Raw genomic sequence first — 115,343 nt, 5'->3', positions numbered from 1 at the left:
CCTGCAGCGTGTCCGCCGGTAGCACGATGGATCTGTTCTTGATCCGGGAATTATTTACGCATACGATTCAGGCAGCGGAGATCCTTGGCCTTGATGAAGCGTGGCGAGTGGAACTGGCGGAGACGCTGGCGAGCATGGCCGAGCCACAAATCGGCCCGGACGGTCGCCTGCAAGAGTGGAGCGAGCCGTTTGCGGAAGCTGAGCCGGGACACCGGCATGTGTCACATCTCATTGGCTTCTACCCGGGGGACGCGATCACCGTACGGCAGACGCCGGAACTGACGGAAGCCGTACGGCGAACGCTGGAAGAACGTATCCGGAACGGCGGAGGCCATACCGGTTGGAGCTGTGCCTGGCTAATCAACCTGTACGCCCGGTTGGGTGACGGGGAGACCGCACACCGCTTCGTGGAAACGCTGTTGTCGCGCTCCACGTATCCGAACCTGTTCGATGATCACCCGCCATTCCAGATTGACGGTAACTTTGGCGGAGCGGCCGGCATCGCTGAAATGCTGCTGCAAAGCCATATGGACGGCATCGATCTGCTGCCCGCTCTACCCGCGGCCTGGACGAGCGGCCGGGTGAGCGGCCTTCGGGCGCGAGGGGGATTCTCCGTCGACCTCGCGTGGGAGGAAGGTCGCTTAACGTCGGCCAGGGTTACGTCGACGGTCCGAGGCGAGTGCACGCTGCGCGGGCTGCACGGCCTGTCCGTTCGCTTACCGGATGGCCGCGCCGTCCAGGAGGGGGACCGTTTTCAGACGGAAGCGGGAGTGACGTATATCGTGGGCTAAGAGACTAGCGGCACAGAACTAATGCAAGCGGCGAAACTGCTGAGGCGTCATACCCGTATGCTTGCGAAAAGTGGCGACAAAGTGGCTGGCATCGCGGAAGCCCGTTTTTCCGGCGATGGCAGATACAGTTACGCCGGGCTCGCTGGCCAGATGCTCCTTTGCTTTATGGATGCGCATGTGGGTGAGGTAGCTGTATGGAGCGATGCCAAACGTTTGCTGGAACAGCTTGCTGAGATGTCTGCCCGACATCCCAACGACGTCCGCCAGGGTATCCAACCCGATGTCGGGGTTGCCGTATTCCTGCTCCATCCAGGCGAGCAGCGGACCTAGCTTCTCCATATTACGAGGGACGGCGCTGCTGCTTACCTGACCGAACTGGCTCAGGACGGCGAGAAAACGATACACCTCTGTCGAGGTTTCCAGGCCAAACAAGTCCTGGATGCTGTCCAGCTTGTTCAGTAATTGACCGAGAAGCGGGGTGAGGGGCGCCTCCGCTTCCCAGCGGAACATCGCGGCCTCTCGGATCCCAAACGCGGCTAGGATCGAATTGACGGCCGCTCCGCCAAAGGTGAGATAATATGTCTCCCATTTCGAGCTCCGTTTGGCTTCGTAAGCGTGCGGCATGTCCGGCGGCAACAGCATTCCGCTGCCCGGCGGAAGCGGAACTGTTCCGTTGGCAAAGGTCAATTCTCCTTCGCCCTCGGCGGTTTGCAGCCAATGGTAATAGGGGTATCCGTCCGGACGAGCGATTTTTTCCTGATTCGGATTATAGCCTACGCTTTCCAGAAGCAACGGAAGATCCGGGGTAGCAGCCGGAGAGAAAACGAAACGGGTAAAGGCCCGTGAGCTCATCGTGATGAATGCCTCCTAACTTGATCCATATTATTATATAACAATACGAAATTATTATATATAAAGCGGGAAAATTCTCTTTTACAATGGACTTAGAAGTTATATTTGCTAAAGGATGTGGGTAGGGTGATCAACGATAAACTGCCGAAAATCTGGTATGGCGGCGACTACAATCCGGAGCAGTGGGGACCGGACATTTGGAAAGAGGACGAACGGATGTTTAAGCTGGCGGGCATCGACGTTGCTACGGTTAACGTCTTTTCCTGGGCATTGAATCAACCGGACGAAGAAACCTATGACTTCACGCAATTGGACGAAACGATCGACCGCTTGTACAAGAGCGGAGTTCATGTATGCCTCGCAACGAGCACGGGAGCACACCCGGCTTGGATGGCCCATAAATACCCTGACGTGCTGCGCGTTGACGTGCAGGGTCGAAAACGTCGGTTTGGCGGACGTCATAACTCCTGCCCGAACTCGCCGACCTACCGCAAATATTCCACACGTCTGGCCGGCAAGCTCGCCGAACATTATAAGGACCATCCAGGCCTGCTCATCTGGCATGTCTCCAACGAATACGGCGGGTACTGTTATTGCGACAATTGCGCTGCGGCCTTCCGCGTTTGGTTGCGGAAGCGTTACAAAACGCTGGATGAGCTTAACCGGGTTTGGAACACGCGGTTCTGGGGCCATACGTTTTATGATTGGGAAGAAATCGTGGTCCCGAACGAATTGAGCGAGGAATGGGGCGGAAGCCGCACGAATTTCCAAGGGATTTCGCTCGATTACCGTCGCTTCCAGTCGGAATCGCTGCTGGAATGCTACAAGCTGGAGTATGATGAAATCAAGAAGCATACCCCAACCCTTCCCGTGACGACGAATCTGATGGGGCTCTATCCGGAGCTGGATTATTTTGAGTGGGCCAAACATATGGATATCGTCTCCTGGGACAACTATCCGTCCTTAGATACGCCTGTCAGCCATACGGCCATGACCCACGACCTGATGCGCGGGCTGAAGAGCGGTGCCCCGTTTATGTTGATGGAGCAGACGCCAAGCCAGCAAAACTGGCAGCCGTACAACTCCCTCAAGCGTCCCGGCGTGATGCGGTTATGGAGCTATCAGGCGGTCGCCCGCGGTGCCGACACGGTGATGTTCTTCCAGTTGCGCCGCTCGATCGGGGCTTGCGAGAAATACCACGGGGCGGTCATTGAGCACGTCGGTCACGAGAACACCCGGGTATTCCGCGAGGTGGCGGAGCTTGGCCGAGAGTTGGAGCAGCTTGGCGGCACCCTGCTGGACGCGCGGACCGAGGCGAAGGTGGGCATCGTATACGATTGGGAGAACCGCTGGGCGATCGAACTCTCAAGTGGGCCAACCGTAGCTTTGAATTACGCGAACGAGGTGCACAAATATTACGATGCGTTGTTCCAAATGCACGTGGAAAGCGACATGGTGTCGGTGGAGGAAGATTTCAACAAATATGAAATCGTGATTGCGCCGGTCATGTATATGGTGAAGCCGGGATTTGCGAAGAAAGTGGAGGAGTTTGTGGCCGCCGGCGGGACGTTCATCACCACCTTCTTCAGCGGCATCGTGAACGAAAATGATCTGGTGACAACCGGCGGTTATCCGGGCGAGCTGCGTTCCGTGCTGGGCATCTGGGCGGAGGAGATCGACGCTTTGCTGCCGGGCCGCACAAATCAAATCGTGATGAAAGAAGCCTGGGGCGCATTGTCAGGCCAATACGAATGTGGTCTCTTGTGCGATTTGATCCATACCGAAGGTGCTGAAGTGCTGGCGGAGTACGGATCGGATTTCTACAAGGGGATGCCGGTTATAACGGCAAACCAGTACGGTAAAGGCCGCGCTTATTATGTAGCGAGCAGCCCGGAAGCTGCCTTCCTGCAAGGGTTCCTGAAGAACCTGTGTGAGGAAAAGGGGATCAAGCCGCTGCTTGACGCTCCAACTGGCGTCGAAGTAGCCCGTCGCGTCAAGGACGGCAAAGCCTTCCTGTTCCTGCTCAACCATAACGAAGGAGCAGCCGAGGTAGAGATTGGCTCGTCCGGGATGAAGGATTTGCTGGCGAATGCCGAGGTGTCAGGCACCGTAACGGTGCCTGGCCGGGGCGTCGTGATCTTGGAAGACCGGAAATAAATAAAAACCGCAAGGCCGTGGTCGGGGCCTTGCGGTTTTTTGCGCTGTTCCTTCAGCAATGTTGTAGGAACTGCAACATTGCTAGCAGGATAGATGGCTTTCGAAGCAAAGTGTTGTTGTTTCCGAAACATTTTACCCACGGACGTGAGCGGACCACCGTCGCGGCGTTTAGCTGTTCTCCAAGATCGTGTTCAATGTCGTGCGGTCTAGCCCGCGCACGAGGCGGATCAGCAGCTCCTTAGCCGCATCGTAATCATCCGTATGGATGATCGATGACGACGTATGGATATAACGGGAGCAAATGCCGATAACGCTAGATGGCACGCCGGTGCCGCTGAGATGTACCTGCCCGGCGTCCGTGCCGCCCGGCGACACGAAATATTGGTATTTAATCTTGTGCGTGTCCGCCGTATCGCGGATATACTCGACCAAACCGCGGTGGGTGATCATCGTCGGATCGAGGATGCGAAGCAATGCGCCGTCGCCCAAGCGGCCAAACGCCTTTTTATCACCGGTCATGTCGTTAGCGGCGCTGGCGTCCAAAGCGAGGAAAATGTCCGGCTTGATCAGATTGGCCGCTGTCCGCGCCCCCCGCAAACCGACTTCCTCCTGCACATTGGCACCGGCGTAAACGATATTCGGCAGCTTCTCTCCATGGAGCGCCTCAACCAACTCGATCGCCAAACCTACGCCATAGCGATTATCCCAGGCTTTGGCCATGATTTTCTTCGGATTGACGAGTGGAGTGAACTCGCAAATCGGCACGATTTGCTGGCCGATCCGTATTCCGGCAGCCTCGGCCTCTTCGCGGCTGTCGGCGCCGATGTCCAGATACATCGCCTTGAGATCTACCGGCTTATTCCGCTGCGACTCGTCCAGCAGATGCGTCGGGATCGATCCGACCACGCCCGTGACCCGGCCGTCAGGCGTAATAATTTGCAGGCGCTGTGCTAATACGGTCTGGCTCCACCAGCCGCCCAACGGTTGAAACGATATCATCCCGTTGTCGCTGATGCCGGTGGTCATGAAGCCAACCTCATCAAAATGTCCGGCAACCATCACCCGAGGCCCTTGCTCGTCGCCGCGCAGTACCCCAAACAAGCTGCCTAAATTATCTTGTACGAACTCCTGCGTATAAGCCGACAGTTTGTTTTTGACGAGGGCGCGCAGTTCCCGTTCAAAGCCAGACGCCGCCGGGAATTCCGTCAGCTCTTTAAATAGCTCGCGCGTTTTTTGATCCATTGTATTCTCTCCTTTTCTGTATTCGCATGTAAACATTCCATCTTAGTATGAACTACCTTTTTTCGATTGTCCATGCGGCTTAATGCTCTTGAGGTTAACCCTCTGCCGCACCCAGCCTCCACAAGCGGCATATACTGCAGCATGCAGCAGTCTGATGGGCGAATGAGGGAGGCTACGCTTATAATGGAACGATATGCCAAAGATTGGCTCATAATTTGTCTTCTATTCATCCTGCTGGTCATCATCCTTCAGTATTTATGAATGGTCTGAAGATACTCCAAGATGGCAGCGCTTATTTAGCAATACCCCGTCCCGCCTAACGCGAACCCGCCGGAAGCTGATTCCTGCGGGTTTTTTCATGCCGTAAACCATGGATGATTTTCCAAACATAACAAGCGGTCGGATGACAAATAATGAGTATACCGTGCAAGTTAGGAAAAGAAGGAGGAATGCCGTTTGCCTGCAAAAGCGAAAAACAAGCCGGGAGCCCGTGTGAAGCTGAACCACCTGCTGTTGACGGAGCAAGACTACAAGCAGGTTGCCGACCAGCATAAACCCAAAACGAACATTTGGGGCAATTGCCTGAGGGCGTTTCTGGTCGGCGGGCTCATCTGCCTGATCGGCCAATGCATCCAGCAACTGTTCATGACCTTTGCCGACATGACGGCGCGGGAGGCGGCCAGTCCTACGGTTGCCGTGCTGATCTTCATCTCCGTCGTGCTCACTTCGATGGGGGTTTACGATAAAATCGCCCAGTGGGCGGGGGCCGGTACAGCCGTACCAGTAACCGGGTTTGCCAACTCGATGTCCTCCGCGGCGATCGAATCCCGAGCGGAGGGGCTTGTCCTCGGCGTTGGCGCCAATATGTTCAGGCTGGCAGGATCTGTGATTGTGTTCGGCGTCGTTGCCGCCTTCATTGTGGGCGTTATCCATGTCATCTTCGGCTTGGGAGGAGTGCATTAATCCATGCTGATCGGCGCACAAACCTGGGAATTTCGCTCCAAACCGGCGATCATCGGGGCGGCGACGGTCGTCGGACCTGAAGAAGGGGAGGGGCCGTTGTCCCACACCTTTGATTTCGTATACGACAATTTGGAAATTGACGAGAATACATGGGAAAAAGCCGAACGCAAGCTGCTGGAACACGCATCCGCGCTCGCATTAGTCCATGCCGGTATCAATCGGGAGGATTTGTCCTTCTTCATCGGTGGGGATTTGATGAATCAAATCATCACCGCGACGTTTGCTGCCCGTACGATTGCCGCTCCGTATCTCGGCGTGTTTGGCGCCTGCTCCACCTCGATGGAGAGTCTGGCTCTCGCCGCTTTCCTGGCCGATGCAGGAGGGGCGCGTTACGTCATGGCCGGTACGGCCAGCCATAACTGTACGGTGGAGAAACAGTTTCGCTATCCGACCGAATACGGTTCGCAAAAACCGGCCACGGCCCAATATACGATTACCGGAGCGGGATGCGCGGTCGTATCGAAGGAAGGTTCCGGTCCCCGAATCACCCATGCGACGATCGGGCGGATCCAGGATCTTGGCGTCAAGGATCCGTTTAACATGGGGGCGGCGATGGCTCCGGCTGCGGCGGATACGCTGGTCTCTCATTTTCGCGATACCGGCCGTGGGCCCGAGGATTACGATTTGATCGTTACCGGAGACCTCGCTTCGGTGGGACATGCTATCGTCAAGGATCTTCTCGACAAAGACGGCGTCTCCATGAACCAAACGGAATTCAACGATTGCGGGCTGATGATTTATGATCGTGACAAACAAACCTACGTCAATGCCGGAGGCAGCGGTTGCGGCTGCTCCGCGGTCGTCACGTACGGCCATATTTTACGAAAACTAAAAAACCGGGAACTAAACCGGGTGCTGATCGTTGCTACGGGTGCTCTCTTGTCGCCGCTGTCTTATCAGCAAGGCGAGAGCATACCCTGCATCGCTCACGCGGTCGCCCTGGAACAGGAGGATAACGGAAGATGATATTTGTATGGGCGTTTTTGGTTGGCGGGTTGATTTGCGTCATCGGCCAATTGATGATGGATGTGCTGAAATTGACCCCAGCGCACACGATGAGCTCGCTGGTTGTGGCCGGCGCGGTGATGGATGCGATCGGGTGGTACGATCCGTTGGTGAAGTTCGCCGGAGCAGGAGCCTCCGTGCCGATTACGAGCTTCGGCAACTCGCTGGTTCACGGGGCGTTGACCGAATTAGAGCGGGACGGTTGGATCGGGGTGATCACCGGGATCTTCGATGTGACTAGCGCGGGGATCTCGGCTGCGATCATTTTTTCCTTCCTCGCCGCGCTTGTGGTACGGCCTAAAGGATAATATTTCGGAAATTTGCACGCTTTTTACGGGTATCAGTGTACTCCCTATCTATCTTCATGTAAAATAGGTAGATATATACAGGTCTTATTTGGGAGGGAAAATGCGTGCCCGTACATGAGCAATCGATGCAAACTTTAACCGCCGTAAAGAACAACCTGGAGTCGTGTATTTTAGGAAAGTCGTTTGAAATCAAACTGCTGCTCTCGGCGCTGCTGGCCGGCGGCCATGTATTAATCGAGGACGTACCCGGTACTGGAAAGACGCAGCTCGTCAAGGCGCTGGCCAAATCGATGAGCGGCGATTACCGGCGCATTCAATGCAACCCGGACATCCTCCCCAGCGATATTACGGGGGTTTCGGTTTTCCATCCCCATGAGGAACGTTTCGTATTTCGGCCAGGTCCGGTGATGACTCATATTTTGCTGGCGGATGAAATTAACCGGGCTACCACCAAAACGCAGTCTGCCTTGTTGGAGGTCATGGAGGAGCAAAGTGTGACTGCCGACGGCGTAACCCACCCGCTTCCTCATCCTTTTATGCTTTGCGCTACGCAGAATCCAATCGATTTCGAGGGCACCTATCTGCTGCCAGAAGCGCAGCTGGACCGTTTTATGATGAAGATCGGCATCGGCTATCCCGACGCCGGGACAGAGAAAGCGATGCTTCGCTCCCATAGCCAGGGTCAACCAGCGGATCAATTGGAACCGGTTACAACCATGGAAGAGATCTCGGCCATCCAGCGCGAGGTACAACATGTACATATCAGCGAACCATTGGCTGATTATTTGCTGGAGATCGTTCGCCGAACGCGGGAACATGAAGATGTTCTGCTGGGAGCTTCTCCGCGGGCTTCGCTGGCGTTTATGGCCGCGGCAAAAGCGTATGCTTTCTTGGAGGAACGGGATTATGTGCTGCCGGACGATATCAAGACGCTGGCGCCGTTCGTTCTGGAGCATCGAATTCTATTGCGGCCCGAGTCCCGTCTGGGGCACCGGAACGTCGGTGAAGTGCTGCAGCAAATTCTACGGCAGGTCCATGTACCGGTCGCTGTGGGACGGTAACCGATGCGTGCGCTGGTCGAAGGCGTTAAATTAGGCCTCACTTCCCGCAAGTTCTGGAGAGTTGCGTCCGTCTGGCTCATCTGCCTGCTTTACGTCTTGTTTCAAGGCGGGAAAACCTCGCTGATGTTGTTTATGATGGTTTCGGTGCTGGGCTTGTATTGGGCGATCGGCGGACTCGGCGGCGTGAAGCGAATCCGAGGTTCAAGAACGCTGTCGCTTTCCGGGGAACGAGGCGGGTTGCTTCAAGCCGGGGATCAAGTGCTGGTCAAGCTGCAGTTGCAGCTACCTGCTTTCCTGCCTCTTCCTTATATCGTTGTCCGCGAAACGCTGCGACGCCACAACGGGGATACCTGGGTATTCGAGGATAGCGTGGTGCCTTACTTCAGCTCAAGGTCTGAGTTGGTGTATAAGACGCCGTCACTTGAGCGCGGCAAATACGCATTCACCGGTACGAATTGCAGTGCCGAGGATATCTTTGGCCTGGTGGAGCATACCAGTGTATTCCAAACCGGTGGGGAGTTTCGGATCCTACCCCGGACGGTGTTTATCCCCCACTGGGAGCTCTACAGCCGCAATTCGCGGCTGGCTGGTCCGGAGACCGCCGTTGCCCTGTCGCGCCGGGAATCGACCCAAATCAACGGGGTGCGCGACTATGTGTACGGGGATCGGATTTCCCGTATTCACTGGAGTGCCACCGCGAAGACGGGGACTTGGAAATCCAAAGAATTTGAACATGAATCGCTGCCCAAAATGCAATTGGTGTTGGACGCCCACGCCAGCGGATATCTTCGCCCTGCGCAATTTGAATTAGCGGTCTCCACTGCCGCTTCGCTGCTGGAATACGGGGCTAGAGAACGAATCAGCATGGGTCTTTGCACCTTGGGGAAGACCCTCCGTCATTTTCCGCCAGCGGAAAGTTATCTGGAGCGACAGCAAATGCTGCACCAGCTTGTTGATATCAACGCGGATGGGTTCGGCAACTATAAGGAACGCATGGAGGCGCAACAGGAACTTTTTCAGCCGGGAGCGTTTTTTATCCTTATCAGCCCGCTGGCGGACGATAAGGTGCTCGCTATGTTAAGGTTGGCCAAATCCCGGCAGATGATTCCGTATCATATCCAGATCGGGGAAGAGTCGGTGGCGGAGGGCATGTCAAACTCCTACCGCGCCGGCAAGCGCACCGCCTGGCAAGGGACCCTGCAGGAACGGGGACTGCGAGGCGTTTACGTCTCCTCGCTCCGCGAGCTTCCCGCGGCGATGGGGGGGGCGAAGCTGTGAAACAAGCTACATCCCCACAACATCCCAAGTCCTATCGGACTCTAACACTGCTATGGGTAGTTATAATCGCCATGCAATGGATCGATTTTACGGAACCGCTCTGGTTTTCGGTGACGACGACTTTAGTGACCGTAACGATAATCATGATGGCATTGGTGGAATGGCTCCTGCCGGTGCAGGCCGGTTGGAAATGGACGATTAAAATTATCGTGCTCCTGACCGTATGGCGCTTTATCTTGACCAGTTATGGCGTATATGTTCCGTATGGGCCGTTTTATCCGGATCAGATCCGCGGCATGGCGTTGACCTTTACGCCGTATATCTGGTTTTCGCTTGTGGCTTGGGGGCTACTGGAGGCCGTGCTGCGGCTAGTTGTGAACCGCCCGCGAATCCTGCTCTTATTGGCGGTCCACCTGATTACCTTTGCGATTTTGGATTCATTTACACCTTATCATTTATGGAAAAACGTAGCTTGGATTGTCTTTGCCGGCCTCGGTTGGCTGGTGAGTACGCACTTCTACGAATACCGCATGAAATATCCCCAGGGCTGGCAGCGTCTGCGGCAAAGTCCAGTAAAAATCGCCGTGAATATTGGCATCGTGTTCACTTGCGTGCTGCTGATCGGCATCAGTATGCCATCGGTCTCGCCGACGTTGACCGATCCGTATACCGCTTGGATTAAGCGAAGCGGGGGAGGAGGAGGCGGCCCCTCCGCGCTGTCCGGCGCCCTTGGGGATGGCCCGTCAGCGGTCAAGGAAGAGATCGTCTCCGGCTATAGCCGGGACGACAAAACCCTTGGAAATGGCTTCGAATTCAGCTACAGCCCGGTCATGTCGATCGATACGCCGGTGAGGTCTTATTGGCGGGGAGAAACCCGGCGCGTTTATTCCGGTACGGGATGGGCTGATCTTGAGCAGGAAGGCCGGGACACGGAACGTTACCGCGGCGCTCCAGACGCTGACCCGCTTGGGCATGAGCAGCCGGGCAAGGTGGAGACGATGCGGGTCGAGCAAACGGTGACGATGAATACCGACAAAGTGTATCCTGTGCTGTTTGGCGGATACGCCATCGAAAGTGTCGAGTTGCTTGACGAACGGCAGCAGTCCGATATGCGCTGGGCCGGGAAACAAGCGGAGATGTTCTGGAATGGTTACCGCGATCCCGGGGATTTGCCGGATTACCCGCGGAAATACAAGGTTGTTGCCAATATCCCTTTGATTCCGCTCGAGGAGTTGGAACAGGCCAGTTACGAAGCCTTATATCCGGAAGGAGCTCCGGAGGAATATTTGCAACTGCCGAGCAGTTTGCCGCAGCGGGTCAAAGACCTAGCTGAAGAGATCACCGCGGAAGGAGAGACCCCCTATGCGAAAATGGATCTCCTGCAGCAATACCTCCGGCAGAATTACGAATATACGAACAAACCGGATTTAGCCCGCAAGCGCAGCGATGACTTCGTGGACAGCTTCTTGTTCGAAATTCGGCAGGGATATTGCGATTACTATTCCACGGCGATGGTCGTTATGGCCCGTTCGCTGGGCATACCGGCCCGCTGGGTTAAAGGATACGCCCCCGGCAGTCAGCCAAGCGACGAGATGATGATGCGAAGTCCGGAGCTGGGCCGTGCGTATAATGTGAGCAATGCCGACGCTCACTCCTGGACGGAGCTGTATTTCGGCGATTACGGTTGGATTCCGTTCGAGGCGACGCCTGGTTTTGTTTCACCGATCATGGAAGCACCGGAGGACAGCGAAGAGGCTTTCGCGCTGGATACGGACACCGATACGGAGGTTTCGGCAGCCGAAGACGGCTTCTTTTCCAAGCTCGATCCGATCATCATGCAACGAATTTTCATCACGGCCGTAAGCGTGCTGTTGCTATGGACGCTGTACCAGCTGCGCTCGGAGCTTTATTTCCTCTGGCTCCGCCTGCGATTGGGCCGGCCGTTGACGCCGGCTGAAAAGGCGATCTACGAAACGTTACGGCTGGTAAGACGACTGCGTCACAGAGGTTATGTCCGTGGCGACCAAGAGACCTTGCGGGAAGCGTTCGGACGGTGGAAGCTGGAGCAATCGCAGCTTGCTGAAGCGCTGGATCCGCTGCTGCTCATTTATGAGCAGGCGAATTATGGCCGGAGTCCGGCCGCCGCGAATTGGCGCAAGGCACGGGAACTGTCGCGGCAAGCCGTCAAATTGGCTGGCGGAAACCGTTGGAAGCAGGCCTTACCGAACAGCGGCAAACGGTTCCTTGGACGATAATGGGTCGGATTGCCGCCTTCAGGTGGACCGGGTTGGCATTGCCGATAGGAACGACTACCCGGGACTATTCGTTTGATTACGCCACCGCGCTTGCGCGGGAGGCGTTTTCTTTTTTAAAATAGAAGCATGATGGGGGAAGAATATGGTATAGTTTGTCGTATGAAACCGAGGTGAACGTATTTGTTTGAGAAGTTTATGCCGAATGTGCGCGTAGACAGCGTATTCGATATCGATCTGGAAGGACTCTATGCCAAAGGCTACCGCGGCATCATCACCGATCTGGACAACACTTTGGTCGGTGCCAAAGCGCCGCTGGCCACTCCCGAACTGATCGGTTGGTTTGAGAAAGTGAAGAAATGCGGGTTTAAACTCGTGATTGTGTCAAACAATAATTTGGACAGGGTGTCGGTATTCGCGAACCCTTTGAATATTGAGTTTGTGCACGCAGCCAGAAAACCGTCCGGCGCAGCTTTTCATCGAGCCATGGAAATGATGGACCTTGGGCCGCAGGAGACGATCGTCGTGGGGGACCAGATGATGACCGACGTGTTTGGCGGTAACCGGCAGGGGCTCTTTACGGTGCTCGTGCTCCCGATTGCCGTACAGGATGAAGGGATCGGTACGAGGATCAACCGCCGGCTGGAGCGGATCGTGAAGCGGCGGCTGGGTAAGGTTGGATTATGGCTCGAGGAGGAAAAGAAGCGATGACGGAAGTACAGAATGCAGAGGGCGCTCTTCGCTGCAGCGGATGCGGCGTTTTGCTGCAAACTGGGGAACCCAGCAAGCCGGGATTTGTTCCGGAACAAACCTTAACGAAGGAACCGGTGATTTGCCAACGCTGTTTCCGAATTAAAAATTACAATGAATCTTCATCCGTTACGGTGGAGCAGGACGAGTTCTTGCGCCTATTGTCGCAGATCGGCGGTAAGGAAGCACTGGTGATCCATATCGTGGATCTGTTCGATTTTCAAGGCAGCGTTATATCCGGACTTCAACGGTTTGTTGGCAACAATCCGGTGCTGTTGGCGGTGAATAAAACCGATCTGCTACCCAAGGTGACGAACTGGAACAAGGTACGGAACTGGGTGCAGAAGGAAGCGAAGGACCTGGGGCTGAAGATTGAAGACGTCGTCCTTTGCAGCGCCAAGCAAAACAGCGGTTTCGACCGGTTGCTTGAAGCGGTAGCGGCACGGCGGGGAGATCGGGACGTGTATGTCGTCGGCGCAACCAATGTCGGCAAGTCGACGCTGATCAACCGATTGATACGCGATTACAGCGATCTGGAGCAGGAATTGACCGTTTCGCGCTATCCGGGCACAACGCTGGATATGGTGCATATTCCACTGGATGACGGGAAGGCGATCATCGATACGCCGGGGATCATGTATCCGTCTAGATATAGTGAGCTGGTAGCCCCCTCCGATTTGGGCGTTATTATGCCGGACAAAGCGCTCAAGCCGGCAGTGTACCAGCTGAATGAGGGACAGACGCTCTTTTTCGGCGGCTTTGGCCGGTTTGATTTTATTCAGGGGGATCGCCAATCCTTTACTTGTTTTGTCAGCGGCCGGGTGCCGATTCACCGAACGAAGCTGGAGCGGGCGGACGAGCTGTTTGCGGAGCATGCCGGGGAAATGCTGGCGCCGCCGAGCAAGGAGCATCTCGAAGCATTGCCGGAGTGGACGCGTCACGAGTTCCGAATTCCGAAGGGCAGCCGAAGCGACTTGTTTATTTCCGGTCTGGGCTGGATCAAGATCAACAATGACTTTGGTTCAGTAGTTGCGGCGCATGTGCCTAAGGGTGTGAAGGTGCTCGTCCGGCCTTCGTTGATTTAGGAGCCAATTCATCGGGTGGTCTATCATAAGGGTAAAAAAGGGCGCTATTTGATCGTGGATGCAAGTTTGGAGTGGGATAGCGGTAATTTTAGGCGTTATTTTCGGCTTATGGCCCAAAAGTAGGCGCTTTTCGGTAACACCAGGCGAATTAGGGCCGCAAAATACCGCTATTTGTGATATAAAGAGGACTTCGGGGGAAATAAGGCCCATTTATACCTTTATTATTCCCAGAGTCGGCTGAGCGGGAGGAGAACCGATGGGAGAGCAAGCGAATCACGAGAAACGGGAAGGTGAACAGGCGCGGGAAGGCAGCCGCGCCGGGCAGCCGCTGCTGCTCGGCGTCATCGGCGATCCGATCCAACATTCCAAATCGCCGGTCATGCATACGGCCGCGCTCAAGGCCTGCGGGCTCGCAGGCGCTTATCTGCCTTTTCACGTTAAGGGAAGTCGGCTGGAAGAGGCGATCCGGGGCGTTCGCGCGCTGGGGTTCCGGGGCATCAATGTCACGGTCCCGCATAAAGTGGAAGTGATGGACTACTTGGACCGGATCGACGAGGGAGCCCGGTTAATCGGAGCGGTGAACACGATCGTCAATGACGGCGGTGTGCTCACCGGGTACAATACCGATGGGATCGGGTATATCCGATCCCTAAAAGAGGAAGCGGCCCCAGAACTAAGAGGAAAACGCGTGCTGGTGCTGGGCTCCGGCGGCGCAGCGCGCGGGATCGTATATGCGCTGCTGCAGGAGGAGCCGGGCCTCGTGACGATCGCCAACCGTACCGCTGAGAAAGCGCGGGAAATGGCCAACGAATGGGCGCATCTCGGCCGCTTGAACGGCTGCGGGATGGAGGAACTGGATGAAGTTCTACCGGAAGCTGATCTCATCATCAACACCACCTCTGTCGGTATGCATCCGCACGTTGGGGATTGTCCGCTGGATTCGCGGCAGATCCCGGAGGGGATCGTCGTTAGCGATCTGATCTACAATCCGCTCAAGACAGAGCTCTTACAGCAAGCCGAGGCGAGAGGATGCACGATCCATAGCGGACTCGGAATGTTCGTCTACCAGGGAGCTTACGCGTTTGAGCATTGGACCGGCCGGACCGCTCCGGTTGAAGCGATGCGGGCCGCGGTTTTAGCGAGCATGCATCAATAAAGTGAGTTGTCGCATAATTGAATATTAAGGAGTCATGAAACGACATGTTAACGGGAAAACAAAAACGTCACCTGCGCAGTATGGCGCATAGTCTGCAGCCTATTTTTCAAGTAGGCAAGGGCGGAACGAATGAGCATATGGTCAAGCAGATTTCGGAGGCACTCGAACGCCGGGAGCTAATCAAAATTTCTGTGCTCAATAATAACCTGGACGATCCGCAGGAAATCGCGGAGGAGCTGGCGAAAGGCGCCGGCGCCGAGCTGGTTCAGTTGATCGGTCGGACGATTATCCTCTACAAAGAATCTCGCGAATACAAGCAAATCGAACTTCCATAGGTTCGGAGGAAACGCAAAATGAGAAAAATCGGCATTATGGGCGGGGCGTTTGATCCGATTCACCTCGGCCATCTCCTGGCGGCGGAGGCCGCCCGAGAACAATATCATTTGGAAGAGGTTTGGTTCATGCCCTCCCATATCCCTCCGCATAAGCATCAGGCCGGCGTCAGCGGCCAGCAGCGGCTGGAGATGGTGGAGGCGGCGATCGCCAGCCATCCGGCTTTCAAACCGCTCGACATCGAGCTGCGCCGCGGCGGGGTATCCTATACCGTGGAGACGATCCGGGAAATCCGTTCGTTGCATCCCGATCTGGAGTTCTATTTCATTATCGGGGCCGATATGGTCAATTATCTTCCGAAATGGGAAGGGATCGAGGATTTGGCCGGGATGCTCTCGTTTATTGGGCTGCAGCGCCCTGGGAGCTTTCTGGAGCTGGACGCGCTGCCCCCATTCATCCAGGAGGCGGTGCAGCTCGCAGAAATGCCGCTCGTCGATATCTCTTCGAGCTTGATCCGCAGCCGCTTATCCGCTGGACGTTCAATCCGGTATATGGTTCCGGACGCCGTGTATGAATATATGACAAGGAGCGGATTGTATGGATTACAGCCGTGAGGAACTGATCGCTGCTGTTTCCGCGGGGATGCCTTCCAAACGTTGGAAGCATGTTGAAGGCGTAATGGAGAGCGCGGTCATCCTGGCCAAGCGGTATGGAGCCGATCCGGTCAAAGCCGATTTGGCCGCCCTGCTGCATGACCTGGCTAAGTTTTGGCCGATTGAAGAGCAGGAGGCGATCATCCGCGATAACGGCTTGAACGCCGATTTGCTCCGGCATGACAAGCAGCTGCTGCATGCCGAAGTCGGGGCTTTTATCTCGAAGCGGGATTACGGCGTGGAGGATGAAGAGGTGCTGGACGCGATCCGCTACCATACCTCGGGCCGAGAGGGCATGACCCTGCTGGACAAAATCGTCTGCCTGGCAGATTATATCGAGCCGGGGCGCGAATTCCCCGGTGTGGAGAAGATTCGTGAACTGGCGGAGACGAGTCTGGAGGATGCGCTGGTTGCCGGATTCGACTCGACGATCTCTTTTTTACTGGAGAAGGGTAAACCAATCTTTCCGCTGACGTTATTGGCGCGTAATGATTTGATAGTAAACCGAACAAAATCAAGGGAGGCTGAGTGAATGGCGGTAAATTCAAACGAATTGTTGAACATGGCGGTGCAAGCCGCAGACGATAAAAAAGCGATGAACATCGTAGCATTGGATTTGAAGGGGATTTCTTTGATCGCGGACTATTTCGTGATCTGTCACGGCAACTCGGATACACAGGTGCAGGCGATCGCCACGGAGATCCGGAAAAGAGCGCATGACGCTGGCGCGAACGTTCGTGGCATTGAAGGTATGGATTCCGCACGCTGGGTACTGATGGATCTAGGCGATGTGGTCGTTCATGTGTTCCATCGGGATGAACGCGAATATTACAATATTGAACGGCTTTGGTCGGATGCCAAAGTCGTGGAGACGGTATGAGTCTGGTCGCAGGGACGATTGTATCTTTGCCGATAGATCGCGAAGTTTCGCCATACGGCTATTTCCTTAGCGCGGGTGGACAGGATGTCCTTCTCCATTACTCTGAGCTGACCCGTCAGGTTAAGCCGGGGGAACCGGTTGAGGTATTCCTGTTCTTCGATACGGAGGACCGTTTGGCAGCCACGATGAAAAAACCGCATCTGACGCTTGGCGAGCTGGCGTTGCTCGAGGTGGCGGACGTACATCCGCGGCTGGGCTGCTTCCTAGAGATGGGTTTGGGTCGTCAATTACTGTTGCCGATCCGTGAGCTACCTGAGTTGAAGGAGCTCCATCCACAGGTTGGTGATCAGGTGTACGTCATCATGGAGCACGACAAGCAGGGACGACTCAAAGCGAAGCTGGCGGGTGAGCAGGAGCTCGCTCCTCACGCCTTCCATGCCCCGGAATCCTGGAAAAATCAATGGCTGGACGCCATCGTCTACAAGCCGCTGCAAATGGGGACGTTTGTTGTCGTCCAGGGCGGCGTGTTGGGGTTTGGCGCGATCGGAATGATCCACACATCGGAACGCAATCGTCTGCTGCGGCTAGGTGAACGTGTGCAGGTTCGCGTATCCCATATTCGCGAGGACGGGCGCGTGAACCTGGCGATGGCACCGCGCAAGGAAATCGGCATGGGCCAGGACGCGGAGCGCATCCTCGCGTATCTGGAGAGCCGCCCGGGCGGCGGTATGCCGTATTCCGACGCGACACCGCCGGACCTGATCAAGCAGCGGTTTTCGATCAGCAAATCCGCGTTTAAGCGGGCGATCGGCAAGCTGATGAAGGAAGGCAAGGTGGTCCAGAAGGAAAACTGGACCTATTTGGTCGAGTCGCCGGCAGCCGGCGGAGACGACTCAAAACAACCGGAAGCCTAAGTAACAGCAGCATCCAGACAGAAAGCGGTGACTAGCAAGCCCATGGCATCCTATCGGAAATTTGCTTATGTGTATGACGAATTGATGGAAGACATGCCTTACCCGGACTGGATCCGATTTGCCCGCACGGCCTGGGAGCGGCATGGAATGCCGCGGACGGTCGTCGATCTCGGCTGCGGAACCGGCAGCATCACGATTCCGCTGGTGAATGCCGGGTTCGAGGTGACGGGGATCGACTTGTCCGCCGACATGCTGGCAGTGGCCCGCCGTAAAATGGAAACGACACCCCAAGGTGCCCGGCTGTTCCGCGAGGGCAGCGTGCGCTGGGTGCAGCAGGATATGACGGAGTGGTCCGTGCCTGAGCCGGTTGACGCCGTCATTTCTTTTTGCGATTGCTTGAACTATTTACTGGAAGAGGACGATATTGTTCGCACCTTCCGCCGTACATATGAAGGATTAAAGCCCGGAGGAACGTTTCTGTTTGACGTGCACCACCCCAACACTTTAGTTCGGTACGAGGAGGAGCAGCCGTTTATTTGGGATGAGCCCAGCGTGTCCTATATCTGGACATGCGAACGGGATGCCTATCGGAATGAGATCGAGCATCATTTGTCGATCTTCGCTCGCGAGGAGGAGCAAGGGCCGGGGTTATACCGCCGATTCGAAGAAACGCATATCCAGCGGGCCTACGACCCGGCATGGATGAGAAGCGAGTTGCTGCGTTGCGGATTCCGCGACGTAACCATTTACGCGGATTTCGAGTGGGTGGAAGCGGTGGATGACGCGGCCCGGCTGTTTTTTGTGGCGGTGAAGTGATCGTGTTCTTATCCATGTGAAGCTACGCATCATACAACTGAATAGATGCAAAAGTGCAGTTATTTTGGAGTCATTTTGATGCCGACGACGAAATAGTTGCGTAAATGCAGTTATTTTTGGCGATGAACGGGTTTTGCCCTTATACTCTCAAAAATAACTGCATTTTTGCAGCAAATCGCGAGTTTGAGAACAGACTTGAGGAATTAGCTGCATTTTTGCACTAATTTCTTCATGAAGGATCGCGGGTTTCCAAAGTTATAATGGGAAACAGAGTCGAATGGAAAGAGGAGAAACGCATGAAAAAGCAGCTGACCGTTTTGTTCCAAGGGGATTCCATCACGGATGGAAACCGGGGACGAGACAAGGATCTGAATCATATTCTGGGGCATAGCTACGCTTATATCATCGGTGCTAAGCTGGGCAATGATTTCGCGCATTTGAAGCCTACCTTTGTCAATCGGGGCGTGAGCGGCGACCGGGTTTCTGATCTGTACGCCAGATGGAATGAGGATGCAATCAGCCTGAAGCCAGATGTCATCAGCCTGCTGGTTGGCGTTAACGACGCTTGGCGGCAAATGAGCGGTGAACCTAGCGGGGCGACGGATCGCTTCGAGCGGGCGTACCGTCATTTGCTGGAGGAGACGAAGGAAGTATTGCCAAACACCAAGCTGGTGTTATGCGAACCGTTTATCTTGAACACCGGTGCTACGGCGGAAAAATGGACCGAGTGGGAGCGCCTGGTGGGGCGATATCAGGACACCGTGCGCCAATTGGCCGAGGAGTTTGGTGCGGTGTATGTGCCGCTGCAGGACGCTTTTGATGCGGCGACCGAGAAGGCAGAGGCGGCATACTGGCTCTGGGATGGCGTCCATCCGACGGCGGCGGGTCATGATTTGCTGGCCGGACGTTGGCTGGAGGTCGTAGGACGCAGCGGATTGTGGGACTAAGCGAACATTAACAAAGGGTTTAAAGCGGAGGATATCCGTTTTAAACCCTTTTATTTTTGACGAAACATTTCTTTCAGTACACGGTATGCGCGCGCTTGTTCCTCAGCGGGCTGCTCTTGTAGCAACTGCACGATTTGCCAAATCCACGTTTGGTCCTGGAGCTCGTCGTACCCCGGATTCCGAAATAACGCATACACGCTGATCTGCAGCGCGTCCGCGATTTTGTGTAGCGTTTCGAGCTGCACGTTTTGTTCCCCGCGTTCCAATCGCCCGATATAAGAGCCATACGTTTCCGTCGATTCGGCCAGTTGTTCCTGAGTAAGCCCCTTGAGTTTGCGATAGTACCTGACATTCTTGCCGACTTGCTTTGCTACTTCCATGAAGGCCACCTCTCGTAATAAGTTTAGTCCAAGCGGAGGGGTGAACTGCAGAGCATTAAAAGTTGCATATCGTCTATTAAAGAACTTATAAGTTTCATATTGCATATTATTGACATAAAAGGACAAACATATTAGATTAGAGACAGGAATATTTAACCATTGCTCAAAAAGTGTGGAGATTTATATCTGAACTTTTTAGGTGGATCTGAATTGAAACGAGGTGGTTTGATTGACTTCGACAACCACGATTCTCGCAAAAGTTTCCGAATACATGAAAGAGAAGAGTCTAACTTTGAGCCAATTTGCAAGGGATTCGGATATTAATCCCGGAACATTTAGTTCGATATTGAAAGGCGTGCGTTTACTTACCGTCGATCAATTAGACCGAATTACGGAGTTAATGGACCTCCCCAAAGGACATTATTATGAGGCTTATATCAAAGAGCATCTCCAAGAGATCAACCCTGACTGGCGCCGAGTGTATCCGCTGCTTAACAGCTGCGCCGAACTTCGAAAACTAGACAGTATTCGCAAAGTCGTTGCGTTACTCCTGGACAACTTACTGTACGCACCACTATTGTTCGAACTGGCCGAGGAGTTGTTTGCGAAAAGGATGCACGAAGCGGCGGAGGTTTTATATGAAAACGTTGCCCTGAGCGAACGAAGGCAACATTCCGAGCGGTTGGCTTTATGCCACTACAGGTTGTTTACGATTCGTCAAAGAACCAATCATGAACTAAATTATCAATCCGCTATTCAGTTCGAGCCCTTTGTGGAACGATTGGATGAGATGGACCAATTGGATGCATTAAAGGATTTGGCCCATAGCTATCGTGCCTTGCGTCACTGGGATAAGGTGGATAAAATAGCAAGCATGTTAGAGACTAAGGCTAGTATCCTATACTTTAAAAGAGAGATAAATCCTACTAAGAAGCCCAGCCGTCCTTTATTTACTTATTTAGCATCCTCCTATCTATTTCACGGAACGGTTTGTGAAGTAAGGGGAGAGTATGACCGAGCACTTTATTATATTGATCTATATGCTGATTTAAATTGGGTGAAGGAAACAGACAATGAAGTGCAGTATTGGAAAACGTTGTTTTCGGATTGGGCACGAGCGAATACTTTTGTGACTAGATTAGGTTCCGGGGATATCAGCATACTACCTGAGTATGTGTCGTATCTTGAATCTCAAAAGGCAGAAATTCATGTTGGAATGCTAAATATCGTTGAGGCAGCAAATAGATTCGGATTTAATATTGATGCGTTGCTCATGCGCCTTGATACCGACATTAAAAACATTTCAGACGATATTAAAGCTGCTGGAGTATATTCTAGTCAATTTGTTTCTGAGCGTTCCGCTCGATTATTTCATGAGCTAGCTGTTTATTACATTAATAAAAGTGAGTTCCCGATAGCTTTTCATTATTTAGAGGGCAGTTTAACGATTTCATTAAATATCAATCAGAAGTCATGTATAATTAAATGCGTAGGTCTTTATGAAATATATAGGGAACATCTAGATGAAAAGTCACTACTTAAGTTTCAAAAATTAATAAAAGAGGTGTATGAGCATGAGAAAAAAAGTTATCTGCATCCTGTTAGCGTTTAGTTTTTTTTCATTGCCCCTCTCGTCATTACTAAATCTTCCAGAGCCAAGCTTTCGTACCTTTAGCGAACATCATGGGGGTTAACTAGAGTATCGTGTTATAATTTTTAGTTTCACTAAAGATCGACTTTGTGTAGAGTCGATCTTTTTTTCTTTCACCCCAAAAAGTCTACCCTCTACCTAATCTCTTATTTCAATTTCAATATCATTCCGTAAAAATTAAATAGTTATTGTGCCGATAATTCAGTATAATTCTCTTATACCCTATTGAACGAACCCTTCAGAGAGGATTATCTACCTAATGAATGTAGCAGCAACTAAACCAGTAAAGACAAATCGACGTTCGAAGTCGTCTCCTCCGCCTGTACGGATTTTCTCGCTCGGCGGGATCGGGGAGATCGGCAAAAATATGTACGGCATCGAATATAGAGATGAGATCATTCTGATTGACGCGGGGCTTAAATTCCCGGATTCCCGCTTGACGGGCATTGATTGTATCATTCCGGATATTCGTTATTTAATTGACAACAAGCATAAAATGAAAGGCCTATTCCTCACCCATGGTCACGAGGATCATATCGGCGCGATTCCGTATGTGCTTCGCCAACTGCAACTGCCGATCTACGGCGGCCCGCTGACCATCGGGTTGGTTAAAGCCAAGCTAGAGGAGCATCGGCTTCTCGGACAAGCGGAGTTGCACGTATTCCAGGAGAACGATCGGTACGCGTTTAAGCATCTGGCCGTGCATTTCTTCCGGACGACCCACAGTATCCCTGATGCTTTCGGTATCGTAGTTGATACCCCGTACGGGTCGATCGTGCATACGGGAGATTTCAAATTTGATTTTACGCCGGAGGACCGTCCTGCCGATCTATTTAAAATGGCCAGCGTTGGCGGTGAAGGCGTATTGGCGCTGCTCGCCGACAGCACGAACAGTGAGAAGGAAGGCTTTACTCCTTCCGAACGTCGGGTCGGCGACGCGATCCTGGATTCGTTCCGCGGATGCCATGGGCGGATTTTGTTCGCCACCTTCGCCTCCAACGTACATCGGCTGCAGCAAGTCGTGGAAGCGGCGACCCTCGTGAACCGTAAAATTGCCGTCATCGGCCGCAGCATGGAGAAAGTGTTCGCCATCGGCCAGGACCTGGGATATATCCGCGTACCGGAAGGCATGCTGATCGACGTGAAGCATATCGACCGTTACCCCGAGGAGCAAGTACTCATCGTCTGCACCGGCAGTCAAGGAGAGCCGAACGCGGCGCTCAGCCGGATCGCTTCGGGGGCCCACCGGAGTGTGCAGGTTTATCCGGGAGATACGGTCATTTATTCGTCCTCGCCGATTCCCGGCAATGCACAGAACATCAACCGCAGTATCGACTTGCTGCTGCGGGCTGGCGCGAACGTCATTTACGGCTCGATTTTCGACATTCATACGTCCGGGCACGGTTGCCGGGAGGACCTGAAGCTGATGCTCAGCTTTATCCGTCCGAAGTACTTCATCCCGATTCACGGCGAATATCGGATGTTGCTTAGTCACCGCAATCTGGCGCTGCAAACGGGCATTCCCGAAGATCATGTGTTTGTCATGAACATCGGGGACACGTTATCGGTGTACCGGAACCGGGCCAAACGGGGGCGGACCATCCCTTCCGGGCAAGTGCTAATCAGCAACGGGGAGATGCGTCCGACCTCAGAAGACGCGCTGCTGGTTGAACGAATGGAGCTGGCTCAGGAAGGCATCGTCATCGTCGTGATGACGGTTGACCGTAAAACGCGGCAAATTCTAGCCGGACCGGATATCGTCTCGCGCGGCTTCGTCTACATGCAGGACGCTAGGCCGTTGCTGCGCCGGGCCGAAGCGATGCTGAAGCGGAGCTTGAACCGGCTCGGCGAGAAGGAGTCTTACGATCATAACGCTTGGCTGCGGGCGACACAGCAGCAGCTGCGGCGATATTTTGTCAAAGAAGTGGGCCGAACCCCGCATATCATGCCGTCCATTCTGGAAGTCTAGTGACGGCAGGGAGCTTCCCAAGAAATAGGGAGGCTCCTCTTTTTATTTGACCACCTGTTCATATTTCCGTATAATGTGTAAAAATATAGGAGATTCCGAAGGAGGGAGATCCAATGACGAATGAACCCACGATTCGTTCCGTGATCAGCCGCCAGCTGGAAAGGAAAGGATATTCCTTGCACAGCTTTTCCCACCGTTCAGGAATTAATCGGGGAACGCTCAGTGCCATTTTAAACGGAAATCCCCCCAAACCTATCTCCATCGGGCAGCTAGACTTGATCACTGAAGCGCTCGAGCAACCGATCGGACGGTATTATCCCTTATACATTGAGGAGTGTATCGATTCCGGGCATCCGAACCGGAGGAGATTGAAGTCGTTTATGCTCCGCTGCGCGGAAATTGGAGAATTGGCCTGTATTGAACAGGTGTTGTCCCGTCTGGCCGAGGACCTGTCCTATCTCCCGATGATTTTTGCTATTGGCGAGGAACTCTATGAAGAAGGAAGGCGCGAAGCGGCGGGGCTATTCTACCAATCGGTTTGCGAATACGAGAAATATCAGCATTCGGAACGTTTGGCGATCAGCCAATACCGCCTGTTCCGGATGAACCTGGGGGATGACGCGGAATCGAATCTGCGGTCCGCGACCTGGTTCGAGCCGTACCGCAACCGGCTTCCGGAGGATCTTCAACTCGACGGGCTGCTTCATCTGGCGAATGCCTATTACACGCTGCAAAAGTGGTCTTATGTCGTTAGATTTGCCGAGGAATTGCAAACGCTGGCCCGGCGTATCTATGAAACGAGCCGCAAAACGGCGTCTGCGAACCCTTATCACGAACTGCATTGTGAACGTCACCTGGTGGTCTATTACGGTCAAGGGTATTTGTTGAAAGGCTCGGCCTTGGAGCATCAGGGGAGGTACGGCGAAGCGTTGGCCTGCGTGGCCGAATACGCGAATTTAAGCTGGTTTGAAGGCCTAAACGAAACGGGTTGGAAAGAGGTCGGGAAATTTAAGGTTTGGGCCAGAGCAAACCGGTACAATCTGGAGATTTTGAATGGAAATGAGGCCATCCTTCCGGAATATATCGACTTCCTCAAAGAGCATCCCTATGAGGTTCTTCCCAGTTTGAGGATCATTGTCGAAGCGGCGAACCTTAACGGTTTTCTGATCGACGACGTATTAAAAGAGTTTCCCGTGAATACGGATTTATATAACCAGTTTCCGAATTACTATGTTTCTGCCGTCAATAAGGACCGGTACCTGGATTTAAACTACCAGCTGGCCATGTATTTGCTGCGAGAACAGAAAATCGCGGAAGGATTGGAGAAATTGATCTATGCGCTCAAATATGCCGTTGCTCAGAAGAATAAGGAGTTTTTTATGAAAATGGTCCCGCTGTTTGAGCAGTATCGAAGCTTTGTTTCGTCCGAACAGCTGAAAGAGTACGAAGTCTTGATGGGGGAGGTGTTGAAAGGTGCGGAAATGGATCTTGGCACTCACGCTGATCTTTAGTTTCGGCACAGGGGGGCTCGGCAGCAGCCTCAGTTATGACGGTCATCTCACAGCCTATGAGAATGGGGTTGGGGGTTAGGCTGTCGCGAGAGTTGGGGCACTTCCGAACGTTGAACAAGCCGGTTCATCCGGGGCAACCCGAAGGGTGGATTGGCTTTTTTTCATATTATGCCTATTATTATAGTTTTCAGAGACCGGACATGAGATAATGATAACAAACTGAATCCAAAAGAAGGTGTGAATCTGAAAATGAATTCGTTCAGTGAAACTAGACCGAAACCGGGAAGCCCGGAAGTCGTCACGTTCGGCGAAAGCATGGCCTTGTTGATCGCGGAAGGGGGCAAAGGGCTGGAATATGCAAGCGCTCTCTCGCCATCGTTTGGGGGTGCGGAATCCAACGTGGCAATCGGATTGGCCCGTCTGGGGCAAACCTCGGGATGGTGCGGCCGCCTTGGGGACGATCCGTTTGGCCGACGTATTCTGAAGGTGATCCGTGGCGAAGGTGTCGATGTGAGCCGCGTCCGGTTGACGGACGAAGCGCCTACGGGCATGATGGTACGGGAGAACGTGGCAGGCAATAGCTCGGTCTATTATTACCGCAAGTTATCCGCGGCCAGCTTCATGCGTCTGGAGCATCTGGACGAGTCGTATATCGCCGGGGCCAAGGTGCTGCACTTAACCGGCATTACGCCTGCGCTTAGCGCCTCCTGCGTGGAAACCGCCCATGCGGCGGTAGATATCGCCAAACGGCATGGGGTGAAGGTCAGCTTCGATCCCAACTTGCGCTTGAAGTTATGGAGCATCGAGGACGCGCGCAAGGTGTTGTTACCGCTTGCGATGAAGGCGGATTATTTCCTGCCGGGGCTCGATGAATTGAAGTTGTTATACGAGACCGATTCGGTGGATACGATTATCGGGAAGCTGCAGGAGCTGTCAGCCATTAGCATTATCAAAGGCGGAGACGACTGTACCTTCGTGCTGGAACAAGGCCATTTGACCTCTGTCCCTTATTATAAGGTAGAGCACGTGATCGACACGGTGGGAGCGGGCGATGGATTTTGCGCTGGATTTCTGGCCGGCGTGGTGCGCGGATACAGCATGGTTGAGGCCGTTCGCCTAGGTAATCTGGTCGGGGCCCAAGTCATTCAGGCCGTTGGCGATTGGGAAGGACTGCCGAGCGCGGCGGAGATTGATCGTTTGCTGTCCGGTAAAGGGCATGTAGAGCGGTAAAGACTTCAACTAACTCTTCCGACGGAGATGAAATTAGCCTAGAATGTTAACGTGATCATTTTATTGTTTTTGCTGCATCCCCTCACGCCCAAGCCGCCGGAGCAAAGTTTCGGCGGCTTGGTTGTTTCTTAGGAGCGCTCGGCCGCGCGGTACCCAATCGCGGCTGCCTTGGGAGCGCGGCGTTCGCTTCGGCTCATCGGCGGCTGCCTGTGAAGGCCGCATGTTCCAAATCAAGCAGCCGGGTCTTCATCTCCAGGCCGCCGCGGTAGCCGGTGAGCGCGCCGTTTTTACCGATTACCCGATGGCAGGGAACGGTGATCAGCAGCGGGTTGGCTCCGATCGCCGTACCAACGGCGCGGACGGAGGACGGTTTTCGGATGGCCTCGGCGATATCCGTGTAAGAACGGGTCTGCCCGAAGGGAATGTCGCAAAGCGCCTCCCATACCGCGAGTTGAAACGCCGTTCCCCGCAAATCGAAGGGGAGGGTGAAACGTTCGCGTTTGGCCGCCAAATACTCCGTCAGTTGAGCGGCGTAGGGTGCCAGGCGCTGCTCGTCCTGCATGAGCGGACTCCCTGGGAAGCGGCGGCCGGCCCATACGGCTAGTTCTTCGAATGGCCGGCCGAAAGAGCCGACGTACGCCAGGCCATCGCCGGTGGCGGCGAGGTACAGGGTCCATTGGCCATCGTTGAGCCGTGACCAATATATGGGTTGGGGTTGGTTGGTTTTCATGGGTAATACACCTCCAGGCTTGATTGAATATAGCCGTGAACAACGATAATTTTCGCTAGGTCGGCGATCCCGCCTGCGAATTCCGATATTCGTTTGGCGTGATTCCGGTCGTTTTTTTGAACAAGGTGATAAAGTACGATGGGCTGCCGATCCCCACTTCGAGGGCAATATCCGCAACCGTGCGTCGCGTATGGAGCAGCGCGCGCTTGGCCGCTTCGATTCTGCGCCGCTGGATGTACTCGACCGGCGTCATTTGCATGACGCGTTTAAAAGTGCGTTGCAGATGGTACGGACTGCCGTGGCACATGTCGGCCAGAAGTTCCAACGTAAGCTTCTCGTCATAATGGCGGTCGATGTAGTCGGCGATTTGCCCCACCCATTCCCGGTCCGGCAGCGGTTGTCCGTCGGGTTTGCAGCGCTTGCAAGGGCGGAAACGGGCGGCCTTGGCTTGCTCGGCACTGGCGAATATCCGGACGTTTTCCCGTTTGGGCGGCTTCGATTTGCATGAGGGCCGGCAGAAGATCCCCGTGCTGGCGACCGCGTAGAAAAAGCGACCGTCCTGTGAGGCATCGTTTTGGATGATCGCCTGCCATTCTGTTTCACTGGCGGTTGGATAATCCCCGCTGGTCATCGTCATGGGTGACCTCACCTCCTGCCTTAGTATACCTTTGCAAAGGCTGCCTCGTCATGTTTTTCGAATGGAAAAGCAAGATAACGAAATGGATTCGAACGCGAATCGTGTTAAAACTATAGGAGTAAAGCGTTGTTCAAAGCGAGGAGGAAGTGTCATCGGTCAGTTAGATTCAGGAAAGCCGAATGCGGAGTGGGAAGATCAGGGGTCTATATTAAGGCTGTCGGTACCCGAGGAATTCAGTTTTGCCGAAAATGTGAAGTACTTGTCGCGGTCATCCAATGAATGCTTGTCGCGGATTGACAACCAGCGGCTGTACAAGGCTGTTCCGCTGGAATCCGGAGCGACTCCCGTGATGGAAATCAGCGCGGAGGGGAGCGAGGCCTTGAAGGTTCGATTCCTCGGCGGCACGGCTCCTTCCCGGAAGCAGGATCGCGAAGAGGCCGCGCGTTACGTAAGGGACTGGTTCGATTTGGATACCGATTTGCGTCCGTTTTATGAGATGGCGCGAAGGGATGCATTGCTTCAGGGAACGGTGGATTCCTTCTACGGACTGCGCAATATCGGCATTCCCGATTTGTTCGAAGCCTTAGCCTGGGGAATCATTGGCCAGCAGATCAACCTGGCATTTGCCTACACGCTGAAACGGCGGCTTGTGGAGCAGTTCGGCCGGCATGTCGACTGCGAAGGAGAACGGTACCTTGTATTTCCGTCCGCCCGAGACATCGCTGGTTTGACCGTCCAGGATTTGGAGGGGATCCGCATGACCCGGAACAAATCCGAGTATCTGCTCGGCACGGCCCAATTGATTGCCTCGGGAGAACTGACGAAGGAGGGGCTACGGGCGTCGGGCGGGGTGAAAGCAGCGGAGAAGCGGCTCGTCGGTATCCGCGGCATCGGTCCGTGGACGGCCAATTATGTGCTGATGCGTTGCCTCCGAATGCCGGATGCCTTTCCGGTTGACGATGTAGGTTTGCAGAATGCGGTCAAGCATGTGCTTGGGATGGACCGGAAACCGGCCGCAAAGGAGCTCTTGGCCTGGGCGGAAGGTTGGAAACCGTGGCTGTCGTACGCGACCTTCTACTTATGGAGAGTGTTGTATTAACAAATCGGAAACAGGCAGCCGCCGTTGGAAATACTCGGAGCTGCCTGCTGGTGAAATCGATATTAACTTATCTTGCCATCCATCCGCCGTCGACGCAAAGGATATGGCCATTCAAATAGTCGGAGGCGGCGGAGGCGAGGAAGACCGCCGGGCCCTTTACGTCCTCCGGAGTTCCCCAACGTCCGGCTGGAATCCGATCCGTGATCGAGGCCTTCCGGTTCTCATCGGCCCGAATCGGCGCCGTGTTGTCTGTCGCCATGTAACCAGGAGCAATGCCGTTGACCTGCAAACCGTAGGAAGCCCATTCATTGGCGAACGCTTTGGTTAGTCCTGCAACCCCATGTTTGCTGGCCGTATAGCCAGGTACGTTGATTCCGCCTTGGTAAGATAACATCGAGCAGATGTTGATCATTTTGCCGCTGCCGCGTTCGATCATGTGGCGCCCGGCGATTTGCGACAGCAGGAATACCGTGTTCAGGTTAATGTTGATCACGTCAAGCCAATCCTTCTCGCTGTGGTCCTTGGCGGGTGTTCGACGAATGATCCCGGCGTTGTTTACTAGAATATCGACCGCTCCCGTAAGCTTCAGCGCCTCGTCGAAGGTCTCCTGCAATTTGTTGTGATCGCTGAGGTCCACCACGATTTCCGAAGCTTTACGGCCCAAGGCCGTAATCATGCTTACTGTCTCCGCGCTGCTGCTCAGCGAGGCGCAAACGACGTTGGCACCGGCTTCAGCTAACCCGACAGCGATGCCCTGACCGAGTCCGCCGGCTGCCCCGGTGACGAGGGCCGTTTTGCCTGTTAAATCAAATCGATTCATGAGTATACGCTCCTCCTTAAAATATCGTTCGTTATTCGTCTTTCCATTCGATCGTTACGCCGGCACGCTCGTACGGTAGTGACGTTTCAGCAGGGAGGCCGCGATCGGTGATGATACGCGAGATTTCGCTGAGCGAAGCGAAGGTGCGGAGCGCCGTCTGCCCGAACTTCTGATGGTTCATGACCGCGATCGCTTCCCGGGACGTTTCGATCAAAGCCCGTTTGAAATCAATTAAATCACCGGTATAAATCGACAGCCCGTGTTCCGGGTGGATGCCGGTCGCCGAGATAAAAGCCTTCTGGATATTTAACTGGCGAACGTACGCTGCGGACTCCGGACCGGCCAGCATATTGCGGACGCGGTAGCCCCCCGGCACGACGAGACGGATTTGGTCTTTGGCCGCCAGCTCGCTGATAATGTACACGTCGTTGGTGACAACGGTCAGAGGCCGATTCTCGAGACGCCGGGCCATCTCCAGCGTGGTGCTGCCGCCGTCCAGCGCGATAATGTCGCCCTCCTGGATGTGGGCTAAGGCGAGCTGGGCGATTTCGCTTTTCTCCTCGGCATGTTTCGCCAGCGGCTCTTTGGACGGCAGGATGCCGTACTGATCGCTTTGGGCAAGCATGGCTCCGCCATGCACGCGCACCAGAAGCCCTTGCTCCTCCAGCTTGGCGAGATCCTCCCGGATCGTCTTGCCGGTCACACCCAGGCTCTCGCTTAATTCCGCCACCGTCACTTCCTTTTGCGTCAGCAGAACCTCCATGATTTTTTCATAACGTCGAATTTGATTCATGCTAGATTTCACTCTTTCTTATTTCAAGTCTTTCATGGGAACCGCGTCCATGTCCGCATAGGCTTTGTTATCGCCGGCCATTCCCCAAATAAACGTATAATTGCTAGTTCCGACCCCGCTATGAATCGACCAGCTCGGCGAGATGACGGCTTGCTCGTTGCGCATCACGATATGCCGGGTTTCGCTGGGTTCGCCCATTAGATGAAATACAACGGCGTCGTCCGCCAAATCGAAGTACATATAAGCTTCCATCCGGCGTGGATGAACATGGGCAGGCATCGTGTTCCACATGTTGCCGGTCTTGAGCTGGGTCATCCCCATCACGAGCTGAGAGCTTTGCAGGCCGTTCTCATGAATGAATCGGTGAATAGTACGGTCGTTCGAGTTCTCGATCGAACCAAGCGCACCGGATTCGGCTTCCGCTAGCGTTGTTTTGGCCGTAGGGAACTCCAGATGCGCCGGGGCCGAATTTAAATAGAATTTCGCTGGCTTCGCCACATCCTTGCTTCTGAAAATTACCTCGCGCGAGCCTTTGCCGACGTACAAGCAATCCTTGTTGTTCAGATCGTATTCCGTACCGTCGACAAGGATCGATCCCGGCCCGCCTACATTAATGGCTCCAAGTTCACGCCGTTCGAGGAAGTAGGCGACCCCCAGTTCCTTCAGATCGGTCTCCAGCTTAACTTCCTGCTTCACCGGGGCGGCACCGCCGATAATCAGCCGGTCTTCATGCGTGAGTACCAGCTCCAGGCGATCCGGCGTAAACAAGGTGGGGATGTGGAATTCCTTGCGCAGCCGATCCGTATCGAATTGCTTGACCTCATTGGGATGCGAAGCGTAGCGACGTTCCATGTAAAATCTCTCCTTTTCACGTTCATTTTGGTGTATAATGTTCATATACGTTCACATTAATCCATTTTGGTTCATTTTGCAAGGGGTTACATCTAGAGAAGGAAGCTCGCAGAAGTTCAGAGGATTGCCGTAACAAATCGTGGATTCACCGGCTTTAGCCGCCGAGGGAACCATGATAGGATGTGGGGGAAGGGGCGCTATTTGATGAATCTTTATCGAGCAAGAATGGGAGAAATCGTCCATCGAGCGGCCGAGTATGCGTGGCGTCAGCCTCTCCTAGCCAGCGGGCTGTGGTTTCACGGCGATATTCGGGACAACTTTTATTACGCCTCCTATTTATTTGCAGCCGCCGTCGACTCGGAAGAAACGTCGTCGTTTGATCGCGTGGAAGGCCGGCAACTGGCGGAGAAGGTGCTGCTGCGTGTGCTTCTACTGCAGGATCGGGTGGCGGCTAGCCCGTTGTACGGCCATTGGCCACTGGGGCTTGATCCGGCTCCGGAACTGGCAACGCCTCATGTGCTGCCGGTGGAACTGATGGGCAGCTTGATGGTGTATTTCGCGCAGAACTATGGGGAGCACCTGAGCCCGGAGGTGGCTACGCGGTTCGAGGAGGCCTTGTCCCATGTGTACCGCAGCGGATTTTATCGCAAACCTTTACGGGAGTACAACCATCATGAGGCGAAGTATACGGCTGCGAAGCTGATCTTTGGACAGCGATATAGGGATGCGGCATTGTTTGCGGATGGAAGGGAATGCCTGCGACAAACGCTTGCCCAACTTCGCCTTGAGGGTATGGCCGAATACGGGGCTTTGCCGTGGTTCTGGCATTGGATTCAGGCGTTTACCTGCGCGTGGGCGCTGATGGATGACGCGGAGGTCAAGGACGAACTCTCCGAGATACTCAACCATTTATGGAACGTTCGAGCGGTGTATTATTTCAAAGGGGCCTGGGTGGGGGCCCATGCCCGAGGCTGGCCGCATGATGCGCCGCGGGACGCCAACGTCCTGCACGACTATGTGCAATTCGGCGATTTCGAATTGCCGGAAGCGATGCCACGCACAGAGTATGCCGGATTTCTCTTCTACGAAGCGCCCCTACGAGCCCGGCATCGGGCGCTGGAGCAGAATGAACCCTTCGAAGCCCGAGCCGTTCTTCTTAAAGAGATCGGCGGTGTGAAGCATCGACTTCATTCCTATGCTTATCTCACCGGCCAATTTGGGGTAGGGGGGATGTGGGAGAGAGTCGAGGAATTCGACAACGAGCAGCTGCGTTGGTTATTCAGCTTGCCGGTCCGCGGCGAGAAGGGAAATCAGCTGTATTTTTTTCATCCCGGCAAAGGTTATGATCCCGCGGGCAACGACCCGCGCCATCAAAGTGGGTGGACGGATGTGCTGTATCATAAGAACGTCGTTATGGCTGTATACTCACTGCCGGAAGACGCGACGGAACCGGTCAATGGCGTGCTTCCGGAAGGAGAATGGCAGTTTGCAGCGAATGGTATATTCGGAAAGGTCGAAGAGACGTATTTTGCCGTGTATGTATCGGGGGCTTACCAGGTACAGGATCGGAACGGTTATCTGCAAGTTGTGGCGGATGGACGCTGCGTTGGCATCGTAGTGGAAGCCCTTGGCGTACCGGAAGCGACTCAGCGAGGCATCGCCGGTTTGGATGAGTTCGCCTCAGCCTTGAGGTCCTGTTCGCCTCAATTCGAAGTTGGTGGAAGTGCGGGAAGAATCGGTGTGACGTACGTTACTTATGCCGAGGAAGCCAAGCTATCTCTTCGGGTTGAAGGTCCGGGGCTTCCGGGGGATCGACGGGTGAACGGCCAGCGTGTTGATTTGGAGTCCTATTCTTATTCATTGTAGAGGGTTAAGACAACGTAATCGTGAGAAAGAGGGTTAAAGGATGAAGAAGCTGCAGCTTACGCAAAAAATCATGCAAGAAGGCGTTGTCGCCGTGTTGCGTGGTGAAACTCCGGAGGAAGTCGTGCAAATGGCCGAGCAGGCGATTGCCGGCGGTATTAAAGTCATCGAAGTCACGATGACGATTCCGTTTGCTTTACGGGCGATCGAGGAGCTAGCCCGCAAATACACCTGGGACACGCAGGATGAATCCCGATATGCCATTATTGGCGTGGGGACGGTGCTTGATCCCGAAACGGCGCGGGCGGCGATTCTGAGCGGCGCTCAGTTCGTCGTCGGGCCATCCTTGAACCCGGACACGGTGAGATTGTGTAACCGTTACCGCATTCCGGTGATGCCTGGATGCATGACGATCAAAGAAATCCAGGAAGCGCTGGAGCTGGGGGCGGACATCGTGAAGCTGTTCCCGGGCAATCTTTACGATCCGTCGATGATCAAGGCCGTCAAGGGACCGCTGCCGCAGGCAAACCTCATGCCTACCGGCGGGGTCTCGCTGGCGAATCTCGGCGAATGGATCCTAGCCGGGGCGGTGGCTGTCGGCATTGGCTCGGACTTGACGAACGAAGCGGTGAAGAAGAACGACCTGACGCTGATCGCCCAGAAGGCGGCGGCTTATAAGGCGGAGTATTTGAAGGCTAAAGGGTTAACCTAAACGTAGATGATTCTGAATAAGAAAGAATAAATCGACGAGGAGGAAATCAAGTGGATCTTGGTTTGCAAGGGAAACGGGCAATGATTACCGGCGGCAGCAAGGGCATTGGTCTTGCTACAGCCCTCATGCTAGCTGCGGAAGGGGCTCAAGTAGCCATCGTCGCGCGGGGAGAAGGGCCGCTGCGGGAAGCGGCCGCGACCATCCATGCGAAGACGGGGGTTGAACCGCTTGTTCTCGTCGCCGACGTCGCTTCGGGTGAGGATGCGCGCCGGGCGGTGAAGCAGGCGGCGAAGCAATTTGGCGGGCTCGATATTGTCATCAACAACGCCGGAACGTCGGCCGCAGGGCCTTTCGAGCAAGTCGAGGCGGAGACCTGGGGAGCGGATCTGGATCTAAAGGTGCTCGGGACAGTGAACTTCTCCCGGGCTGCCGTTCCCTATCTGCGTGAAGCCGGGGGCGGCGCGATCCTAAACGTCACCGCGATCAGCGGCAAGGCGCCGGGAGCTTCTTCTTTGCCGACATCGGTTAGCCGGGCAGCCGGCCTGGCCCTCACGAAGGCGATGAGCAAGGACCTAGCTGCCGACCGCATCCGCGTGAATGCGGTATGCATCGGGCTGGTCCGCAGCGACCAGATCGAGCGAAAATGGCGCCAAGCCGCGCCCGACCTCACCTGGGAGCAGTTCGCGACCGATCCGCGCCATGGCATCCCGCTGGGGCGGATTGGCCAGGTAGAGGAGGCGGCGAAGGTGATCGCCTTCCTGGTCTCCGAGGCCGCGTCGTATGTGACGGGCACGGCGGTCAACATCGACGGCGGCACGTCGTCGGTGTTGTAACACGGCGGGGGGAATCGCCGGTTGAAAAGGCTGATCGTCGAATTAGTGACGATCCGCTTTTTTTACAGGGGAGATGCTCCGGTTCATTTGAATCAACCGCGCTATGGGTATTCGCTTCATCGCCTCCGTCCCCAAAGCGCTGCCAACCGAGCCCAACAGCACGCTGGCGGTTACCAACTTGATCAAGTAGTAAATTCCGGTCCCTGCAATGAGATCCAGAACAAAGATGTTTCGGATCGTAGACGCTTTGATCGTCACAAATATAAAGGGACGTTGCTTATTAGCGGCCATAGTTCCCCATTCCTCTCCATAAATCGCTGTTCATCTATATGGCGCGCATAGTTTGGACTATACTAAAAAAAGAACTCCCGAACGGAAAGAAGCTCGGGGGTTCTTTGCGATTAGGTTTCGTCAGCTAGTTATCCGGCTAATCGAGTTGATACGGCTCCAGGCCCACCGGCAATGCGGCGGGTGGGGTACAGGTGCTTTGCATCTCATAGTAGGTGCCCGCATCGGAGGCATCGTGGAAACCCCACATCGCCTCCAGCACGTGGTAGGCCAGCTCGCCGCTGGCGCGGTGCGGCCGGCAGTGCAGTAAGGCGCTCGCCATGTCGGCCGGGCCGATGCCGCGGCTGTTCTCGGCATAGCCAGGGAGCAGCGGGACCTCGGTCCAGACTTCCTCGCCGATCCGGCGGAGTTTGACCGGGCCGCCGAAGGAATTCGGATCAGGCACAAGCAACGTGCCTTCGGTCCCATGAATTTCGATCGGGGGCAGCGTGCTGCCACCAAAAATATCGAAGCTGGTGGTTAGCGTAGCAATCGCTCCATACGCAAATTGCAGCGTACCCGTGACATGAGTGGGCACCTCGACTTCAATCGATTGCCCGTACTTTTTCTCGCTAGTGATCGTACGTTGTTTCAGCGCTTTGCCGGTCATCCCGGCGATACGTTGAATCGGACCCAGTAACTGAATCAGTGCCGTCAAATAGTAGGGACCCATATCAAACATCGGTCCTCCGCCTTTGGCATAATAAAATTCCGGGTCTGGATGCCAGAACTCGTGCCCGCGGCTCATCATAAACGCAGCCGCCGACACGGGACGGCCAATGGTCCCGTCCTGAATCAGCTTCAGCGCCGTCTGGATTCCGGCGCCGAAAAACGTCTCCGGCGCGCTGCCGACCATGAGCCCGTTGCGGCGGGCTGCTTCGAGGACGGCCAAGCCTTCCTCACGGGTTACGGCCAGCGGCTTCTCCACGTACACATGTTTGCCGGAATCCAATGCTCTCAGGCAAACCTCGGCATGTGCCGCCGGAATGGTCAGGTTGATCACGATCTGAATGTCGGGATCTTGCAGCAACTCGTCAACCGAGCAGGCTTGGGGGACGTTGTATTGTTTGGCCTGCTCCCGCGCCCGGTTCACATCGAGGTCGGCACAGGCCACAAGATCAAGCGCCTCGAACTTTGCGCAATTTTCCATGTAAATGCCGCTGATTTTGCCGCAGCCGATAATCCCTACCTTGATTTTGTCCATTATTGGCTGTCCCCCATGCCCGTATAATTGTGCTGGAGCTGTCCATTGCCGCCTTGCGATTCCAGGGCAAGCCGCTTGCCTTCCGCTGCCCACAGCATCCCGCGAGTCATCATTTCCTTCACCGGAGGCAGGTCCACGATATCCGCGTGATGACCTAGCGAATTATAGTAGACTCGTCCGATGCCCCAGCGCTTCGTCCACACGACCGGCATATCAACCGGCTTATTGAGGCGGTGAGGTCCGTCAACGACCGGGAAACGGGTGGTCGCTAGCACCTCAACCGCGGGGTCGACATGGAGGTAATACTGCTCAGTCTGGACGCGGAAATCCTCGATCCCTTCCACTAACGGACTGGAATTGGCGATGATTTCAACCTTGTAGTCCACACCGTCATTACCAGGGTGGGCAACCCATTGTCCGCCGGTCATAAATTGCCAATCGACGTTGTTCCGGAACGAATCGCACATCCCGCCATGGCAACCGGCCAGGCCGGTTCCCGCTTGTACCGCTGCCGACACATTATTTACCAGCCCCTGGTCGATGGTTCCCATCGTCCACACCGGTACGATTAGATCAAGACCAAGCAGCTTTTCCGCATCGGCAAAAACCTCCAAGGTATCGGAGACCTCCACCTCGAATGCATGTTCTCGCAGAACGCCGGCGAAAATTCCAGCTACCTGCTCCGGCTCATGTCCATCCCAGCCGCCCCAGACGATTAATGCTTTTTTCATCTTGATTTTCCTTCTCTCCTCTAAGGTATGTTTCCTCCGAACACATTTCAGTGGCTCATCTAGTTGCTAACGGACACCAGAGACGTTATTTACCTGCGTGCGTGCAGTTGCGAAATCTAACGGACCGAGGAGACCTTATTTGGGATAAAACCAGCTAAATGTATGCGATGAGAGTCTAATAAGGTCTTTGGAGTCCGTTACAGCGGGAAATAGCCGGGAAATGGGCAAATAAGGTCGCTACGGTCCGTTAGGCGCGCCGCACCCCGGGTAGAACTTACGCGCCGTACTCCGGTACCGCACTCCCGCGCCGTACTCCCGCACACGCACTCCCGCGCCGCACTCCCGCGCCGTACTCCCGCACACGCACTCCCGCGCACGCACTCGCTCTCGCACACGTTCCCGCAACAGGCACCACTCCGCACTCCCACGCCACGACCCGCTCCTGGGTCGGGCCACATTTGCAGGCTGAAGCTCCGGACTCATGGGGTCTCCAACTGACTCACATCTCCGAAATGTCGACCCAACGCCGTTCCGCGACCGAGCGCTCCACCGCTTCCAGCACCGCCTGGCATTGTACGCCTTCGCGGAAGCTTGGCACCGGCTGGCGGCCTTCGCGGATCGCCGAGGTCAGCTCGAGCATTTCGTGCGTAAACGTGTGCTCGAATCCAATCGTGTGCCCCGGCGGCCACCACGCTTCGGCATAGGCATGTGCCGGATCGGTCGCAAGGACGCGGCGGAAGCCCTGAACATCGGCGTCGTCCGAGGTGAAATACACCTCAAGCTCATTCATTCGCTCGAAGTCGAATTTCACGCTGCCCAGACTGCCGTTGATTTCAAACGCATTCGTCGAGCGGTGGCCAGCGGCAAACCGCGTCGCCTCAAAGCTGCCCAACGCCCCGTTCGCGAACCGGGCCAGGAACAGCGTGGCGTCGTCGACCGTGACCGGCCCCTTCGGCGCATTCGCGCTGCTCTTGGCGCTGAGTCCCGTCATGTTCTCGGCCAGCGGCCGCTCCTTGATAAACGTCTCGCTTATGCCGATCACCTCACGGATGTCTCCGACCAAATAGTGGGCCAGGTCGATCAGATGCGCGCCTAAATCGCCGTGCGAGCCCGAACCCGCAACGTCCTTTTGTAGCCGCCAAACGAGCGGAAAGGACGGATCGAGGATCCAATCCTGAAGGAACCAGGCCCGGAAATGATAGATTTTACCCAACCGGCCGCTTTGCACCAGCTCCTTGACCAACTTGACCGCCGGGGAGAAGCGATAGTTGAATCCGACCATATGGGCGACGCCGGCTGCTTCGGCAGCAGCCAGCATCTCGCGAGAATCCTTTAATGTAAGCGCTAACGGTTTTTCGCAAAAAATATGCTTACCCGCCCGGGCCGCCGCCAGCGCGATTTCCTTATGAGCGTCACTGGGAGCATTGATGTCGATCAGGTCGATATCGTCCCTGGCAACAAGTTCATGCCAATCCGTGGCGATTTCGCGCCACCCCAAGCGATTTGCGGCCTCCTGCACCGCTTCCTCGTTACGGCCGCACAATACGGCCATTTCCGGTTTTAAGGCACCGGGGAAAAACATCGGCAACGCCCGATAGGCGTTGCTGTGGGCTTTGCCCATAAACTTGTAACCGATCATTCCGACACGCAGCGGGTTCATCGAATTCCTCCGTTTCGCGGGTATGGTAATTGCTGTTATTTCAAGAATCATTATAAATAGATTCCTCAGATTTCTCTCGCCAGTTTATGTGGAATCCTGGACAAAATATGCGTTTTCCGGCTTTTTGTGAGAACTTTAGCTTTCCGGGTGGCGCAGGCTGGAAGGGATGTTGCCTCGCAGTTCCTTAAAGACCCGATTGAAGGTGCGAATACTGCTGAAGCCGCATTCCAGGGCGATTTCCATGATGCTGAGGTCGCTGGTCAACAGCTGGTGCTCGGCGCTTAACACTCGAACCGTGTTGAGGTAGGTTTTGAAGTTCATGCCGATAGCGGCTTTGAAGGACCGGCTGAAATGAGAGGGTTCCATCGAAAAACGCTCCGCCATCACCGCAACGTTTAATTCTTCGCGATAATGATTCTCGATATAGGACAAAATTTGCTGCATCCGTGCGCGGCGGGATTCGTACTTCTCCTTGGTAGAACGATCCAATGGATGGGTATCTACGTATCTTTGCAAGCTTCCGTATAACCTCGCAATCCCGGCTTTCAGGAGTAGCGGGTAACCGGGTTGTCTTTCGTTTTTCTCTCGGATGAGCTCTTCCAGTATCTTTTGTACCCTTTCCAGCCCTGGGGTATTCGCCGGAATATAAGGAGAAGTGAACCGAAAGTCGAGTGGCCAGCTCTTAGTCATGGTGATCCATTCTGGCTTACAGATGAGAATCATGATTTCCGATTCCAATCCCCGACTGTCAAAGTAGTGGATGTCGTTGCTGCCGCAGACCACCATGTCACCTTGCCGGAGCATGCGGCTCTCTTCGTTCACACCGATCCGAATCGCTCCGGATATGACATAAATAAACTCGATCTCGGCATGAAAATGGGGATAAAACGTGATGTTGGTGCTTTGATAGATGTCCATCGGAAGCTCCGGATCCAGTTTCCAATTTTGATAGAACGATTTCACGTAGCTCACTCCGCGTCGTTGAGATAGGTTTCCTCCTAAATGTACTGCATTTCGGCCAGAGATTCCTCTATTTTATTTCGAGAATAGAAGGCAGAGCTTGGACATAGGATGAAAGTACAAAAGAGTAAAAAATGGTAATTGTGGAGGATATATGAACGATCGATGGGTGAAAATATTTCAAATTGCCGTGACCTATATCGGTACCGTCGTGGGTGCGGGGTTTGCATCGGGACAATCGATCATGCAGTTTTTCACCCTGTACGGCCCGGTTGGAACGGCGGGGATCGTTGTCACAACCTTTCTGTTTATGTGGCTAGGGACGAAAATGATGATTTACGCCCATCGGATTCAAGCCTTTTCGTACCAGGAATTTAATGATCATTTGTTTGGCCGCTTCTTCGGCAAGGTAGCCAACTTTTTGACTTTGCTGATTTTGCTTGGGGTTACCGCCGTAATGTTGTCCGGCACCGGTTCCATCTTCGCGGAGCAGCTCCATCTTCCTTATCAACTGGGGATCGTGATCAGCATCGGTTTAAGTTACCTGGTCATGACGAAGGAAATGAACGGCATCGTGATCGTCAATGCGCTTGTCGTTCCCATGATCCTTCTATTCACGAGCTTGATTGCCTTCCGAGCGATTCAGCCGGAGAGCCTGCTGGGGATCAACGACTGGCAACTGCAGCAGTTGGGGGACTTCCGCTGGGCGCTAAGCCCGTTTACTTACGCCGCATTGAATTTTGCCTTCATCCAGGCGGTAATGGTTCCGTTAGGCAGTGAGGTCCGGGATGAGAGCACTTTGAAATGGGGAGGGATATGGGGGGGCATCGGTTTGGGGGCGATGCTGATGGTTTACCATTTTGCCCTGAATTCACGAATGCCCGAGATGCTCAGCTATGACATTCCGATGGCGGAAATCGTCCGTGATCTGGGAGCGTTCTTGCATGTCCTCTTTCTTCTGGTGATCTACGGGGAGATCTTTACGACGTTGATCGGAAACGTGTTTGGGGTCACAAGGCAGTTGCAAAGCCTCTACAAGGTGCCCAAAAACGCAACCCTGCTCACCGTGTTGCTTGCTTGCTTTCTGATCAGTCAGGCAGGCTTTTCCTACTTATTAACGTACTTGTATCCGTTGTTTGGTTATATCGGCATGCTGCTGCTCCTCCTGCTGGCGTTCCGCCGGTTGCCGAAGCGTTAACTTCGTGCTTGCTGCCTCGCTGTTCTCAAGTCAGATCCTCCACCACTCATTTCCTTGCTGAAAATATCACGGAGCCGCTTCGCAGGCTGGTTTATACTGGGGATAGCGGTCATTTCCCGAGCAATAACCCTTTAATGCGGCCAATCGCAACCGGTGGTTGACAGATTGCCAGCTTCGCTTGATAGTTCGGGAATGCTGGAGCGGATATGATGGAGGCGAGGTGATGAACATGGATTTTGCAGAGAAGCTGCAGAACTATCGGAAGCAAAAAGGGATGTCCCAGGAAAATTTGGCCGAAGCGATCGGAGTATCGCGGCAAGCCGTTTCGAAGTGGGAGTCGGGTCAATCGTACCCGGAAACGGATAAATTGATTGCCTTATGCGAGTTGTTTCAAGTGAGCATGGATCATTTGGTCCGGGGTGTACAATCGGAACAACAGGAGCTGCCCTTGGGGTCAAATGTTCAAACTACTCGCTATCGAGTTCATTATGAATACAAAAGTAAAACGACCTGGTTTGGTGTGCCGCTCATTCACATTAATGTAGGACGCGGCATGTATGTAGCGAAGGGTGTCATTGCGATCGGTAATATTGCCATCGGTACTGTTTCGCTTGGTCTTCTCGCGCTTGGCGGTCTATGCCTTGGTGTGGTGTCGGCGGGACTGGTCAGTCTTGGCGCGCTAGCGTTGGCCATACTCCTGGCAGCTGGTGGGTTTGCAGCCGGTTTTGTCGCTGCCGGCGGGGTTGCGATCGGCGTACTGGCCTTCGGCGGCTTGTCTATCGGTGTTTATGCTTTTGGCGGTCTGGCCATCGCCTCCCGGATTGCCATCGGGGGGTATGCCAGCGGGCATATAGCCATCGGAGACGCTGTCAGAGGAGCGTATACGCTGGCTATCCAAAACGATGACTTTGCCAGCATTCATGCCGATCAGGTGAGGTCATTGATCGCCCAGGAATATCCGAAGATGTGGAAACCGCTGTTGGAATGGATCGTTGCCATGTTCCGTGGATAACTCCTAGCAAGGATCACGGCCCCCATCTCTTGATGGGGGCTGTTTGCATGGATGCCCAGGCCCCTCGGGTACCGATGAACTAGGGTTGACAGGAAATGAAAGGAAACTATAATTTAAAGTAAACTTATAGTTTACTTTGTTGCACTATAGTGCAATTTGTGGAGGGATTCCATTGGGGAGCCAGGAGCGCAAAGAGAAAGCCCGCGAGCTGCGCAGGCAGGAAATGATCGAGGCGGCGGAAAAGGTGTTTTTTGCAAAAGGGTACGATCTAGCAACGATGGACGATGTCGCGAGAGCGGCAGAATTCAGCAAAAGGACGCTATATATCTACTTTAGCAGTAAGGAACAGCTCTATTTCGAAATCATGACCCGAGGGTACAAACAACTGCTCCAAATGTTGAGAGACGACACGGAGAAAAAAGACCGTACCGATGCCATTGGAGAACTCAAGCAGATGGCCTTGACATTACATCGGTTCAGCCTCACGCATCCCGACTATTTTCGCGCGATCATGGAATACGAGAACGGAGAGCTTGATTTTAAGAATGACGTTCCGGACCCGTCCCGGGAAGCGTGTTACGAGCTCGGCGAACAGGTCATGGGCCGTTTGATCGGAATTTTGAACAAAGGAATGGCGGAAGGCTCCGTGCGATCCGATATCCATCCGGAGAAAACCGCGCTCGTTCTATGGGCCTGCACCGTTGGCGTATTTAATACTGCGGGTAAGAAAGGAAACTATATTCGTAACTACTATAATACGACGTCGGAGGATTTGGTGGCGGAGGCTTATCATCTGCTGATTCGTTCGATTCGCTCCGGTCAAGGAGAGAGTGACCGATGAGGCTGAGAATAGGGAGAGGTCGAGTGAAGATGATCGTAGCGGGCATCGGCATTTTCATCGTTGCGGCGTTTATCGCGCTGCTTCTGATCAGCGGGATTGGGGCATCACCGAAATATCTTGAACCTTGGCAACCCGAATACGCGCAACAGGCAGACGATCCGCGGATTTCCTTGGTTGCGCGCGGTCTGCTCGCGGCAAGCGGGCATAACATGCAGCCATGGAAAGTTCGGCTTGACCCTGCGGATTCGAACGTATTGGATTTGTATGCCGATTCAACACGCCTAACCCCCGAGGTGGATCCATTATCTCGGCAGATGATGGTGACCCAGGGGACGTTTCTGGAGTACGTGCGCATTGCCGGACAGCAGGAGGGGTATGATGTGGAGATTCGGCTGTTCCCGGAAGGAGAATACGACGAGCGGCATTTGACGGCCAGCATGGAGAAGAAACCGGTGGCGCGCATAACTTTGACGCAAGCCGAACCGCGAACCGAGCCGCTATATCCGTTTCTGTATTCGCCGGATACGAACCGGGGAGCCTACGAACCGGGCAAGCTTTCCTCCGAAGCCAAGGCAACGCTTGAAGGAATCGGTGACGGTTACGGGGTGCAGGTTACGGTGTACCAGGATGAGGATAACGTTCAGAAGCTTGGCGAGTACGCGATTCGAGCCGCTAAGATCGAGGCGAGCGTAAGACGGGTGATGAAGGAAACGGAGCTGATTTTTCGAGCCAACGAACGCGAGAAAAATGAATACCGTTACGGATTTTCCGTCGAGGGACAAGGAACTCAGGGCCTCATGCGACATTTGATGCAAGGGATGGTTACGTTATTTCCGTCCCTCAACGTAGGCCAAGCTGCAGCCGATACCTTCGTCAAGTCAACTCAAACTTCGGTAGATCATACCTCGGTTTACGCTATGATCGTCGCATCCGAGAATACCCGATCCGCCCAAGTTCTAAGCGGTATGGCATACAGTCGATTGATCCTGGAAGCCCATCGCTTGGGCCTGGCCGTCCAGCCGTTAAGCCAAGCCTTGGAAGAGTACCCGGAAATGAAGGCTGAGTACGACGGCATCCATCGCGATTATGCCCCCGGCGGCGGCTCGATTCAGATGCTCGTCCGGGTGGGCCGTCCTACTCAGGAAGCCCCGTTAAGTATGAGGCGCGATGTCATGAATCTGATGATGGATAAATAGGCATTCATGCTTTTTTTGTTAAGGACCGGAAGGCTCCTGTTGCCCGTTTCGGGAAACGAATAATCGCGCATGCAAACGGGAATATCCGTATACGGCCCCTAATGCCAGGATATAGGACAAGTAGGTCCAGCCGATATTCCATCCGTTTCCGTATTGGATCTTGTCCAGGCAGACGTAAACGAATTCGGCACCGGTCAATAAGGCGGCAAAAGCCGCAATCATCAGGGCGGCATTGAACCGGAACCGGGTAGTAAATATGAAGTGGAGCATCCAGCCCGCCACGATCGGATAGATCCCAAGGTTAAACGGAATGGTGGTTACGGACTCCATGTGATCCGGATGTAACTGCCACCACTTGGTATAAACGCCGAAGTCGTTGAACAGCAGCGACATGAGCCCGCCCGAAGGAAAGGCAAGCAGCATCGCTTTTTTGTCCCGATAGATCAGAAAAGCGCCAGCAATCCAGGGAACCAGGAATCCGGCGATGATATTGATCAGCAATTTAATCACCTCAGTAGCAGTTTGTCCAGATTTTGGTTTCTCCAACTGGTTCGGCAGATTTTCCTTCAACCCCTTATTTTGGAGCCGAGATCATGATGTTCCTGTAAGTTCTTTGAAATTTTTTGAATATTTCATGAAAGTTAACCCATCTTCCCCGAAAACGGCCGTCCGCTAGTACATATTTGGTTGAGGCCGGATGAACCCATCTTATATAATACGGTTCTGAGTTCAGGTTCTGAATTTAATGAGGGGTTGATTCGTTTGAAATGGACGATCGGTTTGCGCAATCTCAAGACGGGCCTAGCCATCTGTTTGTGCGTGATCATTGCCGCGTTAATGCGCCTGGAGTATCCTTTTTACGCCGCGATCGCAACGATAATCTCAATGGAAAATTCGGTCACCAACTCGTTTACGGCCGGGAAACACCGGACGATGGGTACATTCGTTGGGGCAATCGTTGGTGCGGGTTTCGCCATGATCGAACCAGGAAACGCGGTATATTGCGCAATTGGGGTCATCGTCGTGATTTATATTTGCAATCTGTTAAAATGGAATAAATCGATATCCATCGGTTGTATCGTATTTTTAGCCATCATGCTCAATCTCCAGCCAGGAGAAAGTCCCATATTCTATGGCATTAACCGGATCACGGACACGCTGATCGGGATTGCCGTTGCCGTCATTGTCAATTTGGTGGTCTTTCCGCCTAAACATGAAGCTGATCTGGAAAAAGCGCGTAAAGCCGTCGCCAAACGGATGGCCGATTTGTTCGGGCAGATTGCAACCTGCCGGGAAACCGTCGATCTAAAGAGCTTTCGTGCAGAGCTGGACTGCTTAGTGAAATATTATCAGCTGTGCAAAGAAGAGTTCCATTTGACGCGAGACCTGAGTGAATCGATGGATCAAATCGCCGAGGAGATTGAATCTTATCGGCATATCTATGAGCATCTGGTCATCCTTCAGCAATTGATTAACGAGCATCGACTGCTGCTGGCTGACAGCGATAACGAACGGGTTGAAGAGCCGACGGCGGGTTACCATAGTGAAGAGCTGCGTCGTAACATCGAAATCGTTTATGCTTATCATTCGGATTGGATCTACGCCGAATTGCAGAAGCTGGGATTGCCGCTTCCGATTCAGGAGCGAGGACGTCTCCAAGCGAAGGTAGAGCTTAAAATATCGTAACGAATAGAAGCAGCCTCCCCGGAGGCTGCTTTCTTGTTATATACTACTGAACATAACCTTGAACGATAGGGAAGCAGATAGAAGGGGAGCGATAACCGATGAATACCGACCGCATCACCATCCCGCCAGGTTTATGGGCGAGTTTTCAGTTATTGGGAATCGACCCTCATGTGGTGGCCAGCCGAGCGCAACTGACGTTATCCCGGATGACGGCCCCGGTCTTCGTCACCACGGCACAATATGTTCGGATATGGCAGACTTATGCTGACCTCATGGGCGATTCAGCCAAAGGGATAGTTAAGCTTGCGGCCACATTTGATTCGGATCACTATCCGCCAACTGTTTTAGCGACATACCATGCCCGTACTTATCGTGAGGCGTTGTATGGAATGGCGCGGTACAAACCCATGTGTCCTCCGGAAAACTTGTTGATCAACGAAGAGGAGGGGGCGTACATTACATTAGAGCTAAGCGGTGGGCCAAGTGAGCCAACCAGCCCTGCCGTCCTGATCGGAACGACGCTGGCCTTTCTCCTTGAGCTTGGACGTCGGGGAACCGGACAGCCTATCAAAGCCCGTTCCGTGGAATTTTCCGGATCGGTGGACAACGTAAGCATATTGGAAGATTATTTCGGTTGCCGGGTCACCGTCGGTTCCACCCGAAACCGGCTGACGCTGAATCGGAGGGATTTAGACCGGTCGTTTGTTTCGCATAACCAAGAATTGCTGGAGATTCTGACCCCTATATTGGATCAGTCATTAGATGAGAAACGCTCGCGTTCGATTTCTGAGGCGGTTCGTCGGACGCTCAAGCGAGATTTGGGCGAAGGACGCTTGGACATTCATGTTGTGGCAAGGAAGTTGGGCATGAGCGATCGCACCTTGCAGCGTCGATTGGCAGACGAAGGCACAACATTCAAACAGATGCTGAATCGGGCTAGGCACGAACAAGCCCGAGAATACTTGGCGAATCCCGAGCTGAATATCAAAGAGGTCGCTTTTTTGGTCGGATTTGAGGACCAGAATTCGTTTTACCGGGCTTTCCGCCTCTGGGAAGGGGATACGCCTTCGAATTGGCGTTCCGCCCAATTGGGGGGCAGATCGTCATGACAAGTGGCGCCGAATCCAAGAATTTTGTCGCGGTACGCTAGTTACCGAACAAGCCTAACCCTGTAACATAAGCTGTATCCAGACGCCGGATTGCTGCATTCCGAGCATCCAACCGGCTTGTCGCGAATACAGCTAAAGGAGACATACATCTATGGATATGGGATTAGGGAACAAAACGGCATTAGTCACCGGATCAACCAAAGGGATAGGGAGAGCCATCGCTTTTGAACTTGCGCGGGAGGGCGTTCAGGTGCTGGTCAATGGCCGGGATCCGGAAGAAGTCGAACGCACCGTGCAGGAGTTGAAGCTGGAGTTCCCGGCAACTTCGCCGCAGAACGCGCAAGCCGATTTGGTGGACCCGCAGCAACGGGACGCCTTGTTTGAGCGGTATCCTGAGGTTGATCTATTGATTAACAATATGGGGATCTATGAAATCATGGCCTATGAAGACGTGAACGAGGAGGTATGGGATACTTACTTTCGAACCAACGTCCTTGCCGCGAACGCGTTGACGAAATTCTACTTGCCCAAGATGTTGAAAAATAACTTTGGCCGAATCCTGTTCATGGCCAGCGAGGAAGCGGTGATGCCATCGGGGCAAATGCCTCAGTATGCGATGACCAAATCCATGTTATTATCGCTTTCCAAAAGCCTCTCCAAACGGACGGCAGGAACGGAGGTCACCTCGAATACCATCCTGCCGGGACCGACGCTATCCGAAAAGGTACAGCAGATCATCGAACAGATATATCCGGAAGACCTGGCTTTTGCAGACAAGGAGAAAAAATTCATGGCCGCAAACCTGGCGCATTCCGAGTTGCAGCGGTTTATCCGACCGTTTGAAATCGGGCGGTTAGCCGTGTTCTTATGCAGCCCTTATGCCTCGGCATTCAGAGGCTCTCCGGTTCGCATGGACGGAGGTATGATACCCACGATCTATTAAGGGCCAGCTCGACCCGAAAAGCAAAACAAACTCGCGGCCTCATCGCCGCGAGTTTGTTTGTGTGCAAGCAGCCAGTATATTTATATTATTTCTTTGTTTGTTTCTTCATCACTTGATCCAGGCTGGCTTGAACTTGCGTCTGAATGGAAATCAGCGCTTTATCCAATGTCTTTTTGTTATTCAAAACCTGCTTTATCTCGCTGGTTACGATAATCGAATACTTTTGATTGTCAAAGGGAATCCCCTTCGGTTCAAGACGCGGCGGAGAGTCTAAGTTGGGTTTCAGTTTATAGAAGGCATCCAAACGATGTTCTTGATATTCTTGGCTATCCTCCTAAAGTTCGATTAATCGCATAGCGCAGTTGAACGACGCCGCTGCCCAGAGGCCTGCAGTCTAATAGTTGCACTTGCTTAAATCGATAGTTGTCTTTGTCGATTAAGAGATTTAACCCTCTGCCTTCCAATATGGGTGCTACATTGAAAATTACTTCGTCTACAAGTCCTTGCCCCAGGAATGAATTGAGGACATCAGCGCCGCCGCTAATAAGAGCGGTCTGATTGCCCTTTTCCTGCAGTTAACCCAAGGCTTCCTCTGGCGATCTCACAACCTTTACGCCCGGTATTTCCGTGGCGCTCTTAGAAACAACAACGATATCGATATCGGCAAAAGGCCCTGGTCCACCGCTGCCTCGCATTCCTTCGAAGGTCCGACGCCCGACAATGAAATTTCCTGCAGCTTTGGCGTGTGTAAAGAAGTCGTCCAACGCTTCTTTTCTCGGCGGATTTTCGGGGCCGGATTGTGCATAATTTCCATTGGCGGTTAAGGTTGCCCATAGAATGGTTTTCATTGTCTTATTCCTCCTCATATTCGTTTCGATCATGTTCGGATAGCGGCTGACACCCGCGGTAAGGTAGCCACCGGTCGGTGAACGGGTCTCTGCAGGGTCTAATTCAAACGGTCTAATCAAGTTGATCTTCCTTCCTAACGAAATGCCCAACATGTTTTCCCGCCCTTGCTTCACATCTTAATTGATCTGTGTTACATTTGAAAAGTAGTTACATTTAAGTGCAATAGTTTCAAAAAATGAACTATGGAGTGGTAAACGTGATGGATCGATCATGCCCTGGTACTGTTGAGCCTATCTTAGAAATCTTGGATGGCAAGTGGATGCTTCTTCTCTTATTCGAACTGTTCAACGGGAATCGACGTTTTGGCGAGTTACGTCGTAAACTGCAACCGATTAGTCCGAAAACTTTGACAGATCGCTTGCGACTGTTAGAGGAAAAAGGAATCGTCACGCGTACTCTTTACCCAGGCATACCGCTGCATGTCGAATATGACCTTACCGAGAGCGGGAAGGCGCTGCAACCGATTTTTGAGGCGATGTGGACGTGGACTCAGGAGCATGGCTCATATCTGCGGAATAAGACGATTGAGAAATGAGGCGCTCCATGTTTTTGGCGCTGCACATTTGATGATTATTCAACCTGTCGAAACGGCAGGTTTTTTGCATAGATAAACAAAGAAGCCCATTACCTACAAAATTTGCGGATAAAAAGCATCCGAATGAGGGTGATGGGCTCAATTAAATTTTCCTAAGCACTACACTACATTAGACTGACGGCGGGTGTTATACGAACGGGCAGTTTAGCGTGGCAGCCGACCAACAAAGTAGTTGCATAATCTCAATTTTTGGAAGGAAAGTTCTATTCTTTCGCGAATTCAATAGACATGTCTATATCTTCATAGAAAGGTGATTATGCATGAACCAAAGACCATCAGAAGAAGAATACGCCGGTGACGCCGGCGCGTATATCCGGTTGGTGCCGGAAGGCAACATCATTGACATTCTGCTCGCTCAGGAAAAGCAAATGACTGAGCTACTGTCATCGTTGACCGAAAGCCAGAGCGTCTATCGGTATGCGGAGGGGAAATGGATGCTGAAAGAAGTCGTGGGCCACATCGCAGACAGTGAACGCGTCATGACCTACCGCCTGCTCCAATTTGCAAGAGGGGATCAGACGCCGCTGCCCGGTTTCGATCAGGAATTGTTCATTCCTCCTTTCGGAAGCTGGACAACGGCGCAATTGGCCGAAGACTACCGGGCCGTACGGCAATCGACGATCACACTGCTGCGAGGGTTACCGACGGAGGCATGGTCCCGCAAGGGCACAGCCAACAACGTAAGCATTACGGCGCGTGCGCTCGCTTACGGCATTGCAGGACACGAGCTTCATCACATGGGGGTTATCCGAAATCGTTACTTGAGTTAGTCGTCCGGAGGATTGGGACGGAAGCTACGTGGACAACGCGGCTTCCGTCCTTACTTTAGGGCACTCTTCTCGCCTCTTTCATAGACTGATATGAAGAGAGGGCAAGACGTGTTGAAAAAACAGCAGCGATTGGTTCACCGATGAAGTTCTTAATAAAGATAATTTTAACAACAAAAAAACAACTCCCTTCTGGATTAAATATCCAATAGGTGTTGTCTATTGATTCAAAACCGTAAAATAAGAATCGAGACGACAGGATTTGAACCTGCGACCTCTTGCTCCCGAAGCAAGCGCTCTACCAAGCTGAGCCACGTCTCGTCAGTTGTAGTACTTATTTTTATGGGGGAAACATTAATAAATTATACTCTCTTGAGCGAAACTGTAAAGAGGGTTACGGGTGAAAAAATTGCGAACGAAGGGCAATCGTTCCGACATTGACGATCCGTGGCATTATTTTATATAATGATTGATAATCCAATTCTATATTGTGGAACTTTGAAGAGGAATAGTAATTTGAATTCCGCCATCCAGAGAGCCGGCGTTTGGTGCAAGCCGGTTGGGGAATGCAGACGAACTCGCCTTGGAGTTATGATGCGCAAATCATCATCGTTTTGCCCGCGTTAAGGGTCCAAAGGGAGCTAGGACAAAGCATGTCCGATGCTAACTAGGGTGGTACCACGGGAAACTTCCTCTCGTCCCTAGCGATTATACGCTACGGGTCGGGAGGTTTTTTTGTTAAAGGTAGTTCAAAAAGTCAACTTTTGGCCCACATCTTAATTTGGTATTTCAAGGAGGATTTTGAATTATGGCGGACCACAACGTGCCCCATGACGTTTACCGAGCCCAGGCCATCGAACCGAAATGGCAGGCTTACTGGGATCAGCATCACACTTTCAAAACGCGGGAAGAGTCGGGCAAACCGAAGTTTTATGCGCTTGACATGTTCCCTTATCCATCGGGGGCCGGTCTTCACGTCGGCCATCCGGAAGGTTACACGGCCACGGATATCGTCTCCCGCTTCAAACGGATGCGCGGTTACAACGTACTCCATCCGATGGGCTGGGATGCCTTCGGACTGCCGGCGGAGCAACATGCGCTTGATACAGGCGAGCATCCGCGGGACATTACGGTTAAGAATATCAACAATTTCCGGCGCCAAATCAAGTCGCTGGGTTTCTCCTACGATTGGGACCGCGAGATCAGCACGACCGATCCGGATTATTACAAATGGACGCAATGGATTTTTATCCAGCTGTATAAGAAAGGGTTGGCCTATGTAGCCGAAGTTCCGGTGAACTGGTGCCCGGCACTGGGAACGGTCTTGGCGAACGAAGAGGTCATTGACGGCAAGAGCGAGCGCGGCGGTCATCCGGTTATTCGCAAACCGATGCGCCAATGGGTGCTGAAGATTACCGAATTCGCCGAGCGGCTGCTTGAAGACCTTGAGGAGCTGGACTGGTCGGAAAGCATCAAGGATATGCAGCGCAACTGGATCGGGAAATCCGAAGGGGCTGAGGTCGTATTCGAGATTGAAGGCCGGAATGACTCTCTGACGGTCTTCACGACGCGCCCGGACACGCTGTTTGGAGCCACCTATGCGGTGTTAGCGCCGGAGCATGAATTGGTCCAAACCATCACGACGGATGCCCAGCGCGAAGCGGTGCAGGCTTACCAAGACCAAGCAGCGCGCAAGAGCGACTTGGAGCGCACCGATTTGGCGAAGGAGAAAACTGGGGTATTCACCGGCGCTTATGCGATCAATCCGGCGAACGGCGCGAAGCTGCCGATCTGGATTGCCGACTACGTGCTCGCAGGTTACGGTACGGGTGCCATCATGGCAGTACCGGGGCATGACGAGCGCGATTACGAATTCGCCAAGCAATTTGATCTGCCGATCATTGAGGTGGTCGCAGGCGGCGATCTGGCGAAGGAAGCTTATACGGGAGAAGGAGAACATGTGAACTCCGGCTTCCTGAACGGGCTGGGGAAAGAGGAAGGGATCAAGAAAATGATTACCTGGCTCGAAGAGAACGGCAAAGGCCGCGGCAAAGTGACTTACCGATTGCGCGACTGGTTGTTCAGCCGCCAGCGGTATTGGGGGGAGCCGATCCCGATCCTGCATCTGGAGGACGGCACGATGAAGCCGGTACCGGAGGATCAGCTCCCGCTTGTCCTGCCGGATGTCGACGCCATCAAACCGTCGGGTACTGGAGAGTCGCCGCTCGCGAACGTCACCGACTGGGTTAACACGGTTGATCCGGAAACCGGTAAACCGGCTCGCCGCGAGACCAACACGATGCCGCAATGGGCCGGCAGCTGCTGGTATTACCTGCGCTATATCGATCCGCATAATGACAACGAGCTGTGCTCGAAAGAGAAGCAGGAGGAATGGCTTCCGGTTGACCTGTATATCGGTGGGGCCGAGCATGCGGTGCTTCACCTGCTCTACGCTCGGTTCTGGCACAAAGTCCTGTACGATCTAGGCGTCGTCTCGACCAAGGAACCGTTCCATAAGCTGGTGAACCAAGGGATGATTCTCGGCACCAATAACGAGAAAATGAGTAAATCCCGCGGCAACGTCATCAATCCGGACGAGATTGTGGGCGAATACGGAGCGGACACGCTGCGCGTCTATGAAATGTTCATGGGGCCGCTGGAAGCGACCAAGCCTTGGAACGCTAGCGGCGTGGATGGCATTCACCGCTTCTTGTCCCGTGTTTGGCGTCTGTTCGTCGCCGAGGACGGCAGCCTGAATTCGAAAATTACGACGGACGGGGGCAGCGACGAATTTAAACGTACCTGGCACAAGACGATCAAGAAAGTGACGGAGGATTTTGAGAACCTGCGTTTCAACACGGCGATCAGTCAGTTGATGATCTTCGTCAACGAGGCCTACAAAACAGATGCCGTGCCGAAAGCGGCGGCGGAAAACTTCGTACAGCTGCTGTCCCCGCTGGCTCCGCATTTGGCGGAAGAACTCTGGGAACGGCTGGGCCATACCGGTACGATTACGTATGAATCATGGCCAGCGTACGACGAGGCTTGGACCGTTGAAGCCGAGGTGGAAATCGTGGTGCAGGTGAATGGTAAAATCGTCGAACGCACGAAAATTTCCAAGGACTTGGATCAGGCAGCGATGCAGGAACATAGCTTAAGCCTGCCGAGCGTGCAGCAGGCCGTGGCTGGGAAGACGATTCGCAAAGTCGTTGCCGTACCGGGCAAACTGGTTAATATCGTCGTAGGATAGATAGCTATAGCTCCATTCACCTGCGAGATGAACGGTTTGTTCAGGAAATGGAGGTTGCCCCTGATCCGTCTGGTGGTTTGACATCGGTTAGGGGATCTTCCTTCTCCGGGCACACCGATCTTAGGTTAGCTGATGGCGGAGAAATCTCCGGTTTATCCGGGTGAAAGAGCGCGTGCAGCTTGCCGATATCCTCGTCATATTTGCGGTGCGTCGTTTCAATCAGGCGGGTAAATACACCGCGCAGACCGGATTCGAGTACAGCGATGCCTTCGGCGGTTACTCCGCCGGGAACGGCAACCCGCTCGATCAGCTCTTCCGGGCTTAGGCCGCCTTCGGTCAGGAGTTTGCCGGTGCCAAGCAGCATTTCCGAGCCAAGCTCGATCGCCTCGGCATAACCGATTCCCGTCAGTTCGGCGGCTGATTCCGCCCAAAGCTGCAGCATATACGCGACGAAAGCCGGACCGCAGCTCGAGAAGTCGGAAGCGATCCGGGTTTCGCTCTCTCGGAGGGTGGTCGGCGTGCTGATCGAGGACATCAGCTGTTCCAACAGCAAGCGATCCTCGGGGCGGATCCGCTTGCCGTACATGCAGAGCGATGCACCGCTGTGAACGGAATGCGTGATGCTGGGGATGATCTTGGCGATTTTTGAAGGAAGAGCCTCTTCCAATGTTTCGATCTGAACGGGGCTGGTGATCGACACGACGATCTGCTTCTCGTCGAGCACGTCCCGGATTTCCGCGATCACTTCGGGGTAATCCAGGGGTTTGATGCACAAGAAGACGATTTTGCTTCCTTGCACGGCTTCGGCGTTGTTGCTATACGCCAGCAGACCGGGATGGCGCTGAGCCAGCCATTTGGTTTTGTAGGGAGAACGGTTGCTGGCACAAATGTGATGTGGAAGCAACGTGCCGGAACGCAAAAACGCGTCGATGAGCAGGCTTCCCATGGATCCGGTTCCGATGAAGGCGACTTTCATCCGGATTCCCCTTTCCGTGCTTAACGCACTGTCTTGGTAAAACGATAAGGCAGATCTCATTTGTTCATGATTCAAAAACGGTCAGCTTTACTCTCGCGTGAACCTACTTCTGCCGTTTCTACTTCACCTGTATAAATATGTATGCAGCTTGATTGGATCTTCATGACTATAAGTGGATTCTTTTAAGAGGTTTGATAGGGGAGTGGGTTACCATATGCGGAAGGAACTCGTATTGACAGCGATAGCTTCAGCTGTGATCGGCGCCGGTTTGATGCTCCTGGCGACGGGCGGCCGCGATCCCGCCGGGATCGAGGGCTGGATGCCGGTTAATGCTGAAGTGAAATCAGCACTGGCCGAGGAAGGCGCAGGAAGCAAGGACTCTGGCGCTGCGGCTGCGGCGGGCAACACGGGGGAAGTGAGCGAGAGCCAAACTGCGAAGGTCGGCGGCAGCTCGACGTCGTCAACTTCCACAGCCGGAGCGAACGCTGCGCAAGGTAGCGAGGCCGGAGGGGGTAGCGCAGCCGTGACCCCAACGGATGGGGGCGGAAAGACCGCCGAGACCGGAAAGATCAGCATCAATCTCGCCGGTTTGGCAGAGTTGCAAGAGATTCCCGGTATCGGTGAGAAGAAAGCGCAGGCGATCCTCGATTACCGCAATGCACACGGCGCATTTGCCTCTATCGAAGATTTGACTCAGGTCAAAGGGATCGGGGACAAGATGCTGGAGAAAATGAAGCCTTACATCGGCCTGTAGGCCGATGGGATCGAAAGACGACTTGTGAGGGTGATAATGGGATGAATCCGGACCATCGTAAAGACTGGGATACGTATTTCATGGATATCGCTTATATGGTATCGACGCGGTCGCGCTGCAACCGTCGTCATGTCGGCGCCGTACTAGTTCAAGGGAAGAAGCTGCTGGGCACGGCCTATAACGGGGCCCCTTCCGGCGTTCCGGATTGCTCGGAAGCCGGATGTATGATCGCGGAAGAGTATGAACTCGTGATTGAAGACGGCCAGGAGAAGATGGTGAAGAAGCAGCGCTGCGTCCGCACCATCCATGCCGAGCAGAACCTGCTATTGTTCACGGACCGGATCGATCGGGAAGGGTCCAGCGTATACGTGACGGACGAGCCGTGTTGGACTTGCGCGAACATGTTGGCCAACAGCGGCATTACGGAGATCGTGTTCCATCGGTCCTATCCGAAGGATACCGGCAAGGTAACCGCCATGATGGCGCAGAAGGGAATCACCTTCCGCCGTCTGGAAGGTTATCATCCGCCGCAGGAATCAATCTCGCAGGTGGAAGAGTAAGCGTAACCGAATACGATTCAAACTTGTTGTTGGAATGTGGGAGCACCTCATTCGCCTTAGGGCGGGTGGGGTGTTTTTTTTGCTTAGGCAGATAAGGAGGGGTTCCGATGAACGGTAGACCGTTAACTGCGATCGCCTGCGGCTGGATGGCCGGCAGCGGTTTGGCGGCGGGGTATCCCGGCTGGCGTTTTTGGTTGTTTGCGCTGGGACTATCGCTGATATGTGCAGCCATCGCCTTGATCGGGCGCCATTTTTGGCGGAGTTTGGTCCTGATCTGGCTGGCCTTCTCGCTTGCAGGCGGTTATTGGCTTTATAACGAAACGGGGAATAAAACCCGGATTGGGTTGCCTGTGGACGGACAAGCCGTACGTCTGGAGGGAACGATCGTCTCGGCCGTAGAGATCGACGGCGATCGCGCCGACTTTACGCTGAAGGCAAGCCGGCTCTCCTTGCTATCTGCGGGATCAAGCCCGCAGGTCAGCCAGGACATCCCCGGCGGGGAAAAGGTGGCCGTCCAGCTGCGGCTGGCGGCTCAAAAGGAACTGCCTACGGCGGCCTCTTGGCGGCGCGGCCTCCAGGTGACTCTGGACGGAACGCTCGAAGCGCCGCAATCGGCACGCAACTTCGGCGCGTTTGATTACCGCCGGTATTTGCATCTGCAGCGGATTCATTGGCTGGTAAAGGCGCCGGGTGCCTCGTCTATAAAAGTGGTACAGTCAACCCGAGGCGTCGCCGCCGTTATGGGCTATATAGATGCACTGCGTGATCGGCTCGGCGAACGCATCGAAAGATTGTTTCCGGAATGGCAGGCAGGTTATATGAAAGGGCTGTTGATCGGCCTGCAGAATGACCTTGACCCGGACAAATATGCGGAGTTTACGCAGCTTGGGCTAACGCATATTTTGGCGATCTCGGGCAGTCATGTGGCGATAAACGTCGCGCTCCTATTCGGATTGCTTCGTCTTTGCCGGGTTACTCGGGAGACCGCGATCACGGCCGCGTTGGCGTTCGTTCCGGCGTATATGCTGATCACCGGGTTCTCGCCGTCGGTCATTCGCTCCGGGTTGATGACGATGCTGGGGCTGTACTTACTAAGGCGCGGGCTGTTGAAAGACAGCCTTAATGTATTAGCTGCGGCTGCGATGCTGATGTTAGTCTGGGACCCGTACTTTTTGCTGAACGTCAGCTTCCAGCTATCGTTTGCGGTGACGGCGGGGCTGATCCTATTCGTGCCGTTGCTATCGCCGTACTTTCGGTGGTTACCGAGAAAAATGGGGAGCGCCGTGGCGATCACGCTTGCGGCTCAACTGGTTTCTTTTCCGCTGACGATTCTCTATTTCAACCAGTTTTCTCTATTGTCGGTCCTGGCTAACTTACTGCTTGTACCGGTTATTGGCACACTGGCGCTTCCACTCGGAACGGGGGCACTGCTGCTTAGCTTCCTGTCGACTCGGCTTGGTTTATGGGCGGCATTTCCGGTACGGTGGCTGAATACGGTGACGTTCGAGGCGACAAGCTGGCTGAGCGCACGTAGCGGCTTCATGACGTATTGGCAATCCCCCTCATTGCTTTGGGTTGCGGCTTTCTATGTCGGGTACTACCTAGTGCTGTATTGGGGAAAACGGCGCGAGCGCCTTGCTGCAGAAGCGTTAACCCCTCAGTGGCAAGACGACGACACGGTCCCATTGAGACCGGTGGCAGAACCGACATCCTTTCCTCTAAGAGAGCGAGTATGGGCTAGGCGCGGAGACTTTCTGCGCTTAACCATAGCTACAGGTTTGGTGCTGCTGCTGATATCCGGTTATACCCCGGCCTACAACAAGGGTTCAGGCTACATCGAGTTCATCGACGTTGGTCAAGGCGACTGCGCCCTGATCACGACCCCTTCCGGTAAGCATCTGCTGGTAGACGGCGGGGGTACGGTGTCGTTTCGCAAAGCGAAGGATGCTTGGCGGGAGCGCCGCGAACCTTTTGAAGTCGGGGCAAAGACGGTTGTTCCGCTGCTCAAGAAACGAGGGGTTCACCGCTTGGACGCGGTGATTTTGACGCATGGAGATCAGGACCATATCGGTGGGGCGCAGGCGGTACTGGATTCGTTCCCGGTTGAAGCGCTGCTGATCAACGGCAGCCTGGCGGAGTCGAAGACGATGACAACCTTGATGGAGACGGCCCTAACTCGGCGGATTCCGGTATATTCGGCAAGCCGCGGCATGAACTTGCAACCGGATAAGGGCACCCGCGTGGAGGTGCTTTATCCGCTAACCGAAACGGAAGGGACAAGCCGGATTCCTTTCGTGAAAGAACAAAACCACCAATCCATCGTGTTTCGGTTGGACCTGAACGGGGCATCCTTTTTGTTCACGGGCGATATGGATGAGGCGGCGGAGCGAGAGATGCTAGAGATAGAAAAGGTATCTGCTTCCGCACCAACGACACCGGCAGATTCGATCGATGTTATGAAAGTGGCTCACCATGGCAGCAAGACATCCACCTCCGAGGCATGGCTGGCATACTGGCAACCGGAAACGGCACTGATTTCGGTTGGAGCCGCGAATACCTACGGGCACCCGCATCCCACGGTCGTCGATCGGTTGAACGGGCAGAACATCCGAATCTATCGTACCGACAAGCAAGGTGAAGTTCAGATGAGAGTGCGCAGGGGGAGGATCGAGGTCAGAAGCAAACTACAGCAAACCCCGTGAAAATAGGCCCTTCCCTGATTTCGGCAGGATGACGGGGCCTGTTTTTTTTGGTATCCTAAGGTGAGATTGAAAGGATTCCGCACGAGAAATGCTTGAATTTCATACCGGATGATGGACTCCAAATTATTTTTAAAAAATAGTAACAACATTGCAACATCTTGTCGGACGTTAGCGTCTGTAAGGATGCAAGGAAGGGGGAGCCTTAGTGGTAGAGCAGGGACTCATCAGAGCCGCTCAAACGGGCGATCGCGACGCTCTAATCACCCTATTGCGAGAAATTGAACAACACGTTTACCGGACGGCCTACTATATTTTGAACAATGAGCAGGATGCGCATGACGCTGCTCAAGAAGCCCTCATTCGCATTTATACCAAAATCGATTCTTATGAGGAAAAAGCGCAGTTCAAAACCTGGGTCCAACGGATCGTAACTAACATTTGTATCGACAAATTTCGTAGGAATAAGCCAACGGTATCCATCGAGGAGCACGAAATGGTGTTTCAGGGGAATGATAGCGTGGAGCGGGAAGTCATGTCGGGCTATTTAGCCGAGGACATTCGCAGCGCGATCGAACAATTGCCGGAACACCACCGATCGGTGGTTGTGCTGAGGTATTTACAGGACTTTTCGTATAACGAAATCGCTGATAGCTTGAATTTGCCGCTGAATACAGTGAAATCCTATTTATTCAGGGCCAGACAGCAGCTGCAGCATTTACTCCAAGATTATCAGAAGGGTGGTGTATCAGGATGAAGTGCCCGGAGGCGGTGGAATGGATGCATCGTTATCTTGACCATGATTTAAACGAAGAGGAAAGTTTTCTTCTCTTTGAGCATATTCGTAATTGCGGGGAATGCGCTGAAACGTTTGCTCTGTTGAACAAGCTGTCTGCGCAATTGGAGGAGCTGCCGAAGGTGGTTCCGAACTATAGCCTCGTGGATGCGATCCTGCCGCAACTGGATGAAATCGACCGTGCTCGCCTTGAAGGAGGCAGCGCTGCCGAGGAGACGGTGCTGCCGATGACGGCGGTACAAGTCGATGCGGGAACCGGTCAAGGCGGTACGCTGCCGAGCCGCCGCAGCTCGCGCCGTCAGGATGCGGACACAGGGTTGCGACGGAGCCGGATTTACCGGTACGGTTCGCTGGGCGTGGCGGCGGCTTTGATTCTGGGTGTGTTCATTTATCAATATGAACCACGCACCGTATCGGATGCCGAGATCGCCATGAATACCTCGTTAACGGATTCGGCCAACGAGAATTCTTCAGCCGCAGATTCGGCCGGCGATGCGGTGGGAAACGCGCAGCTGTTCAAGGATGGCAGCAATGCCGGCAGCCTTGAGATGGAAGATCAGGATGCTCTGGCGCCGAAGGAGGACGGCACCCCGAACGAGGGTGCAAATTCCGGTGGTGCGGATGACCGGAACATGACGGGAGATTCGACGGATCCTATTGCTCCTGGAGCGAAGCCAGGGAACTCGCAATCAGGCACCAAGGCTCCAAGCGAGCAAGATGCCGGAAAGAGCGATCCGACGAAAGGCAATTCGGTGCCGACAAATCAAGGCGAGGGTGTTCCTGCTCAGGATCTGACTACGCCTGAAGCTGGGAATTCGGACCCTGCGGCCGATGCCAAAGCTCCGGAAAGCCTTGAGGATGATGAGATGATTAACCGGCAATTGACCCTGGATGATCCAAAGGGAAAGTTTGGCATCGCCAGTTTTAATAGCTGGACCTCGCCGGATGGGAAGTTTGAAGCCGAGTTAAAGGATGGACACCTGTATGTCTACCGTCTCGACGTCCAGGATCGGAAACAGGTGGCTGATGAGACGATCGACGGAAATTGGGTCGACGGCGCTTGGTCGGAGGATGGCCTTGTATTTACGTACGAGACAGAAATCGACGGAACCTCAGCGGTTCGTACGATCGATGCCGAGAAGGCGGCCGCAGCCGCTGCGGAAGGAACGCAGCCCTAAACAAGAACGCGGACGGACGAAATTGGGCGGTTTTTTGAACATGCGGCTGGCACCTTTTCAGGAGATATGGAATAGGTTATATGTATAGTAGAGATAGCGGTTTGGACCCCTGATCGTCGTATGACCGCTGGCGGGAGAGTTTCTAGAGCTTTTCGGCCCGCGTTTATATAGATGTTCCGGGACAGAGGGATCTTTCGCCAAGAGGCAGAGGTCCCTCTGTTGCATTTATAGAGGAAGTTAAAAAGTCAGCTCGAGATCACGAAGCGGGCTCGGGGGAGATTATTCGGCGTCGATTCTTGAATTCAGCCGGGCCTTCCGATGCTCACGTAGCCTCCAGCTACGCTCCGCTACTCAGTCCCTGCTTCATCCAACCTTCTCGGTGCTCCCAACCAGCCTCAACCTGCTGTATTTCACTAACCTTTAGCATTTTAACGGAACTCAGCACCGTTATTTGAACGTTTATCCGTTGCTTAGACTTCTAACGGAACCAAGAGACCTTATTTCGGTTGAAATCAGCTCAATCCACATGGGTATAGCTCAATAAGGTCTCTGGGTTCCGTTACAGCGGGAAATCGCCGGGAAATGGGCAAATAAGGGCTGTACGTTCCGTTACGATACCTTTGGCCGAACATTTGCTGTGCGCCGCTTGAACATTACAATGTACCGTCAGCAAAATACACGATGCAACTCTGCAGCAACAACAGCAACTACAGAAAACGAGCAAACTCCAACACACAACATCATCTACAGCACAACGACAACGACATCTGACAGCATACTGACCTGCTTCCGCATGTCACGGCAACTACTGTACTCCAACACACTACAGCAACTCCAACACGCATTAGCTCATTACTGGCCGGATCAGCGGCTATTTTTTCGTTTTTTCGAGCAGGAGCGACAAACAGGGTTTGGACGAATGGGCAAAATCGAAGTATGATGGTTAGAGGCAAAGAAGACGGAAGGGAGAACCCGGATGGACGCAAAGCAAGCGATGAAAGACATTAAGCAGGGGCGGATCTCCCCGCTATACGTTTGTTACGGTACGGAGAAATACCAGATTCAAGAGTTCGTGGGCCTGCTCCAGGAGCAGCTTGTGGATCGGGATCAAAAGGACTTTGCCTTGGCTTCTTTTGATCTGACGGAGACCCCAATCGAGGTCGTGGTCGAAGAAGCGGAGACGATGCCCTTTCTCGTGGAGCGTAAGCTGATTGTTGTCCGTGACTCCGCACTGCTTGTAGCAGGCGGCAAGGAAGGCGGCAAAATCGAGCATAAGTTGGAGACGCTGCTGACGTATATCGGCAACCCGGCTGAGCATAGCGTGATCGTGTTTGTGGCGAACGGCGAGAAGTTGGACGAGCGGAAGAAGGTCGTCAAAGCGATTAAGGCAGCCGGTACGGTGTTGTCCTTTATGCCGCTGGGCGGCGGGGAGCTCGTACAGTGGGTCGTGCAAGAGGTGGAGAAACGCGGCTGCCGGATCGGACGCGACGCGGCAGAGGCGTTGATTGCCGCGAGCGGCGTGCAGATGGCAGCCTTGGCTGCGGAAACGGACAAGCTCTGCTTGTACGCCGGATCCGGCGGGATGATCGATACCGCGGCAGTTGAGCAGCTTGTTGCTCGCAGCACGGAGCAAAACGTGTTCGTGATGGTGGAGCATATCGCTGCGATTCGACTGGAGCAGGCGCTTGGCATTTTCTACGAACTGCTGAAGCAGCGCGAGGAGCCGATCAAGATCGCGGCGTTGATCGCCCGCCAGTTCCGGATCATGCTGCAAGTGAAAGAGCTTGGACGCCAGAGCTACTCACAGCAACAGATCGCCTCGCAGCTCAGTTTGCATCCGTACGTAGTTAAGCTGGCCGGTGATCAGGCCCGGAAATTTGAAGCCGGCCGGCTGAGAACCATCCTGTCCGAGCTGGCCGAGTTGGATTACCGGATGAAGAGCGGGCAAATCGACAAAGTGCTGGGGCTGGAGTTATTCCTGCTAAAACTGGGGGCCTAGAGGCGAATAACGTCCGCCGCCCCCTCAATAAAAGCCAAAAAGACCTGAACGATTCATCGTTCAGGTCTTTTTGAGCTTAGTTGAAGAAAAACTTCATTATCATTAACGAGTCTTACGCTTTAGACGTAAGTTCGTTCAATTTTTTAGCCAAGCGGGATTTCTTACGGGCAGCTGCATTTTTGTGGATCAAACCTTTAGTAACAGCTTTGTCCAATTTTTTGGTAGCAGCAACGAAAGCAGCTTTAGCTGCTTCAACTTCGTTGTTCGCCAGAGCGGTGTCGGCAGTTTTCACAGCCGTACGCAGGGCGGATTTTTGCGAAGCGTTCAGCACGCGGCGTTTGTCATTCGTTTTCACGCGTTTGATAGCGGATTTAATGTTTGGCATTGCATTCACCTCCTGTAAAGCATATATCAACCCAGATGATTCACAACTTAAAATATTTTATCACGCAAGATAGTAAAAAGCAATAAATTCATCATACTGAATCTCTCGATTTCTCGCAAGTTTTACCGCTTGACCTATGGCATGCATAAACACATTCCCTCTCCCGCACAATAAAGGCAATCAGAGGAAATGGAGGTCATATGGCATGAATTTAGACTTACGGGAGTATTCCGTACGTACTGACTTGGCCGTTGAATCGAAGGAGATCGCGGAGACCGCCCATGGCGGGCCGGTTCCCGGGCTAAATGAACAGGTCGAGGAACAGGACGGAATCAAGATCACCCGGCTGGATGTGACCAACGAGGCGGCCTCACGGCAAATCGGACGAATCCAGGGACATTACGTGACCTTGGAGGTCCCCGGCCTCCGGAATCAGGATACCGAACTGCAGGAAAAGGTCGCTGCCGCGTTCGCGAAGGAGTTTACCGCATTTTTAAATAAAATCGGGGTCGGACCGGGAGCGAAGACGCTGATCGTCGGCTTGGGCAACTGGAATGTTACGCCGGATGCACTCGGACCGCTGGTGGTAGAGAATGTCATGGTTACCCGACATTACTTCGAGCTGACGCCGGACCAGGTCGCACCGGGTTACCGAGAAGTTAGCGCAATCGCTCCTGGCGTGCTTGGCATTACCGGCATTGAGTCGAGCGAAGTGGTGCAAGGAATCGTGGAACGGACGCGACCGGATCTGATCATCGCCATCGATGCATTGGCTTCACGTTCGTTGGAACGGGTAAATACGACGATCCAGATCGCAGACATCGGCATCCATCCCGGCTCTGGCATTGGCAACAAACGTCGGGGACTAACCAAGGAAATTCTGGGCGTACCTTGCATCGCGATAGGCGTACCGACAGTGTGCTATGCATCCACGATCGTCAATAATGTGTTCGATATGATGAAGAGTCATTTCAATGAAGAAAGCGACGACGGGAACGCGCCTACGAAACAGATCATGGGCATGCTTAACGATTTAAATGAAAGCGAGCGGCTAGGTCTCGTCAAAGAGGTGCTCGAACCGCTTGGCCATGATCTCATCGTTACGCCGAAAGAAATCGACGAATTCATTGAAGATGTGGCGAATGTTATCGCGAGCGGTCTGAACATCTCATTGCACGAGGCGGTTACACCAGATAACGTGGCGTCTTATACCCATTAAGGCCGCATCCTCCTCCTTCTCCCGAATCTCAAGAAATCCGTGAATCTAGCGGATTTCTTTTTTTTGTGAGAATTCGAGGTTCTAGGCTTTGAACTAGGTTCATAGATTTGGAATATAGTTCGAAAGCGGCTGGAGGAGGACACGCATATGAAATTCAAGGCTTGGAATCTAGGGAAAATGAGACGGAATCTGTTGCATGTGTTGGCGCTGGGACGCACATTTTTGCTTTTATCGGTCATGTCGGTGATCTTTTTCGTCATGTTGGGGGTGCTGGGCATTGCCGAGAAGAATCTCAATACGTCCCCGGTTTCTTCGATGAAGGGGCTGGCGGCGTCGCTATCGAGCGGGTTTTTCATGGATATGGTTGGCATGGAACTGCCGCACGCGGCCAGCGAAAAGCAAACGCCGGCGATATCGGGTCGCCAGATGACGAATTTCGTCTTCCAGCTGTTGACGGACGTGAATCCATCCGATCCGAAGAGTTTGGTCGCCCGAGAAGTTCCGGGACTGGGTGCCGATAGCCCGATCCTGCTGCGTACGGGCTCCGGCAATGGCACGGCCCAAGCGCCCGAGGATTACCGGCCGGGTACAGGCGCGGATGGCAGCGCGCCAGATCACCCGGAGCCGAATGGCGATGAAGGCGGGGATGACGCGGACCCAGGGCCGGGCGAAGCCGATTCGGGCGAATCACAGCCACCGGAACAGGAGCCTGGGAAGACAGACGGCACCTCTGGGGATCAGGGGGAGCCTTCGATCCAACCGGGCAACAAAAATATCGTGATGATCTATCATTCGCATCCGCAAGAATCATATAATCCAGTGCTGGGTACTGATGTGGATAACCCTAGCTCGGCGGAAGACAAGAAGAACGTCGGCCTGGTTGGCGAGGCGCTGGCGAAAGAGTTGGAACGCAAAGGTGTCGCTGCCTTGCACTCGTTCGAAAATTATGCGAGCAAGGTGAGCAATTACAACTACAACTATTCATATAAATATTCACGAGAGACCGTGAAGCAGGCGATGGCCGAAAACGGCAAGCTGCAATATTTTATCGATATCCACCGCGATTCGCAACGCCATGACAAGACGACCACGACCATTGACGGCGTCAATTATGCTCAGGTTTATTTCATCATCGGGCATGGCAATGAGAACTGGCGCGAGAATGAGAAATTCGCGAGCTCGATTCATGATCGTCTGGAGAAGGCGTATCCGGGGATTTCCAGGGGCATATGGGGGAAGACGTCTTCCCAGGGCAACGGGGAGTACAACCAGTCGTTGTCGCCCAACAGCGTCCTGATCGAAATCGGCGGGATCGACAACAGCGAGGAAGAGCTGGAGCGCACCGCGAAGGTGTTAGCAGGGATCTTGGCCGATCTGTATTGGGAAGGCCAGGACGCGGAGAAAGCGGGCAAGCTGACGAAAAGCGGAACAAACGGTGGCGCATCTAGCGGAACCAATGCATCCAACGGAGTGAGCAAGGGCTCACCCAAAGCCGGCGAATCAAGCAAGAAATCTTAAATTTCATTTAACGAAGGAAACGGGGGAGGGACAGACATGGCAAAAACGTTGCGCAAAACCTTGGTATATGGCCTTTTGCTGGCGGCAGGGGTGACGCTAGGAATGCAGCTCGCCGAAAGCGGAACAACGTCGGTGTACGGCCCCGGCTTTCAAACCGGAGGGACGACGGTTGGCGCAAACGGACAGTCCGTGGGGGTTCCGTATCCGCAGCAGCAATACAGTAATGGCTGGTCGTCCGGTGCTGCCACCCCCGCCTGGACCACAACCGGCCAAGGCTATGCCGCGCCACAGGGGACAACCGGCGGGTATACCATGGCCCCAGGTTACGGTTCGGCCCAACCTGGAGCAACCCCCCCGAGCACGGTGACTAACGGATTTAACAACCCGGCGACAGGTGGCCAAGTGATGCAAACGCCGGCGGATCTGCTCATGCCGCCGCCGTCGCCTCCGGCTGTCGACCGCTTTGCCGACAAGGCGGCTCATTTGCTGCAACAGGCATCGCAGAAGAGCATTCATTGGGTAGCCTCCCTGTTTGGTCCCGGCGAATGAAATAACGATTTATAACGAATGGCGGATTTGTTATACTGTTGTTATATTGTTATGAATCCGTTCGTGATTCGTTATTTCGGAGGTCAGAACTTTTGAAGAAAATTACGATGCAGCAAATTGCCGATCATTTAGGCGTTTCGAAATTCGTCGTATCCAAGGCTTTATCCGGCAAGGGAGGAGTCAATGAACAGACCCGTGAGCGGGTCATTCAAGCCGCTTCCCAGCTCGGCTACTTTAACCAGAAGAACGGCTACGTCAAGAACGTCATTCCCTCGGGCACAACGCTGCCGGCGCCGGCTGGCAAGCAGTCGGTGCTGGTGTTGATGCCGAATATCCGGTTTCAAAACAAGGAATCGCTGTATTGGGGCCGGCTGCTGGAGGGCATCTCCCGGGAGCTGGAGGCACAGCAACTGGGGATGATCATCGTATCGGAACCCCGGGGCGACAATTTTATGCATATCCTCAATCCGGACGGCATTCTGGGAATGATCGGGGTCGGGCAAATCGCCACCTCATTCCTGTTGGAGGTGCACCGGATTGGACTGCCGATGGTCCTCGTTGATCATGAGGACCCGCTGATTCCCAGCGACACGGTCTTTGCGAACAACCTTGACGGGATGGCCCGCCTGACCACCCATTTGATCGGACTGGGGCACCGGGAATTGCACTTCTTGGGGAACTCGGCTTTCTCCCGAAGCTTCCGGGATCGCTGGATCGGTTACCGCAGCGCTTTGGAGGAGAATGGCCTAACACCTCAAGCGCCGGATGATCCGATGCTGCAGTTGGAAGGCATCGATACCGGGGCATACGGGGACGAGCTGCAAGGGTGGTTGGAACGGAGGAGAAAAGCAAAGACGCTCCCGACGGCGCTGGTATGCGCGAATGATTCCATCGCCATCCATGCCTGTACCGTCCTGGGCGAGATCGGGTTAACCGTGCCTGGGGACATCGTTGTCAGCGGGTTTGATAATATCGACGATGCGGCCCGCAACGCGCCGTCGATTACGACTATCCATGTGCCGAAAGAGGACCTCGGCCAGCGCGCGGTGCGAAAGCTGATGGACCGGCTTGCTCATCCAGATGCGCCACAGGAAAAAATCATGATATCCGTCGAAACCGTGTACCGGGACTCTACCGCCGAACCACAACAGACTGGGCGATAGAAGGCGAGGGAGAGGAAGTAAGTCATGGCTTCCGGTTGGAATTTAACTCGTCGTGATTGCTGCTTGCCCCTGCAACTGATATAATAAATTGATTGTATGACTTCGATGATTTGTGGTGGGGGTAAGGATGACAGATATTAGGGCTAGACAAGCGAAAATTCGCAATTTCTGTATTATTGCACATATAGACCATGGCAAATCGACATTGGCCGACCGAATTCTGGAGTATACCGGGGCGCTGACTTCCCGGGAAATGCAGGAGCAGGTCCTTGACCAAATGGATTTGGAACGCGAACGTGGAATCACGATTAAACTACAGGCCGTCCGCTTAACCTATCGCGCCGACGATGGGGAGGAGTATTTGCTGAACCTCATCGATACGCCGGGACACGTCGACTTCACTTACGAGGTCTCCCGCAGTTTGGCCGCTTGCGAAGGCGCCCTTCTAGTGGTAGACGCCGCTCAGGGGATCGAGGCGCAAACGCTGGCCAATGTTTATCTGGCGCTCGATAACAACCTGGAGATTTTGCCGGTCATTAACAAAATCGACTTGCCAAGCGCCGATCCCGATCGGGTGAAGCAGGAGATAGAGGATGTCATCGGCCTCGATGCCAGCGAAGCGGTGCACGCTTCCGCCAAAGCCGGGATCGGGATTAAGGAGATTCTGGAGCAGGTCGTACAGAAGGTGCCTGCACCAACGGGAGACCCGGATCAGTCGCTGAAGGCGCTGATTTTCGATTCGCATTATGACCCTTACAAGGGCGTTATCGTTTACGTGCGCGTCATTGACGGGCAGATTAAGGCTGGCTCGAAAATCAAAATGATGGCAACGGAAAAAACGTTTGAGGTTATCGAAGTGGGTGCCTTCAAACCGCGGATGACAATCGTGGACGAGCTGAATGTCGGCGATGTCGGCTTTATCGTTGCCGGGATCAAGACGGTCGGCGACACTCGCGTCGGGGATACCGTCACGGACGCGAAGCATCCGACACTTGAACCGCTGCCGGGTTACCGTAAGATTAACCCGATGGTCTATTGCGGCTTGTATCCGATCGAAACGTCGGATTACAACGACCTGCGTGAAGCGTTGGAGAAACTGCAGTTGAACGACGCTTCGCTGAGCTTCGAACCGGAAACCTCAAGCGCGCTGGGCTTCGGTTTCCGTTGCGGCTTCCTGGGATTGTTGCACATGGACGTCATTCAGGAACGGATTGAGCGGGAATTCAACATTCCGCTGATTACGACGGCGCCAAGCGTTATTTACAAAGTAACGCTGACGAACGGCGAGACGATCTCCATCGACAACCCGTCCAACTATCCGGAGGTCGGCAAAATCGACTATGTCGAGGAGCCTTACGTCAAAGCGGCGATCATCGTACCCAATGATTATGTCGGAACCGTCATGGAACTCTGCCAAAGCAAACGCGGCGAGTTCGTGAATATGGAATACCTTGACACAACCCGTGTGACGATTACGTACCAGGTGCCATTGTCGGAGATTGTATACGACTTCTTCGATCAGTTGAAATCGAGCACGAAGGGTTACGCTTCCTTCGATTATGAGCTGTCGGGTTATCGTCAATCGAACCTGGTGAAGATGGACATCCTCCTGAACGGAGAGCAGGTCGACGCTTTGTCCTTTATCGTCCACCGCGAACGTGCTTACCACCGCGGCCGGATCATTTGCGAGAAGCTGCGTGAGCTGATCCCGCGCCAAATGTTTGAAGTGCCGATTCAGGCCTCGATCGGGCAGAAGGTCATCGCCCGCGAGACCGTTAAGGCGATGCGCAAGAACGTCCTTGCCAAATGTTACGGCGGTGATATCTCGCGGAAGCGCAAGCTGCTGGAGAAGCAGAAGGAAGGCAAGAAGCGGATGAAGCAGGTCGGCAACGTCGAGGTACCGCAGGAAGCGTTTATGGCCGTACTGAAAATCGACGACAATTAAGAAATGCAAATCGTTTGATGAAGGAAAGCCGTCAGGCTTTCCTTTCTACTATTATTCATGATAATTACGGAGGAGGGCATGACCATGAACCAAACGACAAACCGATCAGGGCAGGGAGTGCCGATCCATAACCCGGCGGCGGGCAGCGATATGACGCACCTCGAACCATCCATCGCACCGCAAGCTGTATATATCCATATCCCGTTTTGCACGAACAAGTGCTTTTATTGCGATTTCAATTCCTACGTCCTGAAAGATCAGCCGGTGATGGACTATTTGCGCGCCTTGGACCGAGAAATGGAACGGACGGTTCAGCAGACCCCACCGGGTGAAATCCGCAGTATCTTTGTAGGCGGGGGCACGCCAACTGTACTCAATCCGCAAGAAATGGAGTTCTTCCTGGCATCGGTCAGACGCCATTTCCCCCATTGGTCCAGCGATATTGAATTTACGATGGAAGCCAACCCGGGAACGACAGATCGGGACAAAATGACGGTCATGAAAGACGGCGGCGTGAACCGGGTCAGCTTCGGCGTGCAGGCGTTCCAGAATGAACTGTTAAGCGGTATCGGCCGGATTCATAACACGGACGACGTTTACCGGAGCCTGGACAATGCGCGCGCCGTCGGACTTAACAATCTGTCCATCGACTTGATGTTCGGACTGCCGAATCAGACCGTTGAGATGCTGGATTATAGCGTTTCTCGGGCGCTGGAACTCGGGCTACCCCATTATTCCATCTATAGCCTGAAGGTCGAAGAGAACACGCTGTTCCATACGCTGTACCACAAAAATCAGCTTCCGCTCCCCAGTGAAGAGGAGGAGCTGAATATGTATCTCCTGCTGATGGAACGGATGGAGCAGGCCGGGTACAAACAGTACGAGATTAGCAACTTTGCGAAACCCGGCTTTGCCAGCCGGCATAATATTACTTATTGGAAGAACGAGGATTATTACGGCCTGGGTGCTGGCGCTCACGGTTATGTTGGCCGCAAGCGTCACGTCAATATCAAGGGTGTGAATCCTTACGTTGAAGCGGCGAAAGCAGGCCTTCCTCGCTTGGAGCAGTTTGGCGTGTCCCGGGAAGAGGCGATGGAGGATTTCGTGATGGTAGGCCTTCGCATGTTGGACGGCATCCGCAAGGCGGACTTCCGCAAGCAATTTGACGAAGAGCTGGATGACGTGTTTGCCCGGCCGCTCAACAAGATGCTTAGCGCCGGTTTGCTGGAGACCCATGAGGATGGAGAAGGCTACCGGTTAAGCAAGCAAGGCGTATTGTTCGGAAACGAGGTATTTGCCGAGTTTATCGGTGTTTTAACCGTATAGCAACCGATGAATCAAGCAGCTTGCACTTCATTTATGAAGTAGCTAAGCTGCTTTTTTGCGTTCCGCTGAATATACTTTGAACGTGACATGGCGGTGAAACATTTTTCTTGAAGTTTTATACCGCATAATGTATATTTATTCATATTATTTGATTTGTGATCGAGGGGGAAAACAGCATGCCAGCGGTTGCCGTGTGCAGACAGGCGAACTTAACGGACGTCGAGCCATTATATAAGATGATTGAGGGGTATGCCCAGCGTGGCATTATGCTGCCGCGTTCGCAGGCGGTGCTGGAGCGCCAGATCAAGGATTTCGTCGTCGCGGAAGTGGATGGCGAGGTTGTCGGCTGCGGATCGCTGTGCAAGCTGGGCGAGGAGTTGGTCGAGATTCGTTCGCTTGGGATTGCCGAAGGGCATAAAGGCAAGGGGCTGGGCTCCATGCTCGTCGAGCAGTTAGTAGAAGAGGCGCGGAGACAAGCGATCCCAAAGGTGATGGCGCTCACGTATGAGGTTTCCTTTTTCGTGAAAAACGGATTTGCGGTTGTTAATAAAGAGATCTTTCCGGAGAAAGTGTGGACCGACTGCGTGAATTGCGCGAAGCAGCATTGCTGCGACGAAATCGCTGTTCTGAAGATACTGGACTGACTTGACAATCGTCAGGTCGGTTTGGTATTTTTGTATTAGTAATTAGCACTCTACGACATTGAGTGCTAACGAACCGAAAAATCGAGGTTACTCAGGAGGGATTGCCATGTTGACGGAACGCCAAAGAATGATTTTAACAGCTATCGTAGACGACTATATTCGCTCGGCGGAGCCTGTGGGATCCCGAAGCATTTCGAAGCGGGGCGATGTTGGATACAGTCCAGCGACGATCCGTAACGAAATGGCCGATTTGGAGGAACTCGGTTTTTTGGAGCAACCGCATACGTCGGCGGGCCGTATTCCTTCTCATAAGGGATACCGCTACTATGTGGATCATCTGACACCGTTGAATTTGCTAACGAATGATGAACTGACAACGTTAAAAGCGTTTTTCGCGGAGAAGCTGAACGCAACCGAACTAATGATTCAACATGCCGGGACCATTCTCTCCCAAATGACCAACTACACTTCCATCCTGCTTGGGCCGGAAGTTTTTCATACGTCTTTGCGGCATTTTCAACTCTTGCCGCTGAACGAGACGACGGCGGTTGCCATCGTCGTGACGAATACGGGACAAGTGGAGAACAAGACGATATCCGTTCCGGCTGGCTTGTCCGTTTCAGAGATGGAACGGGTGGTCAATCTGTTGAACCGCAAGCTGACCGGCGTGCCGATCTACAAGCTCAAGTCCGCCTTGTATAACGAGATCGGTCAAGAGATGCAGCGGCATATCGAGCATTTTGAAGAGTTGATGAAAGTGTTGGATCAAGCGCTTGACGCAGGCACGGAAGGCCAACGCCTCTTCTTGAGCGGGGCGACGAACATGCTGACCCAGCCGGAGTTCCGTGACGTAGACAAGGTGAAAGGCATCTTGGATTTACTGGAGGAGACGCCAACTTTGACGAGAATGATCTCTGCGGCGGCGGGTTCGGGGATTCAGGTGCGTATCGGTACCGAGAACGACCATGAAGCGTTCGCCAACTGCAGTCTCATCACGGCAACCTATCAACTGGAAGGTGAAGCGGTTGGAACTATTGGCATTTTGGGACCAACTCGGATGGAATACGCCAGGGTCATTCGGATATTGGAGATTTTATCGAGAGATTTGAGCAAATTTCTGACCCGGATGCCATAACATGCATGAATGATTCATCTAGCTGCATGTTAAGGAGGTGAGCATCTTGAAGGAATCGCAACCGATTCAAGATAACATCAATCATAATGTAGAGGAAGAAACGAACATGAACGATAACGTGCAAGAGGACCTGCAACAAACGCCGGAACCTGACGCGAGGCAGGAAGAGGTTGTCGATGAACCGCAGATTGCTGCTGAAGAGGTTACCGCAGATGCCGGCGCTTCCGCCGAATTGGAGAAGCTGCGCGCAGAGAGTGAGGATTACCAGCAGCGGCTGCTAAGAACGCAAGCCGATTTCGATAATTTCCGTCGCCGTACGGTTAAGGAGAAGGAAGAGTTAGGGAAATACGCCTCCGCCAAATTGATTACCGAGCTGTTGCCGGTGATTGATAACTTTGAACGAGCGCTTAGCTCATCCGGAGAGAGCACGGACGCCAATTCCTACATTAAGGGAGTGGAAATGATCTTCCGCCAGTTGGAAGGCGTGCTTAAGGCCGAAGGATTGATTCCGATGGAAGCGGAAGGACAACCGTTTAACCCTGAGTTCCATCAAGCCATCATGCAAGTGGAATCCGATGAGCATGAAGAGGGTATCGTCGTAGAAGTGGTACAGAAGGGTTATCTTTTGAAAGATAAGGTACTGCGTCCGGCGATGGTCAAAGTCAGCGGCTGAGATGATTGAACCTGCTTTGTAATTTAAGATGATTTAACCTATTAAGGAGGACATAACGTAATGAGTAAAGTAATCGGTATTGACTTAGGAACAACCAACTCCTGCGTAGCAGTGATGGAAGGCGGCGAAGCGGTCGTCATTCCTAACCCGGAAGGTGCGCGTACGACTCCATCCGTCGTAGGCTTTAAGAAGGACGGCGAACGGATCGTTGGGGAAACGGCAAAACGCCAAGCCATCACCAATCCGGATCGTACGATCATATCGATTAAACGGCATATGGGTACAAACCATAAAGAATCGATCGACGGTAAAGATTTTACGCCGCAGGAAATTTCCGCAATCATTCTGCAAAAGCTGAAAGCCGATGCAGAAGCCTATTTGGGCCAAACCGTCACCCAAGCGGTGATCACGGTCCCGGCTTATTTTAACGACAGCCAACGTCAGGCAACCAAGGACGCCGGCAAAATCGCAGGTCTTGATGTGCTGCGGATCGTCAACGAACCAACGGCAGCTGCTCTGGCATACGGTCTGGAAAAAGCGGAAGATCAAACGATTCTCGTGTATGACCTTGGCGGCGGTACGTTTGACGTATCGATCCTTGAACTAGGCGACGGCTTCTTCGAAGTAAAAGCGACGAGCGGGGACAACCATCTCGGCGGCGATGACTTCGACCAGAAGATCATCGATTATCTGGTGGCTGAATTCAAGAAAGATCAAGGAATTGATTTGAGCAAAGATAAAGCGGCAGTGCAACGTTTGAAAGATGCGGCAGAGAAAGCGAAGAAGGAATTGTCCGGCGTATTGACCACAACAATCTCCCTGCCGTTTATCACCGTCGTTGACGGCGTGCCGCAGCACCTTGAGGTTAACCTGACTCGCGCGAAATTCGAAGAATTAACCGCGGATCTTGTAGAGCGTACGCTCGGCCCAACTCGCCGCGCCTTAAGCGATGCGGGGATGACGCCTGCGGATATCGATCGGATCGTTCTTGTCGGCGGTTCCACGCGGATTCCAGCCGTTCAGGAAGCAATTAAGAAATTGACCGGTAAAGAACCGCACAAAGGCGTGAACCCGGACGAAGTTGTTGCGCTTGGCGCAGCGGTGCAAGCCGGCGTGCTGACGGGCGATGTGAAAGACGTTGTACTGCTCGACGTTACTCCGCTTTCGCTCGGGATCGAAACGGCCGGTGGCGTATTTACGAAGATGATTGAACGGAACACAACGATTCCGACAAGCAAATCGCAAGTATTCTCCACTTATGCCGATAACCAGCCAAGCGTAGAAATCCACGTCCTGCAAGGGGAACGGGAGATGGCGGCTGGCAACAAAACACTGGGACGCTTCATGCTGGGTGACATTCCACTCGCGCCACGCGGTGTACCGCAAATCGAAGTTACCTTCGACATCGATGCGAACGGGATCGTAAACGTGTCGGCAACGGATAAAGGAACCGGCAAGAGCCAAAAAATCACGATCACTTCCTCCAGCGGCTTGAGCGATGAGGAAGTTGAGAAGATGATGAAGGACGCCGAGCTGCATGCCGAAGAAGACAAGAAACGCAAAGAGCTGGTTGAAGCGAAGAACAACGGCGACCAATTGATCTACAGCGTTGATAAGACGTTGAAAGAGCTGGGCGACAAAGTAGACGCAGCCGAAACCGACAAAGCTAATGCGGCCAAAGAAGAGCTGAAGAAAGCGCTGGAAAGCGACGATCTCGAGCAAATCAAAGCGGCTTCGGAGAAGCTGACCGAAATCGTTCAACAATTGTCCGTGAAGCTGTATGAGCAGGCTTCGCAAGCAGCTGGAGCAGAAGGCGCAGCCGAATCCGCTGGCGGTCAAACCCGCGATAACGTCGTGGACGCCGACTATGAAGTGGTTGACGAAGACAAGAAACAAAGCTAAGATGACTCACAGAGCAGTAGAGTCTTGGGAATAGACTTTGGCAACCAGGAAGGTCAAAGTGCGGGCTGCCTCCGCGCTTTGACTTTCCTTTTGCCGTGATCAAAAAATGACTGGTAAATCGGGTTTTTGCTTTGTGATCTAACTATATGTCGGGTTAACTTCTCGATTTGCTTCGTGATCAAAAGACGACAGACGGGGGTGGAAGAATGGCAGAAAAACGCGATTACTACGAGGTGCTGGGCCTCGGTAAAACCGCATCCGACGAAGAAATCAAAAAAGCTTACCGCAAGCTGGCCCGGCAGTATCACCCGGACGTCAATAAAGCGGAGGATGCGGAAGCGAAATTTAAAGAAGTTAAAGAAGCGTATGACGTCCTGAGTGACTCAGGGAAACGTGCGCGTTATGACCAATACGGCCATGTTGATCCGAATCAGGGGATGGGCGGCGGCTTTTCCGGCGGGGATTTTGGCGGCTTTGGGGATATTTTCGATATGTTCTTCGGCGGAGGCGGCGGCGGTCGGCGTGATCCTAACGCTCCGCAGCGCGGCAACGATTTGCAATACACGATGACGATCGAGTTCAAGGAAGCGGTGTTCGGCAAGGAAACGGACATCACAATTCCGCGCACCGAAAACTGCGACACCTGCTTTGGCACCGGGGCTAAACCCGGAACGAAGCCGGTTACTTGCTCCGTGTGCCACGGTACCGGCCAGCAGGAAGTCGTACAGAACACGCCGTTTGGCCGTATGGTTAATCGGCGGGCCTGCAGCAACTGCGGCGGCAAAGGGCAAATCATCAAGGAAAAATGTTCGACCTGTGCCGGCAGCGGTAAAGTGAAAAAACAGCGTAAAATTCATGTGCGCATTCCTGCCGGGGTTGACGATGGGGCACAACTGCGGATGTCTGGGGAAGGCGAAGGCGGTCTGCGCGGCGGTCCTGCCGGTGATCTGTACATCGTCATCCGCGTGAAAACGCATGATTTCTTCGAACGCGAGGGCGACGATATCTATTGCGAAGTTCCGTTAACGTTTGCCCAAGCTGCGCTTGGCGATGAGATCGAAATTCCGACGCTGACGGAGAAGGTGAAGCTGAAAATTCCGGCCGGGACGCAAACCGGAACCTATTTCCGCTTAAAAGGCAAAGGGGTTCCGCGCCTGCGCGGGATTGGCCAGGGAGATCAGCACGTGAAAGTGGTTATCGTGACGCCAAGCAAGCTGAGCGACGAGCAAAAGGAGCTTTTGCGCCAATTTGCTTCGCTGGACGGCGAACAGACACATGAGCATGAACAATCTTTCTTTGACCGAATGAAACGAGCATTTCGCGGGGATTGATCCCCAATGAAAAAGCGCGAACCGAGGACTCAACTCGGTTCGCGCCTTTTTTTTGCTATGGGCTTTGGATCTCCGCCATGATTTCTTCCTCCAACACCAGCCGGATATCTTCCCGGAATACTCGCATCCCATATTCCCGGTGAACGTACACCATGATCGCTTCCATGATGTTCGATTCAACGATATAACGGCTGCGGCCGTTAACCCAAACCTCGCCGGTATAACCGGTATCTTCATCCCAACTGAGTTCCACCGTCACATCGGTGGGGCGGACGCCCGTCCGTTCAGCGGTATGCAGGCAAATCGCGTTAATGATCTCGTCCATCCCGAGGATCATGGCTTAATGTCGGCCTCCGCCCCGGTAATCGTCGTGGCGCGGTTGCTTCTTAAACCGGCGGTATAAGGCCGTGACGGCAATAATAATGACATAGATGGCCAACAGGTTTACGGCTAACCCTAAGAGATTGCCAAAGAAGCCCATGTTGCCAAACAACCCACCGAACAGCAGACCGGCAAAACCGCCGATCATCATCCCGCGCATAAAGCTGCCGCCGCTGAAGAATCCCCGGTTCGTCGTCGGAGTCCCTGTCGTAGCTCCCGTCCGGTTACCCGTCGTGTTCTGGTACTCGCTTTGTGCCGGTTTTTTCGGAGTTGGTTTATAGGTACGCGGCCCGGATTTAAACCCTCCGCCGCGTCTTGCATCGGCAAAGTCCGGGGCAGTGAAAGTGAAGAATACGGTAAAGGCCATCATGAGCAGCATCACTCTTTTTAACATGGTGCATGAACCCTCCTATGCAAGTAAGTATGTTCTGTTCCCTAGCAAGTAATACGGACAAGTTCGTTCAACGTTTCAAATTTAAAATAAACAGGCCTGGAACAAAATTTGCATAAAGCCAAGGCCAAGATTACATCCTACGGAATAATGGGCTGTGCAGGGTGCAGCTTCATTGAAGCGTAAAACGAAAGGCAGGGAGGAAGAATGGCTGAAAAGAATGTTTTGGCCTATTTCAAAAGCCCGGAGGAAGCCGAGGGGGTAGCCCGCAAATTAAGTGCGCTGCGGGTGGAGGATATGTCGATCGACCGTTTCAGCCGTTATGCCGGCGAGGGTTACGATCCGATGAACCCGGTAACGGGAAGCATATCCAGCTTGGCGGCGGTGACCCAGGATGCGGCGATCACCAACCGTTCGGCAGGGATTCTCGCCGCAGCGGATCCGGCAGCGAGCGGACTCAGCCATGGGGGACAAGGCGGCCCAACCGGCCATGATATTCTGTTGACCGCCGTCGTCGATGAATCGATACACCATCAGGCGCTGCGTATTATCGAAGAAGCAGGCGGCTTGATTTAACAAATGGACATTTTGAACCTAAAGGAGATGAACCTCTGATGAGTCAAAATCAGGAGGATCGGCGAACAAAGCGAGTTTCCGCCAATGGAAAGAATCTGCCGATCGGACATAACAACGATGTAGAGTTTGCCGATGACTTAGCCGATCAGGAGGACTGGGAGGCACTGGAGCGCAGTGAACGAGCAGACGCTCGCCAGCAGGGACAATATAAGCTGTAACCGTAGTAGCAGGCGGGGGAGTCTTATCGAGGCTCCTCCGTTTTGCTTTGTCACGTTCTTTATTCTATAGTACAATAAAACTTATGCATGTTAGTCAAGGAGGAAATCATACGATGATTTGGAAAGAAATAACTATACATACGACAGAAGAAGCGGTGGAGATGGTATCCAACTTTCTGCATGAAGCGGGTGCAGGTGGGGTGACCATTGAAGAGCATGTCGATAACGATAAACCTCGCGATACTTCGCTGGGGCAATGGTTTGAAATTCCGCCCAACGACATTCCCGAAGGGGAAGCCAAAATCAGCGGGTATTTTCCGGAAGGACTGAATATCGATGAAGTCATCGCCGAAGTCCGGGCACGCATCGAGGAGCTTAAGAGTTATGAGATCGACCCCGGAGATGCGGTTATCACCGTGCGGGACGTAAGCGAAGACGATTGGGCCAACAACTGGAAGCAATATTTTAAGCCGCTGCGGGTGTCTGAGAAGCTGACGATCAAACCGACATGGGAGGATTATATGCCTGGGCCGGGCGAGCAGATCATTGAACTGGATCCCGGAATGGCGTTTGGCACGGGTACACATCCAACGACATCTTTATGCTTGCGTACGCTTGAGAGTATCATCCAAGATGGCGACGAAGTGATTGATGTCGGTACAGGTTCAGGCATTCTGGCGATCGGGGCCTGCCGGCTTGGCGCCTCCAAGGTGTTGGCGCTTGATCTGGATCCGGTGGCCGTATCCAGTGCAACGGAGAACACGCGACTGAACCGTCTGGAGAACCAAATCCAGGTGGTTGAAAGCGATCTGTTGTCCGTCCTTAAAGGCGAAGGCAGCGCCGAAGTTAAGGTCAAGCTGCCCGTACGGGTGGTCGTCGCCAATATTTTGGCTGAGATCATTTTGCTGTTTATCGAGGATGTATACCAAGCACTTGCGTCCGGCGGTTACTATATCGCATCGGGCATTTATAAGAACAAAGAACAAGCCGTACAAGAAGCGCTGATTGCCGCGGGTTTCGAATTGGAACGGACAGCCCGGGATGAGGATTGGGTAGCTTTTGTGGCGAGAAAGAGGTAACAGTATATGGAATGGTTAGACCGAATATTGAGGTTTCCGCTAGACCAGCTTCCCTTTTATTTGATCACCCTGGTGATCGCTTTTACGCTGCATGAATTTTCGCACGCTTATTTTGCCAATAAATTCGGTGATCCTACCGCCAAGCTGTTGGGACGCGTTACGTTGAATCCGGCTGTCCATTTCGATCTGCTGGGCATTATTCTGCTTCTCATCGCCGGCTTCGGGTGGGCCCGGCCCGTGCCGGTAAACCGTGATAACTTCAGCAAGCCGCGCATAATGGGCGTGATCGTATCGGTTGCGGGACCGCTCAGCAATTTGCTGTTGGGCGTTCTCGGGACCTTGGTTTACGTGATGTTGGCTCAGTTTGGCGTTCTGGATTCGATTACGAACGAGAAGCTGTTTCAAGCCGTATTGATATTCTTTAATCTGTTTACCGTCATGAACTTTTTCTTATTTTTATTCAACCTGATTCCTTTACCGCCGCTGGACGGCTATCGGATCCTGGAAGATGTTGTACCGCGTCGAATGTTGGGCAAACTGCAGCAATATGAACAGTGGTCGGTATTGATTTTCTTGGTGATCCTGATCGTTCCAGGAATGCAGCGTTATACGATCTCGCCGCTGTATAATGCGGCCGAGGCGATCTATTTTCAGTTCGCCCATTTGTTCCTTGCCATGTTCGGCGCGTAGGGCGGAAGAAGGACTGGAAACAGGGTTTCAAAAGTTGTATGATGTAGTTTGGCGATTTTGAACCATGAACGATGAGGATGATACTATGCAGCGTTATTTTGTGGAGCCCATGCAATTTGGCGATCGGGAAGTGACCATTGTCGGCGAGGATGCCCGCCATATCGGCAGGGTGATGCGTTCCAAGCCCGGCGATAAGCTGATCGTGAGCGACGGGGGTTCCCGTGAAGTCCTCGCGGAGATTACATTCATCGAGCCGCAGCAAGTAACTGCGACGATTATAGAGGAACTGACGGGATCGGGAGAACCGTGGCTGCAGGTGACCGTGGCCCAGAGCTTGCCGAAAGGTGACAAGATGGAAACGGTGATCCAGAAGTGCACGGAGATTGGAGCCGCTTCGTTTCTTCCTTTTCTATCCGAACGCACGGTGGTGCAATACGATAGCAAGAAGGAAGAGAAACGGCTCGCCCGCTGGCAGAAAATCGCCAAAGAAGCCGCCGAGCAGGCGCATCGCAGCAAAATTCCGGTTGTCGAGCTTTCGGTCAAATGGGAAGAACTGCTGGCCGCGCTGCCGGGCTACGATCTGGTATGCTTGTGTTATGAGAAAGAAGACGGCAGACAGCTTCGGGACGTATTAAAGCCATTCGTCACTGAGCTGACGCCTGATATGAAGGTCAATGTCGCCGTTGTAGTTGGACCCGAAGGCGGCTTTACCGAAGCTGAAGTACGGGAAGCCGAAGCCGCCGGTGCAGTATCCGTTGGTTTAGGCCGACGTATTCTACGTACCGAAACGGCTGCTATGGCTGCCCTAACTTGCATCATGTATGAATCCGGAGAAATGGGGGGGGATTGAGCGATGCCAACCGTCGCCTTTTACACCTTGGGCTGTAAAGTTAATTTCTATGATACCGAAGCCATTTGGCAGCTATTTAAAAACGAAGGCTACGAGCAGGTTGATTTCGAGCAATCGGCCGCTGACGTCTATTTAATCAATACCTGTACCGTTACGAACACCGGCGACAAGAAGAGCCGTCAAATTATTCGGCGTGCCGTGCGCCGCAATCCGGACGCTATTGTAGCGGTGACCGGCTGTTACGCGCAGACATCGCCTGCGGAGATTTTGGACATCCCCGGCGTAGACTTGGTCATTGGGACGCAGGACCGGGACAAGATTATCCCTTACGTGAAGCAGCTTCAAGAGCAGCGCAAGCCGATTAATGCAGTTCGCAATATCATGAAAACGCGGGAGTTCGAAGAGCTGGACGTGCCAAATTTCGCCGATCATACCCGTGCGTTCCTGAAGATCCAGGAGGGCTGCAACAACTTCTGTACCTTCTGTATTATCCCATGGTCTCGTGGCTTGTCGCGCAGCCGTGACCCGCAAAGTGTTATCCAACAAGCGCGTCAGTTAGTCGCCGCAGGGTACAACGAGATCGTCCTGACGGGCATCCATACAGGCGGATACGGGGATGATCTCGAAAACTACCGTTTATCCGACTTGCTTTGGGATTTGGACAAAGTAGAAGGCCTTGGCCGCATCCGGATCAGTTCGATCGAAGCAAGCCAAATCGACGAGCGTATGCTTGAGGTGTTGAAGAATTCCTCGAAAATGTGCCGCCACTTCCATATCCCTCTGCAAGCAGGCAGCAACGAAGTATTGAAGCGTATGAGAAGAAAGTACACCATCGAAGAGTTTGAGCATAAAATCAAAATGATCCGCGATTTCATGCCGGACGTTGCCATTACGACGGATATCATCGTTGGCTTCCCCGGGGAAACGGATGAGCTGTTCCGCGAGGGCTTCGAGGCAATCAAACGCATCGGCTTCTCCGAGATGCACGTGTTCCCTTATTCCAAGCGGAGCGGAACGCCAGCCGCGCGGATGGAGGACCAAGTCGACGAGGAAGTGAAGCATGCCCGCGTGCATGAGTTGATCGAGTTGTCCGAGCAAATGCAACTCGCATATGCCGAGAAGTTCGTCGGCCAGGTGCTGGACGTCATCCCGGAGAGGGATGAGAAAGGCACCGCCGGGGACGGTTTCGTGACTGGCTTCAGCGATAACTACTTGCAAATCCGCTTCCCGGGCACCCCGGACCTGACCGGCAAAGTGTGCCGCGTCAAGCTAACCCAAGCGGACGTCAACACCAGCGAAGGCCAATGGGTCCGCGTCCTAGACGAAGCCTCGCAAGCTCTAGCTTAATACTTGCGCCCGCCATCGGGCATGAGCCAAGGATTTCACCCCGCCGGGGGTTGAAATCCTTGTTGTTACATAAGGGCGAATTGGAAGTATGAGTACGCTGCGCCTATAATTAACAAGTGACATGGAAGGTAACAAGCGCATTCCCGAAGGGAGAAAAGCGTTCCACGAGCCCACGTTAAGCGCATTCCCGAAGGGAACAGCGGCAGGAGCGCCTCAGCCGATCTCACGTTCTCTAGGTTTAGCAGGTAACCCTGGAGCGCAAGAAGTAAGACGGCCCCGAAGGGGGAAAAGCGTTCCATGAGCCAACGTCAAGCGCATTCCCGAAGGGAACAGCGGCAGGAGCGCCTCAGCCGATCTCACGTTCTCTAGGTTTAGCAGGTAACCCGGGAGCGCAAGAAGTAAGACGTACCCGAAGGGAGAAAAGCGTTCCATGAGCCAACGTCAAGCGCATTCCCGAAGGGAACAGCGGTCAGGAGCGCCTCAGCCGATCCCACGTTCGTCCAGTTTGCGGGATCCCCAAGGGCAGCGGGCCCTTGGGGGCCCTCCCTTACGGTAAGGGAGGGTTTGGGAGGGTTGAGTCCCGGTTTGGGAGGGTTGAGCCCCGGGTTGAGTTATTTTAAGGAGGTACAGCCAGAATGCCATTCAAAGAAATCTCTGCAGGAGGCGTCGTCTATCGCTTCCAAGACGGGCGGCTGCAAGTGCAGCTGATTACCGACCGTTACGGCAAAATATCGTTTCCGAAGGGGAAGAGAGAGCCGGGGGAAACCGTTGAGCAAACGGCGCTGCGCGAAATTTTGGAGGAAACCGGCATTGTGGGCCGGATTGATAGACTCATCGATATCATCGCTTATACTTACCATCATCCCAAACTGGGGAACGTCGATAAAGAAGTGCATTACTACCTGGTGGAGTGGCAAAGCGGGGCGCTCCAGCCTCAGCTTGAGGAGATCCGCAGCGTGTCCTGGTACGAGCCGCAGGAGGCTTGGCGTCAGCAGCGGAAAGCCGGTTACGACAACAATGATTTTATCTTGGAAAATGCGCTAAAGATGCTTGGCGTCGAGCCGCTAGGTTAGAAGGGTGGAGGATGACGGAAATAGTTGACTATGTGCAGTTATTTCTTCGGAATTCGCCCTAGACGCTGAAACAAACGCTAGAGTGCAGTTATTTTTTACGGTATTTGAGAAATGGAGGATATCGGCGAAAATAACTGCATTTTTGCACCTACTCCTACACCTTCGTATTCGGAAGAATACGGCCGGAGAGATGATCATCGGACCGATCCAGCCGGGACCAAATCGGTAAATAACAAAACGGCAGCGCGAGCAAAGAGCATGCGACATTAAAAATCGTTTGCGTATGGGCGATTTGCGCCGAGAGATCGCCGGTCAGCGAGGCTGCCATCCCTTGCAACAGCGGAACCAGCGGCAGGAACAACGCTGCCCCCAGCACGTTTAGCGTCACATGCGACCAGGCGACGAATCGGCCCGACCGGGTGCCGCCGATCGCGGCGATCACCGCGGTGACGCAGGTGCCAACGTTGGAGCCGATGACCATGGCGATTCCAAACTCCACCGGCAGGGCACCGCTGGCGGCAAGTCCCATCGTCATGGCGACGACCGCGGCACTGCTGTGAATGATCGCCGTCAGGACGGCGCCGGCGAAGGCGCCCCACAGCAGGCTGCCAGTGGCATGCTCCAACAGCCAAGAGATTACGCCGCGTTCCTCCAGCGCCGGACCGATCGATTGCATGAAGCGAATCGCGATCATCACGAGGCTGAAGCCGGCCATAGCAAGGGCACCAAACTGCAAGGGTTGCAGCCAAGGCAAGCGGCGCTGAATATAGCCGGGCAGCATTTCGCCGCCAAGCACGGCGGCCGCCCACATCCCTAACGAAACGATGAGCATGGGAACGCCTAGCTTGGCTATATTAAGGGCAAGCAGTTCCGTGGTCAGGCAGGTTCCGATATTGCCTCCCAGGATGATCCCTAACGTTCGCGCGTAGGACAACAACCTAGCGTTAACGAGCCCGATTGTCATGACCGTAACGGCTGTGCTGCTCTGCAGAACGGCCGTGATCAGCGTACTCGACAGCAAGCCGGTCCAAGGCGTTCGCGTTGTCCGATGAAGAAAACCGATCAGCTTGGGGCCGGCCCAAGCATGCAGGGAAGCCTCCATGACCTTCATGCCAAACAGGAATAGGGCGAGCCCAAACGTCACCGGGAACAAGATGTCTTGAAACATATCGGCGATCCCCTTTCCCGCAAAATAAAAGGCTACATTCGTACAAGTTACATATATGACGGACGGACAACTTCCATGCTAGCAAAGCAGGCGCAGGTCCGAGCCGAAGAGGCGCCAAGAAGCATTGGCTTACTTTTTTTATGAGGAGTGAAGTATCGAGTGGCAAGGGTTATACTGCAGCGCAGCCGTAAGAAACGGTTGGAAAAAGGGCATCCTTGGATCTTCAAGAACGAAATTGAGAATGTAGAAGGTAACGTAGAACCGGGCGCTTTGGTTGAAATTGTCGATTACCGACACCGCTACCTGGCAACAGGGTATTACAATCCGGCTTCGCAAATTACCGTCCGCGTCGTATCCTATACGCCGCTGGCGGCGATGGACACCGCCTTTTTTGTTCGTCGGTTTACGGAATGCATGAAGCATCGGGAACGGTTCGTGAAAGAGGATGCCTACCGGCTGGTCTACGGGGAAGCGGACTTTCTGCCTGGTCTGATCGTAGACAAGTTTGGAGAGGTGCTGGTCGTACAGCTGCTGACGTTAGGGATGGACCGCTGCCGAGAGCAGATCGTTACGGCGCTGACGGAAGTGTTGCATCCCGTTGGCATCTACGAACGCAGCGACGTATCCGTGCGTGAAATGGAAGGCCTGGAGCAGGTGAAGGGTCCGATCTTCGGAGAGCCGCCGCGTCATGTCATCGTGACGGAGAACGGGCTCCAGATTGAAGTGGATATCGAACAGGGGCAAAAAACGGGGTATTTCTTCGACCAACGGGAAAATCGGGCCTCCATCAAGCCGCTGATGACCGGTTGGGGCGAGCGCAGCGGCATCGCGCTTCAGGAGTTGCCCACGGAAGACGGCGGAGTTCGACTTGCACCGGTCAACCGGAACGGCAAAGAGGTCACCTTCCCATATTGGGACGGGGCGACCGTGCTGGAATGCTTCTCACATACCGGAAGCTTCACCCTGCACGCCTGCCAATACGGGGCGAAAAAGGTCACCTGCCTCGATATCTCCGAGCATGCGATCGAAAGCGCGAAACGGAACGTCGAGTTAAACGGGTTCACCGACCGCGTTGAATTTGTCGTGGCCGACGCATTTGACTATTTGCGCAGCCAAGTGAAGGGTCTGGAGGAGCGGACGCGCAGGGCGGCTCAGGACGGCAAGGTCGATACTTCCGTACCGCTGACGGCCGGCGGCGGACGTTCCTGGGATGTCGTCATACTCGATCCGCCGGCGTTCGCCAAGACGAAATCGGCGGTCAAAGGTGCCTGCCGCGGCTACAAGGACATTAACCTTCACGGCATGAAGCTAGTTAACGAAGGCGGGTATTTGGTAACGGCCAGCTGCTCCTACCACATGCGGCCGGATCTGTTCCTGGAGACGATTTTGGAGGCCGCGGAGGATGCCGGAAAAGTGCTGCGCCTGGTCGAATGGCGGGCGGCTGGAAAAGACCATCCTCAAATTCTGGGGGTCGACGAAGGACATTACCTGAAATTCGCCATTTTCGAGGTGCGTAGTAAAGACGCTCTCTAACCTTGGAAACCAAGAGACAAGGGTGTAACATTTTTCCTGATTTCTGCCGATAGCTAAGGGTAAGAGGAAAAATGAAAGGGAGAGGGTACAATGAAGCCTTTGCGCAAGGGGACGCCAAATCGGGTCTAGGCTTGCTGCTCGATTTCGTCCGAAACATCCCGACTCACCCGGAATGGATGGACAGCTACATGAAAAGTAGGCAACAGGCTGATTTCTAAATTGAACAGGGATAGATGGGCCTCGTTTCGCGATTATCGCGGAGCGGGGCTATTTTTTATATGCGAATGTTTGATCGTATTTATGCTATACTGAAAACTAACGAATTGTCCGTGGTAGGAGGTACTTCCATGTCTTTACGGTTCATACTCGGCCGCTCCGGCAGCGGCAAAACCAGCCTCATTCTCGACCGGGTAACCGCGGCACTGCGCGAGCATCCCACCGGTCCGCCGCTCATCATCTTAACCCCGGAACAAGGCACCTTCCAAATCGAACAGCGGATCGCCACCGCCCCGGGACTTCGCGGTACCGTCCGCACTCAGGTGCTGGGCTTTCGCCGCCTGGCGCTGCGCGTCATGCAGGAAACCGGCGGTGCGGCGCTTGTACCGATCGATGACGAAGGCAAGAAAATGCTGCTGTACAAGCTCATGCGCCGTCGGAAAGGCGAGTTAAAGCTGTTTGGGCACGGCGGGGATCAGCTCGGATTAATCGACCGGATCGCCGGACTGTATACGGAAATGAAGAAATATAACGTGGATTTCCCGGCTTTGCAGGAGCACTATCGCCTTCTGGAACAAAGCGAAGGAGAGTCCCCGTTACTGAAGGATAAAATGCACGACCTTAGCCTGCTGTTCGCCGAATTCGACGAGGAGCTGTCCCGCTTGTACATCGACAACGAGGACCATGTGGTCAAGCTGGCACAGGGAGCCGGGAAATCGGATTATTTGCGGGGGGCAGAGATTTGGATCGACGGATTCCATACGTTTACCCCGCAGGAATACACGGCGATTATCGAACTGCTCAAGGCCGCCGCGTCTGTCACGATCTCGTTGACGCTGGATCGAACCTATAATGACGGAACGCTGCCGCATGAGTTAAATCTGTTCCACACACCCGCATCCGCCTTCGTCAAATTGAACCAACTGGCTGCGGAGGCTGGAATTGAAGTCCAGCCAGCCGAGCTGCTGGAGGAGCGTCCATTTCCCCGTTTTCGGGAGAGCGAGACGCTTTCGTATCTGGAGTCAGCTTACGAGCGGCGCTCACCGTGGCCGCAGTCAACTCCGCCGCAAGATCTGGGACGGGCTTTGTCTATACACCGGGCAGCCAGCCGGCGCGCCGAGGTTGAAGGCACCGCTCGCGAGATGGTGCGCTTGGCTCGGGAAGAAGGAATACGCTGGCGGGATATGGCGCTGCTGGTTCGTAATCTAGGGGATTACGAAGAGCTGCTCGCTCCGACGATGGAAGCCTACGGGATCCCTTGTTTTCTTGATCAGAAGACAAGCATGTTGTTTCACCCGATGGTTGAATTTATCCGTGCGACGCTGGACGTCGTGCTCGGGTTTTGGAAATATGATGACGTATTCCGCTGCGTAAAAAGTGAATTTCTTCTGCCGCTGGACGGCAGCTTGACGCGCGAGCATATGGATATGCTGGAGAATTATGCGTTGGCGAGCGGCATTCAAGGCTACCGTTGGTTTGACGGGCGGCCATGGAAGTCCGCTCCAAGCCTGTCGCTCGAGCAGGATGATCAAACAACGGCTTCGGCCAAGGCCTTGGAGCAGTTGAAACTGCTAGAACGTTGCCGCGCTGCGGTTGCCGGTCCCTTGTCGGCGTTCGAGAAAGAGATCCGGAAGGCGAAAAACGCCGCCGACATGTGTGCCGCTGTGTATCAGATGCTGGAGAGCGTTGAGGCGGCTCAGCGCCTGGATGTGCTGGCCCACCAGATGGTACGTGAAGGCAAGCCTCGCCAGGCGATGGAGCATCGCCAATTATGGGGCGCGGTGCTTGACGTGTTGGACCAGATCGTAGAAATGATGGGGGACGAGCCCCTGGAGCTGGAGCTGTTTGCCGGCGTGCTGGAGACCGGACTGAAGGAGCTCAAGGTGTCGCTGGTGCCGCCTTCGCTCGACCAGGTGCTGATCGGGAGCACCGAGCGTACGCGTTCGGGGCAGGTCAAGCATCTGTTCCTGCTGGGAATTAACGAAGGAATCATGCCGGCGAACCTGCAAGAGGAGGGCGTGCTTAGCGAGCAGGAGCGCCAGCGTCTGGCGGAGATCGGCTTAGAGCTGGCCCCGGGGCTTGCTCGCAAGCTGCTGGATGAGCGCTTCCTCGTGTATGAGGCGTTGTCGGGGGCGAGCCGCTCGCTGTGGCTTAGCTATCCGGCTGCGGACGGGGAGGGCGGCGCACTTCTGCCGTCCGAGGTCATCCGACATGTGAAACGGATCTTCCCGGGACTTCAGGAGCGGCCGCTTGTCTTAGCGCCGGGACCTGCCGATGGACTGGACGACCAGGCTGCTTTGCCAATGGAGTTTGTCTCGCGACCAGGACCCGCGCTCAGCGCTTTGATTGGTCAACTGCGGCGATGGAAAGCGGGGGAGCCCATTTCGCCGTTATGGTGGCGCGTGCTGGAATGGTACAAGACCCAACCGGAATGGGAGAGCAAAGCATCGCGTTTGCTCACTTCGCTGGATTATCGAAATCGGGTGCGCGGCTTGACGCCGGCGACCAGCAGGCGGTTATACGGCAAGCGGCTGCGGACGAGCGTGTCACGGATGGAGCAGTTCTCGGCTTGTCCGTTCGCGCATTTCGCTTCCCATGGACTGAAGCTGAAGGAACGTCAGCTCTACCGGCTGCAAGCGCCGGATATCGGGCAGCTGTTCCATGCTGCACTCAGTCAGATGGCAATTACCTTCAAGGCGCAAAACCGCAGTTGGGGTAGCCTCACGCCAGAGGAAGCGATTCAAGCGGCGAACACGGCGGTCGATGAACTCGCACCGAAGCTTCAGGGAGAAATCCTGTTAAGCTCCAAGCGTTACGGGTATATCTCCCGTAAGCTCAAAGCCATCGTCGGCCGGGCTTCGCTGATCCTTGGCGAGCAGGCGCGGCGCGGCAGCTTCGAACCGGTCGGGCTGGAGCTGGATTTCGGACCGGGGCGGTCACTGCCTCCCCTGACGTTTGAGTTACCTAACGGCTGCGTCATGGAAATCGTTGGCCGGATTGACCGGGTTGATATGGCGGAAGGCGAACAAGGCTTGCTGCTGCGGGTCATTGATTACAAGTCGAGTCAGACCGATCTGAAGCTGCATGAAGTGTATTACGGCTTGTCGCTGCAAATGCTCACCTACCTGGATGTCTTGCTGTCCTCGGCGGAAGCCTGGTTAGGCGAGCCAGCGCTTCCGGCAGGCACGTTGTATTTCCACGTGCACAATCCGCTGCTGCAGAGCAGTAACGGCATGAGTGCGGAGCAGGCGCAGCAAGAATTGTTGAAGCGGTTCAAAATGAAAGGCCTGCTGCTGGCGGACCGGGATGTGATCGCGAAAATGGACGCGCAGCTGGAAAAAGGGTATTCGGAGATTATCCCCGTTGCGCTTAAGGCGGACGGCGGGTTCTACAGCAGCGCTTCTGTGGCGACGCCGGATCAGTGGGATACGCTGCTGGGTTCCGTGCGGCAGACGATCACCGAGATTGGCACCCGCATCACCGACGGTGACGTGCAGATTGCCCCTTACCGACTTGGGATGGAGACGGCTTGTACGTTTTGTCCCTACAAACCGGTGTGCCGGTTCGAAGAGTCGCTGGACGGAAATGCGTACCACGTACTCGGCAAGCCGGGCAAAAACGAGATTTGGCAGCTCCTTGGACAGGAGAGCGGAAAGGAGACGACCCCTTCATGACAACCACGATGAAACCCAAACCGGCCGGCACTTATTGGAGTGATGACCAATGGCGGGCGATTGCCCTGTCTGGCGGCGATATGCTGGTTGCAGCAGCGGCTGGCTCCGGCAAGACAGCGGTGCTTGTCGAACGGATCATCCGAAAGCTGATGGACCGCGAGCAGCCGTTAAGCGTTGATCGGTTGTTGGTCGCTACGTTCACCAAAGCAGCGGCCGCGGAGATGCGGGGGCGGATCACGGAAGCGTTGGAGAAGGAGCTTGCCAAGGATTCGAACAATGAGTATTTGAATCGTCAGTTGGCCATGTTGGGGCGGGCTTCGATTACAACGCTCCACTCCTTCTGCATGGAGGTCATTCAGCGCTACTATACGTTGATTCCGCTGGATCCGGGCTTTCGGATCGCTTCGGAAAGTGAAACGGCGCTCTTGCGGCAAGAGGTACTTGAGGAGCTACTCGAGGAAAAATACGGCAGCGAACCGGTGGACAGCCCGTTTGTAAAGCTGGTCGATCGGTTTGGCGGGGAGCGCAGCGATGCGGCTGTGTTTACGCTGATACAGCGGCTTTACGATTTCTCCCGCAGCCATCCTTGGCCGGATCATTGGCTGCAGGAAGCGTCCTCGGCCTTTTTGGCACCGGATCTGAACGCCTTGGAGAAGAGCGCATGGGTCCAAAGCCTGCTGGCCGATACGGCATTGGCGCTTGGAGGCGCGATGAGCCTGCTGTCGCAAGCGAAGGCGTTGGCGCTGTCTCCGGGAGGACCGGAGCCTTACGCCGTGACGCTGGAGGAAGACCTTAACGTTGTCCAGTCGCTGCATGAAGCGGTGGCTGGAGGAGCTTGGGCTTCGTTGTACGACGTGTTTCAGGGGGCGAGCTTCGGCAAACTGAAGCCGGTGAAGAAGGATCAGACCGATCCGGATATCCAGGAGCGGGTGAAGGCGCTGCGGGAAGATGCGAAGAAGACCCTCGCCGATTTGCGCTCGCAGCTGTACGGGCGGCCGGCGGAGGCATTTTTGCGGGAGATGCATGACATGGCTCCATTGCTTGGCGCCCTATCCGGTTTAGTCAGCGAATTCGGGGAACGTTACCGTCTGCACAAGGTCTCTAAAGGCTGGCTCGATTTCTCCGATCTGGAGCATTATTGCCTGCGGATTCTACGGCATCCGGATTCGGAGCCGGGCGAGCTCCGTCCGTCCGACGCCGCTCTGGAATACCGCCAGCAGTTCGATGAGGTGCTGCTGGACGAATACCAGGATACCAATACAGTTCAGGAGACGATCGTACGGTTGATCGCCCGGGAGAACCCGGGCAACCGGTTTATGGTCGGTGACGTGAAGCAGAGTATTTACCGCTTCCGTTTGGCCGAGCCTGGTTTGTTCCTGGAGAAATATCGGACCTATGGGGATGATTTTGACGGGGCCGGGATGCGTATCGATTTAGCCAGGAACTTTCGCAGCCGGCGCGAGGTCGTCGACGCGGTGAATTTACTGTTCCGGCAAATCATGAACGAAAGCGTGGCGGAAATTTCTTACGATCCCCGCGCCGAGTTGGTGTATGGAGAAGGTTTTCCACTTGAGGCTATAGAGGATTATCGCCCCGAGTTATTGCTGATTGATCGCGACGCGGGTTCGGGAGGAAGTTCGGAATCATCCGACCGCGGAGACGGCGAAACGACGCAAGGCGAAGGCGGGGAAGAGGAAGATGAGGCCGCTTTGATTGAAGCGGTGCGTCTGGAGGCCCGTGCGATTGCGGCCCGTATCCGCGGGATGCTGGGGGAAAGCGGCGAACCGCTGCGCATTTATGATAAACAGCTGCAGGCGATGCGTCCGGTGACTTTCCGGGACATGGTGATTTTGCTGCGTTCGACGCTGACCTGGGCACCGGCCATGATTGAGGAGCTTCGGGTAGAAGGGATCCCGGCATACGGGGAACTGAGCCAGGGGTATTTTCAGGCTTCCGAGGTCGAAACGATGTTGTCGCTCTTGCAGGTCATTGATAACCCGCTGCAGGACATCCCGCTGGCGGCGGTGTTGCGCTCCCCGCTCTATGATTTCTCCGAGGAGGAGCTGGCGGACATCCGCCTCGCATCCCCTGGTGGCCGTTATTATGAGGCGGTGCTCGCAAGGGCTGCTGACGGGAATGCGGAGATGTCGCCGGAAGGCGGAGACAACCAAATGAATGATTCGGGGGGAGAGTCTATAACCCCGGTGGCTGGGCTTGAACGTGATGTGCTGTCGCTCAAGCTGCTGGCCTTCTTGCGGCAGTTGGAGGTTTGGCGCGGCATGGCCCGAGTCGGGCAACTGGGCGATCTGATTCGGGAGATTTACCGGGAAACCGGTTATCTGGAATGGGTCGGCGGCCTGCCGGGCGGAACTCAACGCCAAAGCAACTTGCAGGCGCTGCTGGACCGGGCGAAACAATACGAGGTGTCCTCCTCTGCACCGGGTTTGTTCCGCTTCCTGCGCTACGTGAACCGGCTGCGCGAGAACGGCGGCGATCTCGGCGCGCCAGGAGACGGCGGGGAGCAGGGCGACGGCGTTCGCATGATGACGATCCACAAGAGTAAAGGCTTGGAGTTTCCGGTCGTGTTTGTCGCCGGATTGTCGAAGCAATTTAATCGACAGGACTTGAATGCGCCATTCCTGATGCATAAGGAGATGGGGTTTGGTCCGAAATACGTTGACGCGGATACTCGCGTCAGCTACCCGACGCTGCCGAATCTGGCCATCCGGCGACGGGCGCAAATGGAGTTATTAGCGGAGGAAATGCGCGTGTTATACGTGGCGCTAACCCGCCCGAAGGACAAGCTCGTGCTCGTCTCTTCGGTAAAGAACCTCACCAAATCCGTCGAAATCTGGGGCGGCGCGCTGGAGGCTGACGGTGAACAACTGCCGGATTATTTGCTGGCGCGGGGTCGCTGTTACCTCGACTGGATTGGCCCGGCCTTGATTCGCCACCCGAGTGCTCGGGAGCTTCGGCAGTTCGCCGGGCTGCCGGAAACGGGCTCCACCCTGTTGGCGGACAGCCCATCCGAGTGGGATGTCGCGTTTATTTCCGCTCGTGCGGCGGGACAGACCGGCGGAGCGGAAGCGGCGGCTACCGCGGAGCATGCGGCGGATCCGGCGCAAATCAAGGCGTTGCTTCAAGGAGGCCCAGTAGCGGTTCTGCCGGGAGCGGTGGACGATTCAGAAGCCGCTGCGGTGAAAGAAGCAGTGGCGACCCGGCTAAGCTGGACGTATCCTTATGCTGCAGCCAGTCGGATAGCGGCCAAAACCTCTGTGACGGAGATGAAGGCGCTGTTGGCGATGCAAGAGGAACCGGCGCGTGACGTCTTCGCCGAAGCGGAGCTGGCGCACGAACGGGAGCAGGCGGAGGCGGCGGAGCAGCCCGAGTTCAAGCTGCATCTGCGGCGGCCGCGATTCATGGAGCAGCGCAAGCTGACGCCAACCGAACGCGGGGTTGCTTACCACACGCTGATGCAGCATCTGCCGTTTGATGCGGAGCCGGGGATCGGTGTGGTTCAAGCGACGCTGACCGGACTCGTCGAGCGGCAGATCATGACCACCGAGCAGGCGGCCGCAATCGACGCGGAGAACATCGCGAGATTGCTGTTAAGCCCGCTGGGCGAGCTGCTGCGTCAGGCGGATTGGGTGAAGCGAGAAATGCCGTTCAGCTATGGGCTGCCCGCGGCGGAAGCTTCGCCGCAGCTTGGAGGCCTGGAAGCAGCGGATGAAGCTCTGGCCGGTGCATTTGCTGGCGAAGCGATCCGGGAGCTGGACGGGGAAATCGTGCTGATCCAGGGGATCGTGGACTGCCTTTTCGCCGTGGACGGCAAAGTGTACCTGCTCGACTACAAAAGCGACCGGGTGCTGGAGCATCGCGGCGGCACGGCGGCGCTGGCGGAATCGTACCGGTTCCAGCTGGAGCTGTACGCCAAAGCGGTCGAAGAAATCACCGGCGCGGCGGTTGATGAGAAGTGGCTGTATTTCTTCGATGGCGGCCAAGCGGTGAAGCTGTAAGAGAATCAATTAAACTAAGAAGCACAGATACAGATAGAGTGAAATGATGTTCTTATTTCGGCAAATCCGTGCGGTTAAGGAAATATAGCGATATTGCCGGAATAGCGACATCTGTTCACTCTATTTCTTTCGGTGAGCTTCCTAAGCTAGCAATGGAATATACTAGAGTCAAATACTAGAGTTTATGAACTGTATTGTTGAAGAACTAGGATGTTGAAACGCCGGCGTTCGTTGGCGGGATTAAGGGGGAGAAACGGATGCGTATATTACATACGGGCGATTGGCATTTGGGACGTACGCTGGAAGGACGCAGCCGGCTTGCAGAGCAGGAGGCGTTCTTGGAGGAGCTGGCGCGGATGGTGAAGGAGCAACAGGTCGATCTCGTCCTGATGGTAGGTGACGTCTATGACAGCGTGAACCCGCCGGCCGCGGCGGAGGGAATGTTCTACGAAGCGGCGGCAAGGCTGACGGAGACCGGCTGCCATCTGGCAGTGATCGCAGGCAACCATGACCAGCCGGAACGGGTGGCCGCAGTGTCGCCGCTGGTTGCGCGCCGGGGCATCTCGTTGGTGGGGCTGCCGGTACCGAAGGCGATCCCCGTCCCCGTTGCCCGCACCGGGGAAACGGCGATCATCGCCGCACTGCCATATCCGTCGGAAGCCCGCCTGTCCGAGCTGCTGGCTGGGGATGCGGACGAGTCCGAGCTGCGGCTCGCCTACAGCGCTAAGGTGGGTCTGCTGATGCAGCAGTTGGCGGGCGCATTCCGTCCGGAGACGGTTAATCTCGCAATGAGCCATATTTATGTACTCGGCGGACTGGAGTCCGATTCCGAACGTCCGATCCAAGTTGGCGGCGCTTATACCGTTGACCCGTCCGCGCTCGACGTAGGCGCGCAATATACGGCGCTGGGTCATCTGCACCGACCGCAGGCGGTTAAAGGCGGCGGATTGACCCGGTACAGCGGGTCGCCGTTGGCGTATTCTTTTTCCGAGGCGGGACAAGCCAAGTCGGTGATGTTATTGGACGTGGCTCCAGGCAAAGAGCCGATCCTGGAGGAGCTGTTCCTGAGCAGCGGTCGGCCGTTGGTCCGTTGGAGCTGTCGGGGCGGACTGGCGGAAGCGTATCGCTGGCTGGAGGAGGGACGGGACGCCAATGCGTTTATCGACCTCGAAATCAGCCTAACCGAAGCGATGTCACTGGGCGATATCCAGGCGCTGCGCAAAGCCCATGAGGGCATCGTGCATATCCGTCCGGTGTATCCCGGACGGGAGTTGGAGGAGGACGAACTGTCGTCCCGCGCGAGCGTGCCGGTGCATGAGCTATTTCGGAAGTTTTATCAGCGTCAAACCGGCGGGGCGGAGCCCGAGGAGGAATTGGTTGAGCTGTTTATGTCGCTTGTTTCCGAGGGAGAGGACGAGGCTTCGGGCGAAGATGAATTTGCGGAGGGGGGAAGCCGATGAAGCCGATTACGCTGAAATTAGCCGGACTGCAAAGCTACCGAGAGTCGCAGACGATCGATTTCACGGAGCTGTGCGAGACGGGATTGTTTGGCATTTTTGGGCCGACGGGCAGCGGGAAGTCGACGATTTTGGACGCGATTACGTTGGCCTTATACGGCAAGGTCGGCCGGGCATCCGGCGGAACCCAAGGCATCATGAATCATTCGGAGGACACGTTGTTCGTGGCGTTTACGTTCGAGCTGAACTCCGCCGCCGGCACGGAACGCTACCGCGTGGAGCGACGCTTTAAACGGCAGGGCGAGCTGTCGGTGAGCAATACGATCAGCCGGTTTATCGAAATCCTGCCCGAAGGGGAAAAGGTCGTCGCCGACAAGCTCGCCGATGTAACGCGCTGTGTGGAGCAGAAGCTTGGCCTCAAGATGGACGATTTCACCCGCGCGGTTGTGCTGCCCCAAGGCAAATTCGCCGAGTTTCTATCCCTGAAAGGAGCGGACCGCCGGGCGATGCTGCAGCGGTTGTTTCACTTGGAGAAATACGGCGACTTATTAGGGCAGAAGCTAACCCGCAAGGTACGGGCCAACGAGCAGCGCCGTGCCGAGGTGGCCGCCGAGCAGCAAGGGCTCGGCAATGCCTCCGCCGAGGCGCTGGAGGAAGCGGCGGCTGCGGCGCGCGAAGCCGCGGAGCAGGCCGCCGAGCGGCGCCGCGAACTGCAGCAGGCGCAGCAGCGCTACGACCAGCTCGCGAAGGTGCGCGAGCTGGCGGTGGAGCGCGCCGAGCGCGCGGCGCAGCTTGAGGCGCTGCGCGCGCAAGGCGGCGAGGTCGCCGCGCTGGAAGCGAAGCTGGCGCGCGGAGGCGCCGCCGAGGCGCTCAGGCCGGTGCTCACGGCCTGGAAAGAGGCGCAGCGCGCCGCGGCGGAGCGCGCGCAGCTGGCGGCCGAAGCCGAGCAGGCGGCTCTGGCCGCTGCGGCGGCTGCCGCCGAGGCCAGCGCGGCCGCCGAAGCCGCTGCTGCGGCGCTCGGCCGCGAGGAACCGGCGCTGCTCGTGCGGCTCGAGCAGCTGGAGCAGGCGCGCGGCCTACAGGAAGAGGCCGCGCGCCTCGGCGCCGAGCTGCAGCGGTTCGCGGCGCAGCGCGCGGAGGGCGCGCAGCGCAAGCAAAACCTCGCCGAGCAGACGGCGAAGGAGGAGCAGCTGCTAGCCAAAGCGCAAACGCGCCAGCGCGAGCTGGAGCAGCAGCTGAAGGAAGCGGAGGTCAAGGCCGAGGAGCGCCGTCTGGCGCAAGCCGCCGTACAGCTGGCTCAGCAGTTGACCTCACTGCAGGAGCAGCTCACGGCGGCGGAGTCCGAAGAGGCGGCAGGGCGCTCGAACCTGCAGCAAGCATCGTCCAAGCTGGAGCAAATCGCCGCCGAAGTCGCCGCCGTGCAGCAGTCCGGGCAAATCCTTGCCGGGCAGCTCGCGGAAACCGCCGTACAGTTGGCGGCATTGGAGGAAGAAGTGCGGCAATATGCTTGCGCGCTTACAGGGGACGAAACGACGCTGCGCCAAGCGCTTAAAGCCCGCGAACGCCACTTGTGGGCCGCCCGGCTCGCAGAGCAGTTGGATCACGGCGAGCCATGCCCCGTGTGCGGCTCCGCGCATCATCCGGCACCAGCACAGGCCGATGCCGAAGAGACGGCCGGCGGCGAAGCGGAGCTTGCGGCGCTAGCGGACTTGATCGCGGAGGCTCGCGAGTTGCAATTCGCCGTCTCCCGCGACCGCGACGCTTGCGGCGCTTTGCTGCAAGCGCTCGGCCGTGACGGCGGCGAACCGGCCCCTGCGGCCGCAACGCTCGCCGCCGCTCGCGAAGCCGCCGCTACTGCCGAGGCGGCCGCGCCGGACGTGCCTGCGCCGGCGCCTGCCGGCTTGGCTGCTCGCCAGCGGCAGGCTATGGCGCTGGGCGAGCGGCACGCGACTTGCCGCCGCCGGGTGGAGGCGCTGCAGCAGGAAGGCCGCGCCGCGCAAAACGCGCTGGCGGCCTTGCAGCCGCAGCGTACCGCCGCCGAAGCGGCCGCGGCAACGGCCTCCGGGCTGTTGGAGCAGGCCGCGGCGCGCAGCGCGCAACACCGCGAAGCCCTCGCGGCCAAGCGGCGCGAGTGGGTGGAGCAATACCCGGGCTTCACGCCAGAGGATGCTGCCCGGCAGATGGAGTCATTTGCCGCGAAAGATCGGTTGGCGGAAGACCTGCGTGGCCGACTGACGGTCAGCGTGCCGTTTATCGAGGAGAAGACGGCAAAGCTTCAGGCATTAGCCGGAGAAACGATCGAGTTGGATAAAACCTTGGTGCAATGGGAAGTGCAGGAGCAAAGTAAACAGGAGCTTCTGCGCGAGAAACAGGAGAGGCTGCATACACTGGCTGGAGAACGCCCTGTTGAGGAGCTGCTTTCGGAAGCTAAGGAGCAGCTGACGGCCCTTCGAAAACAGGCGGAGAGCAGTCGGGTGCAGCAAACCGAAACCACAGCGCGTAGCCACGAGTTGGCCAAAGCGGAGGCGCTTGCCGGTCAAGCGGCAACGGTGGCCCGAGAGCAGGAGGCAGAGCTTCAAGCCCGCTGGCATGAGGCGCTGACGGCATCGCCTTTCGACGGAGAAACCTCCGTCCTGGACAACCTGCTCGCCCCGGGAGAAGCGGAATCCATCGCGGGTAGGGTACAGAACCACCGCAGCCGCGAACAGGAGCTGGTGATCGGCCTTAGTGAGCTGGACGCCAAGCTAGCGGGACAAACGATTAGCGATGAGGAATGGCAGCAAAGCGAAGCGGTGCTGATCGTCGCCAAAGAGCAAGATGAGGTTGCTCTGCAACGGAAGGCCCGCGTCGAGCGGGACTGGGAGGACCTGCAGGTCCGCCACGTCCGCTGGCAGGAGTTGGAGACGGTTCGGGGCCAGTTGGAACAGGAAGCAGGTTTGCTCACCAAATTGCAGTCCGCGTTGCGCGGTAATGCCTTTGTTGAATACGTGGCGGAGGAACAGCTAATGAACGTCAGTCATGCGGCATCCCAACGTCTGCGCTTCCTGACGAAGCAGCGATATGCCCTGGAGACGGATTCCGGCGGCGGATTCGTAATACGCGATGATGCAAGCGGCGGCGTAAAGCGTCCGGTAGCGACGTTGTCGGGCGGAGAGACTTTCTTGGCCTCGCTGGCACTGGCGCTCGCCTTGTCCGCGCAGATCCAGCTGCGCGGACAATATCCGCTGCAGTTCTTTTTCCTGGATGAAGGCTTTGGGACGCTGGATCCGGAACTGTTGGACACGGTGATTACCTCGCTGGAGCATTTGCATCACGATCATCTCTCGGTGGGGATTATTAGCCACGTCGCCGAGCTGCGGGCGCGGTTGGCCCGTAAGTTGGTCGTCATTCCTGCGGAGAGCGGGGGTGCCGGCTCCCGGATTGAGCTGGAACGGTTGTAACGGAAACGGACGGAACGGAGGAACGGAGGAACGGTATGAAAATACGGGTGCTGATCGCGGATGACAACTCTTTTATCCGCGAGGGGATGCGGATCATATTGAACAGCTTCGAGGAATTCGAGGTGTCGGAGACGGTGCAGGACGGGCAGGAGGCGGTCGATTACTGCCGGTGTAATCCGGTGGATGTCGCGCTGCTGGACGTGCGGATGCCGAACCTGAACGGTGTGGAAGCGACCCGATTGTTGACGGAGGAAGGGTTGGCAAAGCCGTTGATCCTGACTACGTTCGACGACGATGAATACATTATGGATGCCATCCGTTTCGGGGCCAAAGGGTACTTGCTGAAAAACAATGATCCGGAACGGATCCGCGACGCCATCAAAAGCGTGTATTACGGCCATAACGTCCTGCAGGACGTTGTGCTGGATAAGCTGAAGCAGTCGCTCGCCTCCGGTGCAGTCCCTAGGGAAGCCGTTACGCAAGCGAAGCCGGAACACCAGGACGCTCGGGCGCATGAGGTTGCTCCGGCCCCCGCTTCAGCTGCGGTTCCGATATCGGAAAATCCCGGTCTGCCACCGATTGATCTGGATCCGTTCACCGAACGGGAACTGGAGGTCATGTCGCGAATTGCCAAGGGGTTATCCAACAAGGAAATCGCCAAGGAAATTTTCATTTCCGAGGGAACCGTGGCCAATTACATTACCTCGATCCTGAACAAAACCGGGCTGGAACACCGCACGCAAATCGCCATATATTATTTGACTGGAAGGACTCGCTAGCCTATGGAAAGTTGGAGCCTCGGCAAAAGATGGCTTGTGCTTGGCCTTGCAGTCGCCCTGATCTATGCGGTGGAATCGTCCCCGTCCCCTCGGCTGATCTTATTTATCCTGCTTTATCTGGCTTTGGATCTCACGGCGCTCTTGCTTCACAAAACGGGTTATCGGGACGCTATTTATGGGATATTGATCGTATACTGCTCCGTTTGCGCGGTTTACGTCAACCCCGAGTTCGCACTCCTGCTGCCGCCAAGCGCCTATGAAACGGCGAGAGGGATCGCCGCGCGTATTACCGTAACGGTCTTGCTGACGATCCCGCTGCTATTCCTGGAGGCGCCGCTTTCAGAGGTTTATGCGTTTATCGCGGCGATTAGCTTGTTTGACGGGATCTACATCCGGCACCTATTGTTGCGCCAGGTCCGGCAGGAGGAACAACTCGACAAACTGCGTCTGGATCAGGAGAAGCTGCGGAAGCAACTGCACGGTAATCGGGAGTTCATTCGGGCTTCGGAATACACGTTCAAGCTGGAGGAACGAAACCGGCTCTCCCAGGAAATTCACGACGGCGTCGGCCATTCGATGACAGGAGCGCTGATCCAGATGGAGGCAGCCAAACGGGTGCTGCATACCGATCCGGCAGGGGCGGAGAAACTGCTGCAAAATGCGATCGGCATCGCCCAGGAATCGATAGAGCAAATCCGCCAAACGCTCAAGAATATGAAACCTCCAGTGGAACAGCTAGGCATTCACCGGTTGAGAAATACCGTGGAAGCCTTCGGTAGCCGTTCCGGGCTGCAGACCTCGGTCGTTCACCAAGGGGATCTGGAGAAGATTACACCGCTTTTCTGGAAGATCATTCATGACAATGTAACGGAAGCATTGACTAATACGGCCAAATACGGAGAGGCTACCTCCGTTCAAGTCGAAGTACGGGTGCTCGGCAAATGGATTCAATCCGTCGTTACGGATAATGGGCGAGGGCAGGCCAAAATCGTCAAAGGCATGGGCCTGCTCGGTATGGAGGAGCGCACGGCTGCGGTCAACGGCACGGTAATCGCGGATGGGACGCAGGGATTCAAGGTGACGACGTTGATTCCGTACGTCCCATCCAAGGAATGAAGAACCTCACCCCTCCTTGTCCGGCCCCGGCGACAACATGAACATTCTCATGCGCAAAGGATGAACTTATGCACTGACATAAGGGCATCCTTTTTTTCTACAATAGGGTCATGAACAAGAAGCAGGAATGGAGAGGTTGCAATGAATGTATTGGAGATTCACGGACTGACGAAAAAATTTGGCGACTTCATCGCAGTTGACAATATGTCCTTATCCGTTAAGGAAGGAGAAATTTTCGGGTTCCTTGGCTCCAATGGCGCCGGCAAAAGCACAACGATCCATCTGGTTGCCTCTCTGCTGCGTCCGACAAGCGGGGAAATCCGGATCCTGGATCAAGATATCGTCAAGCACAGCCGTTTTGCCAAAATGAATCTGGGGATCGTACCGCAGGATTTGGCAATCTATCAGGACATGACCGCTTATGAAAACGTGAAGTTCTTCGCTGGACTGTACGGCTTACGGGGAGCGGAACTCAAAGACCGGGCAGAGGAAGCGCTGCGATTTGTCGGGTTGGAGGATAAAGCTAAAAGCTTTCCGAAGAACTTCTCCGGTGGGATGAAGCGCCGGCTTAACATCGCGTGCGCCATTGCACACCGGCCGAAGCTGATCATTATGGATGAACCTACGGTCGGCATCGACCCGCAGTCGAGGAACTACATTCTGACCTCTGTGCGCAAGTTGAACGAAATGGGCTGCACGATTATTTATACCAGCCATTACATGGAGGAAGTCGAAGAAATTTGCTCCCGAATTGCCATCATCGACCACGGGAAAATCATCGCCGACGGCACGAAAGAGCAACTGATCGCTACGATTACCGATGTGAAGGAAGTGCGCATTGAACTGAAACAAGACGGCGAGACTTTTCTAGACCTCATTCGGACATTGCCCGGGGTACGCAGTGTAACGGCACAGGAAGAGATCATTCGTATTTACAGTGATTTGTCGGTCGATAACCTGAGCGGTATCTTGAAGCGGTTGATCGACGGCGGGGCGGTGATCCGTTCCGTCGAGGAGCAGGAACCGAATCTGGAGACGGTGTTCCTGACGCTAACCGGACGCAATTTGCGGGACTAGGGCGACGGTCGGTACATCGGATCGCTTAAGGAGGAGATTAGAAGAATGAATACATTATCCATCGCGCTCAAAGAACTCAAGAGGGAGACGCGCAACCGTTGGACGCTCGTGTTCATGCTGGCGTTTCCGATCGTGCTGATGTTGATTCTGGGCACGGCTCTGTCGAACGCCTTCGGGGGTACGGCCCAGGTGGGGGATATCCGCGTGCTGGTTCGGGATAACGGTGAAAATCCGGCTTTAACTCAGGCCTTTGGAATCTTTGTCAAAGAAACCGCCGACATGGGGTTGTCATTCGAGTCGCTCGCAACCGAAATAGACGGCCGATCGGAGGTCGAGAAGGGCCATTACGACGAATACGTAGAATTGGGGCGTCAAGGCATGTCGCTTTATTTAAGCGGCTGGAATGCGATTCAGAGCAATGTTGTGCAAGGCATGATGGCTGCCTTTGCGGAGCGATACAATGCGATTCTAGCCATTGAGAAGAATACACCGGGCCAGGCAGCCGCGGCTATGGCCGCAAGTTCAATGAAAACGAGGGATTATATCAAGGAGACGTCGATCACGGCCGATCGCCAGCCGGGTTCGCTTGATTATTACGCGTTGGCCATGACCTCCATGATCGCCTTGTGGAGTTCGCTTTCCGCCAGCCGGCTGATCTCCGGGGAGATCCGGCAGGGAACCAGCACACGGCTTGCGGCGTCCCCGATAGGCAAAGGGGAGATTTTCGCCGGTAAGGTGCTTGGCAACCTCGTGATTAACATGCTGTGCGTACTCATCCTCATTCTGTTCAGCAAATTCGCCTTTCAGGCTTATTGGGGAAATCATCCGGCTGCCGTCCTCGCCGTCTTGGGCTCGGAGGTCGTTATGGGCGTCAGTCTAGGTCTGGCCGTAAGCTATGTCTTGAAAGATGCGGCTACGCAGGGCGTACTCATGATCCTGACTCAGGTAGCGTCATTTTTCGGCGGAGCTTATTTTCCAATGGGGGCGGATGAAGACTTGGGTGTCATCGGTTATGCGGCGAACCTATCGCCGATCCGGTGGGCTAACGTAGCGATCACACGGATTATCTATAACGATCAGGTGTCGGTGATGTGGCCGGTCGTGGCTTTAAACTTGAGTCTCGCCATCGTCTTGTTGGCTGCGGCAGCGTGGATGATGCGACGTAAGGAGGGATTGTAACATGATCAAGGACATTTGGTGGCTCTCTTCCCATATCTTGCGAACGACGTTTCGAAAACGCAATAATTTGATTTTGTATGTTGGCTTGCCGCTAGCCGGAATTTTGTTAACGATGCTGATGTACGGCAACGTTGGAGAGACCGGCCTCAGGGTAGGCGTCGTGAATCAGGACGGGAATGAGACGATTGCTGCGGATACGGTTCGGTTTCTGGAAGGGCTGGACCAGATTCGGTTGACGAAAGTAACGGAGACGGAACTTCGCGAACAACTTGCGTCCGGGAAACTGGACAGCGGTCTTGTGCTAGCTGCGGGTTATTCGCAAAGCATTCTTACGGGTAAGCCTGACCATATCGGCATCCAATCGGTCAAAGGAGCACAGGTTACCGCGTACATGAAAGCGATGCTGTACAATTATACCGGGAATTTGGCCGCGCTTAGCCGAGCGGCCCAGGGGGACGAGACGAAGTTTGCCCGTCTTTATGCAGATTACCAGAACCCCAGCATGAAGCTGACCGTTCAGTCGGCCGATAGCTCCGCGGAGAAGAAGCAGGCAATGACGTATCAAACGATCGGCTTCCTGATCATGTTCATGATGATGTCGGCGGTAAATTTGTCGGAGTTGATTCTGAAGAGCAGAGAGGATCGCACCTTCTTCCGTGTCATTTCCTCGCCGATCAACGCCCGAAATTTCGTGATCGCCAACATTATCGTGAATTTAGTCGTGATGGCGGTGCAGATTATATTGACTCTGTTATTCTTGGAAAAGGTGTTCCGGATCGATACCGGAATTCCGTTCGGGCGAATGGCCCTGCTTCTGATGTTGTTCTCCCTGGTATCGATCAGCCTGTCTCTCGTCATTGTTGCTTTCTCCAAAAACAGCGGAGTCTCTGGCGCATTGCAGAACATTATCATTACGCCGACCTGTTTGCTCGCAGGCTGCTTCTTCCCGAGCGAGATCATGCCTGCGGCGGTGCGGCAGGTATCCGAATTTATGCCGCAGCACTGGGTACTGCAATCGATCGAAACGCTGCAGCAAGGCGAAGGTCTTGCCCGGATCTGGTTTAACCTGTCCGTACTGGCCGCGTTCGCCCTAGTCTTCTTCTTGCTTGCGGCCTACAAGATCGGACGCAACAACGACACACGCAATTTCATATAAAGTAGTTCAAAAGTCGTCTTTTGATCATGAAGCGTAAACGATGAAGCGGATTCGGCGTCGAATCTTGAATTCAAATCCATAAATAACTTATTTACTCGTGATGTACATCACAGATACAGTATCACCCTGCTGTTATACTACAGTTAGCCGACATCATATTTGCAAGCACCCCGCCGGACGTATTGGTGACAGAGAGCGTTACGCGATTTTCCGTCCAATACGTCCGTGCGACCAGCCAACTCATTATTGAGGCGGCAGGGTGCTTCTTTTTTTTGCCTATTTTCGGTATGATGAATTTTAGCAAAGAATATGTTTAGGAGGCTCTCCAATGGACAACTGTTTATTTTGCAAGATCGTTGAAGGTTCGATTCCCTCGAATAAGGTTTACGAGGATGAACGCGTTCTCGTTTTTCACGATATTCAGCCGGCTGCTCCCGTTCACGTGCTGATCATTCCTAAGAAGCATATCGCCTCGATGAACGACGTTGCTTCGGAAGATCTTGCCTTGATCGGCGAGATGCATCGAATTGCTCAGGAAACCGCGAAACAGCTTGGTGTAGCAGACAGCGGATACCGTCTGATCAACAACTGCGGACCCGACAGCGGACAAGCGGTGGCGCATTTACATTACCATCTCATCGGGGGCGCTAAGCTGGGTGCGCTGGTGCAATCCTCGGACTCGCACGCGCTCTAGAACTCCTTTTAGAAATTGGAAGAGAAAAATGCGGGCGCTCAGGTTGACACCCTATTTCTCTTTCCCCTATAATGAAGTTTGATGAACCGTGTTATGCTCTTGGACGGTCTGGTCGGAGGGAGGGAAAACTGGTGTCTGAAACTAAAGTTCGCAAAAACGAGACAATTGATGCTGCACTTCGTCGCTTTAAACGTTCCATCGCGAAAGATGGAGTATTGGCTGAGGTGAAGAAACGTAAGCATTATGAAAAGCCAAGCGTAAAGCGCAAGAAAAAGTCCGAGGCTGCTCGTAAGAGAAAGTTTTAGGAGGATTTAATCAGCGATGAATCTTAGCGAGCGATTGAACGAAGATATGAAGCAAGCGATGAAGAGTCAAGACAAGTTCAAGCTCTCCACCATTCGAATGGTTCGTGCTACGATGAAGAATCTTGAAATAGATTTGAAAAGAACTTTGAACGATAATGAAGTGCTTGATATCCTAAGTCGTGAAATCAAACAGCGCAAAGATGCCCTCCAAGAATTTGAGAAAGCGGGTCGTGACGATCTTGCCGAGCAAGTGAAAGCGGAAGCGGAGATCCTTGCTGAGTACCTTCCCGAACAGCTAAGCGAAGAAGAAATTAAAGTCATTGTACAGCAGACCATCCAGGAAACCGGTGCTTCTTCGAAAGCCGATATCGGGAAAGTGATGAGCGCGCTGATGCCCAAGGTTAAAGGCCGGGCAGACGGCAAACTCGTAAACCAGACGGTTCAACAGCTTTTGCCATAACTTCGAGAGACAAACACCTTCTATGAAGTCATTCGTAGAAGGTGTTTTTTCATTGTTTTCATCGTATCCAAGCCAAGGTTGCCCGCCGGAGCAGCCTTGGCTTTTTGTTGCTCTTTTCCTTTCTCATAAATCACGGAAGGGCCGCATAATTTGTACAGTAGGGGAAGGAGGATTGCCTCATATGAGCCGGTTTGTCCGCAAAATACGCAAATGGACGGTTGATGCGCTCGACCTGCCCAGCGACCTTGTATTCGATTTGCCGAGGCTCACCTTAATTGGAGGTCAGCAGTTATATATAGAAAATCACCGGGGTGTTATCCACTTCTCTCCCGAGGCACTGCATTTGGCGCTTAGTCAAGGGACGTTGGAAGTCGAGGGGAGCGAACTGGTCATTAAAGCCATCATGCCGGAAGAGGTCGTTGTGGAAGGCCGGATCTTTGGCATCAAATATCGTGGAACGGAGGAATGAATCGTGAAATCACCGGCCTTAAGCCAGTTGAGGGGTATCGTTACCATCAGGGTCCGCGGAGGATCGATCGAACAGCTCGTTAATGAACTGTCCCGTCAGGGTATCGACGTTTGGGATGTTAAGCCCTTGCCTGGAGGGCAAATGGATATGAAGGTATCTTTATCCGATTTCTTTCGCCTGCGGCCGCCGTTGAAACGGACAGGCTGCCGAATGTCGATTCGGGGGCGCTCCGGACTGCCGTTCGTATTGGCCAGGGTGTGGAAAAGAAAGGGGTTTATCGCCGGATTTGCCTTATTTGTTGCGGCGATTTTTTGTTTGTCCTCCCTGGTTTGGGACGTCGAAGTGAAAGGGAATGAGGAAATCGCCGCTCATGACGTCCTTCAGGCGGCGAAACAGGAGGGCATTTATCCGTTTCAGTGGATTTTTCGTTTGCCGGATCAGGACAAGCTCTCGGCAGAATTGACCCGCAAGCTGCCGGGTACCTCCTGGGTGGGAGTTACCCGCACGGGTACGCGGATCACGATTCAGGTTGTGGAAGCGACGAAGCCAAAGGACCAAAAGCTCGTTAGTCCGAGCCATCTCGTGAGTAAGCATGACGCCGTGATTACGCATATTTACGCGGAGAAGGGTCAGCCGGAGGTCGGAAAGAACGATCGGGTGAAGAAAGGACAAGTGCTGGTTTCGGGATTCCAGGGCGGCAAGCCGGTCGTGCCTCAAGCGAATATTCGCGGTATTGTCTGGCATGAGTATAATATTCAGGTCCCGCAGGTCTATCGACAGAAGGTATATACGGGAGAGCGGAAGCAGCGGGGATATTTGTATTTCGGCAATACGGCCATTCAATTGACCGGTTACGGTAAGGTCACCTACGCCCAGTCGGAGACGATGACGGACGAGGATCCGTTGACATGGCGCGGGTGGAAGCTCCCGATCGGTTGGATGACGGAGAAGGTCATGGAAACGACGGAGCTAGAGTTGAAACGGACGGAAGAACAAGCCAAGCAGGAGGGGATCGAGCGTGCAAAACGTGATATCCTAGCGAAATACGGCACGGATAGCGTCATTATGGATCAAAAAATTTTGCATGAGAAGGCCGACAATGGTAAAGTTTATATAAAAGTGCATTTCGAAGTAGAGCAGAACATAGCGGAAGAAGTGCCGATAGTACATGATCAAGGAGAATGAGGCTATTTGTCGGAACAACTGGTGAACATCAAATTACCGCTGCACAGTGCGGCTGAAGGGCTTTCTTTGTTTGGTCCTCAGGACTCGTTTCTGAAATTAATTGAACAGCATTTGCCAGCAAGCATTGTATTGCGGGAATCGGAAATTACCATCCGCGGAGAGCAGCGTGAAGCGGAGAAGGTAGAGCAGTTGTTTGAAGTGTTACTTGAACTGATCCGGAACGGATACATATTGACCGAACGTGACGTACTTTACGCTATCGATCTAGCTAAGGACTTCCGTGCCGATCAGCTGCTTGATTTATATAAAGGCGAGATTGCCATAACCTATCGCGGCAAGCCGATTCGGGTGAAGACCATTGGTCAGAAGCACTACGTCACGACGATCAAGAAACGGGATGTCGTCTTTGGCGTCGGCCCGGCCGGGACAGGCAAGACGTATTTGGCCGTTGTTTTAGCCATTACGGCGTTGAAGGAAGGTTCGGTCAAACGGATTATTTTGACGCGTCCGGCGGTTGAAGCAGGGGAGAGTCTCGGGTTCTTGCCGGGCGATCTGCAGGAGAAGGTGGATCCTTATCTGCGTCCGCTGTATGATGCCTTGTATGATGTCATGGGTCCAGAACAAACGGCCAAAGCGCTGGAACGCGGGTTGATTGAGATTGCACCACTCGCCTACATGCGGGGCCGGACACTGGACGATTCGTTTATTATTTTGGACGAAGCGCAGAACACAACACCGGAGCAGATGAAGATGTTTCTGACCCGGCTTGGCTTCGGATCCAAGATGGTTATCACCGGGGATGTGACGCAAATCGATCTCCCAAAAGGGAAGAAGTCCGGGCTGGTGGAAGCAAAGGCCATTTTGAGCGGGATTGAAGAGATCGGGTTCGTCCAATTTACGGAGTCCGATGTTGTTCGTCACTCGCTCGTGCAGAAGATTATTGTGGCGTACGACCGCGCTGCCGAAAACCAAGGGTAAGCTTCTTAGCCGCTTCAGGGTTTACCATGTTCAGGAGGGCTGTCTATTATGACAAATAACGATCAGCAAAAGAGAAGCGCATTTCAGTCCAGAATTACGGGATGGAAACATAGCACCGGTGTGCGTTATGTTCTGTTTGCGTTGCTTGTCGTTATGTTTTATGTCAGTTTGGCGCCCAAACTGCTACCCGAAACCTATGACATTGCGGTAGGTTTGCCTAGCGACAAGGAAATTATGGCGCCGATGGACATTCCCGACACCAAGGCGACGCTGAAGGCGCAGGAAGAGGCGGCTGAAAAGGTCGGACAGGTCTACACCATCCTCCCGTTACGTAATGAAACGTTAGTTGCGCAAATGCTGGATCGGATTTTCCGCTTGAACCAGGACGATCAGGTCTCGGAGGATGACAAGATCAAGATTTATCGGGAAGAACTGCCGCAGCGCGTCAAGGATTATGTGCAGAACTTCATCATGAACAACCGGAACTCCAGTGTCTACTCGCCGACCTTGTTTGAGGAAGTCACTCAACGCGTGGACGAGCAGCAGTATCATATCTCGGAGGAGACATTCATCAAGATTCCCCGCTTAACCGCGGAGGATATCAACGAGATGAAGCCGGTGGCCGCTGATATCGTTGCCCGTCTTACGGCGGATCCGATCGTCGAGGCGCAGGCGGCGCGAGCTAAAGTTGCCGAAATGGTCAGCACGAGCTCCCTAAGCAAACGGACCGCCCGCGAAGTCGTGCAGGAGTTGGCTCGTTTATCGATTACCGCCAACAAGTTCTACGATGAAGAAGCAACCAAGACGGCAAAGGTGGAAGCGCGCGAGAATACGCCAACCGTGTATATCAAACAAGGGGACGTTCTCGTCCAAAAGGGCGAAAGAATTACCCAGGAAATGTACACCTTGTTGGAGAAGAACGGCCTGCTGAAGGATGAAGTCAATTATTCGCCGCAATTCGGGCTCGTTTTGCTGTCCCTCCTGATGGCAACCGGGCTGATGTTGTTTATCCGTCAATCCGAAGGCGCCAGCCGATTCAAATATAACAATGCGCAGTTCGTCATGCTGTTATTGATTATTTTCATCACGATCCTATCTATGCATGTCATCAACATACTGCAAACGGAACAGCAGGCTTATATCGGGTATTTAGCTCCGATCGCCACCGGAGCAATGTTGATTACGCTGCTGTTGGACTTGCCGCTGGCGTACATTTGCTCGATCTTGTTTAGCATCTTGGCTAGTATCATTTTGAATCAGCGGCAAAGCGAAATATTTGATTTTCAATTTGGCTTCTTCGCTTTGGTGACTTCGTTTGCGGCGATTTTTGCGATTCACCGGGCTAGCCAGCGTTCCACGCTGCTCAAAGCGGGGATCATGATCTGCTTGTTTGGTGCGTTGTCGATCTTCACGTTGCAGCTGATCGATAATCAGGACTGGACGCAGAACAGCACGTTGTATGCGCTTGGTTTCTCCGTGGCTGGGGGATTGGTAACGACGATTCTGGTCATCGGCTTGATGCCTTTCTTTGAGGTCACCTTTGGGATTCTCTCGGCGCTCAAATTGGTGGAATTGTCTAATCCCAACCACCCGTTACTGCGCAAGTTGTTGACGGAAACGCCGGGTACGTACCATCACAGCGTCATGGTCGGGAATCTATCGGAAGCGGCGGCTGAAGCGATTGGCGCGAACGGCCTGCTCTGCCGTGTTGGTTCCTATTATCATGATATCGGGAAAACAAAACGGCCGAGCTATTTTATCGAAAATCAGAACAATATGGAAAACCCTCATGACTTTATAGATCCGAAGCTAAGTAAATCGATCATTATCGCCCATGCCCGGGACGGGGTGGAGATGCAAAAGGATTATAAGCTGCCGAAGCCGATTCGGGATATTGCCGAGCAGCATCATGGAACGACGTTTTTGCATTATTTTTACCATAAGGCGCTTCGCTTGGCGGAAGAACAAGGCGTGGAACCGGATTTCACTGAAGAGGATTTCCGCTATCCGGGGCCGAAAGCCCAATCGAAGGAAGCTGCAGTGGTCGGTATTGCCGACAGTGTGGAAGCGGCCGTGCGTTCGTTGCGTAAACCGACGGTGGAGCAGGTTGAGTCGATGATTGAGAAGATCATCAAAAGCCGTTTAGATGATCATCAGTTTAACGAATGTGACTTGACCATGCGGGAACTGGATTTGATCGCGCAAACGTTGAAGGAAACGGTCATGGGAATCTTCCACTCCCGGATCGAGTATCCGGAGGAAGTGAAGAAGAGTAAAGAGAACGAGGAGAAGGACAGGGGGCAAAACGTAAATGGGCCTACAGCTGGCTTGGAGCAATGAGCAGGATAAAATGGAGATCGGGCAGGAGTTGATCGATCTCTTGGATCGGGTGCTGCAGATCGCCGGACAAGCAGAGGGCGTTACCGAAGGCGAGGTCGCCCTCACGTTCGTGGACGATGAGGCGATTCATGAGCTGAACCGCGATTATCGCGGGATTGACCGACCGACGGACGTGTTGTCGTTCGCCATGAACGAATCGCTGGAGGATGAATCAGAAATGGAAATCGTCTATGAGCTCGAAGAAGACGAGGAGTTGGACGATCTGACCGATGTGCTCGGCGATATTATTATCTCCGTTGATCGGGCCAAGGCACAAAGCGAGGATTACGGCCATTCGCTGGAGCGGGAAATCGGATTCCTGTTTGTGCATGGCTTTTTGCATCTGCTAGGTTACGATCATCAGGACGCTGCCAGCGAAGCGGAAATGATGGGCAAACAGGAAGCGGCGCTCGCTGAGGTCGGGCTTGTGCGTTGATGAAGCCTTCTCGCCGCGAGTTCTCATCTTTTCGCTATGCCATGGAGGGGATCGTCACTTCGTTCAAGATGCAGCGCCATGTGCGGTTCCATTGCGTAGCGGCCGTGATTGTGATTGCTGCCGCGATTACGTTGTCTCTCCCTGTGAGAGACGTGGCCTTGTTGCTATTTGTGATCGCCTTGGTCATCTCGCTTGAGCTTGTCAATACGGCGATCGAAGCCGTTGTTGATCTCGCAGCCCCGGAGTGGCATCGTCTTGGCAAGATCGCCAAGGATGCCGCGGCCGGGGCCGTACTGGTCGCAGCGATTTTTGCGGCTGCGATCGGGATCTTGATTTTTTACGAACCAGTGATGCAGTGGTTGGGTCAGCGGTAAAGACTGATTCGCGCCACATATCCCGTACTTATTTGCCTTTGTTGAGGAGATGATATTGAATGGATTACGGTCAATTAATGCAAGAAGCAATTGAAGCCCGCAAAACGGCTTATATTCCCTATTCGGGATTTGGCGTGGGGGCCGCTCTCCTCGATAGCGAAGGCCATGTTCACCGCGGCTGCAACGTGGAGAACGCGGCGTACACCCCGGGGAACTGTGCGGAACGTACCGCAATGTTCCGGGCGATTGCCGACGGACACAAGCCGGGAACATTCCAGGCGATCGCGGTTGTAGGCGACACAGAGGAACCGGTAGCGCCTTGCGGCGTTTGCCGTCAAGTGCTGCTGGAACTATGCGGACCGGACATGCCCATCATACTGGGAAATCTAAAAGGCGACATCCGCCAGACTACGGTGCGGGAATTGCTCCCTTACGCATTTGCCCCCTCCCATCTGGAGGAAAGGTAACTTCCGGCTCTCGTTGCCCCAAACCCGCCATTCTGTTCGCAAAGACGTCAGTTGAGCAACGCTAACGGACACCAGAGCCGCTATTTGCTTGCATATGGGTGCGGTCAGATTCTAACGGACTCAGGAGCCGTTATTTCGGACAAAGTGGCAGATATGACCGACTAGAAGGATAGATAAGGTCCTTGGAGTCCGTTACACTGGGAAATCACCGGGAATTGAGCGAATAAGGTCATTACGGTCCGTTAGCGAGCGGTTCGGCATGTACAAACACGGATAAATAGAACATCAAGCACCTTTGCGGTCAGAAACGTTGATCAGGTCATAACGAAAGGAACTCAAATATGGCAAAAGCAAAATTTAAATCCGGCTTTGTGGCGATTGTAGGTCGGCCGAACGTGGGCAAATCGACGCTGATGAATCAGATCATCGGTCAGAAAATCGCCATCATGTCTGACAAACCGCAAACGACGCGGAATAAAATTCACGGCGTATATACATCGGAATCGATGCAGATCGTCTTTTTGGATACGCCAGGGATCCATAAACGCCAATCCAAACTTGGCGATTATATGAATACGACAGCGCTCAACACGCTTGGCGAGGTCGAGGCGGTGTTATTCCTCGTCGACGCCGCGGAAGGGCTGGGCGGCGGGGATCGCTTTATCATTGAACGACTAAAGGATCTGCGCACACCGGTCATCCTTGTGTTGAACAAAATCGACCGCGTGGAGCCGGAGCAATTGCTGCCTCTCATCGATGAGTACAGCAAGCTTCACTCGTTTAGCGAAATCGTGCCGATTTCGGCGATGCACGGCAATAATGTCAATACGTTGCTGGAGCAAATCGGCAAATATCTCCCGGAAGGCCCGCAATATTATCCGGAAGATCAGGTCACCGACCATCCGGAGCAGTTCGTCTGCGCGGAGTTGATTCGCGAGAAAATTCTGCACCTAACCCGCGAGGAAGTGCCGCATTCCATTGCCGTCACGATCGAAGACATGCGTGTCCAGGAGAACGGCGTGGTGAATATATCCGCAGTGATCTTCGTCGAGCGCGATTCTCAGAAGGGGATTATCATCGGCAAACAGGGGTCTTTGCTGAAGGAAGTTGGCAAGCAGGCCCGGCATGACATTGAGAACCTGCTTGGTTCGAAGATTTTTCTCGAGTTATGGGTCAAGGTCAAGAAAGATTGGCGCAACCAGGAGCGTATTCTAAAAGACCTTGGTTTCCACAAGGACTCCTAAAGGATATTATTTCATCGACATTATGAACATCGTCTATACTGGGAGTTATTGCAACGCATAGATCTCGCTCTTGGGCACATCCTATCTTTGAAGATGCAGGCGTCATTTCCGAAGAAAGGGTGAATACGAATGCGAGATTTTTCGTGGAAGTATTTTGCGATGACTGGAGATGTCGATGCTTACTTGCTTTATAAAGAAGCCAGTGGCCCGTACGAGGAGGAGGTTGCGGCTGCTGAAGAGCTGATCATAGAGGAAGAGGCTGAGTAACACGATCTGGCGGGAGAGGCGAGTTTGGGGGAAATGGAATGCTCTACAGAGTGGAAGGAATCGTCATCCGCAGCATGGACTATGGGGAAGGCAATAAAATTATTACATTATGCACGGAAACAAGCGGTAAGATCGGGGTGCTGGTGCGCGGCGCCAAAAAGGTCAAGAGCCGCCATGCGGCCCTGACCCAACCTTTTACACATGGAGAATACGTGTTCTTCCGTCAAAACAGCGGTTTGGGCACCTTAAATCAGGGTGAGATTATCGAATCTCACTTTTCTTTGCGTGAAGACCTTTTCTTGGCGGCATACGCCTCGTATGCCTGCGAGCTGCTGGATAAAACGCTGCAGGATGAAGAAATCGGCAGCTTCTGGTATACCCAACTGAAGGCTTGTCTTGAAGGCTTATCATCCGGCAAGGATCCGCAGATCGTTATCCACCTGTTTGAAATGAAAATCCTGCAGGCGGCAGGCTACGGACCTTCGTTTGAGAATTGCGTCTCTTGCGGCCGGAATGACGACTCGCCTTATGTCAGCCCGCGATTGGGCGGGAAACTGTGTCGAGGCTGCCGTCATCAGGATCCAGCCGCGATGCAGGTGACGCCCGGTGTCCTCAAGCTGCTTACATTGTTCGAACGAATGGACCTGCGCAGGCTCGGTAACGTGGAGGTTAAAGAGGAAACGAAGCAGGAGTTAAAAACGGTAATGCGTGCCTTTATGGACATGCAGCTGGGGCTTAAGCTGAAATCCCTCCATTTTCTCGATCAATTGGATAAGTATGAAATTTGACGAACGAGATAAAATTAGTTAAGATAAAAAAGAATTTCTGTGCGTTGAACGGGAAGAGTAACGAGGAAGGTCTATAAAGTCAGCTTAAGGATCAGTGGCTGATTAAGCGACCGGGGGTGGTGAGAGCCCGGATAGGCGGCCTGGTGAAACGGCGTCCCTGGAGCATAAAAGAACGATCGTGAAAAGCGGATTTGTCGGCAAAGGTCACTGATAAGCGACCTCGGCGAATCAAGTAGGGTGGAACCGCGGGAACTTAACAGTGCGAGATTAATAAGTGTTACTTCTTGATTCACTTCGTGATCAAAAGCGGACTTATTAAAGAACCACTTCACAGCTCTCGTCCCTACGTCTGACAGCAGGCGTAGAGGCGGGAGCTTTTTGTATTGTCTCTCTAACTCATGCTTGCTGAACAAACCTGAAGGTTAGGAGATGAGGTTCGCCATGAGTATTAACTTTCAACAAATGATTTTGACGCTGCAGCAGTTCTGGGCAGAACAGAATTGTATCGTCGTGCAGCCGTATGACGTGGAAAAAGGGGCAGGTACCCTGAACCCGATGACGTTCCTGCGTTCCATCGGCCCGGAGCCGTGGAATGTAGCCTACGTTGAGCCTTCCCGGCGCCCGGCCGACGGCCGTTATGGGGAGAATCCCAACCGGCTGTATCAGCACCATCAGTTCCAGGTGATTATGAAGCCATCCCCGGACAACATCCAGGAAATTTACCTGGACAGCTTGAAGCGGCTCGGCATTAACCCGCTGGAGCATGACATCCGTTTCGTGGAAGACAACTGGGAGCATCCGGGACTGGGCGCCTGGGGCCTCGGCTGGGAAGTCTGGCTGGACGGCATGGAAGTGACTCAGTTTACTTACTTCCAGCAGGTCGGCGGGATCGAAACCAACCCGGTGGCCGTGGAAATTACCTACGGCATGGAGCGCCTGGCTTCCTATATCCAAGACAAGGAAAACGTGTTTGACTTGGAGTGGGTGGACGGCACGTCGTATGGCGATGTTTTTCATCAAGCTGAGTTTGAGCACTCGAAATATACGTTTGAAATCTCCGACGTTAAAATGCTATTTACGTTGTTCAACATGTACGAACAGGAAGCAGGCAAAGCGATGGAGCAGCATTTGGTGTTCCCGGCATACGATTACGTGCTGAAATGCTCGCACACGTTTAACCTGCTGGACGCCCGCGGGGCGATCAGCGTCACCGAACGGACGGGGTACATCACGCGGGTACGGAATTTGGCACGCCAGGTTGCCGCGACCTATTTGGAGGAACGTGAGAAGCTCGGCTTCCCGATGCTTCAGAAAGGGGGTGCTGCACGTGGCTAAGGATCTGCTGTTCGAAATCGGTTTGGAGGAAATGCCGGCCCGGTTCATCCGCGCTGCGTTGGAGCAGTTGAAGGAGCGGACGGTCAAGTGGCTGGAGGAATCCGTCATCCAGCACGGAGCGGTGGAAGCTTATGCGACTCCGCGCCGGTTGGCTATTCTCGTTAAGGATGTGGCCGAGAAGCAGGAAGACGTGCATGAAGAGGTCAAAGGACCTTCGCGCAAAATCGCCTTGGACGAAAAAGGCAAATGGAGTAAAGCGGCACTTGGTTTTGCCCGAAGCCAAGGGGCGAGTCCGGAGCAATTCACATTCCGTGAAGTTGGCGGCACGGAGTACGTTTATGTCAATAAGAGCCGTATCGGCGTAGAAACCTCAAGCCTCGTCGCTGAGGGATTGCTTGGGATTTTGCAGGCGATGAATTTCCCGAAGAACATGCGTTGGGGAAATTACGATTTTAAATTCGTTCGCCCGATCCGCTGGATGGTGGCTTTGTTCGGCAAAGACATCATCGATCTAGAAATCGCTGGCGTGAAGTCCGGGAACGTGACACGGGGACACCGGTTCCTTGGGAATGAAACGGTGATTGAAGAGCCTGCAGCTTATGTGGAAACGCTACGCGCTCAGCAGGTGATCGCGGACGTGAACGAGCGTCAACAATTGATTCAGAACCAAATTGATGCCTTGGCCAAGGAAAAGGGCTGGCATATCGCGGTGAAGGAAGATTTGCTGGAGGAAGTGCTATTCTTGGTGGAGACGCCAACCGTGTTGTTCGGCACGTTCGAGGAATCGTTCCTGAACATTCCGCAGGAGGTGCTTATCACCTCG

General features: G+C 54.3%; 108 protein-coding genes, 1 tRNA gene and 1 other annotated feature (2 of these 110 running past the window's edge). Of the genes, 86 read left to right on the top strand and 23 right to left on the bottom strand.

Annotation, left to right across the window (positions count from 1 at the left end; genetic code table 11):
• Positions 1-791, top strand: partial view of a glycoside hydrolase family 95 protein gene (locus IM700_RS04895; protein ID WP_193416439.1) — the 3' portion only. 1,624 nt of this gene lie to the left of the window's left edge; the window shows 791 of its 2,415 coding nt (coding positions 1,625-2,415); the start codon falls outside the window, past its left edge; the stop codon is at positions 789-791.
• An 18-nt stretch (positions 792-809) separates the two neighbouring features.
• On the opposite strand, the gene IM700_RS04890 is transcribed toward IM700_RS04895, so the two are convergent.
• Positions 810-1,643 carry an AraC family transcriptional regulator gene (locus tag IM700_RS04890; RefSeq protein ID WP_193416438.1) on the bottom strand — a complete coding sequence of 278 codons (834 nt, stop codon included), beginning with the start codon at positions 1,641-1,643 and terminating at the stop codon, positions 810-812.
• Between the two features lie 126 nt (positions 1,644-1,769).
• Between IM700_RS04890 and IM700_RS04885 the strand changes: the two genes are divergently transcribed.
• Positions 1,770-3,800, top strand: a complete 2,031-nt coding sequence (locus IM700_RS04885; RefSeq protein ID WP_193416437.1) for a beta-galactosidase — start codon at positions 1,770-1,772, stop codon at positions 3,798-3,800.
• A gap of 168 nt (positions 3,801-3,968) precedes the next feature.
• Here IM700_RS04885 and IM700_RS04880 read toward each other — a convergent pair whose 3' ends face one another.
• A complete protein-coding gene (locus IM700_RS04880) occupies positions 3,969-5,042 on the bottom strand; it encodes a M42 family metallopeptidase (RefSeq protein ID WP_193416436.1) in 1,074 nt (357 codons plus the stop codon).
• 456 nt (positions 5,043-5,498) lie between these two features.
• Here IM700_RS04880 and spoVAC point away from each other — a divergent pair, with 456 nt between their 5' ends.
• From spoVAC to IM700_RS04800, 16 genes are all read left to right on the top strand, one after another.
• Complete coding sequence (gene spoVAC, locus IM700_RS04875) at positions 5,499-6,005, top strand: stage V sporulation protein AC (protein ID WP_155605671.1); 507 nt, start codon at positions 5,499-5,501, stop codon at positions 6,003-6,005.
• Between the two features lie 3 nt (positions 6,006-6,008).
• Entirely contained in the window at positions 6,009-7,031 is a 1,023-nt protein-coding gene (gene spoVAD / locus IM700_RS04870; RefSeq protein WP_193416435.1) for a stage V sporulation protein AD, read from the top strand.
• Positions 7,028-7,378, top strand: coding sequence for a stage V sporulation protein AE (gene spoVAE / locus IM700_RS04865; protein WP_155605669.1), 351 nt, complete (start codon positions 7,028-7,030; stop codon positions 7,376-7,378). Before spoVAD ends, spoVAE begins: the two co-directional genes overlap by 4 nt.
• A gap of 104 nt (positions 7,379-7,482) precedes the next feature.
• Complete coding sequence (locus IM700_RS04860) at positions 7,483-8,439, top strand: AAA family ATPase (protein WP_193416434.1); 957 nt, start codon at positions 7,483-7,485, stop codon at positions 8,437-8,439.
• A gap of 3 nt (positions 8,440-8,442) precedes the next feature.
• On the top strand, positions 8,443-9,717 hold the full coding sequence (locus IM700_RS04855; protein WP_155605668.1) for a DUF58 domain-containing protein: 1,275 nt from the start codon (positions 8,443-8,445) through the stop codon (positions 9,715-9,717).
• Between the two features lie 71 nt (positions 9,718-9,788).
• Positions 9,789-11,972: a transglutaminase-like domain-containing protein gene (locus IM700_RS04850; RefSeq protein WP_193416433.1), complete on the top strand. Its 2,184-nt coding sequence runs from the start codon at positions 9,789-9,791 to the stop codon at positions 11,970-11,972.
• Between the two features lie 180 nt (positions 11,973-12,152).
• Positions 12,153-12,680: a YqeG family HAD IIIA-type phosphatase gene (locus IM700_RS04845; protein ID WP_155605666.1), complete on the top strand. Its 528-nt coding sequence runs from the start codon at positions 12,153-12,155 to the stop codon at positions 12,678-12,680.
• Positions 12,677-13,804, top strand: coding sequence for a ribosome biogenesis GTPase YqeH (gene yqeH, locus IM700_RS04840; protein ID WP_193416432.1), 1,128 nt, complete (start codon positions 12,677-12,679; stop codon positions 13,802-13,804). Before IM700_RS04845 ends, yqeH begins: the two co-directional genes overlap by 4 nt.
• Positions 13,805-14,060: 256 nt before the next feature.
• Positions 14,061-14,960: a shikimate dehydrogenase gene (aroE, locus tag IM700_RS04835; protein WP_193416431.1), complete on the top strand. Its 900-nt coding sequence runs from the start codon at positions 14,061-14,063 to the stop codon at positions 14,958-14,960.
• 44 nt (positions 14,961-15,004) lie between these two features.
• Positions 15,005-15,295: a ribosome assembly RNA-binding protein YhbY gene (yhbY, locus tag IM700_RS04830; RefSeq protein ID WP_155605663.1), complete on the top strand. Its 291-nt coding sequence runs from the start codon at positions 15,005-15,007 to the stop codon at positions 15,293-15,295.
• An 18-nt stretch (positions 15,296-15,313) separates the two neighbouring features.
• The gene (locus IM700_RS04825) at positions 15,314-15,907 is read left to right on the top strand and encodes a nicotinate-nucleotide adenylyltransferase (RefSeq protein WP_193416430.1); all 594 of its coding nucleotides are present in this window, start codon (positions 15,314-15,316) and stop codon (positions 15,905-15,907) included.
• On the top strand, positions 15,891-16,478 hold the full coding sequence (yqeK, locus tag IM700_RS04820) for a bis(5'-nucleosyl)-tetraphosphatase (symmetrical) YqeK (protein ID WP_155605661.1): 588 nt from the start codon (positions 15,891-15,893) through the stop codon (positions 16,476-16,478). The genes IM700_RS04825 and yqeK overlap by 17 nt, the downstream gene beginning before the upstream one ends.
• Positions 16,479-16,826: a ribosome silencing factor gene (gene rsfS, locus IM700_RS04815; RefSeq protein WP_193416429.1), complete on the top strand. Its 348-nt coding sequence runs from the start codon at positions 16,479-16,481 to the stop codon at positions 16,824-16,826. It abuts the gene before it with no gap.
• A complete protein-coding gene (locus tag IM700_RS04810) occupies positions 16,823-17,740 on the top strand; it encodes a CvfB family protein (protein WP_155605659.1) in 918 nt (305 codons plus the stop codon). Before rsfS ends, IM700_RS04810 begins: the two co-directional genes overlap by 4 nt.
• A gap of 42 nt (positions 17,741-17,782) precedes the next feature.
• Positions 17,783-18,556 carry a class I SAM-dependent DNA methyltransferase gene (locus IM700_RS04805; protein ID WP_155605658.1) on the top strand — a complete coding sequence of 258 codons (774 nt, stop codon included), beginning with the start codon at positions 17,783-17,785 and terminating at the stop codon, positions 18,554-18,556.
• 296 nt (positions 18,557-18,852) lie between these two features.
• Positions 18,853-19,503, top strand: a complete 651-nt coding sequence (locus tag IM700_RS04800; RefSeq protein ID WP_193416428.1) for an SGNH/GDSL hydrolase family protein — start codon at positions 18,853-18,855, stop codon at positions 19,501-19,503.
• A 50-nt stretch (positions 19,504-19,553) separates the two neighbouring features.
• On the opposite strand, the gene IM700_RS04795 is transcribed toward IM700_RS04800, so the two are convergent.
• Entirely contained in the window at positions 19,554-19,883 is a 330-nt protein-coding gene (locus tag IM700_RS04795; RefSeq protein WP_016311381.1) for a helix-turn-helix domain-containing protein, read from the bottom strand.
• A 229-nt stretch (positions 19,884-20,112) separates the two neighbouring features.
• On the opposite strand from IM700_RS04795, the gene IM700_RS04790 reads away from it, so the two are divergent.
• From IM700_RS04790 to IM700_RS04775, 4 genes are all read left to right on the top strand, one after another.
• Positions 20,113-21,495: a helix-turn-helix domain-containing protein gene (locus IM700_RS04790; protein ID WP_193416427.1), complete on the top strand. Its 1,383-nt coding sequence runs from the start codon at positions 20,113-20,115 to the stop codon at positions 21,493-21,495.
• Between the two features lie 298 nt (positions 21,496-21,793).
• Positions 21,794-23,503 carry a ribonuclease J1 gene (gene rnjA / locus IM700_RS04785; protein ID WP_155605654.1) on the top strand — a complete coding sequence of 570 codons (1,710 nt, stop codon included), beginning with the start codon at positions 21,794-21,796 and terminating at the stop codon, positions 23,501-23,503.
• 113 nt (positions 23,504-23,616) lie between these two features.
• Positions 23,617-25,014, top strand: a complete 1,398-nt coding sequence (locus IM700_RS04780) for a helix-turn-helix domain-containing protein (RefSeq protein ID WP_193416426.1) — start codon at positions 23,617-23,619, stop codon at positions 25,012-25,014.
• A 249-nt stretch (positions 25,015-25,263) separates the two neighbouring features.
• Positions 25,264-26,244 (top strand): sugar kinase, encoded by a 981-nt coding sequence (locus IM700_RS04775; protein ID WP_193416425.1) that lies wholly within the window; start codon positions 25,264-25,266, stop codon positions 26,242-26,244.
• 193 nt (positions 26,245-26,437) lie between these two features.
• Here IM700_RS04775 and IM700_RS04770 read toward each other — a convergent pair whose 3' ends face one another.
• Entirely contained in the window at positions 26,438-26,974 is a 537-nt protein-coding gene (locus tag IM700_RS04770) for a methylated-DNA--[protein]-cysteine S-methyltransferase (RefSeq protein ID WP_193416424.1), read from the bottom strand.
• Between the two features lie 55 nt (positions 26,975-27,029).
• Positions 27,030-27,611, bottom strand: coding sequence for a bifunctional transcriptional activator/DNA repair enzyme AdaA (locus IM700_RS04765; protein WP_193416423.1), 582 nt, complete (start codon positions 27,609-27,611; stop codon positions 27,030-27,032).
• Positions 27,612-27,861: 250 nt separating this feature from the next.
• On the opposite strand from IM700_RS04765, the gene IM700_RS04760 reads away from it, so the two are divergent.
• Entirely contained in the window at positions 27,862-28,710 is an 849-nt protein-coding gene (locus IM700_RS04760) for a DNA-3-methyladenine glycosylase family protein (protein ID WP_336244880.1), read from the top strand.
• A gap of 67 nt (positions 28,711-28,777) precedes the next feature.
• Here IM700_RS04760 and kduD read toward each other — a convergent pair whose 3' ends face one another.
• Genes kduD through kduI form a run of 3 tightly spaced genes read right to left on the bottom strand, consistent with a single transcriptional unit; the run spans position 28,778 to position 31,175 of the window.
• Positions 28,778-29,530 carry a 2-dehydro-3-deoxy-D-gluconate 5-dehydrogenase KduD gene (gene kduD, locus IM700_RS04755; protein ID WP_193416421.1) on the bottom strand — a complete coding sequence of 251 codons (753 nt, stop codon included), beginning with the start codon at positions 29,528-29,530 and terminating at the stop codon, positions 28,778-28,780.
• Between the two features lie 31 nt (positions 29,531-29,561).
• Complete coding sequence (locus IM700_RS04750; RefSeq protein WP_155605647.1) at positions 29,562-30,323, bottom strand: DeoR/GlpR family DNA-binding transcription regulator; 762 nt, start codon at positions 30,321-30,323, stop codon at positions 29,562-29,564.
• A gap of 18 nt (positions 30,324-30,341) precedes the next feature.
• Positions 30,342-31,175, bottom strand: coding sequence for a 5-dehydro-4-deoxy-D-glucuronate isomerase (gene kduI, locus IM700_RS04745; protein ID WP_193416420.1), 834 nt, complete (start codon positions 31,173-31,175; stop codon positions 30,342-30,344).
• A 204-nt stretch (positions 31,176-31,379) separates the two neighbouring features.
• On the opposite strand from kduI, the gene IM700_RS04740 reads away from it, so the two are divergent.
• Genes IM700_RS04740 through IM700_RS04730 form a run of 3 tightly spaced genes read left to right on the top strand, consistent with a single transcriptional unit; the run spans position 31,380 to position 34,583 of the window.
• Positions 31,380-33,041 carry a hypothetical protein gene (locus tag IM700_RS04740; protein ID WP_239483598.1) on the top strand — a complete coding sequence of 554 codons (1,662 nt, stop codon included), beginning with the start codon at positions 31,380-31,382 and terminating at the stop codon, positions 33,039-33,041.
• A 40-nt stretch (positions 33,042-33,081) separates the two neighbouring features.
• A complete protein-coding gene (locus IM700_RS04735) occupies positions 33,082-33,750 on the top strand; it encodes a bifunctional 2-keto-4-hydroxyglutarate aldolase/2-keto-3-deoxy-6-phosphogluconate aldolase (RefSeq protein WP_193416418.1) in 669 nt (222 codons plus the stop codon).
• A 50-nt stretch (positions 33,751-33,800) separates the two neighbouring features.
• Positions 33,801-34,583, top strand: a complete 783-nt coding sequence (locus tag IM700_RS04730; RefSeq protein WP_193416417.1) for an SDR family oxidoreductase — start codon at positions 33,801-33,803, stop codon at positions 34,581-34,583.
• 42 nt (positions 34,584-34,625) lie between these two features.
• Here the strand turns inward: IM700_RS04730 and IM700_RS04725 are convergent, their stop codons facing one another.
• The 6 genes from IM700_RS04725 to IM700_RS04700 all read right to left on the bottom strand — a co-directional run bounded on the left by IM700_RS04725 (position 34,626) and on the right by IM700_RS04700 (position 39,468).
• Positions 34,626-34,874: a hypothetical protein gene (locus IM700_RS04725; protein ID WP_239483597.1), complete on the bottom strand. Its 249-nt coding sequence runs from the start codon at positions 34,872-34,874 to the stop codon at positions 34,626-34,628.
• A 136-nt stretch (positions 34,875-35,010) separates the two neighbouring features.
• The gene (locus tag IM700_RS04720) at positions 35,011-36,114 is read right to left on the bottom strand and encodes a Gfo/Idh/MocA family protein (protein WP_193416416.1); all 1,104 of its coding nucleotides are present in this window, start codon (positions 36,112-36,114) and stop codon (positions 35,011-35,013) included.
• Entirely contained in the window at positions 36,114-36,845 is a 732-nt protein-coding gene (locus IM700_RS04715) for a ThuA domain-containing protein (protein WP_193416415.1), read from the bottom strand. The genes IM700_RS04720 and IM700_RS04715 overlap by 1 nt, the downstream gene beginning before the upstream one ends.
• A 237-nt stretch (positions 36,846-37,082) precedes the next feature.
• Positions 37,083-37,250 (bottom strand): hypothetical protein, encoded by a 168-nt coding sequence (locus IM700_RS04710; RefSeq protein WP_193416414.1) that lies wholly within the window; start codon positions 37,248-37,250, stop codon positions 37,083-37,085.
• 94 nt (positions 37,251-37,344) lie between these two features.
• Complete coding sequence (locus tag IM700_RS04705; protein WP_193416413.1) at positions 37,345-38,505, bottom strand: Gfo/Idh/MocA family protein; 1,161 nt, start codon at positions 38,503-38,505, stop codon at positions 37,345-37,347.
• A gap of 135 nt (positions 38,506-38,640) precedes the next feature.
• A complete protein-coding gene (locus IM700_RS04700; RefSeq protein WP_193416412.1) occupies positions 38,641-39,468 on the bottom strand; it encodes a helix-turn-helix domain-containing protein in 828 nt (275 codons plus the stop codon).
• 151 nt (positions 39,469-39,619) lie between these two features.
• On the opposite strand from IM700_RS04700, the gene IM700_RS04695 reads away from it, so the two are divergent.
• From IM700_RS04695 to IM700_RS04680, 4 genes are all read left to right on the top strand, one after another.
• Positions 39,620-40,663 (top strand): YkvI family membrane protein, encoded by a 1,044-nt coding sequence (locus IM700_RS04695; protein ID WP_193416411.1) that lies wholly within the window; start codon positions 39,620-39,622, stop codon positions 40,661-40,663.
• A gap of 223 nt (positions 40,664-40,886) precedes the next feature.
• On the top strand, positions 40,887-41,675 hold the full coding sequence (locus IM700_RS04690; protein ID WP_204801117.1) for a helix-turn-helix domain-containing protein: 789 nt from the start codon (positions 40,887-40,889) through the stop codon (positions 41,673-41,675).
• A 172-nt stretch (positions 41,676-41,847) separates the two neighbouring features.
• Complete coding sequence (locus IM700_RS04685) at positions 41,848-42,516, top strand: TetR/AcrR family transcriptional regulator (protein WP_155605638.1); 669 nt, start codon at positions 41,848-41,850, stop codon at positions 42,514-42,516.
• Positions 42,517-42,545: 29 nt separating this feature from the next.
• Positions 42,546-43,712, top strand: a complete 1,167-nt coding sequence (locus tag IM700_RS04680; RefSeq protein WP_239483619.1) for an Acg family FMN-binding oxidoreductase — start codon at positions 42,546-42,548, stop codon at positions 43,710-43,712.
• Between the two features lie 18 nt (positions 43,713-43,730).
• Here IM700_RS04680 and IM700_RS04675 read toward each other — a convergent pair whose 3' ends face one another.
• A complete protein-coding gene (locus IM700_RS04675; protein ID WP_193416409.1) occupies positions 43,731-44,282 on the bottom strand; it encodes a CBO0543 family protein in 552 nt (183 codons plus the stop codon).
• A 192-nt stretch (positions 44,283-44,474) separates the two neighbouring features.
• Here IM700_RS04675 and IM700_RS04670 point away from each other — a divergent pair, with 192 nt between their 5' ends.
• From IM700_RS04670 to IM700_RS04660, 3 genes are all read left to right on the top strand, one after another.
• Entirely contained in the window at positions 44,475-45,398 is a 924-nt protein-coding gene (locus tag IM700_RS04670) for an FUSC family protein (RefSeq protein ID WP_155605636.1), read from the top strand.
• A 98-nt stretch (positions 45,399-45,496) separates the two neighbouring features.
• Positions 45,497-46,507, top strand: coding sequence for an AraC family transcriptional regulator (locus IM700_RS04665; protein WP_193416408.1), 1,011 nt, complete (start codon positions 45,497-45,499; stop codon positions 46,505-46,507).
• A 151-nt stretch (positions 46,508-46,658) separates the two neighbouring features.
• Positions 46,659-47,450, top strand: a complete 792-nt coding sequence (locus tag IM700_RS04660) for an SDR family NAD(P)-dependent oxidoreductase (RefSeq protein WP_193416407.1) — start codon at positions 46,659-46,661, stop codon at positions 47,448-47,450.
• 326 nt (positions 47,451-47,776) lie between these two features.
• On the opposite strand, the gene IM700_RS23070 is transcribed toward IM700_RS04660, so the two are convergent.
• Together IM700_RS23070 and IM700_RS23065 are read right to left on the bottom strand one after the other, a co-directional pair.
• A complete protein-coding gene (locus tag IM700_RS23070) occupies positions 47,777-48,025 on the bottom strand; it encodes a dihydrofolate reductase family protein (RefSeq protein ID WP_272491411.1) in 249 nt (82 codons plus the stop codon).
• A complete protein-coding gene (locus IM700_RS23065) occupies positions 48,026-48,298 on the bottom strand; it encodes a hypothetical protein (protein WP_239483595.1) in 273 nt (90 codons plus the stop codon).
• A 236-nt stretch (positions 48,299-48,534) separates the two neighbouring features.
• Between IM700_RS23065 and IM700_RS04650 the strand changes: the two genes are divergently transcribed.
• Both IM700_RS04650 and IM700_RS04645 read left to right on the top strand, forming a co-directional pair.
• A complete protein-coding gene (locus IM700_RS04650; RefSeq protein ID WP_155605631.1) occupies positions 48,535-48,894 on the top strand; it encodes a winged helix-turn-helix transcriptional regulator in 360 nt (119 codons plus the stop codon).
• 320 nt (positions 48,895-49,214) lie between these two features.
• The gene (locus IM700_RS04645; protein ID WP_193416405.1) at positions 49,215-49,724 is read left to right on the top strand and encodes a DinB family protein; all 510 of its coding nucleotides are present in this window, start codon (positions 49,215-49,217) and stop codon (positions 49,722-49,724) included.
• 244 nt (positions 49,725-49,968) lie between these two features.
• Here the strand turns inward: IM700_RS04645 and IM700_RS04640 are convergent.
• Positions 49,969-50,042: transfer RNA gene (locus IM700_RS04640), tRNA-Pro, on the bottom strand.
• A gap of 168 nt (positions 50,043-50,210) precedes the next feature.
• Positions 50,211-50,427, top strand: a binding site (T-box leader).
• A 102-nt stretch (positions 50,428-50,529) separates the two neighbouring features.
• Between IM700_RS04640 and leuS the strand changes: the two genes are divergently transcribed.
• The gene (gene leuS, locus IM700_RS04635; RefSeq protein WP_193416404.1) at positions 50,530-52,971 is read left to right on the top strand and encodes a leucine--tRNA ligase; all 2,442 of its coding nucleotides are present in this window, start codon (positions 50,530-50,532) and stop codon (positions 52,969-52,971) included.
• A gap of 40 nt (positions 52,972-53,011) precedes the next feature.
• Here leuS and comER read toward each other — a convergent pair whose 3' ends face one another.
• The gene (gene comER / locus IM700_RS04630; RefSeq protein ID WP_155605628.1) at positions 53,012-53,947 is read right to left on the bottom strand and encodes a late competence protein ComER; all 936 of its coding nucleotides are present in this window, start codon (positions 53,945-53,947) and stop codon (positions 53,012-53,014) included.
• A gap of 214 nt (positions 53,948-54,161) precedes the next feature.
• On the opposite strand from comER, the gene IM700_RS04625 reads away from it, so the two are divergent.
• The 6 genes from IM700_RS04625 (at position 54,162) to holA (ending at position 61,933) form a co-directional block, all read left to right on the top strand.
• A complete protein-coding gene (locus IM700_RS04625) occupies positions 54,162-54,701 on the top strand; it encodes a ComEA family DNA-binding protein (RefSeq protein ID WP_193416403.1) in 540 nt (179 codons plus the stop codon).
• Positions 54,702-54,742: 41 nt separating this feature from the next.
• Positions 54,743-55,261: a deoxycytidylate deaminase gene (locus tag IM700_RS04620; protein ID WP_155605626.1), complete on the top strand. Its 519-nt coding sequence runs from the start codon at positions 54,743-54,745 to the stop codon at positions 55,259-55,261.
• Between the two features lie 107 nt (positions 55,262-55,368).
• The gene (locus tag IM700_RS04615) at positions 55,369-57,963 is read left to right on the top strand and encodes a DNA internalization-related competence protein ComEC/Rec2 (RefSeq protein ID WP_193416402.1); all 2,595 of its coding nucleotides are present in this window, start codon (positions 55,369-55,371) and stop codon (positions 57,961-57,963) included.
• A gap of 205 nt (positions 57,964-58,168) precedes the next feature.
• A complete protein-coding gene (locus tag IM700_RS04610) occupies positions 58,169-58,717 on the top strand; it encodes an RNA polymerase sigma factor (RefSeq protein WP_193416401.1) in 549 nt (182 codons plus the stop codon).
• The gene (locus tag IM700_RS04605; RefSeq protein WP_193416400.1) at positions 58,714-59,934 is read left to right on the top strand and encodes a zf-HC2 domain-containing protein; all 1,221 of its coding nucleotides are present in this window, start codon (positions 58,714-58,716) and stop codon (positions 59,932-59,934) included. Before IM700_RS04610 ends, IM700_RS04605 begins: the two co-directional genes overlap by 4 nt.
• 976 nt (positions 59,935-60,910) lie before the next feature.
• A complete protein-coding gene (gene holA / locus IM700_RS04600) occupies positions 60,911-61,933 on the top strand; it encodes a DNA polymerase III subunit delta (RefSeq protein WP_193416399.1) in 1,023 nt (340 codons plus the stop codon).
• 112 nt (positions 61,934-62,045) lie between these two features.
• Here holA and rpsT read toward each other — a convergent pair whose 3' ends face one another.
• The gene (gene rpsT / locus IM700_RS04595; protein WP_193416398.1) at positions 62,046-62,318 is read right to left on the bottom strand and encodes a 30S ribosomal protein S20; all 273 of its coding nucleotides are present in this window, start codon (positions 62,316-62,318) and stop codon (positions 62,046-62,048) included.
• A gap of 205 nt (positions 62,319-62,523) precedes the next feature.
• On the opposite strand from rpsT, the gene gpr reads away from it, so the two are divergent.
• From gpr to dnaJ, 11 genes are all read left to right on the top strand, one after another.
• A complete protein-coding gene (gpr, locus tag IM700_RS04590) occupies positions 62,524-63,537 on the top strand; it encodes a GPR endopeptidase (RefSeq protein ID WP_155605621.1) in 1,014 nt (337 codons plus the stop codon).
• Positions 63,538-63,684: 147 nt separating this feature from the next.
• The gene (locus tag IM700_RS04585; RefSeq protein ID WP_239483593.1) at positions 63,685-65,055 is read left to right on the top strand and encodes a stage II sporulation protein P; all 1,371 of its coding nucleotides are present in this window, start codon (positions 63,685-63,687) and stop codon (positions 65,053-65,055) included.
• A 36-nt stretch (positions 65,056-65,091) separates the two neighbouring features.
• A complete protein-coding gene (locus IM700_RS04580) occupies positions 65,092-65,604 on the top strand; it encodes a hypothetical protein (RefSeq protein ID WP_193416397.1) in 513 nt (170 codons plus the stop codon).
• A 92-nt stretch (positions 65,605-65,696) separates the two neighbouring features.
• Positions 65,697-66,767, top strand: a complete 1,071-nt coding sequence (locus tag IM700_RS04575; protein ID WP_193416396.1) for a LacI family DNA-binding transcriptional regulator — start codon at positions 65,697-65,699, stop codon at positions 66,765-66,767.
• A gap of 127 nt (positions 66,768-66,894) precedes the next feature.
• Positions 66,895-68,712 carry a translation elongation factor 4 gene (gene lepA, locus IM700_RS04570; RefSeq protein WP_193416395.1) on the top strand — a complete coding sequence of 606 codons (1,818 nt, stop codon included), beginning with the start codon at positions 66,895-66,897 and terminating at the stop codon, positions 68,710-68,712.
• Between the two features lie 150 nt (positions 68,713-68,862).
• Positions 68,863-70,038: a radical SAM family heme chaperone HemW gene (gene hemW, locus IM700_RS04565; protein WP_193416577.1), complete on the top strand. Its 1,176-nt coding sequence runs from the start codon at positions 68,863-68,865 to the stop codon at positions 70,036-70,038.
• 176 nt (positions 70,039-70,214) lie between these two features.
• On the top strand, positions 70,215-70,682 hold the full coding sequence (locus tag IM700_RS04560; protein ID WP_155605612.1) for an N-acetyltransferase: 468 nt from the start codon (positions 70,215-70,217) through the stop codon (positions 70,680-70,682).
• A gap of 106 nt (positions 70,683-70,788) precedes the next feature.
• The gene (hrcA, locus tag IM700_RS04555; RefSeq protein WP_155605611.1) at positions 70,789-71,817 is read left to right on the top strand and encodes a heat-inducible transcriptional repressor HrcA; all 1,029 of its coding nucleotides are present in this window, start codon (positions 70,789-70,791) and stop codon (positions 71,815-71,817) included.
• 46 nt (positions 71,818-71,863) lie between these two features.
• Complete coding sequence (grpE, locus tag IM700_RS04550; protein WP_418888762.1) at positions 71,864-72,490, top strand: nucleotide exchange factor GrpE; 627 nt, start codon at positions 71,864-71,866, stop codon at positions 72,488-72,490.
• Between the two features lie 60 nt (positions 72,491-72,550).
• Positions 72,551-74,392: a molecular chaperone DnaK gene (dnaK, locus tag IM700_RS04545; protein WP_193416394.1), complete on the top strand. Its 1,842-nt coding sequence runs from the start codon at positions 72,551-72,553 to the stop codon at positions 74,390-74,392.
• A 206-nt stretch (positions 74,393-74,598) separates the two neighbouring features.
• Complete coding sequence (gene dnaJ, locus IM700_RS04540; protein ID WP_193416393.1) at positions 74,599-75,723, top strand: molecular chaperone DnaJ; 1,125 nt, start codon at positions 74,599-74,601, stop codon at positions 75,721-75,723.
• Between the two features lie 55 nt (positions 75,724-75,778).
• Here dnaJ and IM700_RS04535 read toward each other — a convergent pair whose 3' ends face one another.
• Together IM700_RS04535 and IM700_RS04530 are read right to left on the bottom strand one after the other, a co-directional pair.
• Positions 75,779-76,060: a YxcD family protein gene (locus tag IM700_RS04535; RefSeq protein ID WP_155605608.1), complete on the bottom strand. Its 282-nt coding sequence runs from the start codon at positions 76,058-76,060 to the stop codon at positions 75,779-75,781.
• A gap of 3 nt (positions 76,061-76,063) precedes the next feature.
• Positions 76,064-76,498, bottom strand: coding sequence for a hypothetical protein (locus IM700_RS04530; protein ID WP_193416392.1), 435 nt, complete (start codon positions 76,496-76,498; stop codon positions 76,064-76,066).
• Between the two features lie 204 nt (positions 76,499-76,702).
• Here IM700_RS04530 and IM700_RS04525 point away from each other — a divergent pair, with 204 nt between their 5' ends.
• From IM700_RS04525 to IM700_RS04495, 7 genes are all read left to right on the top strand, one after another.
• Positions 76,703-77,071, top strand: coding sequence for a hypothetical protein (locus IM700_RS04525; RefSeq protein ID WP_155605606.1), 369 nt, complete (start codon positions 76,703-76,705; stop codon positions 77,069-77,071).
• Positions 77,072-77,109: 38 nt separating this feature from the next.
• Positions 77,110-77,289 (top strand): YfhD family protein, encoded by a 180-nt coding sequence (locus tag IM700_RS04520; protein WP_155605605.1) that lies wholly within the window; start codon positions 77,110-77,112, stop codon positions 77,287-77,289.
• A 113-nt stretch (positions 77,290-77,402) separates the two neighbouring features.
• A complete protein-coding gene (gene prmA, locus IM700_RS04515; protein WP_193416391.1) occupies positions 77,403-78,368 on the top strand; it encodes a 50S ribosomal protein L11 methyltransferase in 966 nt (321 codons plus the stop codon).
• Between the two features lie 6 nt (positions 78,369-78,374).
• Positions 78,375-79,058: a site-2 protease family protein gene (locus tag IM700_RS04510; RefSeq protein ID WP_155605603.1), complete on the top strand. Its 684-nt coding sequence runs from the start codon at positions 78,375-78,377 to the stop codon at positions 79,056-79,058.
• An 85-nt stretch (positions 79,059-79,143) separates the two neighbouring features.
• The gene (locus IM700_RS04505) at positions 79,144-79,908 is read left to right on the top strand and encodes a 16S rRNA (uracil(1498)-N(3))-methyltransferase (RefSeq protein WP_193416390.1); all 765 of its coding nucleotides are present in this window, start codon (positions 79,144-79,146) and stop codon (positions 79,906-79,908) included.
• Between the two features lie 3 nt (positions 79,909-79,911).
• On the top strand, positions 79,912-81,255 hold the full coding sequence (mtaB, locus tag IM700_RS04500; RefSeq protein WP_193416389.1) for a tRNA (N(6)-L-threonylcarbamoyladenosine(37)-C(2))-methylthiotransferase MtaB: 1,344 nt from the start codon (positions 79,912-79,914) through the stop codon (positions 81,253-81,255).
• A gap of 635 nt (positions 81,256-81,890) precedes the next feature.
• Positions 81,891-82,328 (top strand): NUDIX hydrolase, encoded by a 438-nt coding sequence (locus tag IM700_RS04495; protein ID WP_193416388.1) that lies wholly within the window; start codon positions 81,891-81,893, stop codon positions 82,326-82,328.
• Between the two features lie 154 nt (positions 82,329-82,482).
• Here IM700_RS04495 and IM700_RS04490 read toward each other — a convergent pair whose 3' ends face one another.
• On the bottom strand, positions 82,483-83,496 hold the full coding sequence (locus IM700_RS04490) for a Na/Pi cotransporter family protein (protein WP_193416387.1): 1,014 nt from the start codon (positions 83,494-83,496) through the stop codon (positions 82,483-82,485).
• A 159-nt stretch (positions 83,497-83,655) separates the two neighbouring features.
• On the opposite strand from IM700_RS04490, the gene IM700_RS04485 reads away from it, so the two are divergent.
• The 26 genes from IM700_RS04485 to glyS all read left to right on the top strand — a co-directional run.
• Positions 83,656-85,029: a methyltransferase domain-containing protein gene (locus IM700_RS04485; protein WP_193416386.1), complete on the top strand. Its 1,374-nt coding sequence runs from the start codon at positions 83,656-83,658 to the stop codon at positions 85,027-85,029.
• A 71-nt stretch (positions 85,030-85,100) separates the two neighbouring features.
• Positions 85,101-85,247, top strand: coding sequence for a hypothetical protein (locus IM700_RS04480; RefSeq protein WP_193416385.1), 147 nt, complete (start codon positions 85,101-85,103; stop codon positions 85,245-85,247).
• Between the two features lie 129 nt (positions 85,248-85,376).
• Complete coding sequence (addB, locus tag IM700_RS04475; protein WP_193416384.1) at positions 85,377-88,919, top strand: helicase-exonuclease AddAB subunit AddB; 3,543 nt, start codon at positions 85,377-85,379, stop codon at positions 88,917-88,919.
• Complete coding sequence (gene addA, locus IM700_RS04470; RefSeq protein ID WP_193416383.1) at positions 88,916-92,935, top strand: helicase-exonuclease AddAB subunit AddA; 4,020 nt, start codon at positions 88,916-88,918, stop codon at positions 92,933-92,935. The genes addB and addA overlap by 4 nt, the downstream gene beginning before the upstream one ends.
• 257 nt (positions 92,936-93,192) lie before the next feature.
• Entirely contained in the window at positions 93,193-94,395 is a 1,203-nt protein-coding gene (locus tag IM700_RS04465) for an exonuclease SbcCD subunit D (RefSeq protein WP_193416382.1), read from the top strand.
• Complete coding sequence (locus IM700_RS04460; RefSeq protein ID WP_193416381.1) at positions 94,392-97,832, top strand: AAA family ATPase; 3,441 nt, start codon at positions 94,392-94,394, stop codon at positions 97,830-97,832. The genes IM700_RS04465 and IM700_RS04460 overlap by 4 nt, the downstream gene beginning before the upstream one ends.
• A gap of 35 nt (positions 97,833-97,867) precedes the next feature.
• Positions 97,868-98,611 (top strand): response regulator transcription factor, encoded by a 744-nt coding sequence (locus tag IM700_RS04455; protein WP_193416380.1) that lies wholly within the window; start codon positions 97,868-97,870, stop codon positions 98,609-98,611.
• Between the two features lie 3 nt (positions 98,612-98,614).
• On the top strand, positions 98,615-99,727 hold the full coding sequence (locus tag IM700_RS04450; RefSeq protein ID WP_193416379.1) for a sensor histidine kinase: 1,113 nt from the start codon (positions 98,615-98,617) through the stop codon (positions 99,725-99,727).
• A 141-nt stretch (positions 99,728-99,868) separates the two neighbouring features.
• Positions 99,869-100,804, top strand: coding sequence for an ABC transporter ATP-binding protein (locus IM700_RS04445; RefSeq protein WP_193416378.1), 936 nt, complete (start codon positions 99,869-99,871; stop codon positions 100,802-100,804).
• A gap of 45 nt (positions 100,805-100,849) precedes the next feature.
• Positions 100,850-101,983, top strand: coding sequence for an ABC transporter permease (locus tag IM700_RS04440; RefSeq protein WP_193416377.1), 1,134 nt, complete (start codon positions 100,850-100,852; stop codon positions 101,981-101,983).
• A gap of 1 nt (position 101,984) precedes the next feature.
• Positions 101,985-103,139: an ABC transporter permease gene (locus IM700_RS04435; protein ID WP_155608705.1), complete on the top strand. Its 1,155-nt coding sequence runs from the start codon at positions 101,985-101,987 to the stop codon at positions 103,137-103,139.
• 328 nt (positions 103,140-103,467) lie between these two features.
• Entirely contained in the window at positions 103,468-103,833 is a 366-nt protein-coding gene (locus IM700_RS04430; RefSeq protein WP_155608706.1) for a histidine triad nucleotide-binding protein, read from the top strand.
• Between the two features lie 131 nt (positions 103,834-103,964).
• A complete protein-coding gene (rpsU, locus tag IM700_RS04425) occupies positions 103,965-104,138 on the top strand; it encodes a 30S ribosomal protein S21 (RefSeq protein WP_005547957.1) in 174 nt (57 codons plus the stop codon).
• A 16-nt stretch (positions 104,139-104,154) separates the two neighbouring features.
• Positions 104,155-104,598, top strand: coding sequence for a GatB/YqeY domain-containing protein (locus IM700_RS04420; RefSeq protein WP_155608708.1), 444 nt, complete (start codon positions 104,155-104,157; stop codon positions 104,596-104,598).
• A 181-nt stretch (positions 104,599-104,779) separates the two neighbouring features.
• Positions 104,780-105,067 (top strand): sporulation protein YqfC, encoded by a 288-nt coding sequence (gene yqfC, locus IM700_RS04415; protein ID WP_155608709.1) that lies wholly within the window; start codon positions 104,780-104,782, stop codon positions 105,065-105,067.
• Positions 105,068-105,070: 3 nt separating this feature from the next.
• The gene (gene yqfD / locus IM700_RS04410; RefSeq protein ID WP_193416376.1) at positions 105,071-106,252 is read left to right on the top strand and encodes a sporulation protein YqfD; all 1,182 of its coding nucleotides are present in this window, start codon (positions 105,071-105,073) and stop codon (positions 106,250-106,252) included.
• A 6-nt stretch (positions 106,253-106,258) separates the two neighbouring features.
• Entirely contained in the window at positions 106,259-107,230 is a 972-nt protein-coding gene (locus tag IM700_RS04405; RefSeq protein WP_155608710.1) for a PhoH family protein, read from the top strand.
• Between the two features lie 48 nt (positions 107,231-107,278).
• The gene (locus IM700_RS04400) at positions 107,279-109,570 is read left to right on the top strand and encodes an HD family phosphohydrolase (RefSeq protein ID WP_155608711.1); all 2,292 of its coding nucleotides are present in this window, start codon (positions 107,279-107,281) and stop codon (positions 109,568-109,570) included.
• Positions 109,542-110,045 carry an rRNA maturation RNase YbeY gene (gene ybeY / locus IM700_RS04395; protein WP_155608712.1) on the top strand — a complete coding sequence of 168 codons (504 nt, stop codon included), beginning with the start codon at positions 109,542-109,544 and terminating at the stop codon, positions 110,043-110,045. The genes IM700_RS04400 and ybeY overlap by 29 nt, the downstream gene beginning before the upstream one ends.
• On the top strand, positions 110,045-110,419 hold the full coding sequence (locus IM700_RS04390) for a diacylglycerol kinase family protein (protein ID WP_155608731.1): 375 nt from the start codon (positions 110,045-110,047) through the stop codon (positions 110,417-110,419). Before ybeY ends, IM700_RS04390 begins: the two co-directional genes overlap by 1 nt.
• Positions 110,420-110,478: 59 nt before the next feature.
• Entirely contained in the window at positions 110,479-110,886 is a 408-nt protein-coding gene (locus IM700_RS04385; RefSeq protein ID WP_155608713.1) for a cytidine deaminase, read from the top strand.
• Positions 110,887-111,227: 341 nt separating this feature from the next.
• Positions 111,228-112,130: a GTPase Era gene (era, locus tag IM700_RS04380; RefSeq protein ID WP_193416375.1), complete on the top strand. Its 903-nt coding sequence runs from the start codon at positions 111,228-111,230 to the stop codon at positions 112,128-112,130.
• A gap of 129 nt (positions 112,131-112,259) precedes the next feature.
• The gene (locus IM700_RS04375) at positions 112,260-112,397 is read left to right on the top strand and encodes a YqzL family protein (RefSeq protein ID WP_155608715.1); all 138 of its coding nucleotides are present in this window, start codon (positions 112,260-112,262) and stop codon (positions 112,395-112,397) included.
• Positions 112,398-112,435: 38 nt separating this feature from the next.
• Positions 112,436-113,185 carry a DNA repair protein RecO gene (gene recO, locus IM700_RS04370; RefSeq protein ID WP_155608716.1) on the top strand — a complete coding sequence of 250 codons (750 nt, stop codon included), beginning with the start codon at positions 112,436-112,438 and terminating at the stop codon, positions 113,183-113,185.
• Positions 113,186-113,632: 447 nt separating this feature from the next.
• Positions 113,633-114,520: a glycine--tRNA ligase subunit alpha gene (gene glyQ / locus IM700_RS04365; protein WP_193416576.1), complete on the top strand. Its 888-nt coding sequence runs from the start codon at positions 113,633-113,635 to the stop codon at positions 114,518-114,520.
• Positions 114,513-115,343 carry the start of a glycine--tRNA ligase subunit beta gene (gene glyS / locus IM700_RS04360; RefSeq protein ID WP_193416374.1) on the top strand. 1,251 nt of this gene lie beyond the right edge of the window, so 831 of the gene's 2,082 nt are visible here — the first part of the coding sequence; its start codon is at positions 114,513-114,515; the stop codon falls past the right edge of the window. The genes glyQ and glyS overlap by 8 nt, the downstream gene beginning before the upstream one ends.

The organism is Paenibacillus rhizolycopersici (assembly GCF_014947195.2).
GTDB classification, from domain to species: domain Bacteria; phylum Bacillota; class Bacilli; order Paenibacillales; family Paenibacillaceae; genus Fontibacillus; species Fontibacillus rhizolycopersici.
This window is presented reverse-complemented; position numbering and strand designations above follow the sequence as displayed.

Coding starts and splice junctions, on each gene's coding strand:
- IM700_RS04780 (WP_193416426.1), top strand. CDS start 23,617: ATGACGAATGAACCCACGATTCGTTCCGTGATCAGCCGCCAGCTGGAA.
- IM700_RS04850 (WP_193416433.1), top strand. CDS start 9,789: ATGCAATGGATCGATTTTACGGAACCGCTCTGGTTTTCGGTGACGACG.
- lepA (WP_193416395.1), top strand. CDS start 66,895: ATGACAGATATTAGGGCTAGACAAGCGAAAATTCGCAATTTCTGTATT.
- IM700_RS23065 (WP_239483595.1), bottom strand. CDS start 48,298: ATGAAAACCATTCTATGGGCAACCTTAACCGCCAATGGAAATTATGCA.
- IM700_RS04585 (WP_239483593.1), top strand. CDS start 63,685: ATGAAATTCAAGGCTTGGAATCTAGGGAAAATGAGACGGAATCTGTTG.
- IM700_RS04390 (WP_155608731.1), top strand. CDS start 110,045: ATGAAGCCTTCTCGCCGCGAGTTCTCATCTTTTCGCTATGCCATGGAG.
- prmA (WP_193416391.1), top strand. CDS start 77,403: ATGATTTGGAAAGAAATAACTATACATACGACAGAAGAAGCGGTGGAG.
- spoVAD (WP_193416435.1), top strand. CDS start 6,009: ATGCTGATCGGCGCACAAACCTGGGAATTTCGCTCCAAACCGGCGATC.
- IM700_RS04810 (WP_155605659.1), top strand. CDS start 16,823: ATGAGTCTGGTCGCAGGGACGATTGTATCTTTGCCGATAGATCGCGAA.
- IM700_RS04805 (WP_155605658.1), top strand. CDS start 17,783: ATGGCATCCTATCGGAAATTTGCTTATGTGTATGACGAATTGATGGAA.
- hemW (WP_193416577.1), top strand. CDS start 68,863: ATGACGCACCTCGAACCATCCATCGCACCGCAAGCTGTATATATCCAT.
- IM700_RS04440 (WP_193416377.1), top strand. CDS start 100,850: ATGAATACATTATCCATCGCGCTCAAAGAACTCAAGAGGGAGACGCGC.
- IM700_RS04620 (WP_155605626.1), top strand. CDS start 54,743: ATGAATCCGGACCATCGTAAAGACTGGGATACGTATTTCATGGATATC.
- IM700_RS04520 (WP_155605605.1), top strand. CDS start 77,110: ATGAGTCAAAATCAGGAGGATCGGCGAACAAAGCGAGTTTCCGCCAAT.
- IM700_RS04720 (WP_193416416.1), bottom strand. CDS start 36,114: ATGGACAAAATCAAGGTAGGGATTATCGGCTGCGGCAAAATCAGCGGC.
- IM700_RS04420 (WP_155608708.1), top strand. CDS start 104,155: ATGAATCTTAGCGAGCGATTGAACGAAGATATGAAGCAAGCGATGAAG.
- spoVAE (WP_155605669.1), top strand. CDS start 7,028: ATGATATTTGTATGGGCGTTTTTGGTTGGCGGGTTGATTTGCGTCATC.
- IM700_RS04705 (WP_193416413.1), bottom strand. CDS start 38,505: ATGAACCCGCTGCGTGTCGGAATGATCGGTTACAAGTTTATGGGCAAA.
- IM700_RS04735 (WP_193416418.1), top strand. CDS start 33,082: ATGAAGAAGCTGCAGCTTACGCAAAAAATCATGCAAGAAGGCGTTGTC.
- rpsT (WP_193416398.1), bottom strand. CDS start 62,318: ATGCCAAACATTAAATCCGCTATCAAACGCGTGAAAACGAATGACAAA.
- IM700_RS04535 (WP_155605608.1), bottom strand. CDS start 76,060: ATGATCCTCGGGATGGACGAGATCATTAACGCGATTTGCCTGCATACC.
- IM700_RS04615 (WP_193416402.1), top strand. CDS start 55,369: ATGAACGGTAGACCGTTAACTGCGATCGCCTGCGGCTGGATGGCCGGC.
- IM700_RS04695 (WP_193416411.1), top strand. CDS start 39,620: ATGAACGATCGATGGGTGAAAATATTTCAAATTGCCGTGACCTATATC.
- yqfC (WP_155608709.1), top strand. CDS start 104,780: ATGAGCCGGTTTGTCCGCAAAATACGCAAATGGACGGTTGATGCGCTC.
- IM700_RS04375 (WP_155608715.1), top strand. CDS start 112,260: ATGCGAGATTTTTCGTGGAAGTATTTTGCGATGACTGGAGATGTCGAT.
- IM700_RS04580 (WP_193416397.1), top strand. CDS start 65,092: ATGGCAAAAACGTTGCGCAAAACCTTGGTATATGGCCTTTTGCTGGCG.
- IM700_RS04880 (WP_193416436.1), bottom strand. CDS start 5,042: ATGGATCAAAAAACGCGCGAGCTATTTAAAGAGCTGACGGAATTCCCG.
- addA (WP_193416383.1), top strand. CDS start 88,916: ATGACAACCACGATGAAACCCAAACCGGCCGGCACTTATTGGAGTGAT.
- yhbY (WP_155605663.1), top strand. CDS start 15,005: ATGTTAACGGGAAAACAAAAACGTCACCTGCGCAGTATGGCGCATAGT.
- IM700_RS04445 (WP_193416378.1), top strand. CDS start 99,869: ATGAATGTATTGGAGATTCACGGACTGACGAAAAAATTTGGCGACTTC.
- IM700_RS04795 (WP_016311381.1), bottom strand. CDS start 19,883: ATGGAAGTAGCAAAGCAAGTCGGCAAGAATGTCAGGTACTATCGCAAA.
- IM700_RS04455 (WP_193416380.1), top strand. CDS start 97,868: ATGAAAATACGGGTGCTGATCGCGGATGACAACTCTTTTATCCGCGAG.
- era (WP_193416375.1), top strand. CDS start 111,228: ATGGCAAAAGCAAAATTTAAATCCGGCTTTGTGGCGATTGTAGGTCGG.
- rnjA (WP_155605654.1), top strand. CDS start 21,794: ATGAATGTAGCAGCAACTAAACCAGTAAAGACAAATCGACGTTCGAAG.
- IM700_RS04665 (WP_193416408.1), top strand. CDS start 45,497: ATGAATACCGACCGCATCACCATCCCGCCAGGTTTATGGGCGAGTTTT.
- IM700_RS04530 (WP_193416392.1), bottom strand. CDS start 76,498: ATGTTAAAAAGAGTGATGCTGCTCATGATGGCCTTTACCGTATTCTTC.
- kduI (WP_193416420.1), bottom strand. CDS start 31,175: ATGGAACGTCGCTACGCTTCGCATCCCAATGAGGTCAAGCAATTCGAT.
- IM700_RS04400 (WP_155608711.1), top strand. CDS start 107,279: ATGACAAATAACGATCAGCAAAAGAGAAGCGCATTTCAGTCCAGAATT.
- ybeY (WP_155608712.1), top strand. CDS start 109,542: ATGGGCCTACAGCTGGCTTGGAGCAATGAGCAGGATAAAATGGAGATC.
- IM700_RS04625 (WP_193416403.1), top strand. CDS start 54,162: ATGCGGAAGGAACTCGTATTGACAGCGATAGCTTCAGCTGTGATCGGC.
- IM700_RS04465 (WP_193416382.1), top strand. CDS start 93,193: ATGCGTATATTACATACGGGCGATTGGCATTTGGGACGTACGCTGGAA.
- IM700_RS04450 (WP_193416379.1), top strand. CDS start 98,615: ATGGAAAGTTGGAGCCTCGGCAAAAGATGGCTTGTGCTTGGCCTTGCA.
- leuS (WP_193416404.1), top strand. CDS start 50,530: ATGGCGGACCACAACGTGCCCCATGACGTTTACCGAGCCCAGGCCATC.
- IM700_RS04560 (WP_155605612.1), top strand. CDS start 70,215: ATGCCAGCGGTTGCCGTGTGCAGACAGGCGAACTTAACGGACGTCGAG.
- IM700_RS04765 (WP_193416423.1), bottom strand. CDS start 27,611: ATGACGATGACCAGCGGGGATTATCCAACCGCCAGTGAAACAGAATGG.
- hrcA (WP_155605611.1), top strand. CDS start 70,789: ATGTTGACGGAACGCCAAAGAATGATTTTAACAGCTATCGTAGACGAC.
- mtaB (WP_193416389.1), top strand. CDS start 79,912: ATGCCAACCGTCGCCTTTTACACCTTGGGCTGTAAAGTTAATTTCTAT.
- IM700_RS04385 (WP_155608713.1), top strand. CDS start 110,479: ATGGATTACGGTCAATTAATGCAAGAAGCAATTGAAGCCCGCAAAACG.
- IM700_RS04525 (WP_155605606.1), top strand. CDS start 76,703: ATGGCTGAAAAGAATGTTTTGGCCTATTTCAAAAGCCCGGAGGAAGCC.
- IM700_RS04480 (WP_193416385.1), top strand. CDS start 85,101: ATGAAAGGGAGAGGGTACAATGAAGCCTTTGCGCAAGGGGACGCCAAA.
- dnaK (WP_193416394.1), top strand. CDS start 72,551: ATGAGTAAAGTAATCGGTATTGACTTAGGAACAACCAACTCCTGCGTA.
- IM700_RS04750 (WP_155605647.1), bottom strand. CDS start 30,323: ATGAATCAAATTCGACGTTATGAAAAAATCATGGAGGTTCTGCTGACG.
- IM700_RS04890 (WP_193416438.1), bottom strand. CDS start 1,643: ATGAGCTCACGGGCCTTTACCCGTTTCGTTTTCTCTCCGGCTGCTACC.
- IM700_RS04460 (WP_193416381.1), top strand. CDS start 94,392: ATGAAGCCGATTACGCTGAAATTAGCCGGACTGCAAAGCTACCGAGAG.
- IM700_RS04495 (WP_193416388.1), top strand. CDS start 81,891: ATGCCATTCAAAGAAATCTCTGCAGGAGGCGTCGTCTATCGCTTCCAA.
- yqeK (WP_155605661.1), top strand. CDS start 15,891: ATGGATTACAGCCGTGAGGAACTGATCGCTGCTGTTTCCGCGGGGATG.
- IM700_RS04690 (WP_204801117.1), top strand. CDS start 40,887: ATGAACATGGATTTTGCAGAGAAGCTGCAGAACTATCGGAAGCAAAAA.
- IM700_RS04725 (WP_239483597.1), bottom strand. CDS start 34,874: ATGGCCGCTAATAAGCAACGTCCCTTTATATTTGTGACGATCAAAGCG.
- IM700_RS04605 (WP_193416400.1), top strand. CDS start 58,714: ATGAAGTGCCCGGAGGCGGTGGAATGGATGCATCGTTATCTTGACCAT.
- recO (WP_155608716.1), top strand. CDS start 112,436: ATGCTCTACAGAGTGGAAGGAATCGTCATCCGCAGCATGGACTATGGG.
- kduD (WP_193416421.1), bottom strand. CDS start 29,530: ATGAATCGATTTGATTTAACAGGCAAAACGGCCCTCGTCACCGGGGCA.
- IM700_RS04430 (WP_155608706.1), top strand. CDS start 103,468: ATGGACAACTGTTTATTTTGCAAGATCGTTGAAGGTTCGATTCCCTCG.
- gpr (WP_155605621.1), top strand. CDS start 62,524: ATGAATTTAGACTTACGGGAGTATTCCGTACGTACTGACTTGGCCGTT.
- holA (WP_193416399.1), top strand. CDS start 60,911: ATGGACGCAAAGCAAGCGATGAAAGACATTAAGCAGGGGCGGATCTCC.
- IM700_RS04645 (WP_193416405.1), top strand. CDS start 49,215: ATGAACCAAAGACCATCAGAAGAAGAATACGCCGGTGACGCCGGCGCG.
- yqeH (WP_193416432.1), top strand. CDS start 12,677: ATGACGGAAGTACAGAATGCAGAGGGCGCTCTTCGCTGCAGCGGATGC.
- IM700_RS04660 (WP_193416407.1), top strand. CDS start 46,659: ATGGATATGGGATTAGGGAACAAAACGGCATTAGTCACCGGATCAACC.
- comER (WP_155605628.1), bottom strand. CDS start 53,947: ATGAAAGTCGCCTTCATCGGAACCGGATCCATGGGAAGCCTGCTCATC.
- IM700_RS04650 (WP_155605631.1), top strand. CDS start 48,535: ATGAACTATGGAGTGGTAAACGTGATGGATCGATCATGCCCTGGTACT.
- IM700_RS04855 (WP_155605668.1), top strand. CDS start 8,443: ATGCGTGCGCTGGTCGAAGGCGTTAAATTAGGCCTCACTTCCCGCAAG.
- IM700_RS04505 (WP_193416390.1), top strand. CDS start 79,144: ATGCAGCGTTATTTTGTGGAGCCCATGCAATTTGGCGATCGGGAAGTG.
- IM700_RS04715 (WP_193416415.1), bottom strand. CDS start 36,845: ATGAAAAAAGCATTAATCGTCTGGGGCGGCTGGGATGGACATGAGCCG.
- IM700_RS04680 (WP_239483619.1), top strand. CDS start 42,546: ATGATCGTAGCGGGCATCGGCATTTTCATCGTTGCGGCGTTTATCGCG.
- dnaJ (WP_193416393.1), top strand. CDS start 74,599: ATGGCAGAAAAACGCGATTACTACGAGGTGCTGGGCCTCGGTAAAACC.
- IM700_RS04800 (WP_193416428.1), top strand. CDS start 18,853: ATGAAAAAGCAGCTGACCGTTTTGTTCCAAGGGGATTCCATCACGGAT.
- IM700_RS04740 (WP_239483598.1), top strand. CDS start 31,380: ATGAATCTTTATCGAGCAAGAATGGGAGAAATCGTCCATCGAGCGGCC.
- rsfS (WP_193416429.1), top strand. CDS start 16,479: ATGGCGGTAAATTCAAACGAATTGTTGAACATGGCGGTGCAAGCCGCA.
- IM700_RS04490 (WP_193416387.1), bottom strand. CDS start 83,496: ATGTTTCAAGACATCTTGTTCCCGGTGACGTTTGGGCTCGCCCTATTC.
- IM700_RS04775 (WP_193416425.1), top strand. CDS start 25,264: ATGAATTCGTTCAGTGAAACTAGACCGAAACCGGGAAGCCCGGAAGTC.
- IM700_RS04825 (WP_193416430.1), top strand. CDS start 15,314: ATGAGAAAAATCGGCATTATGGGCGGGGCGTTTGATCCGATTCACCTC.
- IM700_RS04770 (WP_193416424.1), bottom strand. CDS start 26,974: ATGAAAACCAACCAACCCCAACCCATATATTGGTCACGGCTCAACGAT.
- addB (WP_193416384.1), top strand. CDS start 85,377: ATGTCTTTACGGTTCATACTCGGCCGCTCCGGCAGCGGCAAAACCAGC.
- IM700_RS04510 (WP_155605603.1), top strand. CDS start 78,375: ATGGAATGGTTAGACCGAATATTGAGGTTTCCGCTAGACCAGCTTCCC.
- IM700_RS04435 (WP_155608705.1), top strand. CDS start 101,985: ATGATCAAGGACATTTGGTGGCTCTCTTCCCATATCTTGCGAACGACG.
- aroE (WP_193416431.1), top strand. CDS start 14,061: ATGGGAGAGCAAGCGAATCACGAGAAACGGGAAGGTGAACAGGCGCGG.